This window comes from Albimonas pacifica (assembly GCF_900113695.1).
Classification (GTDB): Bacteria; Pseudomonadota; Alphaproteobacteria; order Rhodobacterales; family Rhodobacteraceae; genus Albimonas; species Albimonas pacifica.
The window spans coordinates 285,757-397,860 of record NZ_FOQH01000001.1; the positions used below are offsets into that span (position 1 = coordinate 285,757).

Sequence of the window (112,104 nt, forward strand, 5' to 3'; positions counted from 1 at the left end):
CCACCGGCCGCTCGATCCTGGCGGCCGAGGCGATGGGCGCCGACTTCGCCTACGTGGGCACCGCCTTCATCACCGCCGCCGAGGCCAACGCGGTCGAGGACTACAAGCGGATGATCATCGAGGCGGAGGCCAAGGACATCCTGCTCTCGGACCTCTTCACCGGCCATCCGGGCAACTACCTGCGCGACTCGATCGTCAGGTCGGGCCTCGACCCCGAGAAGCTCCACCTCGAGACCAAGGAGACGCTCGAGTGGACGCTGAACGAGAAGAAGGCCAAGCGCTGGAAGGACATCTGGGGCGCGGGCCAGGGCGTGGGCGTGATCGACGCGGTGCGCCCGGTGCAGGAGATCGTCGATCGCTGGGCGGCGGACTACGACGCCGCCAAGGCCGGGCTGATCGGCGGCAGCCCGATGCTGCGCGCGGTCGCCTGAGGCGGCGGCCCGCCGTCGGACGGGAAACGGAAAAGGCCGGGGCGCGACCGCCCCGGCCTTTTCCTGTCCGGCGCCGGGCGGGCAGGGGGGCGCCCCCTCAGCCCAGCAGGGCGCGGATCACCTCCGGCTCGGTGAAGCGCCCCTGCAGGATCGCCTGCGCCTGCGCCTGCAGGATCGCGAGGTCCACCTCCGCCGGCAGCGGCCTCTGCGTCGCCGCGGTGCGCTCGAACCACGGCGAATAGGCGAGCATGTCGCGCGCCGTCCACCAGGCCGCCATCATGTGCGAGCCGTGCCAGTCGCTGGGCAGTTCCTGCGCATGACGGGCGCGCAGGGCGTCCAGCGCCGCGCCCGAGGGCAGCGGATCGTGGATCGCCGCGATGCGGAAGCGGGCGGGATCGAGGGCGGCCAGCGCCTGCGCGACCGGCTGGGCGGTGAACCAGGCCTCCACCGCGAGGGGCCCGTCGGGAAGGGCCGCGGCCAGCGTCCCGGCCATCCGGGCGGCCAGCGTCGCCGGATCCCCGCCCAGCGGGGCCGAGCGGCCGGAGCCGGGCAGGTCCGGCACGAAGACCGGGCCGCCCAGGGCCGCGCGCTCCGTCTCCCGCGCCAGCACGGCGCCGGAGCCCGGATGGCCGTGCAGGAGCAGCCTCGCCGCGCCCTCCGCCGGCCCCGCGCGGCGCATCAGCATCCCCTCGGGCGTGAAGCGCAGGCGGGCGGGCTGGGCGGGAAGCGCGGGCGCGGGGGCGGCGCCGGGGACGGCCAGCGCCTCGGCCATGGCCGCGGCCCAGGCGGCGCGGTCGGGGGTCAGGCTGCGGAGCCGCGCCTCGGGGGCGAGGGCGGCGATCCGCTCGAGGTGCGGGTGCAGCAGGTCGTCCTCCCGGCACAGGTAGATCACCGGGGCGCCGGCCTGCGCGGCGCGGGTCACGGCGCCGGCGCCGTCGTAGCGGAAGGCCGCGCCGTAGCCGGTGGCGTAGTTCGGCGCGTCCTCGACGCCCGCGTCCATCAGGTCGGCGATCACCTGGTCGTGCCCCTCCAGCGTGCGGGGATCGAAGCGCAGGCGGTTGGCCTCGCCGCGCGCATACCAGGGGTAGAACTGCAGCTGGTCGCGCACCCGGGCCCAGAGCTGCGCCATGTGCGAGCCGTCCCAGCGGGTGGGGAAGCGCGGCAGATACCAGCGCAGCTGCTCCTCCTGCTCGGCGCGGGTGAAGACGGGATAGCCGTCCAGCGCCACGACCGAGGCGCGGCCCGGGTGGCGCAGGATCAGCTCCAGCGCGATCTCGGCCCCGGTGTGGGTGCCGTAGAGGGCCGGCGCCTCCAGCCCCAGCGCGTCGAGCAGGCGGGCGGTGGCGTCGGCGAGATCCGCGATCTCGGGCCGCGCGAGGGGCAGGGGGTCCGAGAGGCCGTAGCCGGGCGTGTCGGGGCAGATGCAGGTGAAGCGGTCCGCCAGCGCCTGCGCCAGCGGCTGCACCGCCACCGAGCTGCGCGGGGATTCGTGCAGCAGCACCGCCGCGGGCCCCGAGCCCAGCACCCGCAGATGCACGGCGCGGCCGTCGACCTCGACGACATGGCGGCGGACGGGGTGGGGCATGGGGCGGTCTCCGGCTGGACGAGAGGGGGCCGGAGGCGATTGTCCGGACCGCGGCAGCAAAGCCTTGTGTGCGAAAGCGGTCAAGTTTTATCATTCAAACCAAAGTGGGCCATAAGTTCACTATTTGAATTAAGCGGAGCCGCCATGTCCCCCCTCCTGTCGCCCGTGCGCCTGGGCGCGCTGTCGTTGCCCAACCGCATCGTGATGTCGCCGCTGACCCGGTGCCGGGCGGAGCCGGGAACGGGCGCGGTCCCTGCGATGATGGTGGACTACTACGCCCAGCGCGCCTCGGCGGGGCTGATCGTGTCGGAGGGGATCCCGGTCTCGCCGATGGGGGTCGGCTACCGCGGGGTCTCCGGCCTGTGGACCGAGGCGCAGACGGCCGGCTGGCGGCGGGTGACCGCGGCGGTGCACGCGGCCGGCGGGCGGATCGTCGCGCAGCTGTGGCACGTCGGCCGGCTGTCGGACCCGGTGCACCTCGGCGGCCGCGCGCCGGTGGCGCCCAGCGCGCTGCCGGCCGAGGGCACGGTGACCCTGGTGCGCCCGAAGCGCGGCTGGCAGACGCCCCGCGCGCTGGAGACGGCCGAGGTCGCCGGCGTGGTCGCAGAGTTCGCCGAGGCCGCGCGCAACGCGTTGCGGGCGGGCTTCGACGGGGTCGAGGTGCACGGCGCCAACGGCTACCTCATCGACCAGTTCCTGCAGGCGGGCTCCAACCGGCGCGCGGACCGTTACGGCGGCGGCGTCGAGAATCGCGCCCGCCTGCTGCTGGAGATCGTGGACGCGCTGATCCCGATCTGGGGCGCGGACCGCATCGGCGTGCACCTGTCGCCGCGCGACGGGCACTCGATGTCCGATCCCGACCCGGCGGCGCTGTTCGGCCACGTGGCGGAGGCGCTGGGGCGGCGGCGGCTCGCCTTCCTCTTCGCGCGCGAGGCGGTGCGCCCCGACAGCCTCGCGCCGATGATGCGCCGGGTCTTCGGCGGCCCGCTGATCGCCAACGAGAAGCTCACCCCCGAGTCGGCCGCGGCGCTGGTGGCGGCCGGAGAGGCGGAGGCGGCGGCCTTCGGCAAGCTGTTCATCGCCAACCCCGACCTTCCCGCCCGCATCGCCGCCGGCGCGCCGCTGGCGACGCCCGACCCGGCCGGATTCTACGCCCGGGGGCCCGAGGGCTACGTCGACTACCCGACGCTCGCGGGAGCGATATAAGTTCAAATAATGAACACCATGCAATTTCACGACCAATATGTGAAATTCATCTTGACCGGACAAATGCTGCGTCGCAACGTGATCGCAGGACCCGCCGAGGGGAGGTCCGGCGCGCCCGGCGCCCGTCCCCTCGCCCCTCCACGGGCGCGCCCGGCGCGGCCCGCGCAAGGAGCGACCGCATGACCCTGGACGACGCCGCAGAGCTCTCGGGCGGCCTGAGGACCAGCCTCGACTTCTCGGCGGACCCGGGCCACGAGCAGATCCGCGACCAGGTCCGCGCCTTCTTCGAGCGCGACCTGCCCGAGCCCGCGATCCGCGCCGCCGACCGCGCCCGCAGGATCCCGCGCGAGGTCTTCGACAGGATCGCGGCGCTCGGCTGGCCGGGCCTCTCGATTCCCGAGGAGTTCGGCGGCTCGGGCGCCGACGTCACCTACGGCGCGGTGCTGGTCGAGGAGGTCTGCCGCCGCTTTCCGTCGCTGGGCACCAACCTGGTGGGCTTCGCGATGTCGGCCCGCGCGGTGCGCGAGCACGGCACGCCCGCGCAGCAGGCGGCGATCCTGCCCAGGCTCGCCTCGGGCGAAATGGCGCTGGCCTTCGGCATCTCCGAGCCCGACGGCGGCACCGACGCGCTGCGCGGGCGGACCCGGGCGGAGCTCACGCCCCAGGGCTGGAAGGTCAACGGCCGCAAGCTCTACACCTCCTTCGGGGCCGAGGCGGACGCGGTGGTGGTGCTGTGCCGGACCTCGCCCGCGCCCGAGGGCAGGCTCGCCCGCGGGCTGAGCCTGATCCTGGTCCCCACCGACCAGCCCGGCTTCGAGGCGCGGCGGATGGAGCTGATGGCCCACCGCGCCGCCTGCACCTGCGAGACCTATTACGACGACGCCCTCGCCCCGGCGGAGAACCTGCTGGGGCAGGAGGGGCGCGGCTTCTACCACCTGATCGCGACGCTGGACGAGGAGCGCATCCTCGCCGCGGCGATGTACGTGGGCATCATGCAGGGCGTGCTGGACCAGACGGTGCAATACGCCCGCGACCGCCACGCCTTCGGCCGGCCCATCGGGGCGTTCCAGGCCCTCCAGCACCCGATCGCCGACATGGCGACCGAGGTCGAGCATGCCCGCCTGTTCACGATGCGCGCGGCCTGGATGCTGTCCCAGGGGATCGACTGCTCGAAGGAGGCGGCGATGGCCAAGCTCTTCGCCTCCGAGGCCTGCCAGCGCGCCACCGACCGCGGGATGCGGGTGCTCGCCGGCTACGGGCTGGTCGAGGAAAGCCCGATGGAACGCCTGTTCCGCGACGCCCGGCTGGGCCTCTTCTCCCCCGTCTCCAACGAGATGGGCCGCAACTTCATCGGGGAGCGGCTGGGCCTCCCCCGCTCCTACTGACCCCCCGCCCGAAGGAGACCCCCCGTGCTGGACGCGATCGAACCGACGAGCTTCCCCTGGCTCGACTACAAGAAATACTCGTTCACGCTGGGCAAGACGACGCCGGCGGGGACGTTCCTGTCCGGCGCCTCGGCCTCGCGCTTCGACGGCGCTCACGTGGTGGTCGAGGGCGGCATGGCCGACCAGTGCCGCGTCGCCTGGAAGAAGATCGAGACGCTGATGGAGGCCGCGGGCAAGAGCCTCGACGACGTCACCCGCGTCGTCGAATACGTCCCCGTCCACGCGCTGGAGCAGTATGCCGAGGCCGCCGGCGTGCGCGCCGAGGTGCTGGGCGGGCGCGAGATCACCGTCAACACCGTGCCGGTGAAGGCCCTGCTGCGCCCCGACGCGCTGATCGAGATCGAGGCCTCGGCCGGGGTCGAGAGCGCGGGCGTGACCAAGGGCATCGTGCACCTGCCCACGATCCTGCCCTTCGGCGCGGACGGGGAGATCGCTTACAAGGGCGACGTGGTCGGCCAGACCGCGCGGATCTTCGAGATCGCCTCGGACATGCTGACCATGCTGGGCCTCGACCTCAGCCATGTCGTGCAGACCATCGACTTCCTGGTGCCGGAGGTCCGCGGCGACTACCGCGCCAGCGGAAAACCGCGCTTCGACGCGCTGGGCCCGGTCTATCCCGGCGCGGCGGGGATCATGCAGCCGAAGCTCCTGCACCCCGACGCGGTCGTGCAGTACGACATCACCGCCAGCCGCGACGTGCCCGAGCGGATCCACGTGCCGGGCTGGGACCGCTACAACAACCTCAGCTACTCGGCCGGCGTGAAGGCCGGGAAGATGATCTTCGGCTCGGGTTTCGGCTCGATGAACCCGGCGACCGAGGAGGTCTGGCACGACTACGACGTCGTCGAGCAGGCGGACCTGATCTATTCCTCGATCTCCACCATGCTCGCGGTCGGTGGGGCCAGCATGGCCGACATGATCAAGACGGTGGAATACGTCGAGGAGCCGACCCTGAAGGACTACCGCGGCGTCGCCGAGGTGCGCCGCAAGTGGTTCGGCAAGGACTTCCCCGCCGCCACCGGCGTGGTGGTGCACGGCATCCTCAAGCGCGAGATGGTGATCGAGATCGTCCCGATCGCCGTCTGCCCGCAATGAGCGGCCTGCTGACGGACGAGCTCCGCGCCTTCATCGGCGCGGAGCGGTCCTACCCGGCGCAGGAGGAGGTCGGCCGCGCCGCGATCCGCTATTTCGCGATCGCGGTCGAGGACCGCAGCCCCCTCTACCACTCCGACAGCTACGCGCGCGCCCATGGCTACCCCAGCCGCATCGCCCCCCCGACCTTCGTGGTCGAGAGCGGCGCCTACGCCCCCGGCACGCCGAACGAGAACGGCTACCTCGCCCATGAGTGGGACATCCCCATGGAGGGGTTCCGCAACATCCGCGGCGGGCAGGAATACGAATTCATGCGGCCGGTGCTGCCGACCGACCGGATCTCGGTGAAATACGTGCTCGAGAGCATCGAGGAGAAATCCTCCCGCGACGGGCGCGGCCAGCTGATGCTGATCTCGGTCGCCACCTACACCGACGCCGCCGGCGAGGTGGTGGCGACCAACCGCGAGACCTTCTTCCTCCAGCCCCTGGCGCAGACGACCTCAGCGGAGGCCGCCCCATGACCCATTCCGCCGGCGAGGCGCTGCCGCCCATCGACGAGAGCTTCCCCACCTGGCGGATGATGGCCTACGGCGCCGCCACCTGGGACTGGTACCAGGTGCATTTCGACCACCAGGTCGCGGCCTCGATGGGCCTGCCCGGTCCCTTCGTGGACGGCCAGCAGTGGGGCGCGATCTTCGCCCGCCAGCTGCGCGAGCACTTCGGCCCGCAGGCGTTCGTGTCGAAGATGGCGCTGCGCTACCACGCCATGGTCTTCGCCGACGAGCGGGTCACCGGCTCGGCCGAGATCACCACCCTGCGCCACGAGCCCGGCGGCCAGGTCGCCGAGGTCCTGCACCGGCTGGAGAAGGACGGACGCCCCGTCGCCTCCTGCCGCTCCGAAGTCCGTCTCCCCGACTGAACCCTCCCGAGAGGCACCCGCGCGCCATGAACATCGGCTACCACCTGACCCAGGCCGCCGCCCGCTGGCCCTCCAAGACCGCCATCGTCTTCGAGGGGCGGCGCTGGACCTACGCGCAGTTCAACCGGCTCGCCAACAAGGCGGCCAACGCCTTCCAGGCGGCCGGCATCGGGCCGGGCGACAAGGTGGCCTTCCTGACCTGGAACCTGCCCGAGCAGGTGGCGGGGTTCTACGGCCTGCTGAAGCTCGGCGGCGTGGCGGTGCCGGTGAACTACCGGCTGGCGGCGAACGAGCTGAAGTTCATCATCGAGAACTCGGGTGCGAAGATCGTGGTCTTCGACGACGAACTGGCCGAGCGGGTGGCGATCCTCGCCCCCGAGCTCGCCGCCAGGGGCCTGGGCTTCGTCCACATCGGGGACCGCACGCCCGACTTCGCCACCCCCTTCGACGCCTTCGTCGCCCCCGCGGCCGAGCGCGAGCCCCGGCTCGGCGCGTCCTGGGACGACCCGGCCTTCATCATGTACACCTCCGGCACCACGGGCCTGCCCAAGGGGGTGATCCGCTCGCACCGCGCCGACATCATCGGGGCGATGTCGATGGCGCTGGAGGCGGGGTTCCGCCACTCCGACACCTGCATCCACAACAAGCCGCTGTTCCACATCGCGCAGCTGCAGCTGCAGGTGATCCCCTTCGTCATGCTGGGCGGAACCGCGGTGATGACCCGCGGCTTCGACGTGGACGAGACGCTGAGCCTGGTCGGCTCCGAGCGCATCACCTGCCTGCACGGCGTGCCCACGCAGATGGTGATGATGATGCAGCAGGACCTGAGCCGCTACGACCTGAGCTCGCTGCGCTGCGGCTTCTACGGCGGCCAGACCCTGAACGACGCCACCACCCGCGCCTGCATGGAGCTGTTCCCCGAGACCTTCTTCAACCTCTACGGCATGACCGAGGCGCTGACGGTCGTGGGCATCGACTACCGCGTGCACCCCCACCGCCTCGGTTCCGTCGGGCACACGGTGGCGGGGGTGGACATGCGCCTGGTGAAGGCCGACGCCGCCTCGCCCGACGACCGCTCGGCGGAGGGCGAGATCGGGCAGGTGATCGTCAAGACCCCCGCCGTCATGGACGGCTATCTGGGCCTGCCGGAGAAGTCGGCGGCCGTGCTGCGCGAGGGGTGGTACTTCACCGGCGACGCCGGCAGCCTCGACGGCGACGGCTTCCTGACCGTGCACGGGCGCATCGACCACACCATCAAGTCGGGGGGCGAGAACATCCACCCCTCGGAGATCGAGAACATCCTCTTCGACCATCCCGCGATCAAGGACGCGGCGGTGGTGGGGCTGCCCTCGACCAAGTGGGGCGACATGGTCTGCGCGGCGATCGTGCGCAAGGACCCCGGGCTCAGCGCCGAGGCGCTGGACAGCTATTGCCGCGCGAGCCCCGACCTCGCCGACTTCAAGCGGCCGCGGCGGTATTTCTTCCTCGACGAGATCCCCTCCAACTCCACCGGCAAGGTCGAGCGCAACGTGCTCCGGCAGCGGCTGATCGACGGGCTGGAGGCGCCGCTGGACTGACCGACGCGCGCCGCCCCTCGCCCTTCCTCCTCCCCGATCCCGGACTCGAGCCCATGAACGCCTCCGCCCCCGTCTCCGCCATCTCGACGCCCTTCGACACGCCTCCCGCCCCCGGCGCCGCGGTCGAGGTCGCGCCCGGCGTCCTGTGGATGCGCCTCGGCCTGCCGCTGGCGCTGGACCACGTGAACGTCTTCGCGCTGGAGGACGGGGACGGCTGGACGATCTGGGACGCGGGCCTCGGCGACGCGCCCTCGCTGGAGGGGTGGGAGGCGCTGCTCGCAGGCCCCCTCGCCGGGCGTCCGGTGCGCCGGCTGATCGTGACCCACCACCACCCCGACCACGTCGGCGCCGCCGGCTGGCTGCTGCGCCGCACCGGGGCGGAGCTGCTGATGGTGCAGTCCGAATACCTGCTGACCCGCCTGCGCGTCGCGGCGCTCTTCGAGGAGACGGAGAGCGAGGACCAGGACTTCTACCTCTCCCGCGGCCTCTCGCGCGAGGCGATGGAGGGGATCCTGGGCCGCGGCCCGGAATACGTGCGCACCGTGCACCGGATGCCGGCGGCCTATCGCTCGATCGTCGCGGGCGAGGTGCTGGAGATCGGCGGGCGCGCGTGGCAGGTGCGCACCGGCGGCGGCCACTCGGAAGAGATGGCGATGCTGTGGTGCCCGGAGGCGGGCGTGTTCCTCGCCGCCGACCAGGTGATGGTGGGCATCACCCCCAACGTCGGCGTCTGGCCCTACGAGCCCTTCGCGCGCCCGCTCGACCGGTTCCTGTCCTCGCTCCACGCCCTGCGCGCCGAGATCCCCGACGACGCCCTCGTGCTGCCCGGCCACAAGCTGCCGTTCCGCGGCCTGCATGCGCGGGTGGCCGAGCTGAACGCCCACCACGACAAGGTCTTCGGCAAGATCCTCGCGGCCTGCGCCGACGGCCCGCTCTCGGTCGGGGAGCTGATCCCGCGCCTCTTCAAGCGCGAGCTTCCGCCCCACCACGCCGGCCTCGCCTTCGCCGAGAGCCTGGCCCACGCCAACACCCTGATCGGCCGCGGCCGGCTGACCTTCGCGCGCCACGACGACGGCCTGTGGCGCCTGGCCGCCTGAGCGGAGCGCGCCATGACCCTCGACGCCTTGCCCCCGCCGCAGGAGGCGCTCGCCGCCCGCTACGGCGCGGGTCCGGCGCCCGCGCCGGGCCCGTGGAACGAGACCATCGCCCTGATGCTCGCCCACCGGTCGGTGCGCGCCTACGTGCCGGGCCCCTTGCCCGAGGGCCTGCTGGAGACGCTGCTCGCCGCCGGCCAGTCGGCCGCGACCTCCTCGAACATGCAGAGCTGGTCGGTGGTGGCGGTCGCGGACCCGGCGCAGAAGGCGCGGCTGGCGGCGCTCAGCCAGGACCAGGCCTATGTGCGCGACTGCGCGCTGTTCCTGTGCTTCGTCGCCGACACCTCCCGCGCCCGCCGCCTGGCCGCGCGCGAGGGGCTGGAGCTGCCCTCGCTCGCCTGTCTCGAGACCTTCCTGACGGCCGCCACGGACTGCGCCTTCGCCGCCCAGAACATGGCGCTGGCGGCCGAGAGCCTCGGCCTCGGCTGCTGTTACATCGGCGCCCTGCGCAACCGCCCCGAGGCGGTGGCGGCCGAGCTGGGCCTGCCCGAGGGCGCGGCCCCCGTCTTCGGCCTGTGCATCGGCCATGAAGACCCTGCGCGGATCACCGCCGTGAAGCCCCGCCTGCCGCAGTCGGTCGTCCTGCACCACGGCCGCTACGACGCCGACGACGCGGACGCCGTGGCGGCCTACGACGCGACGCTCGCCGCCCATGGCCACGGGACCGGACGATCGTCGAAGGCCTGGGCCGCGCGGGTCCACGACCGCCTGTCGAACCCCGCCTACCTTAACGGCCGCGAGCGCCTGCGCGAGGCGCTGGGCGCGCTCGGCTTCCCCCTGAGGTGACCATGTCCGAACTGCTCTACGAGGTCCGCGAGGCCGTCGCCGTCCTGACCCTCAACCGTCCCGAGCGGATGAACGCCTGGACCCCGGGGCTGGAGACCCTGCTGCGCGAGCGCTTCGCGCAGGCCGAGGCGGACCCCGAGGCCCGCGCGATCCTGCTGACCGGCGCAGGCCGCGCCTTCTGCGCCGGCGCGGACATGGACGCGGTGGCGGCCGAGGACGGGGAAGGCCCCGGCTCCACCGCCGCGCCGCCCGCGGTCGAGGGCGACTTCGCCCAGCGCTATTCCTACCTGATGTCGGGCCGCAAGCCGTTGATCTGCGCGATCAACGGCGGCGCGGCCGGGGTGGGCTTCGTCCTGCCCCTCTTCGCCGACATCCGCCTGGTGGCCGAGGGCGCCAAGCTGACCACCGCCTTCGCGCGGCGCGGCTTCGTGGCCGAGCACGGCTCGGCCTGGCTGCTGCCGCGCCTGATCGGGCCGATGAACGCGGCCGACCTGCTGCTGTCGGGCCGCACGCTGCGCGGGGCCGAGGCGGCGTCCCTGGGCCTCGCCCGCGCGCTTCCCGACGCGGGCTTCGCCGAGGCCGCCTTCGAGGTCGCCCGCGATCTCGCCGCGAACTGCTCCCCCCGCTCGATGGCGGTCATCAAGGCCCAGCTCCGCGGGGCCTTCGTCCAAACCCTGGCCGAGGCCACCCGCATGGCCGACGTGGAGCTGGAGAAATGCCACGGCGTCCCCGACATGGAAGAGGGCGTCGCCCACTTCCTCGAACGCCGCCCCGCCGCCTTCCCGCCCCTGCCCGCGGAGGGCTGAGGGGGCCGGGAGCCGCCTGCCGGTCGGGAGAGGGCGTCGCGAGAGGCCGCGCCGGACGTCGGGAGAGGCCGCGCCGGACGTCGGGAGAGGCCGCGCCGGACGTCGGGAGAGGCCGGACGTCGGGAGAGGGCGGACGCCGCGGCGCCGCTTCCGCTCAGCTCTCCCAGGCCGCGTCTCCGGCCTCGGGGGGCTTGCCGTGCGAGCGCGCCGCGGCGTCCGGGGTCGCGGCGGTCAGGCGGCGCCGGCGCAGCTCGGCCAGCGTGGGCAGCGCGGGCGGGTCGCTCGCCGGGAAGCTCTCACCGAGCGCTTCGTCCAGCAGGGCGTCCAGCAGGTCCCGGTCGGCCTCGTCCCAATCGACGGCCAACGACATTCGACGCTCGGGGGTCATGAGGTTCGTCCTTTGCAAAGCCGTGGCGCGCCGCCGGAGGGCGGGCGCGGTCGGCGGGGGGGGAGAGGTCGCAAGCGACGGGGGCGGGGCGCCCGCCCGGGCGCCCCGGGGCGGCGGGTCAGGCGGCGCGGGCCTGCGGCCCCGGCGCCAGGTCGGGATGCACGGCGCGGAAGCCGATCTGCACGCGGTTCCACAGGTTGATCGCGCCGATGGCGAAGCTGAGCCAGGCGCGCTCGTCGGGGTCGAAGGCGGCCTCGACCTCGGCCCAGATCTCGTCGGGGGCGCCGGTCCGGGCGACCAGCGTCAGCGCCTCGGTCCAGGCGAGCGCCGCGCGCTCCTTCGCGTCGAACCAGGGGGATTCCCGCCAGCCGGCCAGCATGTGCAGGCGGGCGTGGCTCTCGCCGTCCTTCAGCGCCTCGTCCACGTGGAGGTGGATGCAGGCGGCGCAGCCGTTGATCTGGCTGGCGCGCAGCTTGACCAGGTGGAGCAGCTTCGCGTCCAGCGGGCTTTCGCGCAGAGCCTTCTCGAATTCGATCAGGGCCTTCAGGCCGGGCTGCGTGCGCTTGAAGTAGTCGGTCATCCGGGGCTGCATGGCGTCATCTCCTTGTCGCCGGGGGGTCAGGAAAACGGGTCCGCGCGCGGCCTCGGCGCGTCGGAGAGGATCCGGGCGAAGGCGCCGGCGTCGACGTTGCCGCCGGAGAGGACGACGACCACGTCGCCCTCGCTCCGCGGCGCCGCGCCCGACAGCAGGGCCGCGAGCGCCACGGCGCCGCCGGGCTCCAGCGCCAGCTTCAGCGCCTCGAAGGCGAAGCGCATCGTGGCGCGCACCGTCTCGTCGTCGACGCTCAGCCCGTGGGAGAGCAGGCGGCGGTTGACCTCGAAGGTCAGCGCGCCCGGCGTCGGCGCCAGCAGCGCGTCGCAGATCGAGGGCGCTCCCCCGCGCGCCGTCCGCCGCCGGCCGGCGGCGAGCGAGCGGGCGGTGTCGTCGTGGTCCGCCGGCTCCACCGGGTGGACGCGGGCCCCGGGCGCTTCGGCGTGCATCGCGGTGGCGACGCCGGCGATCAGGCCGCCGCCGCCGCAGGGGACCAGGACCTGGCCGATCTCGCCCCCCGCGGCGCTGACCTGCGCCGCGATCTCGAGCCCGACCGTGCCCTGGCCGGCCATCACCAGCGGGTCGTCGTAGGAGGGGACCAGCGTCGCGCCCCGGGTCTGCGCGATCAGGCGGGCGATGGCCTCGCGGCTCTCGCGGCGGCGGTCGTAGAGCACGACCTCGGCCCCCAGGGCGCGGGTGTTGCGCAGCTTGATCGCCGGCGCGTCGGCGGGCATCACGATCGTCGCGGGCATCTCCAGCAGGCGCGCCGCCGCCGCGACGCCCTGGGCGTGATTGCCCGACGACCAGGCGACGACGCCTGCGCCGCGGTCGCGCGGGGCGATGCGCGACAGCCGGTTGAACGCGCCGCGGACCTTGAACGAGCCGGTGCGCTGCAGGCTCTCGGCCTTCAGGAACACCCGCCGTCCGGCCCAGGCGTTCAGCCTGTCGAACTCGAGCAGGGGCGTGCGGATCGCCTGGCCGCGCAGGGCTTCGGCCGCCTCGTGCAGGTCGTCGATGCCGATCGGCGGCGACCCGGCCGCAGCCTCGTGCGGGAGGCCTGCCTCTGCGCCCGCCGCGTCGGCGCGGCCCCTGGCGAAGCCGGGCGGCGTCCGCGCGGGCAGGGCGAAGCCGCCCGCCGCCGCATCGGCGGGCGCGCGTAGGATGCGCCGGCCCGGCGACGGGAACGGGGCGGAAGCTCGGCGCGGCATGGCGGTCTCCTCTTCGGCGGGTCGGGGCCTTGACGTGGGGGGCGCGGCCCGGTTGCTTCGACGGCGGCGATGGGGACAGTCTGCGCGCCGGACGGGCCCGGCGCAGTCACGCCTGGGGATCGTCGGCTAAGACCAAGGGCTGGGACCGATGCGACGTCGTGGGGAAGCCGCGGGCGCGAGGGCCCGCCTCGGACAGGATGCATGCGGATGACCAGGCCCGGGCTCGTCTTCGACATCGACCGCAGCCGGCGGCGCGCGATCGCCGACCAGATCGCCGGCTCGATCCGCGCCGCGATCGGCGACGGCCGCCTTCCCGATGGCGCGCGGCTGCCCTCCTGGGTCGATCTGGCCGCCCAGCTCGGGGTGGCGCGGGGCACGGTGCGGCGCGCCTACGAGATCCTGGCCGACGAGCAGCTGGTGATCGCCTCCGGCGCCTCGGGCACCCTGGTCGCCCCGTCGCGCGCGGCGGAGCGGCCCGCGGCGTCCCGTCCCGCCGTCGAGGCCCTGCCCGATCCGATGCCCGGCATGACGCCCGCCTACGAGGCGCCCTCGCTGCCCTTCCAGAACGGGGTCCCGGCGCAGGAGGCCTATCCGGTCAAGGTCTGGGCCCGGTTGCTGGGACGGGCGGCGCGGGCGCGGTCCTTCGAGAGCACGGTGCAGCCCGATCCCCGCGGCGACCCGGGCCTGCGGGCGCAGATCGCGGCGCATCTGGCGGTGGCGCGCGGCATCGCCTGCGCGCCCGACCAGGTGGTCGTCACGACCGGCTTCCGCGCCGGCCTGACCCTCGCCATCGCGGCGCGGGCCCGACCGGGGGCCGAGGCGCTGGTCGAGGATCCCGGCTTTCCGGTGATCCGCCGGTCGCTGGAATGGCAGGGCCTGCGCCCCGTCGCCTCGCCGGTGGACGCCGAGGGGCTGGACGTGGCGCGCGCCGTCGCCCGGGCGCCCGAGGCGGCGCTGGCGGTGGTCTCGGCCTGCCAGCACGCGCCGCTGGGGTCGGCGCTGTCGCCCGCCCGCCGCCGGGCGCTGCTGGACTGGGCCGACCGCACGGGCGCCTGGATCATCGAGGACGATTTCCTCGCCGAGCTGCAGCTCGACGGCCGGGCCACGCCGGCGCTGGCGGCCGAGGACGCGCGCGGCTCGGTGATCCACCTGGGCACCTTCGCCAAGACCCTGGGGCAGATGATCGGCCTGGGCTTCGTCGTCTCGCCCCTGAGCATCGCGCCGCGGATGGCCGAGGTCGCCGCGCACATCCTGCCCGCCCCCTGTCCGGTGGCGCAGCGGGGGCTGATGCATTTCCTCGAGGAAGGCCACTACCTGCGCCATCTGCGGCGCACCAAGGCGCTTTACGCCGAACGCCGCGGCCGGCTGCTCGCAGCGCTGGCCGGGGCCGGGATCGAGGCCGCGCCCAGCGGGCCGGCGGCGCTCGTGTGGCTGCGCGCGGACGTCGACGACCGCGCGTTCCAGCAGGAGGCCTGGAGCCGGGGCATCGCGCCGGGCCCGGTGTCGAGCTGGTTCGTCGACCCCGCCCTCCGCCGCCCCGGCACGCTGATCTGCGCCACCAACTTCGACGCGCGGGCCGAGGCCGTGGCGCTGCCGCGTCTTCTCGACCTGCTGGCGCGCCACCTGGACTGAGACGCCCCCGCCCGCGTCGCCCGGCGGAGGGGCCGGTCAGGTCGCGTGTCGCCCCAGCGCGGGGTCGCGCACGCCCAGGATCTCCGCCGCGCGGACGAGATCCGCGAGCGAGGGCGCCGCCATCTTCCGCATCGCCGCGCCGCGATGGATCTTGACCGTCGCGACCGACAGCCCCAGCCGCCCGGCGATCTGCTTGTTCATCAGCCCCGCCGCGACCAGCGCCATCACCTCGCGCTCGCGCTCCGAGAGGGTCTCGTGGCGACGGGCGAGCGCGGCGGCCTCCGCCCGCAGCGCCGCGGCTTCGGCGTCCCGGCGGACCGCCGCCTGCACGGCGCTGAGCAGCGCCTCGTCGCGGAACGGCTTCTCGAGGAAGTCCACCGCGCCGGCCCGCATCGCCCGCACCGTCATCGGGATGTCCCCGAAGGCGCTCATCAGGATCACCGGCATCCCCGTCCCCTCGCGCGCCATGCGCTCGTGCAGGTCGAGCCCGCTCTCCGCGCGCAGACGCACGTCCAGCAGCAGGCAGGCGGGGCCCGGCGGCCGGGCGGCGGCGAGCACGGCGGCCGCGGTCTCGAACTGGCGCGCCGCGTAGCCGGCCGAGACCAGCAGCGCCTCGAGCGCCCCGCGCAGACCGGAGTCGTCGTCGAGGATCCACACTTCCGGATCGGGCGCCGGAGCGGGCGCGGGGGCGGCCGCGGGCCGGGTCATTCGGCGGCCCTGCAGACCGCGCCGACCGGATCCGCGGCCGGATCGGCCGCGGATCCGGGGGCGGCGGGAAGCTCCACCACGAACCGCACGCCGGGGCAGGGGGCGACGGGCGCCTCGACCCGGATCGCGCCGCCATGGCTCTCGACGATGTTGCGGCAGATCGACAGGCCCATGCCCATGCCCCCCTCGCGGGTCGAGAAGAACGGATCGAAGACCCGCGCCCGCGCCTCGGGATCGAGCCCGGGGCCGCGGTCCTCCACCGCCAGGCTGAGGCCCCCCGGCGTCCGCGCCAGCGCGATCTCGAGCCGCCGCCGCTCCTCCGGCAGGCCCCGCCCGGCCTCCAGCGCGTTGAGGATCAGGTTCATCAGCACCTGCTGAAGCTGGATCCGGTCGCCCATCGCCGGCGGCAGCCGCCGCGGCGCGCGCAGGTCGACGCGCATCTCGGCCGCGGCGAGATCGCGCCGGGCCAGCGCCAGCGTCTCCTCGGCCAGGGCGGCGAGGTCCACCGGACCGACGTTCGGCGCCGCGCGCCGGGTCATGCCGCGGATGCGCTCCACGATGCGAGCGGCGCGCAGGGCGTTGCTCTCGGCCTGCTCGAGGCTGTGCCGGGCGCGGTCGACGTCCGGCGTCTCCCGCGCCAGCCAGCGGGCGCCGGCGCGGGCGTAGGAGACGGCGGCGGCCAGCGGCTGGTTCACCTCATGGGCGATCGAGGCGGCGAGCTGCCCCAGCATGGTGACCCGCGCGTGATGGGCGAGCGCGTCCTGCGCCCGGCGCAGCTCGGCCTCGGCCCGGCGCAGGGGCGTCACGTCCATCGCCGCGATCAGGGTGCGCCGCCAGCCGTCGTGATCGGGGGGCAGGGCCACGCGGAACAGCACCTCCACCGGCGCGCCCGAGGCGGTGCGGAAGGTGGTTTCCGCATCCGCCCAGGGCGCGCCCGCGCGGATGGCGGCGAAGATGCCCGGCAGCGCCGAGACCGAGGCCTCGGTCCGGAACCGGCCGATGCCCTCGCGCAGCAGGACGGCCGGGCTCTCGACGCCGAACAGGCGCGCCGCGGCCTCGTTCGCGTCGGTCAGATGCGCCTGGGCGGCGGCCTCGCGCACCTTCTCGGGATGGTCGAGGAACCAGTCCCGCACCTCGCGCCCCTCGCGCTCGGCCTGTTCGCACATCGGCAGGGCGGCGGACCAGTCGGCCTGCCAGATCGCGAGGCCCGAGGTCTCGAACAGGGTGCGGTGGCGCCCCTCCGCCGACGCCGAGGCGCCGGCGGCCTGTCCGCGATCCGGGGGGCTGTCGCTGTCTGGAACGGTGCGCATCGGGGGGTCTCGACTGGATCGAATGCATACGAAGCATCGCCCGGACGACGGTCCGACTCATAGGACCGAAAACGAAGGAAACGGTTGTACCAAGCCCCGGCCAGGGGACGCCGGCCAGGGTCAGCCGCGGCGCAGGGCGACCTCCGCCTCGATGGCCGCCAGCAGCGCCTGCGCGTCGAAGGGCTTTCGGAAGATCAGACGGGCCGGGCGGCCGTCGGCGATCAGTCGCTCGGCCGTTTCAGGGCGTCCGGTGATCAGGATCACGGGCAGGTCGGGCCGCCGCGCGCGCGCCAGCGCCTCGAGCTGCAGCCCGTCCATCCCGGCCATGCCGATGTCGGCGACCAGGCAGTCGAGCCGGGCGAAGTCGGGATCGTCGAGCAGCGCGCGCCCGTCGGCCCGCACGCAGGCCTCGCACCCGGCGGACTCGAGGAGCTCGCTCAGGGCCGCGCGGAGGCGGGGGTCGTCGTCGACGACGCCGACGACGGCGGGCGGGGGAGGCGGCATGTGGGGCAGGTTCCTGGCGTCGGTCGAAAGAGGGCGCGGTCGCGGGACGGTCACGGGGGCGCGGCCGGGGCGGGGCGGGCCGGCGCCGTGCAGGGCGGCGCGAGGCTGAAGCCCATGCCCCGCGGCGCGCGGCTGGTTCGCCTCATGCGCGATCGAGGCCGCCAGCTCCGCCAGGCTCGAGGCGCGGGAGGCCTGCGCCAGCCGGTCGAGCGCGCGGCGGAGCTCCTCCTGCGGGCGGACCTCGTCGTCGACGTCCAGCAGCGCCCCGGTCGGCCGGGTCACGACGCCGCCGCCGTCGCGCTGGCCGGCCAGGCGGCTCTCCGCCCGGCGATAGACGCCGTCGGCGCGATGCAGGCGATAGCGCGCCGTCAGGGGCCCGTTCTTCCTCGGCGCGCCCGCGGCGCGGTCGAGCGACGGCGCGGCCGAGACCCGGCGCCAGCGCCAGGCCCCGTCGGCGCGCCGCAGGCGGCGCTCGCTCCCGAAGGTCCCGCCCCGTTCCATCGCCTGCCGCTGCATGGCGCGCACCCGGTCGAGGTCGTCGGGGGGGATCGCCTCGGTCAGCATCGCGCGACAGACCTCGGCGAAGGCGATGCAGGGGGGGCGCTTGACGTCGAAGCTCTCCGCGCGCGGCCGAAACAGCGCGCGACGCTGGGGCCGACGTCGTCGAAGCCGCCGTCCGCCTCGGCGGACCGGGCGTGGACGGTCATGCCCTCGACGATCCTCCGGGCCGCGCGGTCGAGCCTCCGCTCCTGCGCACCGCGCCGGGCGGGACCACGGCGCAGGCCGGACGCCGGCGCCGCGCCCAGGGCCGCGCCGAGCGCCGTGGCGACGAGGGCGGCCAGGATCGGCGGGTCGATCATGCGGCGCGCGCGGCGGTCATGGCGACGCGTCGCCGTCGTCCGGGACCACCGCGGCCCGCTGCGCGGCGGCGATGCGCCCGGCGCGGGCCGGGAGATGCGCGAGGGCCGCCGGCGAGGGCGCGGCGTCGCGCGACGTCCGCCCGGACGGCGCCGGCCGGACCGCCACATGCGCGAGGCGGGCGGCCTCGGCCTCGATCCCGCGTCGCGTCTGGGGCGCGGCGCGGACCGGCAGATCGGGCATCGGACCTCCTCCGCGCCGCCGTCGGCAAGTCCGACGGGGCCGATCCTGCCGCGACCCCGCCCCCCCGGTCGATACTCCAAAGGGAGGATCGACGCGCGCGCCGGCACGCCCGCGCGGACGCCCTGCCGCCCGTGCCGCGCATCCGACCAAGGGCCTAGCGCGCAAGCCCTGCGGCCGATGGCCGGGGCGCCTCCCGGGCCGCATCGTCGGGCCGGGCCGCAGCGCCGCCGCTCCGGCGCCGCGCGGACCCGAGATGCGGAAAGGAGCACGGATATGCAGCGTTCGGAGAAGCCGGGGGCGGGACGGATCGTCGTGGTCGGCGGCACGGGCCTGATCGGCGTCCGCGTGACGGCGCGGCTGCGCGCCATGGGACGCGAGGCGGTCGCCGTCTCGCCGGCCACGGGGGTCGACGCCTATGCCGGCGCCGGCCTGGACGACGCGCTCGCCGGGGCCGAGGCCGTGATCGACCTGGTCAACGCGCCCAGCTGGGAACCGGCGGCTGTCCTCGACTTCTTCCGCACCGCCTCGCGCAATCTCGCCGCGGCGGGGCGGCGGGCGGGGCTGCGCCATCACCTCGCCCTATCGATCGTCGGCGTCGACCGGATGCCGGACAACGCCTACTTCCTGGGCAAGCTCGCGCAGGAGCAGGGGCTGCGCGAGGGCGGCCTGCCCTGGACCGTGGTCCGCTCGACCCAGTTCATGGAGTTCCTGACCGCCATCGCCGACGGCGCCGAGACCGGCGGCGAGGTGCGCGCGCCGGTCGGCCAGCTCCAGCCGATCGCGGCCGAAGACGTGGCCGAGGCGGTCGCGACCGCCGCCCTCTCGCCCCCCGCGATGGGCGTGATCGAGATCGCCGGCCCCGAGCGCGCGCCCCTCGACGCGATGCTGCGCCGCCGGCTCGCCGCCGCCGGCGACCTGCGTCCCGTCCTGAGCGATCCCGACGCCCGCTACTTCGGCGGCCGCGTCGAGGCCTTGTCGCTCGTTCCCCTGGGCGAGGCGCGCCTCGGGCGCCTCGACCTCGACGCCTGGCTGCAGCGCCAGGCCCTTGCCAAGTCCGCCTGAAAGGAGCCGATCCGATGCGCGCCATCGCCCGAACCGCCGCCGCCTGTCTCGCCGCCTGCCTTCTGACGCCCGCCCCCGCGCTTGCGGACGGCGGGACGATCACCCTCGTCTACGACCAGCCGATCCCGAACCTGCCGGGCAAGAGCCTGAAGGGCGTGCTGGTCGAATACGCGCCCGGCGGCTACAGCCCCGCCCATGTCCACGCGCCCTCGGCCCTGATCTACGCCACCGTTCTCGAGGGCGCGGTGAGGATGCAGATCAACGGCGGCGAGAGCAGGGTCTATCGCGCGCTGGAAAGCTTCACCGAGATGCCCGGCGACTTCCATGACGTCAGCTCCAACGCCTCGACGAGCGAGCCCGCCAAGCTGCTCGCGGTCTTCGTGGTGAACAGCGACGAGACCGAGCTGACCACCTTCCGCCCGCACCGCTGACGCGGCGCGCGCCGCCTCCCTCCGTCTCCCGCCCGGGCGCGGGCCGTCGGCGGCCCGCGCCTTCGGCGCGCCCGACGCCCGCGCGCGATGTCCGTCTCCTGCGCGATCCAGAGGGCGGACCCGGCTCATCCCAAGGTCCTGGTCCGCTCGCCCGAGGCCGGATGGAAGGCCCCCGGCCCGGAGCGCACCCTGCGCAGGTCGACGCGTTCCGCCCCCGGACGGGGCGCGCCGACCTCCCGTTCCCTGCAGAGGCGACGTGCCATGCAACACCCTTCCTCCCGGCCGGCCGGCGGCCCGCCCCCCGAAGACCTGGCGCCCGACGGCGTGCTCCGCCGGCGCGTGATGATCGGCGCGGCGGCCGCGGCCGCCGCGTTTTCCCTGCCCCTCGCCGCGGCCGCGCAGGCCCCGGCCTCCTCCCCCTCCATTACCGGAACCGAGCCGATGAGCTTCGTCACCACCCCCGACGGCGTCGAGATCTTCTACAAGGACTGGGGCCCGAAGGACGCCCGGCCCATCGTCTTCCACCACGGCTGGCCGCTGTCCTCGGACGACTGGGACGCGCAGATGCTGTTCTTCCTGGCCAACGGCCACCGCGTCGTCGGCATCGACCGGCGCGGCCACGGGCGGTCCTCGCAGGTCTCCGACGGCCACGACATGGACCACTACGCCGCCGACGCCGCCACGGTGGTGCGCAAGCTGGACCTGAAGGGCGCCGTGCACGTCGGCCACTCGACCGGCGGCGGCGAGGCGCTGCACTACGTCGCCCGCCACGGCCAGCCCGAGGGCCGGGTCGCGGGCCTGGTCCTGATCGGCGCGGTGCCGCCGCTGATGCTCAGGACGGCCGCGAACCCCGGCGGCCTGCCGATGGAGGTCTTCGACGGCATGCGCCGGGCGCTGGCGGCCAACCGCGCCCAGTTCTACCGCGCCCTCCCCGAGGGCCCGTTCTACGGCTACAACCGCGCCGGCGCGGCGCCCTCGGAGGCGGTGATCGCCAACTGGTGGCGGCAGGGCATGATGGGCGGCGCCAAGGCGCATTACGACGGCATCAAGGCCTTCTCGGAGACCGATTTCACCGAGGACCTGAAGACCGTCTCGGTCCCCACGCTGGTGCTGCACGGCGAGGACGACCAGATCGTCCCCATCGCGGATTCGGCGCCGCTGTCGGCGAAGTTGCTCAGGAACGGCGAGCTGAAGACCTACCCCGGCCTGCCCCACGGCCTGTGCACCACCCATGCCGAGGTGGCGAACCGCGACCTGCTCGCCTTCGTGCGCGCCTTGGTCTGAGCCCGGCGCCCGGGCGCGGCGGCGACGCCGGCGCGGCCCAGATGGCGGATCGGGCCGCGGATGCGGATGAAGGCCTCGACCAGATGCCGGCGGCGGCGGGGGGCCGCGGGCGTCGCTCCCGGATCGGCTTGGCAGGGGCGGCGCCGAACCTATGCATCCAGCGGCGCACCGTCTCGTGGGAGACGTCGATCCCGCGCGCGGGCCGCGGGTCCCCCGCATCCCGGCGGCTCAGGGCGAAGCGGAGGTGGAGCCAGACCGCGTGCCGGACGACCGGCGGCAGCCGATGGCGCGCAGGAAACCGGGCGCAGGCCCGGGCCTTTCGCGCCGCGTCTCGGCATTCCACCCGGTCGAGGCGTCGAACCCGGCGGCAGGACGAGGATCTGAACCGGGCCTGCCGCCGAAAACCTGTCCGCGGATCGGAGCCTACCCCGGCGCCTGACGGGGAGGTCGGAATGGATCGTTCCCGCGAAGGCCGTCAGCCGCTGCGCACCTCGCGGAACGGCACGCCCCGATCCGGCTCCGCCTCGCGCGGGAGACCGAGGACGCGCTCCGCGATGATGTTGCGCTGGATCTGGTCGGTGCCGCCGCCGATGGAGGTGAAATAGGCGTTCAGCGCCAGGAAGTTGGCGTCGTCGGCGAGCGGGTGCTCGGGCCCGTCCAGAAGGCTCTCGGCCCCCAGGATGGCGGTGCGCATCCGCGCCTCCTCATGCAGCACGCGCGACATCGCGAGCTTGCCCAGCGACATCACGGGAGAGGAGGTGTCGCCCCGTTCCAGCGCCGCCTTGCCGCGCGCGTTGTTAAGCGCCAGCAGGCGGCGCAGCGCCAGCACGCCCGCCAGGTCCTGGCGCAGCGCCGGGTCGTCCAGCCGCCCCCGGGCGCGGGCCAGCGCCACGAGGTCGTCCGACATCCGCTCCCGCCGCGCGCCGCGGGGCCCTTCGCCCATCACCCCGCGCTCGTAGGCCAGCGCGGTCTGCAGAACCCGCCAGCCGCCGTTCAGCGGGCCGACGATGTTGGCCGCCGGCGCCCGGGCGCCGGCGAGGAACACCTCGTTGAAATGGGCTTCCCCGGTGACCTGGGGAAGCGGGCGGACCTCCACCCCCGGCTGCTTCATGGGCAGCATGAAGAAGGTGATCCCGGCATGCTTGGGCGCGTCCCAGTCGGTGCGCGCGATCAGCATCCCGTAGTCGGCATGCGCCGCGCCGGAGGTCCACACCTTCTGGCCGTCGATCACGTAGTCGTCGCCGTCCCGCTCCGCCCGCGTCCGGATCCCGGCGAGGTCCGAGCCCGCGGCGGGTTCGCTGTAGAGCAGGCAGGTGGTCAGCTCGCGCCGCAGCAGCGGCGGGATCATCGCGCGCTTCATCGCCTCGTCGCCGAGGTCGAAGATCGTGCAGGCGGCGAGGTTGCTCTTGTCCTGGCGCGCGCCGGGGGCGCCGACGCGGGCGAATTCCTCGTCCACCACCAGCGCCTGCTCGACGTCGAGGCCGCGGCCGAACCAGGCCTCGGGCCAGGTCGGCACGCCCCAGCCGGCGTCCAGCACCCGGACGAACCAGGCCTTCACCTCGGGGGGCAGGCGCCACTTGTCCTCGACCGTGGGCAGGTCGTCGCGCCAGTTGGCCGCGAGCCAGGCGCGCACCTCGGCGCGCAGCGCGGCGCGGGCCGGGTCGTCGTCCGCGTCGGGGGCGGCGGCCGATGCCGATGCGGGCGTCGCGGCCGGGTGCTCGAGCGCCGTCAGGAACCGCTCGCGATGGAACGGGGCGGCGCCGAAAAGCTGCGCCGTGGCGCGGGCCCGGCGCAGGTAGAGATGGGCCGGATGCGCCCAGGTGAAGGCGATGCCGCCATGCATCTGGATCGCGTCCGCGGCCACGCGTCCGCAGGCCTCGGCGCAGGCGAACGCGGCCAGCGGCACGGCGGACGCGGCCCGCGCGCCGCCCTCGGCCAGCGCCTCGGCGGCGTCGCGGGCGGCGGAGGTCGCGGTCTCCACGTCCAGCAGGCGGTCGGCGGCCATGTGCTTGATCGCCTGGAAGCTGCCGATGGGCCGGCCGAACTGGATGCGGGTCCGGGCGTAGTCGACGGTCATCTCGAACACCCGCCGGGCGCCGCCGGCCTGCTCTCCCGCCATCGCGACCAGCGCGAGGTCCAGCGCCGCCCGGATCGGCGCCCAGCCCGGGCGGCCGACCTGCACGGCGGGCGCGTCCCGGAAGTCGATCCGGGAAAGGCGCAGGGTCCGGTCGAAGGTCGGCAGGGGCGTGCGCGTCACGCCCGGGGCGTCGGCCGCCACCGCGAAGAGGCCGATCTCCTCCCCCGTCCGCGCCGCGACCAGCAGCAGGTCCGCGGCCTGGCCGTGGGTCACGTAGTCCGCGACGCCGGTCAGCGAGGCGGCGTCGCCCGCGCCCGTGGCGCAGACCGCGACTCCCTCCGGCGTCCAGTCCCCGCGCGTCGAGGTCAGGGCCGCGGTGGCGATCGTCGTGCCCGCGGCGATTCCCGGCAGATGCGCCGCCTGCGCCGCGCGGTCGCCGCTGGCCGCCAGCAGCCCCGCGGCGAGCACGGAGGAGGACAGGAACGGCGAGCAGAGCAGCGCCGCGCCCATCGCCTCGGCCACCGGTTCCAGCTCCACCGGACCGAGGCCGGCGCCGCCGAATTCGGGAGCGACCAGCAGGCCGACCACGCCCATCGCGGCCAGCTCGCGCCACAAGGCGGGATCGAAGCCCTCGGGCGTCTCCATGGCGGCGCGGACGGCGGCTTCCGTGCTGCGGTCGCGCAGCAGCGCGGCGACCGCGTCGCGGATCGCGCGGCGCTCCTCGATCGTGGTGTGAATCACGTCGGCATCCTCCCGGCAGCCGTGTCCGCGGCGATCCGAGCGCCGCCGGCCCGCCTTCGACGGGCGGGTCCGGGAGCTACCGTAAGGGCCCCTTCGATCTTTTCCAAGCAGGGCGCGCGGCGATCCGGCGTTCGGCAGCCTCTTCGCGATGCGCCCGCGCCGCGGCCTTGCGGGATCTCGGCCTGGAGGTCCGCCCCGTGACCGACGCCCGGTCGAACGACCGGGCCGAAGTCTCCCCTCGCCCCACCCGCAAGCGGAAGCGCCGCCGTATCAGGCGATCGCTCGATGACGTGACGGCGCCGGTGCGGCGCATGCCCGGGCCTGTCGCATCGCGCTCCGGGCCGCCATCCGGTCTACGTGTCGACGCCCGCGACCCCTTGCGCCTTGCCCAGCATCGATCGTCCGGCGACGCCGAGGGCGCCGTGGTAGAGCGCGGCGTGAGCGAGGATCGCGACGCCGACCCCGGTCACGCCCGAACGGTCCGCAAGCAGCAGCGCCAGCGGCAGGTACAGGGCCGCCGCGGCGGACTGGATCGCCAGCGCCGAGCCGGCGCGGTTGGCGGCCAGATAGGCGGGTTCCAGGGCGAAGCCGAGCGCCCCGATCAGCGCGCCTGCGGTCAAGAGCTGGAACAGCGGCGCATGGCGCGCCATCTCCGGCCCGTAGACATGCGCGACCAGCGGGTCGAGCACGGCGAACAGCACCGCCGCGAAGATCAGCGCCGCGAGCGCCGTGGTCCAGAGCTGCCGGACCAGGAAGCGCGCCAGCGCCTGCCACTCGCCGCGCGCGGTCAGCCGCGACAGGTCCGGCAGCACCAGCGGGCCGAGAACCCGCGCGGGCTTGGCGATCGAGGCCGCGAACTGGCGCGCGATCTCGAAGGCGCCGGCCGCCTCGGCGCCGAGACGCGCGCCGACCAGCATCGTGGTCAGATGGCTCACCGACAGCTGCACCGTGCTGGCGGCGTTGGTGAGCAGGAGGAACCGCCAGACCCCCGGAAACCGCGTGCCCGCGCGGAGCCACGGGGTCTCGAACCGCGGCCGCAGGCGACGGCGGCGCATCTCGCGCGCGAAGACCGCGAACACCCATGCGCCGCTGAGCACCGAGGCCGTGAACCAGGCGGCGGCGATATGCAGGGCGCCGCCGTCCAGCGCGACGGCCGCCCCGACCCCGACCAGGCGGAAGACCGCGTTCAGCGCGTGCTGCGCGGCCAGCACGTCCACCCGGTCGAACAGCCTGAGCGCGCCGTTGGGCGTGGCCTGCATGATGAAGGGGATGCAGATCAGGAACCAGGGCGCGAACTCGGCCACCGCCTCGGGCCATTCGAACAGGTCCCGCGCCAGCGGAAGGAAGGCCAGCGCGGCGCCGATCGCCGCGAGGCTGGCGACGATGTCGAGCCCCAGCGCGAAGCCCAGCAGGTTCTCGAGCCCGCGGCGGTCCCGCGGGGCCTCCAGCATGGCGCCGTAGCGCAGGATCGCCTGCCAGGACTGGAACTTCAGCACGTCGGAGAACAGGCGCGCATAGGCGTGCAGCAGCAGCGCGACGCCCAGGTCGCCGAGCCCGAAGGCGCGCAGCGCCAGCGCGCTGGTCGCCAGGTTGACGAGCCCGAAGACCGCGCGTCCGCCCAGCAGCAGGCCGGCGTTGCGGATCAGGCGTCCATGAATGGTGTCGCGGCGGATCAGGATCGGCTCTCCTGCGGGGCGGCGCGGGCGGCGGCGGCCCCCATCTACAGGCCGCCGCGCCCGCGAGGCAATCTCAGCGCCAGCGATCCGAGACGGCGCCGGTCTCGAGGAACTCGGCGACGATCGCGGCGCCGCGCTCGGAGGCGGGCATGTCCCCTTCGGGGCGCTCCTCGTCGCGCGCCTGGCGCTGGACCGGTTCCCAGCGCGGAAACTCCGCCATCGCCCGGTCGAGCGCCGCGTCGAGCTGCGCGGGGTCCGAGATCACCGGGCCGAAGCTCCAGGCGCGGAAATCCGCCCCCTGCGGGTCGGCGCCGTGGGCGTTGAGGAACACGCAGGGGCGCGGCTGCTGGATGAACTCGTAGATCTGGCTCGACTGGTCGCCCAGATAGAGGTCGGCCGCCCGGAGATAGGTCATGTCCACCGAGGCCCGCGAGCCGAGGTCGATGCGCAGGCCAGGGCCGCTCCGGAACCGGCGGGGCAGGCTGGCGCCGCGGGTGAAGCGGCGGCGGAACAGCAGCACATGCGGCGCGAAGATCAGGTTCCAGCGGTCGGAGCGGGCGAAATGGTCCAGGACCTGCGGACCGAAGCGCCGCCAGGAGGTCTTCGCCGCGCTCTGGGTGGGGTTGTAGATCACCACCGGCCGGTCGTCGTCGAAGAGCCGGGGCCGCGGGCCCCGGGCCAGCTCGAACTTCGGGTAGCCGGCGATCCCCCAGGCCCCCTCCCGCAGCCGTCCGCGCGCCTGGGCGATGCGGGCGATGCGGCGGCTCTGCACCAGGCGCAGGTCGGCGCGGTCGCTGCGGGGATCCATCAGGCCCAGCGGACGGCCGAAGGGGTCGGGCGTGCCGTGCCCGGTATGGATCAGCCGCAGGCGCGAGAGACGGGGATCGTCCTTCAGCGACAGGCTGGTCAGCTCCGGGGTCAGCAGCGCGTCGAGGCCGGCGAACATCTCCCGCGAGGCCTTCAGCACGGCGGTCTTGCGATAGAAGGCGACGTGACGCAGCGCCGGGTCCAGGAGCCGGGCGTGGAGCGGGACGGGCAGACGCTCGATCCGCGCCCGTTGGCCGGGGTGCAGCCGGCCGATGTCGGCGGCGAAGGCGGCCTCGGCCTCGGTCGAGCACAGCACGCGCACCGTCCACTCCGGGCGCAGCCGCGACAGCGCGAAGGCGTAGGGCGCGACATGCGGAACCTGGTGCGGTTCGTAGTGGTTGAGCAGGACGCCGACATGCATCAGAGAGTTCTCCTGTTGCCGGCGGCCTAGCGGCTTCGGCCGGGGCCCGCAACGGCCGCGCCTTCCAGTGGCCTCGGAAATCTGGCACAGGCTCGCATCCGCAGATGGAATGCGAGGCGAGACCGCATGGACACGGGGCTGAGAATGCAACGCGAGACCACGGGGAACGGCGCCGTCCACGCCGCCACCTTCGCCGAGGCCCTGGCGGGGCTCGATGCGGCCGAGGAAGGACTGTTCTTCTTCGGGCCCCGCGGCGCCCTGCGCGAGGAGCTGCCCTTCGCGCGCCTCGCCGAGGAGGCGGCGGACGCGGCGGGCCGCCTGCTGGGCCTCGGCCTCGCGCCCGGCGACCGGGTGGGCATCCTCGCCGAGACCGAGGCCGACTTCGTCCGGGCCTTCTGCGGCTGCATCCTGGCGCGCCTGCTGCCCTGTCCGATGCCGCTGCCGGTCGCCTTCGGCTCCCGCGCCGTCTACGCCGAGCAGCTGCGCCGCATCGCCGACGTCGCCGACATCCGGGCCGCGCTGGCGCCCGCGGAATTCGCCGACTGGGCGGCGGAGGGTCTGGCCGACCGCCGGCTCGTGCACCTGGGGACGCTCGCGGAAGTCACGGCGACGCCCGAAGCTCTGCCCCCGCCGCCCGCGCCCGGGGATCTCGCCTATCTCCAGTTCTCCTCCGGCACGACCCGGGCGCCGAAGGGGATCGCGGTGACCCATCGCGCGCTGATGGCGAACCTGCGCGGCATGGGGCATGACGCGCTGGACGTGGGGCCGCAGGATCGCGGGGTCAGCTGGCTGCCGCTCTATCACGACATGGGGCTGGTGGGCTCCCTGCTGATGCCCATCGCGATGGGCATGTCGGTGGATCACCTCGCCACGCGCGACTTTATCCGCCGGCCGGGCCTGTGGCTCGAGCTCGCCGCGGCGCGGCGGGCCACGATCTCCTACGCGCCCAGCTTCGGCTACCAGCTCGCGGCGCGGCGGGCGCGGCTGAGCGGGGACGCGGATCTCTCGGCCTGGCGCGTCGCGGGGATCGGCGGCGACATGGTGCGCCCCGAGGCGCTGGACGGCTTCGCCGAGACCTTCGCCCCCGCCGGCTTCCGCCGGGAGGCGTTCCTGCCCAGCTACGGCCTCGCCGAGGCCACGCTCGGCCTCTCCTTCTCCCGCCGGGACGCGGGCTGGCGTCTCGCCCGTCCGGCCGGCGACGGCGCGGCGGCGGTGGTCTCCTGCGGGGCGCCGCTGCCGGGCCACCGGATCGAGATCCGCGACGACGCCGGCCGGCCGCTGCCCGAGGGGACCGCCGGGCGCGTCCACGCCTGGGGGCCGAGCCTGATGGAGGGCTATTTCCGCGACCCCGCGCAGACCGCCGAGGCGCTGGCGGACGGCTGGCTCGACACCGGCGATCTGGGGTTCCTGCGGGACGGGGAGCTTGCGATCACCGGGCGGGCCAAGGATCTGGTGATCCTCAACGGCCGCAACATCTGGCCGCAGGACCTGGAATGGGCGGTCGAGGACGCCGTGGCGGGGCTGCGCAGCGGCGACGTCGCCGCCTTCGGCGAGATGCCGGAGCAGGGCCCCGAGGAGCTGGTGCTCGTCGTGCGCTGCCGTCCGCGCGACCCCGAGGCGCGCGCCGCCCTGCGCGCGCAGGTGGAGGCGGCGCTGGCCGCGGCGACCGGGCTGAAGGCGCGGATCGCGCTCTCCGACGACGGGCTTCCCCGCACCAGTTCCGGCAAGCTGAGCCGCGCCCGCGTGCGCGACGCGTATCGCAGCGGCGGCTACGACGGGTGACCCGCCTGGCGGCCGTCACCGGCGCGGGGGGCTTCGTGGGGAGCCATGTCCTGCCTGCGCTCGCGGCCGCCGGCTGGAGGCTCCGGATCCTTGCGCGCCGGTCGCCCGAGCTTGCCTTCGGGCCGCGGGACCCGGTCGAGACGACGCCCGGCTCGCTCTCCGACCCCGAGGCGCTGCGCGCGCTGGTCGACGGGGCGGACGCGGTGATCCACATCGCCGGCGCGGTGAAGGCCCGCTCGCGGGACGGGTTCCTCGCGGCCAACGCAGACGGCGCCGAGGCGGCTGCGCGGGCCTGGCGCGAGACGGCGCCGGGGGCGCGCTTCGTCCTGCTGTCCTCGATGGCCGCGCGGGAGCCGCAGCTCTCCGACTACGCGGCCTCCAAGCGGGAGGGCGAGGCCCGCGTCGCCGCCGTGGCGCAGGGCGCGCCCTTCGCCGTGCTGCGGCCCTGCGCCGTCTACGGCCCTGGCGACCGGGCGACGCTGCCGCTGTTCCGCAGCGCCCGCCTGCCCGTGCAGGTCGTGCCGGGCGGGGAGGAGGCGCGGATCTGCATGGTCTCGGTCTGGGACCTGGCGGCCGCCGTCGCCGCCGCGGTCGAGGCGCCGGCGGGCATCTACGAGGTCGCCGACGCCCGGACCGGAGGCTACGGCTGGCGAGAGATCGCCGCCGCGCTGGCCGCCGCGGCCGGGGAGCGGCCGGAGGGCGAGGCGGACGGTCCCCCGGCGCCGGCCCGCCCGGCGCCGACGCTGCGCACGCCGCGCCCGGTGCTGCAGGCGGTCGGGCGGCTGGGCGACCTGCGCGCGCGCCTGCTGGGGCCGGGAATGGTGGGATCGGGAAAGATCCGCGAGGCGCTCCACCCCGACTGGAGCTCGGCGCCCGAGCGTCAGCTTCCCGCCGCGCTCTGGTCCGCGCGCATCGACCTGGCGCCGGGTCTCGCGGCCACGGCGCGCTGGTATCGGGCCCAGGGCTGGCTTCGGCCCTGATCGCCGACGTCGGAGGTTGCCGTCGCGCGCGGTATTGTCAAACGTGACGGATCGGTTACGGTTTCCGCTCGACAGCATGACGGGACAGCGAGGCTGACGATTCCTCACATTCAAACCTGGTCCGATGCAGACGCCCGCACGACCACGAACGCGATCATTCTGAGCGCCGGCCAGGGAAAGCGTCTTTCGCCGCTGACGGACGTGCGCCCGAAATGTCTGATCCCGGTCCGGGGCGTGCCGATTCTCGGCTGGCAGCTGCGGGCCCTGGCGGCCTGCGGCGTCACCGACATCACGGTCGTCACCGGCTTCGAGGCGGAGTCGGTGCAGTCCGCGGTGCGCTCCCTCAACGTGGATGCCGACGTCGCGTGCATCGTCAATCCGTTCTACTCCATCGCCGACAACATCGGCTCCTGCTGGACCGCGCGCGATCGCTTCGGGCCGGACACGCTGCTGCTGAACGGCGACACGCTGTTCGGCCCCGAAACGCTGCGCCGGCTGCTGGAGCAGGCCGGGACCGGGATCACCGTCGCCATCGACCGCAAGCCGGTCTACGACGCGGACGACATGAAGGTCAGGGTGAGCGACGGTCGCCTGCGGCGGATCGGCAAGACCCTGGAAGGACCCGTCGACGGCGAGTCCATCGGCATGATCCGGATGCGCGACGACGGCGGCGCGCGCTTCGTCGACGCCCTGTCCCGGACGCTCAGCGATCCGGCCGCCCTGCGTCTTTGGTACCTGTCGGTGATCGACCGGCTGGCCGACGAGGGCGACGGCGTGGGCGTCGCCTCGATCGAGGGCCTGCCCTGGTGCGAGGTCGACTTTCCCCGTGACCTGCCGGTGGCCGAGGAGCGCGTCGCCGCGTTCGTCTGGCCCGGCGAACAGGCGAGGCAGACGGGTGTCCTCTAGCCCCGCTCGTCCCCTGCAAGGAACCGCCGAATGACCGAAGGCCTGGAGCAACGGATCCTCGAGCTTCTCCGCGCGCAGGGCGCCGCGGAGGGCGAGCTGACCGCGCAGAGCAACATCATCGCCGACACCTCGCTCGATTCCGTGAGCGTGATGGACCTGGTTCTGGAACTGGAGGACGAGTTCGACGTCGCCATCCCGCTCGGCCGGATCGCCGAAGTGAAGACGGTGGCGGATCTCGCCGACGCGATCCGAGACCTGCGTTCCGCAGGCGTGCAGTGAGGCGGAAGAGGTAGCATGGGACTCAACAGAAGGGCCGCGGCGATCCGCGCGGCCTACGGCGATCTGCGCGCCCAGGGGCGCGACCCGGCCGCGCTCCGCTTCGACGCCGTCTCCTCGCCCACCCAGGGGCGCCTCGAGGGGCGCGACGTCACCCTGTTCGGCACCAACAACTATCTCGGCCTGACCTTCGATCCGGTCTGCGTCGAGGCGGCGGCCGACGCGGCCCGCGCCTGGGGCGCGGGGACCACGGGGTCGCGCATCGCCAACGGCAGCTACGGCGCGCACCTGATGCTGGAGCAGGAGATCGCGGCCTTCTACGCCAGGCGCGGGGCGGTGGTGTTCTCGACCGGCTACCTGGCCAATCTCGGCGTGATCTCGGCGCTCGCCGAGAAAGGCGATCACCTCCTGATCGACGCCGACAGCCACGCCTCGATCTATGACGGCTGCCGGCTGAGCGACGCGGACACCATCCGCTTCCGCCACAACGATCCCGAAAGCCTCGCCCGGCGGCTCGCCCGCCTTGAGGGGACGCCCGGCGACAAGATCATCGTGGTCGAGGGGATCTACTCGATGCTCGGCGACGCCGGCCGCCTGCGCGAGATCGCGGCGGTGAAGCGGGAGGCGGGACCGGACGTCTACCTCCTGGCCGACGAGGCGCATTCCCTGGGCGTGCTCGGCGCCAACGGGCGCGGCAAGGCCGAGGCCGACGGGGTCGAGGCGGACTGCGACTATGTGGTCGGCACCTTCTCCAAGAGCGTCGGCTCGGTCGGGGGCTTCTGCGTCTCCGACAGGGAGGAGCTGGATGCGCTGCGCTCCTATTCCCGGCCCTACATGTTCACCGCCTCGATGACCCCCGCGACGGTGGCCGGCGCGCGCGCCGGCTTCGCGCAGATGCAGGCGCGTCCGGAGCTGCGCGACCGGCTGTGGGACAACGCCCGCCGCCTCTACGCCGCGCTCGACGCGCTGGGCTTCGCGCTGGGGCCGGAGCCGAGCCCGGTGATCGCGGTTCAGCTTGCGGACGCGGCCCAGGCGGTGGCGCTGTGGAACGCGCTGATCGACGCCGGGCTCTACACCAACGTGGCCCTGCCGCCGGCCACGCCCAACGGGATCTCGCTGCTGCGCGTCTCCGTCTCCGCGGCCCATACCCCGGCCGAGATCGACTGGGCGGTGGAGGTCTTCGCGGCCGCGGGCGTCGCCATCGGGGTCCTGCCGCTCAGCGCAGGCGCTTCTCGCGCAGCAGGCGCAGCATGACGACCGGCGCCGCCAGCCAGGGCAGGCGGCGCTCCCACGGTCTCAGCTCCAGCGGGCGGCCGCCATGCCGCTCGATCTTCGAGACGATGTAGGGCAGGCCGCCGCGGAAGGTGAAGGCGGCCTTCACCAGCCGCGCGAGGTTCAGCGCCTTGCCGATGCGGCGCCGGCGTCCCCAGGCCCGCGCCGCGCGCCGACGCGCCTGCGCGTCGGGCCGGGCCGGAGCGATCAGCGTCTCGTGCAGCAGCCGCCAGCGTTCGGGCGCCGCCGCGACCAGGTCGCGGGACCGGCCCGCCGGCTCCACCCGCAGCTCCGCGCCGTAGGTGGCGGCGAAGAGGTCGCGCCAGACCGTCTCGGCGTCGCGCGCCTCGCTGAGCCGCGCCGCCCACCAGGAGGCCGTCGCCGCAGCCTCCTCCAGCGCCTCCAGCACCGCCGCGCGCGCCGCCGCGTCCCGGGCGTGGAGCAGGCGGACGGGCTGGGCGAACCGCGCCCAGAGCGTGGTGTCGCGCGAGCGCACGCGCATCCGGCGGCGGAAGGCGGCCAGCGTCAGCACCGCGACCTTCGCCGCCGCCTCCCCCTGCCGTTCGTGGTGGACGTTGGGCGGCAGCATGCGGCAGCCCGCGGCGGCCAGTCCGGGGCCGCTCCAGTCCCGCGCCCGGTCGGTCAGCACGTAGAGGTCCATCAGCCCGGAGCCGGCGTCGTCGCGCATCATCGCGCCGTAGAACAGCACCGCGACCACGCCCGGCCGCGCGGCGAAGCGCTCGGCGAAGGCGCGCGCGGCGGGGGGCGCGGGGGCGTCCGCCTCGGCGGCGATCAGCGAGCGCAGGGGATCGGGCAGGGCGCTCATGACAGGAACGTCAGCGTCTCGGCGGCGGAGAGGCGCACGGGGCCGGCGGCCTCGAACCGCTCGCCGTCCATCACGAAGGCGGGGGCGCCCAGCTCGAGCGTCGCGGCGCGCCCGCTGCGATATCCGGCGCGCCGCATCCAGCCCGTCGGCCGCCCGGCGAGGGCGAAGGCCAGGCCCAGGGCCAGGTGCGGGGCGGGCGCCGGCGCCTCGGTCCAGCGGATCGGATCGTCGCCCTCGCCCCAGAACGGATCGAGCCCCGGCAGCAGCGGCCCCTCGAGCGTGGTCGCGACGCCGGCCAGCGCGCGGCCGGGCCCGAGCCCCCGTTCGACGCCGCGGCGCAGCGAGGTGGCCTCCGCCCCGAAGGCGGCGCGGCGCAGGGTCGCGAGGATGGTGCGCGCCACCTGCGGCGCGCCGCGGCCGCGGCCTTCCTCGGCGGCGATGCGCGTCGCGGTCTCGTAGGCGCCCCAGCCGAGGATGAAGCCGCGCAGCGGGGGCGCGCCCTCGCGCTCGGCGCGCAGCAGGCGCAGGCGCCGCTCCCGGCCGCCGCCGGCGCGGAGGCGCGCGATCTCCGCCGGTTTTGCCGCGCCGGCGTGGCGGGCGACCAGGTTGGTGTTGCCGCCCGCGATTACGGCGAGGCGCGGCGGGCGGGGGAAGGCGTCGGGCAGGCGGCTCGCGATCTCGCGCAGGGTGCCGTCGCCGCCGTCGACGATCAGCAGCTCGATCCCCTCGGCGGCCAGCGCGGCCAGCGTCGCGTCCAGCCGGTCGGGCCCGGTCAGCTCCACCTCCCGCACGTCGCCGGCAAGCGGCGTCGCGGGCCGCCCCCGGTTGCGGGCGCTGGCGGGATTGCGCAGCCGCGCCGCGCGCATCAGGCCTGGGCCATCCAGGGGACGAGCGGGCCCCGGCGGGCGGCGAGGAAGGCCTGCCCGATGCGCAGCGCGTGGACGCCGAAGCACAGCGCCGTCCAGGCCGCGACGGCGATCAGCCCCTCGCGCGGGGCGCCCAGCAGCGCCGCGGCCGTGAGGATCACTAGATTGGGGTTCCGGCGCGCGGTGATCTGGCGGAACAGGCTGTCGAAGCGCCGCCAGACATGCATCTCGATCCCGAAGCGGGCGATGAACAGCCCCTCCTCGCCCCGCTGCAGCACGTAGCCCGCGACGATCACCGCCACCGCCGCGCCGCCGTCGCCCAGCGGATCGCCCGCCGCCGCGCAGCCCGCCGCCCAGGCCCACCACCAGAACGGCGGATGCACGAGGTCGATGCCATGGTCGAGCACGTCGCCGAACCGCGACGCGCTCAGCGTGGTGCGCGCGAGCTTGCCGTCCACGGTGTCGAGGAAGGTCATCGCCCAGGCCGCGGCCAGCCCCCAGCCGAAGGCGCCGATCCAGAACAGCCAGAAGGCGACGAGCACCAGCACGCCGCTGGCGACCGTCACCTGGTTGGGCGTGACGCTCGCCCGCGCGCACCAGCGCGTGACGGGCAGGGCGAGCGGGGGCCAGACATGCTTGGTGACCGCGTCGGTGACGCCCTTGTAGGAGGCGTCGAACAGCGCCTGCTCCACCCGCGGATCCTCCGCCCGCAGCACGAAGGGCGCGTTGCGTCGCCGCAGCTTCGGATCGTAGCCGCCGGCCAGCGCCTCGGCCGTGGTCGGCGCGGCGCCGGGCGGCAGGACGCCCTCGGCCAGCGCCCGCGTCGCCGCCTCGGCCCCCTCGGGGGCGAAGCGGACGGCCACGGGGAGCGCCTCGGCGTCGACCAGCCAGGTTCCCTCGGGCGCCGCCAGCAGCGCCCGCAGGACCGAGGCGTCGTAGACCCGGTCCCCGCGCAGCGCCGCCTCGGCGTCCGCCTCCGCGGGCTGCGCGTCCAGCCGCGCCAGCTGGCGCGTCAGCCGCGTCGTCGCGTCGAGGCCGAAGGCCGTCGCGTCCGAGTCTTCCACGATCTGCACCCTGCGCACTCGCGTTCCCTTTCCCGTGCATTGCCGCCGCCGCCGTCATGCCTCTATGGTTCGGCTGCGAATGTCCATGGCCGGCTCGAAGGTCCCCCACCCTGACGCTTTCCCTCCGTCTTGCCCAGATCAGCGACCTGCACCTGCTTCTCGGGACGCCGACGCTGCGCCAGTCCCTCGGCAAGAGGGGGCTGTCGCAGCTCGGGCGGGCCACGGGGGTGCGGCGGCGCCACGACATGCGCGTGGCCGAGGCGCTGATCGACGACCTCGCGGCGCAGGCGCCGGACCTGGTCGCGGTGACCGGCGATCTCGTCCATCTCTCGCTTCCGGCCGAGTTCGAGGCGGCGCGCCCCTGGCTCGCGCGGCTCGGCCCGGCCGGGCGCGTGGCCACGATCCCGGGCAACCACGAGGCGCTGGCGCGCGGCTGGGACGGCCCGATGCGCGCCGCCTGGGGCGAAATGACCGGGGGCGACGACGGCCCCGGCTTTCCCTGGCTGCGCCGCGTCGGCGGGGTCGCGGTGATCGGGCTGTCGAGCGCGGTCGCCACGCCGCCCTTCCTCGCCACGGGGCGGATCGGGAGCGAACAGCTCGCCGCGCTGCGCCGGCGCCTGGACGCGGCGAGGGCCGGGGGCGCGCCCGCGGTGGTGCTGGTCCACCATCCGCCGACCGAGCTTCTGTCCCGCCGCAAGAGCCTGACGGACGCGGCCGCGCTGCGCGCCGTGCTGGCCGAGGGGGGCGCGGCGCTGGTGCTTCACGGCCACGCGCATCGCGCGCTGCTGTCGTGGATCGACGCGCCGCACGGGCGCATCCCCGTCCTCGGCGCGCCCTCGGGCAGCGCCCCGGCCGATGATCCGCGCGGTCCCGGCGCCTGGCGGCTGTTCCGGGTCTCGGGCGAGCGGGGGGCGGTGCGGGTCGCGATGCACGAACGCCGGATCGGCCGCGACGGGACGGTGCAGGACGGGCCTGCGCTGGTCTTCGCGCTGCCGGCGCCGGCCGGGACCCGGGACGCCGCCTGATGCTCGGGGGCGTCGCGGATCGGCATCTCCTGCGGCTGATGCTGCCGCGCATGGCGCAGGCGCTGCTGATCGCCATGGGCGCCCTGCTGATCGAGCGGCTGCTGCGGCTGTTCGACCTGGTCGCGGGCGCCGGCGTGGGCGTCGCGCCGCTGCTGGGGATGCTGGCCAGCCTGCTGCCGCACTACCTGGGCCTGGCGCTGCCGCTGGCCTTCGCCATCGGCACGCTGGGGGTCCTCGCCTCGCTGTGCCAGAACAACGAGGCCGACGTGCTCGAGGCGGCGGGCTGGTCGGTGCGCCGGATCGGGGCGGTGTTCGTGCTGTGCGGCGGGCTGCTGGCGATGCTCAGCCTGATCCTGTTCGGCTATGTGCAGCCCTACAGCCGCTACGCCTACCGCACCCTCGCCCACGCGCTGAGCGAGGGGGGCTGGGTGGGGCCGATCGAGCAGAACGTGTTCCTGCACGTCGGCGACGACCTGATCATCTCGGCCGAGGACGCCGATCCGACCGGCCTCGTGCTCAGCCGCGTCTTCGTCGTCGAGCGGCGCGACGGCCAGGAGACCGCGACCACCGCCGCCCACGCCGTGGTGGATCCGCGGCCGGCGCAGGGGGTGGTGGGCCTGATCCTTTTTGACGGCACCACCATGCTGGCGGGGGGGGCGCGCCTCGATTTCACGCGCCTGCGCCTCGAGCACGAGTTCGACCTGGCGCAGAGCCCGTTCCGCCCGCGGGGCGGCAGCGAACGGGAGCTGACCCTGTCGGAATTGTCCGTGCGCATGACGGGAGAGGACGGATTGCCACCCGAAGCCCGCTACGCCACGGAGTTCCATGCCCGGATCGCCCGGTCGGTCTCGATGATCGCCGTGGCGCTGCTGTCGGTGCCGCTGGGCGTGTCGCGAAAGCGCTCCCCGACCTGGCCGCGCATCGCCATCGCCGTCGCGATCCTGACCGGGTTCCACCATCTGCTGCTGTTCGCGGAAACGCTCGGCACGCTCGGCCGCATGGACCCGGCGCTCGCGGTCTGGAGCGTCACGGGGGGCTTTCTGCTGTTGTCCGGCTGGCTTTACATGTCGACCCAGAGCCAGGGGTCGCGCTCCTCGCTCCGGCTGGTGCTGCGGGCCATCGACCGGGTGCGGCCGGCCCCGCGGCCCGACAACCCGTGACCCTGGGCCTGTACCTTTCGCGCCAGATCCTGCGGCGGATCCTGGGGGCGGGCGCGACGCTGCTGCTGCTCGGGCTGACGCTCGATCTCGCGGCGAACGGCGCCCCGGTGGCGGAGGAGGGGGGGAGCCGCGCGCTCCTCGAATACGCGCTGCTGCGGCTGCCGCTGCTCGCCGTCACCCTGACCCCGCCCGCGATCCTGATCGGCGCCGCGCTGGGCTTCCTGATGCTGGCCGCCCGCAGCGAGCTGACCGCGCTGCGCGCGGCCGGCGCGGGCACGCTGCGCCTGCTGGCGTTGCTGGTCCCGCTCGCGCTCGTGCTGGGCGCGGCCAACGGTCTGCTGGGCGACCGGCTGCGCTCGCAGTCCGAGGCCCGCCTCGCGGAGCGGTTCCCGAGGGCCTCGGAGACGCAGCTGCAGACCGAGGACCTGTGGGTCCGCGGACCTGGCGTCGTCGCCAGCTTCGCCCATATCGCGCCGGATGCCCGCTCGGCCGAGGGCGTCACGCTCCACCTGCTCGACGACGACGGGCGGATCGCGGGCCGGATCGCGGCCGCCTCGGCGCAGCGGGAGGCCGGCGGCTGGCTGCTGACGGAGGCGCGGGTGCGCCCCCTGGGCGGCCGCCTGGAGACGCATCCCACCTATCGCTGGTCGTCCGCGATGGGCCCGGCCGAGATCCTGCGCTTCGCCGGCGGAGAGGCGTCGACCTCGGCGGAGGCGGCGGCGGTGCTGGCGGGGGACCTGCAGGCGGTGCGGGGCGACGCCTATTACCGCACCCGGCTGATGCGCGGCTACGCCGACTGGCTGGTTCCCGCCGTCCTGATCCTGCTCGCCGCCCGCGCCGGCTTCGCCCATGGCAGGATCGGCGACGGCGCGCGCAAGGCGGGCTCGGCGGTGGCGCTCGGCTTCCTCTACATTGCGATCGACGGTTTCGCCGCGGCGATGTCCCAGACCGGCGCCGTCTCGGCCCCCGTCGCCGCCTTCGCCCCGCTGGCGGCCTTCGCCGCCCTCGGTCTATGGAGCGTGGTCACGCATGAAGGATGAGGAGGCCGCGGTGAACGACCCGACCCGGACCGGCACGACGGTGAAGCAGGCGGTCTCGCGCGCCGACGTCGCGGCTTTCATCGATCTGCCGGGCCGCGTCGCCGCGCAGGACCCGCACTGGATCGAGCCCCTGCGCATGGAGCGCAGGCAGCTGCTGTCGCCCCGCGGCAACCCGTTCTTCCGCCATGCCGACGTGCGCCTGTGGCTGGCCCTGCGCGACGGCCGGCCGGTGGGCCGGATCAGCGCCCAGCTCGATCGCCTGGCGGCGCCGGACGCGGGGCGGCGGGTGGGCTCCTTCGGCATGATCTCGGCCGAGGATCCCTCGGTCCTGCCGTCGCTGTTCGAGGCCGCCGAGGACTGGCTGCGCGGCCTGGGGGCCGGGCTGGTCCGCGGGCCGTTCAACCTCTCGGCCAACCAGAGCTGCGGGCTGCTGGTCGACGGCTTCGACACGCCCCCCTACCTGCTGATGGAGCACGATCCCCGCTGGCTGGGCGCGGCGGTGGAGGCCTGCGGCTATGCGCGCGCGCGCGACCTGGTGGCCTACGAGCTCGACCTCGCCGCCCGGCTTCCCGACCGGCCGCGGCGCATCGCCGAGCGCACGGCGCAGGAGGTCGCTGTCCGCTCGGTGAACATGCGGCGCTTCCCGGCGGAGATCGAGGTCATCACCGACATCTTCAACGACGCCTGGGCCGACAACTGGGGCTTCACCCCCCTCACCGAGGCCGAGATCGACGCGATGGCCCGGGAGATGCGGCCGCTGATCGACGCCGACCTGGTCAAGATCGCCGAGATCGACGGGCGGCCGGTCGCCTTCATCGTGCTGCTGCCCAACCTCAACGAGGCGATCCGCGACCTGAACGGGCGGCTGCTGCCCTTCGGCTGGGCGAAGCTGCTGTGGCGGCTGAAGGTCTCGGGCCTTCGCACCGGCCGGGTGCCGCTGATGGGCGTGCGGCGCGAGATCTCGGGGACCGTGCTGGGCAAGGCGATCCCGCTGATGCTGATCTATGCGCTCGAGGCCCGCGCCCTGGCCAGCGGCCTGGAGCGGATCGAGCTGAGCTGGCTGCTGGAGAACAATCTGCCGGTCCGCCGCATGATCGAGCAGCTCGGCGGCCGGCTGACCAAGACCTGGCGCATCTACGAGAAGCCGCTGTGACCTGGTCGGCGCTGGTCCTGGCCGGGTCGCGCGGGGCGACGGACCCGGTGGCCCGGGCGGCCGGGGTCTCCCACAAGGCCTTCGCGCCGCTCGCGGGGCGGCCGATGCTCGCCCACGTGCTCGACGCGCTCGCCGCCGCGCCGGAGGTCGGGCGCGTCGCGGTCTCGATCGAGCCGGAGGCGCCCCCGATCCCGGCCGAAGGGATCGAGCGTCTCGCCGCGGAGGGCTCGCCTGCGCGGAGCGCGCTGGCGGCCTTCGACCGGCTGGGCCCGCCGCTGCTGATCGTGACGGCGGATCATCCGCTGCTGTCGCCGGCGATGATCCGCGACGCGCTCGCGCAGGTGGGGGAGGCGGACGTGGCCGCGGCGCTCTCGCCCCGCGCGGCGGTCGAGGCGGCGGGCAGCCCGGCCGCCCGCACCTGGCTCCGCTTCCGCGACGGGGACTTCAGCGGCTGCAACATCTTCGCCTGCCGCACGCCCGAGGCGCGGCGCGCCATCGAGCTGTGGACCCGGCTCGAGGCCGACCGCAAGCGGCCCTGGCGGATGGTCCGCCGCCTGGGGCTGCGCCCGCTGGCGGCCTATCTCGCCGGCCGCCTCGCCCTCGACGGCGCGGTGGCGGCGCTGGGCGTCGCCGCGGGCTGCCGCGCCGCGGCCGCGCGCCTCGACCAGCCGGAGGCCGCGCACGACGTCGACAAGCCCGAGGACCTGGCCTTCGTGCGCCGGCTCCTGGCGGCGCGTCAGGCGGCCGGCTCGCCGCAGGCGGGAAGCGGCGCGGACGCGCGCGACCAGGTCTCCGTCCGCCCCAGCACCGGCAATCCCAGATAGGCGCGCATCCGCATGTCGCCGTCGGGCAGCGGCGAGAGGTCGATGCTGTAGCTGCGCCCGTGCTTGGGGTAGTAGAGCCGCCCGCCGCGCCAGCCGCCGTTTCCGTCCGGCTGCAGGCCCTCCACGATCCGCAGGCCGCACAGCGGCCGGGACCGGAGCGCGGGATCGGGGTTCTCGTCGTCGAGCCGCGGCTCGTCCCGTCCCGCCTTGGGCGCCATCCAGGCGATGCGGCCGCACTGCGCCTCGCCGCACGGCGCCACTTCCACGGCGAGCTTTCCGTCCTCGCTGAGCCATGTGCCCTCGATCGGCGCCGGCTGCGCCCAGGCCTGGCCGGCGACGAGCGACGCGGCGACGACGAGCGGCATCAATCTCGACTGCATGGTGCGCCTCTTCCTTTTGCGGGGACGTTCGCCCATTGTGCGCCGGCGCCGGGGCCGGACTGCGCGCCGGCGCCCCCGAGCCCTGTCGAACCGGGGCCGCCGCCGCTTAAACTCTGAGGTCGATATGCTGTCCTTCGTCAATCGCATCAAGGCCTTCAGACGCATGCCGCCGCTGCTCGCCGAAATCGGCAACGGCGCCCCCGCCTCCGTGGAGGCGCTGATCGAGGCGGTGTTCGCCGCGACCGGCGAGCTTCGCTTCGTGCAGATCGGCGCCAACGACGGGCGCGCGAACGACGACCTGACCGCGGTGCTGGAGCGCGGCCGCATCCCCGAGGAGAAAGTCTCCGGCCTCTGCCTCGAGCCGCAGCGCGAGGCGTTCGAGGCCCTGCTGCGCACCCATGCGGGGCGGAGCGGCGTGCAGTGCCTGAACCTCGCCCTGGGGCCGGTGGAGGAGGAGCGGACCCTGTGGAACCTGGCGGAGGAGCGCCGGGGCGATCGCCGCCGCGGCGATTTCGGCAGCCGCCTGGGCTCCTTTGACCGCGACCTGGTGCTCGCCCAGTGGCGCAAGCTCGCCACGCCGGCGCTGCGCGACCTGCCGCCCGAAGCGATCCTGGTCTCGGAGCAGGTGGCCTGCGTCACCTTCGAGGGGCTCGCCCGACGGACGGGCCTGACCTCGTTCGACCTCCTGCTGATCGACGCCGAGGGCTTCGACGCCGAGATCCTGCGCCTGATCGACCTGGAGCGCTGGCGCCCGATGGCGATCGTGCTGGAGCACAAGCATCTGAGCGCAGCCGACAAGCGCTGGTGCTTCTCGCTGCTGAAGTCGGCCGGGTACCGGATCGGCGGATCCAGCAAGGACCTCTGGGGGCGTCGTCCCGTCGCCTGATCGTCGCCAGAAGCGGCTTTGTCCCTCCCCGAGCTTCGGCTCGAGGATGAACCGCGCCGGGTCTGCCGGAGGCTCCACCGCCCGAGCAGGATGGAGCCCCATGAGCAGGACGACGAACAAGGTCTCCCCTGAAGCGCGCGATCGCGCGGTTCGCCTGGCGCCGGACAGCGAAGCGGAGCGTAGCTCGCGCTGGGTCGCGATCGTGGCGATCGCCCCGAAGACCGGCTATGCGGACCGACGCCGCCGTCCGCGACCGACGCGCCAAGGGCTGCTCGTCAGAATGTGCGGTGTCGAGAACGGCGCATCCTGCCGCGACCGGGACGGCCCGGGCTCGGGCGCAACCCACGACGGCGCATGAACTCGGGAGGAGACGTTCGCGGCGGTCCCGACCTTCAACGCCATGCGTACACGTTCCTCCGAGACGAGGGAGACGCACCTACCGCGTCAAGGCGTTCTTGTAGATCACGCCGTTCTTCATGATCAGATCGAGGTTCGCCTCGGGATCGGTCAGGATCGAGAGGTCTTCGAGCGGGTTCCCGTCGACCAGCAGGATATCCGCGAGCGCGCCTTCCTCGATCACGCCGATCCTGCCCGGGCTGTAGCGATGGGACAGGCCGAGGATCTCGCCGTTCCGCGACGTCGCCTGGCGCAGGATCTCCAGATTCGAGAACCAGTTCGTGCGCAGCGTGAACTCATCGTTCATCCGGGCGATCAACGCGGGGTCGGTGATGATATCGGTTCCGAAGCCGATCTTCTCGTAGCCGATCGTCTTGGCCGCCTTGAACGCGCTGTCGATGCCGTCATAGGCCTGCCGGTGCTTGTCGGCCTGGTCGTCGGTGTAACCCTTCGGAATTTCGGTATAGGTGATGACCTGCGGACACCACCAGACATCCTTGTCCTTCATCATCCGCACGGTCTCTTCGCTCAGGAGATTGCCGTGCTCGATCGAACGGACGCCGGCATTCATGGCGCGCTGGGCGCCCTTGTCGTTGTAGACGTGGGCCATGACGTAGGTGTTGTAGTCGGACGCAGCGTCGACCGCGGCCCTGATCTCGTCGTCCCGGTATTGGACGACGTCGAGAGGATCGGCATAGGAGCCGGTGCCGCCGCCGACCGCGATCTTGATCTGCGTGGCGCCCATGCGCATCGCCTCGCGCACGGCCTTGAGCACTTCCGGCACGCCGTCGGCCAGCGCCAGGTCGAAATATTCCAGTCCGGTCGTCGGCACGCCGTGCGTCGCGGCCGTCAGCGGCTTCTGGAAGGTGCGGTGGTCCGAATGACCGGAGGTCTGGGTGATCATCGGCCCGGAGGGATAGATCCGCGGGCCGACGACGAAGCCCTGGTCGATGGCCTTCTTCAGCCCGAAGGTGTTGCCGGCCGCGTCGCGGATCGAGGTCCAGCCGCTCATCAGATAGGTCTCGGCCGTCGCGGTGGCGACGGCGGCGATGTAGCGCTCGTCCGAGTTGAGGAGCGTGGAGATGGGAAGCTGCATCATGACGTGCTCGTGGCACCCGATGATGCCGGGCATCAGGACGCGCCCGCCGCCGTCGATGATCGTCGCGCCCTCGGCCTCGATCTCGTCGGTGGAGACCGCCGCGATGTGGGCGCCCTCCACCAGAACGCTGGCGTTCTCGATCAACGCCGCGTCGACCCCGTCGAAGATGCGGACGTTGGCGATCAGGGTGGCCGGCGCGGGCCCGGTGTCCTGCCCGAGGGCGGGAGCGGCGAACATCATCGCGAAAACCGCGGACGTTCTTGCGAAGCGTTTCATGCGAACCTCCTCTGCCCTGACTGTGTTCGGCGTTGCGCGCGCATCGGTCCGGACGCGTTCGCCCGAGGCCGCCCGGCCCCGTTCCCTCACCGGTCCGACGGGTGCAGCGCCCCTGCGAAGACCGTGCCCCAGACGCCGATGTCCTTGATCTTCATCGGATCGACCGCGAAGGGGTCGTCCTCGAGAACCGCGAAATCGGCGAGCTTGCCCGGCTCCAGGCTGCCGACCTGGTCCTCCATCCCGAGGATGTAGGCGGCGTCGAGGGTGATCGCGCGCATCGCGCGCTCCACCCCGATGCGCTCGCCCGGCGCCATCACCGTCGTCCCGTCCTCGGCAAGCCGGTTGACGGCGGTCCACACCGCCTTCAGCGGGTCCATGGGCACGATCACCTGCGGGTAGTCGGAGTGCAGGCCGAAGATCACCCCCTCGCGCTCCAGCGAGCCGAGCCGGGCGAAGGCCTCCGCGCGGTCGGGGCCGTAGGCATGCTCGCTGTGCAGCTGGCTGCGGTAGCTGGTGAAGTAGATGTTGGCGCTGGCGACCGCGCCCAGGGCGTGCATGCGCCGCGCCTGCATGGGCGTGCTGATGCTGTAGTGCTCCACCGTGAAGCGGTGGTCGAAGCGCGGCTTCGCCTCCTGCAGCTCCGCCAGCGCGCCGAGGCAGACGTCGAGCGCGAGGTCCCCGTTGGCGTGGCAATGGATCTGCACCCCCGCCTGCCACCAGGGCCGCATGCGGGAGGCCAACTGGTCCCAGGGGATGTTGTTGACGCTGCCGTTCGTGGCGTCGAGGTAGCCGGGGAACTGCACCATGCTGGACATCAACGGCAGGGAGCCGTCGGTGAAGAACTTGATGCCGTCCACGAACAGCCGGTCGTCGCCCTGCGCGGCGAGCTTGCGCCACGCATCCACCGCGTCGTCGCCGTTCTTCTCGTGCAGCACCATCTCGAGCGGCACGAAGCGCATGCGCACCGCGAAGTCCGGGTCCTTCATCGCTTCGGTGGTGTCGGCCCACTCCCTGTCGAAGCCGATGGCGCCGAAGACCATCTCGGAGGTGGTGGTGATCCCCACGCTCGTCGCGATGTCGCCCATGAACTTCAGGCCGTCGACGCCGCCGAGCGCGGCGATCTTCCCCCCCACGGGCTTGAGCGCGGCCAGCATGGCCAGGTTCTCGTTGAAGACGCCCGTCAGCTTGCCGTCCGCGTCCTTGTAGACGCCGTGGATGTCGGTGTCGTCCTTCAGCCCGGTGGCCGCGAGGGCGGCGGAGTTGAGGTAGGCGAAGTGCGGCGCGAAGGCGATCACCCAGATCGGGCGCGTCGTGCTGATCGCGTCGAGATCGTCGCGGTCGAGCGTGCCGCCCTGCTGCGCGGGATCGAAGCCGTAGGCGATGATCGGCTCGGTCGGGTCCGAGGTCGTCGCGTCGATCTCGCGAAGCTTCGCGAGCACCGCGTCATGCGTCGGGACCGGGTCGTGCATGCCGCCCCTGGGGTTCGGCAGCTGGATGGGTCCGATGTAGCTCAGCCCCATCAAGCTGGCGGACGAGTAGAAATGCGTGTGCGGCTCGACGAAGCCGGGCAGCACGATCTTGTCCTTCAGCGTGTCGTCGACGGCGTAGGCGTAGCGGGCGAGCCAGGGCTTCATCGACTCCAGCGTTCCGGTGGACAGGACCTTGCCGCCGAGCACGGCGACCGCCTCGGCCTCCGGCCGGCCGGGGTCCATCGTGTAGACCTTCCTGGCCGTGTAGACGGTGATCGGCGTCCCCTTGGCCAGCAGCGCCGCGGCCCAGTCCGGATGGTCCGGCGACGGCGCGGGCTGCGCCGCCGCGACGGAGGCCGCCATGGCGGCGGCTGCGAAAATGGCGAGCGTTCTCATCGACAAACCCTCCCTCCGGTCCGCGGGTCTTGTTCTCCCTCGTCGTCGACGACGCGGCGACCTGCCTCGGACGCGCGATCGCGCCGGCGGCGTCGACCGCCATCCAGCGCATCGCGGCGGTCGCTCCTCGACCCTCTCGGAACTGATGGCGCACACGAAAACCCGGTGCATTGACGCCGGTCATCCGCCTCGACCGTGCTGGCGGAGACGCGTCGGCAGGGCGTAGGGATCCCTGGCCCCGCCCGGCCGGCCCCTCAGCCGCCGTCGAAGCCATCCGCCGCGAAGGTCCGTCGGCGACGGGCCGCCGCATCTCGGGCCAGGAACGCCTGTCCGTCGGCGGCCAGGCTCCGATGCGGCGCCTGCGCCGGCGATCTCGCCCGGTCGACCGTCGGTGACCCCCGTCAATGCGGACGGGGCGCGCGTCCTGATCTGATCCCGATGCACGCTTCCGCGTTCGGCGCCGCGCAAGGCCGCGGCGAGGGGTCCTCACGAGGGGGGAGCCGCAAATGCGATGTCGTTCGAGGCGACGGCTGTCGTGCAGGCCACGGCTCCGGCGGACTTCGCTCGCGAGCTTCGCCGCCTTGCTCGCCTGTTTCGATCCGGTGTCGGCGATGGCGCAATCCGCGGGGGCGCCGTCCTCCGACCAGGTGGCGCGCGAGCTTGCGAACCCGAACAACGCGCTCGCGAGCCTGACGTTCAAGAACCAGGTCACCGGATACACGGGCGATCTCCCGGGCGCGGACGACCAGGCGAACTACACGCTCCTCTTCCAGCCGATCTTCCCGTTTCCGCTGGGCGAGAGGGCGAACGGCGGCGCCGCCACCCTCTTCATCCGTCCGGCCTTCCCGATCCTGCTCGACCAGCCCGTCTTCGACGTCGCAAAGGGCGGCTTCGGCGGGGTCGACGCGCTGGGCGACATCGGCTTCGACATCGGCTACGGCGTGACCGAGAAAAGCGGCCTGTTGTGGGCGGTCGGGGCGGTGGGAACGCTGCCGACGGCGACCGACGACCGGGTCGGCGGCGAGCAACTGCGCCTCGGCCCCGAAGCTCTGCTCGCCCGGTTCGAAGACTGGGGCGTCTACGGCGTGTTTCCAAAGCATCAATGGGCCGTGGCCGGCGACAGCTACGACTACAGCGCGTCCCAGGTCCAGTTCTTCCTGAAGTTCCTGCCGGGCGATGGATGGAACGTCGGCACTCAGCCGACCATGACCTACGACTGGAAGGCCGAGGACTGGACCGTCCCGCTCAACCTGACCGTGTCGAAGACGGTCATTCTGGCGGGGACGCCGGTGAAGCTCGAGCTTGCGGCGGATTACTACGTCGCGCAGCCCGGCGCCTTCGGTCCGGAGTGGACGATCAGCTTCAACATCACCCCCGTGGTGCCCAATTTCATCCTCGGGTGGCTGAAATGACGGGAGGCGTCCGCCGAACGCCGGTCGCTCCGGCCAGGGCCACGCCAGCCGGCGGACGGCGCAGGTCCGTCGGGCGGGCGGCCTCGGCGCTGGCGCTCGTCCTTCTGGGCGGCTGCGGCGTTCAGGCCGGGGTGATCCAGGCCCGCCACTGGGACCTGAACGAGATGCTGCGCGAGACGACGAACGAGCAGCTCCTGCTCAACATCGTGCGCCTGCGCTACGACGAGACGCCGTATTTTCTGCAGATCGGCAGCATCACCACCAGCTTCGCGGCCGGCGGCAGCGCCGGCGCGCAGGCGACCCTGCCCGAGCAGGCGCCCTCGACCTTCGGCATCAGCGGCGGCGTCTCCTATGCCGAGACCCCGACGGTGACCTGGGCGCTGCCGGACTCGCGCGAGATGCTCGGGCGCCTGCACGCCCCGATGGGGGCCGATCAGCTGACGGTGCTGACGCAGTCCGGGCTGGACCCCGCGGTCGTCCTGCGGGTCGGCGCCAAGAAGATCAACCGGCTGCGCAATCTCGAGTTCCACGTCGAGGACGGGATCTACGTCCCCGCCAGCTACGACGCTTTCCTCGAGATGCTGGACCTGCTCGACGCGCTGCTGCGCGACGGGGCGGTCGAGCTGTCCTACGGGGTCTACAGCACCTCGGGCGGCGGCAAGATCCCGCTGTCGCGCCTCGACACCCGCGCGATGGCCGAGGCGCTGCCCTCGGGCATGCAGTTCATGACCCGGGACGACCCGAACACGTTCGAGCCGCTGAAGCTGTCGAAGCCCCTGTTCCTGAAGTTCGCCAGCGGCTCGGACGGCGATCCGCGGACGCGCCGCCTGCGCGAGCTGCTCGACCTCGACCCGACGCGCCATTCCTTCGCGATCGTCGACACCGCCAATTCGGGAACCGAGCAGCTGCTGGCCGAGTCCGGGCGCCTGTCGCGGGTGCTGGACGGCGGCGCGCCCCTGCGGGAGATCGTGGTCAACAACCGCTCGGTGATGGAGATCCTGCGCTTCGCCTCGGCCTATGTCGACGTGTCGGCGGGGGACCTCGCCGCCGGCGTGGTGCGCGCGCGCAAGGCCCCCCCGCGCGACTGGCTGACCATCAGGCAGGCGGAGGCGGCGCCCGCCGACGCGTGGCTCGCGGTCGAGCGCGACGGCGCCTGGTATTTCATCCGCGACGACGACCTGAGTTCCCGCGTCAGCTTCACCATTCTGAACGCGCTCTTCGCCTCGATCGTGGGCGAGGTGCCGGGCGCGAAGCCGCTGCTGACGCTGCCGGTGAGGTGAGCGGGCGCGCTGTGGCTCGGGAAAGGATCGCGACCATGGCGATGCAGGGAAAGGGATGGACATGACCCCGGGCCTCGACGTCCAGGAGGCGACCGGGCGGCGCCGGGCCCGGATCGTGGACCGGCGCACCTGGCCGAAGGTCTTCCGCGGCGGGTTCGACCGGTCGGTCTCCGGCAAGCGCCTGGACCATGACGCGATGAACGCCAACAGCCGGCGACGGGGCGCGGTCCGGCCGGGCCGGGACCTGATCATCGCGGTCCGTTCGGTGGATCGCGGCGTCGCTTTCCGCGCCCGATCGCGACCTCGCGGCGGTTCAAGCCGGCGCCGAGGAGAACCCTACGCCGCGGGGGATCTTCCCGCGCCAGCGTCACGAGGATGATCGTCCGACCGGAGGAGGTGACGATGACCACCGACAGGACAAGGACCGAGCGACAGGCCGACGACGGGACGGCGGGCGCGACGGGCGGCGTCGACCGACGAAAATTCATCGCCGCGGGCGCGTCGCTCGGAACCGCGGCGGGGATCGCCGCGCTCGGCCTCGACCCGGAGGCGGCCATGGCGGCGGGAGGAGCAACGATGCCCAGGATCGTCGGCGCGCCCGCGATCGAGCCGCTCGTGCTCGACGGCCCGATGGCGAAGTGGAAGCAGCCCCTGTCGCTCGACTTCGTGCAGGGCGCGAACGCGCGCTACAGCTTCGCCAACTGGCAGTCGGGAAGCGACGACTCGGTCTACTACAACCTGAACCTGCCCGCGTTCTTCAAGAGCAAGGCCGTGATCCCGCCCGGCGGGATCAGCGTGCTGGAGCGGGCGATCCGCCCCGACCTGCTGGACGTCGCCTTCAAGGCGCATGACGGCGGCGTCGCGCCGCCCCTGAAGACCTATCTCGTCGGGCCGAGGCAGGTGCAGGCCATGATGATGGCCCACAAGGGGAAAGTCGTCTTCGAGACCTATCCGGGCATGAACCCGACGAACATCCACGCCACGATGTCCACCGCCAAGACCACCGCAAGCCTGCTGGCCGCGATGCTGTGGGAGGAGGGCAAGCTCGATCTCGACAAGCCCGTGCCGACCTACGTGCCCGAGCTGAAGGGGACCGCGTGGGACGCGGTGACGATGACGCACGCCATGAACATGGCCAGCGGGCTCGACATCGAGGAGACGTTCGAGAACCTGGTCAATCCCGACTCCTGGATCGCGAAGTTCTTCACCGCGGCCTTCGAGGGCAAGGGCGACTGGCGGCAGCTGAACAAGGAGGCGAAGCCGATCCCCGGCGAGCGTCCGGGCCAGCATTTCCGATATTCCTCCGCGATCACGATGGTGCTCGTCCTCGCCGTCGAGAACATCTCCGGCCTGCCCTGGGATGAATATTTCAACCAGCGCGTCTGGTCGAAGATCGGGGCGCGAAATCCCTGCCTGATCTGCCTCACGCCGGACGGCACGCCGCTGGGCGCGGGTCTGCTGAACGTCACGCCGGAGGACTGGCTGCGCTATGCGCTGCTCTACACGCCCAGCTGGCGCGCCGTGGCGGAGCGGCAGGTGATCTCCGACAGGCTCCTGAAGCGCATCCAGACCCTGGGCGACCCGAAAGCCTACGCGGGGACCACCGAGGAGGGCTACGGCACGCGCTGGTTCGGCGTCCGCCCGGATTACAACACCGCGCAATGGGACCATGCGTTCCACGACGGCGCGTTGTTCAAGCACGGCAACATGGGCCAGGGCATCTACGTCGATCCCGCGCGCGACTTCGCCGGCGTCTATTTCGGCCTCGCCCCGAACCAGGAGGATCTCTCCGGCATCGACCATGCGCCGGGCCATCTGCGCGCCGCCGCGAAGATCCTGGCCGGCGGTTGAATTCGGGGACTGCGATCAACCAGTCGCAAAGGGCTGCGACAGGAAATGAGCGACCGCCGCGAATGGCCCCGCGGGGCCGAAAGCCATTCTGAGAACACAGCTCGGCGCCGCCTGAGGGAGGCTGCGACAGCGCCGACAATGGCGAACGTTCCGGCCGCATCGGCGAGCAGGCCGTGGCCCGTGGCGAGGCGCCGGCGCATCGTGTTCGATCCGACGGCCCGCTCCGCTCGAGATCCCGACCTTCGTCGGTTTTGCGGCGAATGTCGGCTCTCCGCCCCAGGCGGCCATCGGCGTCGGTCGCAGCGAACGTCCGCTTTTCGGAAACCTGGCTATGATGGCGGCCTCCTGGCAGGATCAGGAATCCGGCCCTTGGCGCTGAAGTGCAGCCGTTCTGCCTCCGAGGCGGATGTCTCGCCGACACGGCTCGAATTCGCTCGACTTCTCCCGCACAGGAAGCGGTGGTGCGGGCGTCGCGACGCAGGGCCTGACCTGCGCCGACCGCCTCGGCCTCGCCGCCGGGGCCTTGCGCGGTGGGAGGCCGCGCATCGGGCGCGGGCCTCGCCTGGAGACCGCGACGAAGACCAAGATCAAGCTCACCGACCTGCAGCTGGTGCTGCTTTCCGCCGCCGCCGCGCGGCCGGACTTCATGCTCCTGCCGCCGCCCGAGAGCGTGCGGGCGAAGGGGAAGATGCTGGAACGGGCGCTGGCCCGCCTGCGGGACACGGGGTGGGTCGAGGAGGTGGCCGCCCGCCACGACGCCGAGGCCTGGTGCGACACCGAGGACGGCTGGAGTTTTGGATTGCGGATCGCGCCCGCCGGGCTGGAGGCGATCGGCCTGCCCGCGCGGGCAGCGGAGGATGCCGAGGACGCGGAGACGGTGATCGCGGCTGCGCCTGCGACGCCTGGGGAACACGGTGAGCCCGCAGCGGCGGACGGCGAGCCGGAGCCGGAGGAGGCCGACGCGCCTCCGACCGTGATCGACGCCGCGTCGCGGGCCGCGACCGATGCCGCGCCTGAGGACGAGGCCGCCCCGGCGAAGCCGCTCTTCCGGCCCGGCACGAAGCAGGCGCGGCTGGTGGAGATGATCTCGGCGCCGGAGGAGGCGGACATCGACGCGCTCTCCGAGGCGCTCGGCTGGCAGGCCCACACCACCCGCGCGGCGCTGACCGGCCTGCGGAAGAAGGGGCTCGCGGTCGAGAGCGCGAAGGGCGCAGACGGCAGGACGGTCTACTGGCTCGGCCGGGCGGAGGCCGCGGCCGATGCGGCCTGAGCGGGCGACGCGACGAGGCGGCGGCTCGGCCGCCTCGCGTCTGGCCGCGGAACTGGAGCAGCTGGGCAGGCTGGACGCGGCCGCGCTCCGGCGCGCGTGGGAAGAGAGGACGGGCGCAGCGGCGCCCGCCTCGGTCAGCGGCCAGCTGATGCGGCTGGCGTTGGCGCATGCCGCGCAGGCCGAGGCGCGGGGCGGCGAGCCGGCCCGGCTCGCCGACGACTCGCGGAAGATCGAGACGGCGCGGGCGGCCGGCGCCTCGGCCGAGGCTGCGCTGCAGGCGGCGGGACGCGGGGCGCCGCCGACCGACGGCCCCCGCCGGCGCCCGACTGATCAAGGTCTGGCGTGGCGAGACTCACGAGGGGGCGGTGACGGCGGAAGGGGGAGTGGAAGGGAAGGCGCTACGCCTCCCTCTCCGCGGTGGCCCGCGCCATCACCGGCACGCGGCGCAACGGGCCCGCCTTCTTCGGCCTGCGTGAGGAGGGTGGCCGATGAGCCTGAAGCGCTGCGCCATCTACGCCCGGAAATCGTCGGAGGAGGGGCTGGACCAGGACTTCAACTCGCTGGAGGCGCAGCGCGAGGCCTGCGCCGCCTACGTGCTCAGCCAGCGCCACGAGGGCTGGCGGGAGCTGCCGGAGCGCTACGACGACGGCGGGATCTTGGGCGGGACGATGAACCGGCCGGGGCTGCAGCGGCTGCTCGACGATGTCCGGGCGGGGCGGATCGATACCGTCGTGGTCTACAAGGTGGACCGGCTGACCCGGGCCTGTCGGACTTCGCGAAGATCGTGGAGATCTTCGACGCGGCGGGGGTGTCCTTCGTCTCGGTGACGCAGGCGTTCAACACCACCAGCTCGATGGGGCGGCTGACGCTGAACGTGCTGCTGTCCTTCGCGCAGTTCGAGCGGGAGGTCACGGCGGAGCGGATCCGGGACAAGATCGCTGCCTCAAAGCGCAAGGGTATGTGGATGGCCGGGCTGCCGCCGCTGGGCTATGACGTGAAGGACCGGGCGCTGGTGGTGAACGAGGCCGAAGCCGAGACGGTGCGGATGATCTTCCGCCGCTACCTGAATCTCGGCTGCGTCCGGGCGCTGAAGGCGGAGCTGGATGCGACCGGCGTGGTGAGCAAGCGGCGGGCGAACGGCTCTGGCGGCAAGTCGATCTCGCGCGGGGCGCTCTACGAGCTTCTGCGCAACCCGGTGTACATCGGCGAGACGCGGCACAAGGGCGAGCGGCATCCCGGGATGCACGAGGCGATCCTGGATCGCGACGCCTGGGACGCGGTGCAGGATGCACTGGACGACAACGGCGGCGGCAAGCGATCCGGGGCGTGCCGGGCATCGGCTCGGGCGCTCGACGGGATGCTTTTCGATGCGCAGGGGCGCGCGATGAAGCCGACGCATGCCTCGCGCCCGGTGAAGGCAGGGCAGGGCGTCGTGCGCAAGCGGTACTGGTACTACGCCTCCCGGCCGGATGGGGATGCGCCGGCGATGCGGATGCCGGCCGTGGCGCTGGAGGGCTTCGTCTTGCGCACCCTCAAGGCCCATCTCGGCGATGCGGATCGGCTCGCCGCGGATCTGCATCGGGCCGGCGTGCCGCCGACAGGCATTGCCGAAGCGCTGAAGCGTGCGACGACCCTCGCGGGCGAGCCGGACGATCGCATCGCGCCGCTGATCGACCTGGTCGAGCGGATCGATCTGGGCCGAAAGGTGCTGGCGATCACGATCAGGCTGACGACCCTCGTCGATGAGTCCGATCGTGACGCGTGGGGCGAATCGATTCGCATCGAGGCGCCGCTGCAGACCCGCCAGGCCGGGCGGGCGAAGCCCATCGTCATCGGGCTCGACCGACGCGAGCGGAAGCCGGATGCGGAGCTGATCGCGATGGTCGCCGATGCGCGGCGATGGGCGGGCGAACTGCTCGCGGACGCGGTCGCCTCGGTCGGCGAGATCGAGCGGCGGGAGGGCGGTCGGAAGGGATCGGTCAACCGGATCCTGCCGCTGGCCTTCCTGGCGCCGGACATCGCCGAGGCGATCCAGAACGGCGGGCAGCCGGACGATCTGACTGCCGGGGGCGCTGCGGCGGCTGCCGGACCTCCCGCTCGATTGGACGGAGCAGTGGCGCGTCCTGGGCTTCGAGCCTCGCCGGATCCGACCGGGCGCGCGGCGCGGCGCCGGCCTCAAGACCTCACCTGAAACCCGGCCGCAGAGCAAACGCCCCGCCGAGGGGCGTTTTCGCTCCGGTTCCGGTGCTCTCGTGAGGTCTTTGTGGCGCGACGCTCGGCTAACCCTCGGAAATGCCGGAGACTGCCCGGTCGAGGCAGGATCAGCGGTTTCCAGAAGGGCTGAGTGGTGGTGGGCGCAGTCCCGCCCGAACCCTGCACCGGGCCAAGAACCGGGAACTTACGGGGAAACCCATGCGGCTTCGGGCGTTTGAGGTGAAGGCCGAAGCGAAACCCTGTTCGGTCTCAGTCGGTTGCAGGTGAACACCCTGTTCCGCGGAACAGGGAAATGAATCCGGGCGAACAGGGAATTCGCAGGGAGGGAACTGGGAGGAATCCCGTCGGAACAGGGATCCGGGGCGCCAGGTCGGATCAGCGGTCCTCGGGCTCGGCCAGCAGCAGCGTCATCGCGTGGCCGTCCGACTGGCGACGGGGCTGCGCGAAGACCTCGCCGGGGAGCCACCCTGCGATCCAGTCGTCCGCCCGCACCTGGTCCATGCTGCTCGAACGGTCGATGCCGCGCTCCGGCAGCAGGTCGCCGAACGTGGGCTTCGACACGTGAAGTCGGCGGCGCCCGCGAGCAACATTGGCCCCGCCCTCAGGCGGCAGCTTTCTCATGCCAGGTCGCGAAGGCCTCCGCCCGGCGCCTCTTCACCGTTCGTCGGGAGAGCAGGTGACGGTGGATGCTGAAGGGGTTTCAGGCGGCGGCGTGGATTGAAAGGAACCGCTGCGCCGAGCCGGGCGAGCGGACTCCTCGCCTCTGGCGCTCCTTCTTGCGGGTTGGTCGGTGCGGGACTTCTGCCCGATAGTTCGATCGCTCGCCGGTCACATGGCGGTTCGCCAGGCCGAAATCCCGCAACGCCGCGCCGTAGGAGCGCAGCCGGTCGGTGGCGATGGGCTCCGGCGCAAAGCCCCGTCGTTTGAGCGGCTTGCGCGGCAGCTTCAGCGCCGCTCTTCGATCAGGCCGAGATTGGACGAGCGCTTCGAGCGCCTCGCCCTCGTCGTCGACAGCGCGCCGGAGATGGTGGATCCGGCCCCGGATGCGCAGGAAGACCTCGTCCAGGCGCCAGCGGCCGGAGGGCCGAGGGCGTCGCTTTCGGATCCGCTGGGCAAAGGCGGCGCCGAACGTGGGGGCCCAGCGGCGCGCCGTCTCGCAGGAGGCGGCGATGCCGCGCTCGGCCAGCAGGTTCTCGACATCGCGGCAGCTGAGGGCGAGCCGAAGGTGGAGCCAAACCGCGTGCTGGATGGTGAGCGGCGGCAAGCGATGTCGGGCGAAGGAGACGGGGCGCATGCCCGGGCTTGTCGCGCCGCGTCTCGGGTCGCCGACCGGTTTGCGTGTCAAAGCCGATTGGCGGAGGCGCCGGATATCCAAAGGTCTCCAGCTGCTTACATGCTTCCTTAACGTCAACTCGCCGCCGGGAAGACCGCTCCGCCCGGCGAGAGCGGATCGTCAGGTTGGCGAAGTTAATTTGACTTGCATCTGGTCGCAGTGTCAGAATGTCGCAATCCGAGACCTCGCCAGCAGAGCGGTCCGGTGGAGGAAACGCACCAGGGAGAGCTTCAATGGTCCATCCGAGATGGGGCGCCGTCCTGGCGCTCGCCGTGGCCTTTTCAGGGACGGCCTTTTCCGCGAGTGCGCAGACGAAATCGTCGCTGACGGTCGCGCTGGCCGCGGAATCCACCACCATGGACCCGGCCAAGTACTCGGCCGGCGTCGATCAATACTATATCGGAACCATGTTCGAGCAGCTGGTCCGGCCCGGTCCGGATGGCGAGCGGATGAACTGGCTGGCCGAGAGCTGGGAGGTCCTGGAGGTCGACGGCAAGCCCGTCATCGACGTGAAGATCCGGCCCGGCGTGACCTTCCACAACGGCGATCCGCTGACCGCGGCCGACTTCGAGTTCGCCTACGAGCGCCTGCGCGATCCGGCCGTCTCGCGCTGGCCTCACTACCAGGCGAACGTCGCGCAGTTCGAGATCGTCGACGACCTGCACTTCAAGCTGCACTTCACCCAGGGGGACGCGAACTACGTCGCCAACTGGCTGCAGCTGTGGGCGATCCCGAAGGCCTATTTCGAGGAGGTCGGCGAGGACGAATTCGCCCAGCGCCCGATCGGAACCGGCCCGTGGAAGTTCGTCTCCCGCAGCGTGAAGGAGGAGCTCGTCCTCGACCGCTACGAGGCCTACTGGAACGAGGAGCATCACCCCACGGTCGACCGGCTGATCGTGAAGATCATCCCCGAGGACCTCACCCGCGTCGCGGCCTTCCGCACCGGGGACGTCGACTGGATCGACTCGGTGCCCCCGGCGATGATCGAGGAGGTCGAGGCGCTGGACAACGTCGCCACCGCCAGCCGCGTCTCGGGCAACAACCTGTTCTTCGACATGGACATGACGCCCGAGGACTCGCCCTTCCGCAAGCTCGAGGTCCGTCAGGCCGTCGCCTACGGCGCCGACATCGACGCGATCATCGAACAGGTGCTGTTCGGCCAGGGCCAGCGCTACGTCCAGGTCGGCCCGGGCGAGACCGCCTACGACCCCGAGCTGAAGCCCTACCCCTACGACCCGGCCAAGGCGATGCAGCTGCTGGCGGATGCGGGCTATCCGAACGGGTTCGAGACGAACTGCTACAACCTGATCACCCCGCGCGAGCCCAACATCAAGGAGATGGGGGAGGCGTTCTTCGCCTATCTCTCGGCCATCGGCATCCGCTGCAACATGAAGAACCTCGAGTACGGCGCCTGGATCAACGTCAACCGCCGCGCCGAGGACACGCCGCAGATGGAGGGGGGCATCCTCTCGCACATGTGGGGCCACGGCGTGCCGGGCGATCCGGGCACCGCGTGGAGCGGGCACCTGCACTCGTTCGTGCCCGGCGAGGGCTGGGGCTCCTACTCCCACACCGCCGGCCATCCCGAGATGGACGAGATGGTCGAGGCGGTGAACACGATCATGGACCCCGACGAGCGCGAGGCCGCGCTGAAGGAGATCGCCCGCAAGAAGCACGAGCTGGTGCTGGGCGGTCTGACCACCTACCGGCCGCTGGTCACCTTCGCCTGGCGTGCGGACAAGGTGGAATACACGCCCTGGCCGCATCCCGGCTTCTGGCGGAATTTCCAGGAGATCGGCCTCAAGCAGGACTGATCCGCCCGGTTCCTCCGAACCCCGGTCCGGCGGCCCCTCGCAGGCGCCGCCGGCCGAACCTTCGCGACCAGGGAGCCGTCATGCTGGGATACTTCGCCCGCCGTCTGCTGCAGGGCTTCATGTCGATCGTCGGGGCCTCGATCGTGATCTTCACGATCACCCGGCTGACCGGGGACCCCGTGGTGCTGATGCTGCCGCCGGAGGCGCCGCCCGACGTGATCGACGCGCTGCGCATCAAGCTGGGCCTCGACCTGCCGCTGTGGCGGCAATACCTGATCTTCGCCGGCGATGCGCTGCAGGGCGACTTCGGACGCTCCTACCGCTGGGAGATGCCCGCGCTGGACCTGGTGCTGGACCGGCTGCCGGCGACGATCCTGCTGTCGGCGGTGGCGCTGGCCTTCTCGATGGCGGTGGCGATCCCGTTCGGCGTGCTCTCGGCGGTGAACCGCGGGGGCTGGGTCGACCGCTTCGGCAAGGTCTTCGCCATGGCGGGCCAGGCGATGCCCAACTTCTGGGTCGGGCTGCTGCTGATCCTGATCTTCGCCATTCACCTCGACTGGCTGCCGGCCTACGGCGCCGGCACGCCGGCCCATGTCGTCATGCCCGCCATCGCGCTGGGCTGGTATCCGGTGGCGGCGCAGACCCGCATCGTCCGCTCGGCGATGCTGGACGTGCTGGACAGCGACTACATCCGCATGGGCCGCAGCGTCGGCACGCCGGAGTTCTCGCTGGTGTGGAAATACGCGCTGCGCAACGCCGCGATCCCGCTGATCACCATGCTGGGCGTCTATTTCGCCGCGATGCTCGGCGGCTCCTTCGTGGTCGAGGTGGTGTTCGCCTGGCCGGGCCTGGGCCGCACGGTCGTCGAGGCGCTGTTCGCCCGCGACTTCCCCGTGGTGCAGGCGGGCGTGCTGTTCGCCGCCGCCATGTTCGTCGTGGCGAACCTGCTGGTCGACCTGAGCTACGGCATCGTCGACCCGAGGATCCGTCATGGCCGTTGAAGCCGACCTCGCCCCGGCCGACACGGCGGCGCCGCGGCCCCGTCGCCGCTGGCGGCTGCCGTCGGCCGGGGTCCCCTGGTTCTCGGGGCTGATCCTGCTGCTGCTGGTGGTCTGCGCCATCGGCGGCGACGCGCTGACCCCCTGGAACCCCGCGGCGCTGGACCTGCGCGCCAACTTCCAGCCGCCCGTGTGGGCGGAGGGGGGAAGCTGGGCGCATCCGCTGGGCACCGACAACCTGGGCCGCGACATCCTCAGCCGGATCGTCGCCGGGGCGCGCGTGTCGCTGGTGGTCTCGCTGTGGGCGATCGTGCTGTCGGGGGGCATCGGCTCCCTCGCGGGCATGGTCGCCGGCTACTTCGGGGGCTGGGCGGACGTACTGATCATGCGGCTGGTGGACATCCAGATGTCGATCCCGCCGCTGGCGCTGGCGCTGATCCTGGCCGCGGTGCTCGAGCCCGGGCTGGAGACGGTGGTGATCGTGATCGTGGTCACCTACTGGACCTGGTACGCGCGCATCGTGCGGGGCGAGATCCTGTCGCTGAAGGAACGCGACTACGTGGCGCTCGCCAAGGTGGCGGGGGTGGGGTCGGCCACGATCTTCCACCGCCACCTCGCGCCCAACATCCTCAACACCATGCTGGTGCTGGCCACCCTGCAGATCGGGCAGGTGATCATCTTCGAGGCGTCGCTGTCGTTCCTCGGCCTCGGCATCCAGTCGCCGGCGATCTCCTGGGGGCTGATGCTGGCCGACGCCCGGGCGTACCTGACCAACGCGTGGTGGGCGATCACCATGCCGGGCGTCGCGATCATGCTGGTGTGCCTGTCCTCGAACCTCTTCGGCGACTGGCTTCGCGACGTGCTCGATCCCCGGAGGAAGCAGCTGTGACGGATGCGGACGCGCCGGCCCTCGCGGTCGAGGACCTCGTGATGGAACTGCACCTGCGCCGGGGCGTGCTCCGCCCGGTGGACGGGGTCAGCTTCGAGGTCGGGGCCGGCGAGACGCTGGGCATCGTGGGGGAGAGCGGATCGGGCAAGTCGATGACCTGCCTCTCGATCCTGCGCCTGTTGCCGAAGCCCGCGGGACGCATCGCGCGGGGCTCGGTCCGCGTGGGGGGCGTGGACCTCACGCAGCTGAGCGAGCGGGAGCTTGCGCGCGACTGGCGGGGGCGGCGGCTGTCGATGGTCACCCAGGACCCGATGACCTCGCTCAACCCGGTGTTCACCATCGGCGACCAGGTCGGCTCCCCCCTGCGCCACCACCGCATCACCCGGACCCTGCGCGAGACGCGCGCCCGCGCGGCGGCGGCCCTGGGCCGGGTGCGCATCCCCTCGCCCGAGCGGCGGCTGGACGAGTATCCCCACCAGTTCTCCGGCGGCATGCGCCAGCGCGCCGTCTCGGCGATGGCCATCGCCTGCGAGCCGCAGGTGATGATCGCCGACGAGCCGACCTCGAACCTCGACGTCACCATCCAGGTGAAGATGATCGAGCTCTACCGCGAGATCCAGAAGGAGACGGGCGTGGCGATCGTGCTGATCACCCACGACATGGGCGTCGCCGCCTCGATCTGCGACCGGGTCGCGGTGATGTACGCGGGGCGGATCGTCGAGCAGGGGCCGTCGCGCGCGATCTTCCGCCGTCCGGCGCACCCCTACACCCAGGCGCTGCTGGACTCGATCCCCCGGCTGGGGGCGCGCCGCAAGCGGCTCTTTGCGCTGGGCGGCCAGCCGCCGGACCTGCTGGACCTGCCGCGGGGCTGCCGCTTCGCCGCCCGCTGCCCCAAGCGGATGGCCCGTTGCGACGAGGCCTACCCGCCGGAGTTCAAGCTGCCCGACGGCCATGTCTCGGCCTGCTGGCTCAGCGAGTCGGAGGCGGTCCATGCTGCTTGAAGCGCGCCACCTGGTGAAACGTTTCGACGTCGGCGGAGGACTGTTCCGCCGCGCCGGTCAGGTCCACGCGGTCGAGGACGTCAGCTTCGGGATCGAGCCCGGCCGCACCTTCGCCCTCGTGGGCGAGAGCGGCTGCGGCAAGACCACCGTCGCCAAGCTGATGCTGCTGCTGGAGCGTCCCACGGCCGGCGAGGTCGTCTACCGCGGGCGCGCGGTCTCGGGCCTCTCGGGCGGGGCGCTGACCGAGTTCCGCTCCGAGGTGCAGGCGGTCTTCCAGGACCCCTATTCCTCGCTGAACCCGCGCCTTCGGGTGGGCCGCATCGTGTCGGAGCCGCTGCTGGTCCATAACCGGATGAGCGGGGCCGAGGCGCGCAAGCGCGTCGACGAGGCGCTGGAGGTCGTCGGCCTGCCGCGCGCCGCAGCCAAGCTCTACCCGCACGAGTTCTCCGGCGGCCAGCGCCAGCGCATCGCCATCGCCCGCGCCCTGGCGCTGCGGCCCAAGGCGCTGGTGCTGGACGAGCCGACCTCGGCGCTGGACGTCTCGATCCGGGCGCAGATCCTGAACCTGCTGTCCGACATCCAGGAGGAGTTCGGCCTCGCCTACCTGATCATCGCCCACGACCTGGCGCTGGTGGAGCACTTCTCCCACGAGACGGGGGTCATGTACCTCGGCGCCCTGGTGGAATGGGGGCCGACGCAGACGGTCTTCGACCGGCCGCGGCATCCCTACACCCAGGCGCTGCTCGCCTCGGCGCCGCATCCCGACCCCGATCATCCGCCGCCCGGCGACGTGATCCGGGGCGAGATCGGGTCTGCGCTCTCGCCGCCGGCCGGGTGCCGGTTCCACCCCCGCTGCCCGCATGCCTTCGCCCCCTGCGACCGCGCCGAGCCGGCGACGACCGACACGGGGCAGGGGGCCTGGGCGCGCTGCCACCTTCTCGACGCGGGCGCGCCCGCCCCGGTCCGCCGCGGCGAGCCGGCGCGCGCAGGCGCCGCCGGGCGCCCCGCCTGACCGCCGGGCCCGCCCGACGCGCCGTCGCCTTCGGCGGCCGGCGCCCCGGCCGCCAAAGGCGGCGACGCCTCGGCCGCGTCCCGGCCCCCTCTTCCGTCCCGTTTCCAGGAGCCTCTCGATGAGCCTCTCCGCGCTGATGATCGCCAACCGGGGCGAGATCGCCATCCGAATCGCCAACGCGGCCCGCGACCTCGGGCTGAAGACGGCGACGATCCACCCCGCCGACGACGCCGACAGCCTGCACGTCCGCCGGGCCGACGTCGCCGTCGAAGTGGCCGGGGCCGGCGCGGCCGCCTATCTCGACATCGCCGCGGTGATCGCAGCGGCGAAGGCGGCGGGCTGCGACGCGGTCCACCCCGGCTACGGGTTCCTGGCCGAGCGCGCCGACTTCGCCGCCGCCTGCGCCGAGGCGGGGCTGGCCTTCGTCGGGCCCACGCCCGCGCAGCTCGAGCTGTTCGGCGACAAGGCCCGCGCCCGCCAGGCCGCGGTCGCCGCCGGCGCCCCGGTCAACGCCGGCATCGACCGCGCCGTGACAGCGGAGGAGGCGCGCGCCTTCCTCGCCGACCTCGGCCCGGGCGGCGCGATGATGATCAAGGCGATCGGCGGCGGCGGCGGCCGCGGCTCCCGCGCCGTGCTGTCGGACGCGGAGGTGGCGGAGGCCTTCGCCCGCTGCACCTCCGAGGCCCGCCTCGCCTTCGGGCGCGAGGACCTCTACGTCGAGGCCTTCATCCCCCGCGCCCGCCATGTCGAGGTGCAGATCGTCGGCGACCGCCACGGCGCGGTGGCGCACCTGGGCGAGCGGGAATGCTCGATCCAGCGGCGCTACCAGAAGATCATCGAGATCGCGCCGGCGCCCAACCTCGACCCCGGCCTGCGAGAGGAGATCATCGACGCGGCGCTGCGCATCGCCCGGGGGATCGACTACCTCAACCTCGGCACCTTCGAGTTCCTGGTCGACGCCACCGGCCGCCCCGGCGCCCAGCCCTTCGTGTTCATCGAGGCCAACGCCCGCCTGCAGGTCGAGCATACGGTGACCGAGGCGGTGACCGGCGTGGACCTGGTGCAGACCCAGCTGCACGTCGCGGGCGGCGCGAGCCTCGCGGAGCTCGGCCTCGACGATCCGGCCGTCGCCCGCCCCCGCGGCTATGCCGTGCAGGCGCGGGTGAACCTCGAGACCATCGGGGCCGACGGCTCGGTGAAGCCCGGCGGCGGGCTGATCGAGACCTACGAGCCGCCCACCGGTCCCGGCCTGCGCGTCGACGGCTTCGGCTACCGGGGCTATCGGACCAGCGGGCTCTACGACTCGCTGCTGGCCAAGGTGATCGCCCATGCCCCGACCGGCGGCTTCGCGGCCGCCGCGGGCCGGGCGGAGCGGGCGCTGGGCGACTTCCGGCTGGAAGGGGTGCGCGCCAACAAGTCCCTGCTGCGCGCCATCCTGCGCCATCCCGACGTGCTGGCCGGCGAGGTGCACACCCGCTGGGTCGACGAGCAGATCGCGACCCTCGCCGCCGCCGCGGAGGAGGAGGCCGCGGCCCCCGAAGCCGCATCCGGCGACGGCTACGCCGGCGCCCGCATCGACCGCGACGACCCGCTGGCCCTCTTCGCCCACGACGCCGCCTCCAAGGCCGCCTCCAAGGCCGCCGGCAAGGCCGCGCAGGAGACGGCGGCCCCGACCAGGGACGGCGCCGTCGGCCTCGTGGCCCCGATGCAGGGCACGCTGGTCAGCATCGACGTCGAACCCGGAGAAGCCGTCTGGGCCGGCCGTCAGGTGGCGCTGGTCGAGGCCATGAAGATGGAGCACGTCATCGTCGCCGACCGCTCCGGCATCGTGCGCGAGATCACCATGAAGCCCGGCGACGTGGTGCGCGAGGGCTGGCCGGTGGTCTATCTCGAGGAAGCCGAGGTCGAGGCCGGCGCCGACGCCTCGGCGGCCGAAGAGATCGACCTCGACCACATCCGCGCCGACCTGCAGGAAGCCATCGACCGCCACGCCTACACCCTCGACGAGAACCGCCCCGAGGCCGTGGAGAAGCGCCACGCCCGCGGCTTCCGGATGCTGCGCGAGAGCGTCGAGGAGCTGGTCGACGCGGACTCCTTCACCGAGTACTGGCCGCTGATCGTCGCCCACCGTCACCAGCGCCACGACATGGAGACGCTCCGCCGGACCACGCCGGCGGACGGGGTGGTGGCGGGCACAGGCTCGATCAACGGCGACCTGTTCCCCGACGACCGCTCGCGCGCGGTGGTGGTGGGCTACGACTACTCGGTGCTCGCCGGCACCCAGGGCCGGAACAACCACTACAAGCAGGACCGGATGTACGAGCTGGCGCACCGGTTCCGCATCCCGCTGGTGCTGTTCTCCGAGGGCGGCGGCGGCCGGCCCGGCGACGATCCCGACGGGCCGCGGGTGGCGCTGGACGTCACCACCTTCACCACCTTCTCGTCGCTGTCGGGCCTGGTGCCGATGGTGGGGATCAACAACGGCCGCTGCTTCGCGGGCAACACCGCGCTGCTCGCCTGCTGCGACGTGATCATCGCGACCGAGGCCTCGACCATCGCCATGGGCGGCCCGGCGATGATCGAGGGCGGGGGCCTGGGCATCTACACGCCCGAGGAGGTGGGGCCGATGTCCTTCCAGGCGCCCAACGGCGTGGTCGACATCCTGGTGAGGGACGAGGCCGAGGCGGTGCGGGTCGCCAAGAAATACCTCTCCTACTTCCAGGGCGCGCTCGACGACTGGACCGCCCCCGACCAGCGCCGCCTGCGCCACGTGGTGCCCGAGCGGCGCACCCGCCTCTACGAGATGCGCGACGTGATCCACGGACTCGCCGACGAGGGCAGCGTGCTCGAGATCCGCGAGAAGTTCGGCATCGGCATCATCACCGCCTTCATCCGCATCGAGGGGCGGCCGCTGGGCGTGATCGCCAACAACCCCCATCACCTGTCGGGGGCGGTGGACTCGGACGGCTCGGACAAGGGCGCGCGGTTCCTGCAGCTGTGCGACGCCTTCGACATTCCGGTCGTCAGCCTGGTGGACTGCCCCGGCATCATGGTGGGGCCCGACCACGAGCGCACGGCGCTGGTGCGCCACTGCGCGCGGCTGTTCAACGTGGGCGCCAACATGACCGCGCCGCTGTTCACGGTGATCGTGCGCAAGGCCTACGGCCTTGGCGCGCAGGCGATGTGCGGGGCAGGGACGCTGGTCGGCTTCATGACCGTCGCCTGGCCCACCGCCGAATTCGCCGGCATGAACATCGAGGGCTCGGTCAAGCTGGGCTTCCGAAACGAGCTGGCGGGGATGGAGAACCCGGCCGAGCGCAAGGCCGAGTTCGACCGCCGCGTCGCCGAGGCCTACGAGACCGCGCGCGCCGTGAACGCGGTGGCGGGCGGGGGCGTCGACGACGTCATCGACCCAGCCGAGACCCGCGCCTGGATCTCGCGGAGCCTGCGCCGCCTGCCTCCCGTCCCGCCGCGAACCGGCAAGAAGCACCCCTACATCGACACCTGGTGAGACCGCCGCGAGCGTCTCCCTCCGCCCGAGGACCGCGCCATGACCGACCAGCCGACCCGCCGCATCCCCGCGCCGGAGGACTGCGTCTTCCGCCACCTGCTCGACGCCCACGCCGCGGCGACGCCGGACGCCACCTTCGCCGTTTTCGGCATGGACGAGCCCGACTGGACCTGGGCCGACGCCCGCCGCAAGACGCTGGAGACGGCGAACGCCCTGCGCGACCTCGGCGTGCGCCAGGGCGACCACGTTCTGTGCTGGCTCGAGAACGGGCCCGCCCTCGTGCGCCTGTGGCTGGCGATCAATCACCTGGGCGCGGTCTTCGTGCCGATGAACACCGCCTACAAGGGCGGGCTGCTGGAACATGTCCTGCATCTCGCCGACGCCGAGGTGCTGGTCTGCCACGCCGGCCTGGTCCCGCGGCTGGCGGACGTGGACACCGGCCCGCTCCGCACCGTCGTCGCCCTCGACGCCCCGGCCGAGGCGCCCAACGCCGCCGTCAGGGTCCTGCCCGAGAGCACGCTGACCGCCGGCTCGCCGACCGAGGCGCCGCCGCTCGACCGGCCGATCCAGCCCTGGGACGTGCAGGCGATCCTGTTCACCTCCGGCACCACCGGGCCGTCGAAGGCGGTTCTCGCCTCCTACGTGCAGATCAACACGCTGGCCCGGGTCTCGATCCCCACCGCCGACGCCTCGGACCGGGGGCTCGCGCATTCGCCGATGTTCCACATCACCGGCATGTCCAAGATCGCCTGGGCGATGGCGATGGGCGGCTCGCTGGCGGTGCTGGAGCGGTTCCGCACCGAGACCTTCTGGGCCGATGCGCGGCGCACCGGCGCGACCTTCGTGGTGATGATGGGGACGGTGGCGACGTTCCTCTCCAAGCTGCCGCGCGGGGAAGACGAGATCGAGACGCCCCTGCGCCTCGCGCTGCTCGCCCCCTCCAACGCGGAGTCGGAGGCGCTGTGCCGGCGCGCGGGCCTCGCCTACTACTCCGTGTTCAACATGTCCGAGACCGCCTCGCCGATCATCACCGAGATCAATCCCGACGTGCCGGGCGCCTGCGGGCGGACCCGGCCGGGGATCGAGGCCCGGATCGTGGACGAGCATGACGAGGAGCTGCCCCACGGCCAGGTCGGAGAGCTGATCCTGCGCTCGGACGACCCGTGGGTGTTCTGCTCGGGCTATTACAAGAACCCCGAGGCGACAGCCGCCGCCTGGCGCAACGGCTGGTTTCACACCGGCGACGCGCTGCGCCGGGACGCGGCGGGCAACTTCTTCTACGTCGACCGGATCAAGGACGCGATCCGTCGGCGGGGCGAGAACATCTCTTCCTTCGAGGTGGAGATCGAGGTGCAGGCCCATCCCACGGTCGCCGAATGCGCCGCGGTGGCCGTCGCCTCCGAGCATGGCGAGGACGAGGTGCTGGTGGCCGTGGTCCCCGCCCCCGGCGCCGTCGTCGATCCGGCGGAACTGCTCGCCTTCGCGCGCGAGCGGATGCCGCACTACATGGTCCCCCGCTTCATCCGGGTGATGGAGGCCCTGCCGAAGACCCCGACGCTGAAGGTGCAGAAGGCCCAGCTCCGCCTCGAGGGCGCGACCCCGGACGCCTGGGACCGCGAGGCCGCGGGCGTGAGCGTGAAGCGCGAGGCCGTCCGCTAGGACCGCGCGCGCCGCGGCGTCGAGGCTCCGCCGCGAAGCGCCACGACCCGCCCCGGCTCCCGCGCCGCCCATGGACGCGAGCCGAAGGCATCGAGGACGAGCGCCAGGGATTCGCCGCCGATGCCTCCGGCTCGCGTCCAGATGCGGACCCTGCGGCCGTCGGTCGGCGCATCCCGGACGATGTCCGCGGACCCTCGCCGGTTCGAGCGGTTCGTCGGGGCCGCGATACGCGAGAGCTCGGCGGCTGACGTGAACGGCGCCGAACATCCGGACGCGAGGCATGTGCGCGAGCGCGGCCGCCGGATGCTTTCCAAGGCGTCAATCACCCGAGGCGCGCGAAACGGCGAACCTGATGGGGCAGAGATCCAGTCCACGCGTCAAAGCCCGCCCGCCGTATGCAATGCGCCTTGGTCGCGAGGGCGCGCTCGACCGTATCCCCGACCGCCTTCACCCGGGCGCCGAGCGCCATTGCCGGGAGGCCGGGATGGAGATCGGATCGTTCCTCGTCCACGCCGCCCGGCAAGGCGCGCAGGGGGGCGAGGCCGAGCCGCCGCGCCTCGGGGCCGGGCTTGCGGCCTTGCAGGTCGGCGCCGACGTCAGCCCTTCGCGGCCGCGGGCGTCACGCCGTAGGCGCCCGCCGCGTAGGCGGCGCGGACGTCGCGCATTTCGGCCTCGGTCAGCAGCACGATGGGCGCGTTCGCGGAGCAGGCCAGCAGGTACTGGCGGGCGAGGGCCTCGAGCTTTTCCAGGCGGCCGAAGGCGGTCTCCAGGTCCGGGCCGAAGGCGATGGCGCCGTGGTTGGCCATCAGGCAGGCGTGGAAGCGGGTCCCGACGGTCTGCGCCACCGCGTCGGCCAGCGCCTTCGTGCCGAAGGTCGCGTAGGCGCAGCAGGGGACCTCGTCCCCGCCGAAGCCCGCGACCATGTAGTGGAACGCCGGGATCGGCCGCCGCAGCGCCGACAGCGCCACGCAGTGCGGCGGGTGGGCGTGGACGATCGCCCCGACCTCGGGCCGCGTCTGATAGATCCGGGCGTGCAGCGCCCATTCGGAGGAGGGGCGGAACGACCCCTCCCACGCTCCGTCGAAGCCGGTCGGCACGCATTGCGCGGGCGTCATCCGATCCGGCGGGATCGAGCTGGGGGTGATCAGCATCCCTTGCTCCGCCCGCACCGAGATGTTGCCGGCGGTCGCGTTCGACAGTTCCCGCGCGATGGCCTCCCGGCTGAGGTGGACCAGCGCCTCGCGGCTCTCCGCCTCGGTCATGGCTTCATCTCGTCCAGCGCGCGCAGGAAGGCGTCCGGCGCGCCCATCTTGCCCGACTTCAGGTAGAGCGACAGCGGCGCCGCCCCCTCGGCCACGCAGAAGCCGCCGCCCTGCGGGCCGCGCGGCATCGCCCGCAGCCGCGGCACGGCCAGCGCCTGGGCGATGGCGCCCGAGGTCTCGCCGCCGCCCACGAGGATCCGCCGCGCGCCCCGCGCCTGCACCCCGGCGGCGACGCCGGCCAGCAGCCGCTCGGCCTTGCGCGCGGCGCCCAGCACGCCGAGCGCCGCCTGCGCGCGCTTCACCCCCTCGGCGTCGGCGAGGGTGGTGACGGCGAAGGGGCGGTCGCCGAGGCGCGCGGCCGCCCAGTCGAGGGCGGCGGCGATCCGGGCCTCCTCGGGCGAGGGATCCAGCAGGTCGAGGCGCAGGACCGGGTGGCCGGCGCCCTCGAATTCGGCGAGCTGCCCCTCGGCCACCGGCCCGACGGAGCCGACGAAGAGCGCGGCGGGTCCGTCGACGTGGCGGGGAGAGGGCGCCTCCCCCTCCCGCCCTGCGGCCCGCGCCAGGCCGAAGGCGATCACGAAACTGTCGCTGCCGACCATGGCTCTGGCGTCGGCCGAAAGGCGCGTCGACATCGCCACGTCCGCGTCGTCGCTGGCGTCGAGCATCACCAGCCGCGCGCCCTCGGCGACGCGGGCGGCCAGCGCCTCGCGCGCGGCGGCCTCGCCTTTCGCCATCTCGAAATGGCTCAGCAGGGGGACCGGCGCGCGGGTGGAGCGGGACAGGAACCGGGCGAGGTTCGGGTCCGCCATCGGCGTCACCGGGTCGAAGCGCTTGTCGGACTCCGACAGCAGGACGCCCCGGTAGAACATGTGGCCCCAGTGCACGGTCAGCCCGAACTCGGTGTAGCCGGGCTGGATCAGCAGGGGCGCGCCGAAGCGGTCGGCGAGACGGTCGGCGACGGGGCCGATGTTCCCCTCCTCGGTGCAGTCGAAGGTGCCGCAGACCTTGTAGCCGAAGGCGGCGCAGCCGGCGGCCTCGAGCGCGTCGAAGGCGCGGCCCGTCTCCTCCAGCGCCTGCGCGACGGGGGCGAGGCGGGCGCGGGTGGCGACGACGGCGAGGGGGGCGCGGGGCGGATCGGTCGCCGCCGCCTCGGCGCCCAGGATCACCGGGCAGGCGAGGCCCGCCTCCTCGAAATAGCTCGCGACCAGCAGGCCGCCGGTCAGGTCGTCGGAGACGAAGCCCACCGCGGGCGCGGCTGGGGTCATGTCGGGTCCTCCCTGCGGGGGCGGGGCGGGCTCTGGCGGCCCGCCTCCGGATGGGTCAGGCCGGGCCCGGATGGTGACAGGCGACGCGGCCGGCGCCGTCCGGGGCGGGGGCCAAGGCCGGCGCCTCGCGCCGGCACAGCTCGCTCGCCCGCGGGCAGCGGGTGTGGAAGTGGCATCCCTGCGGCGGGTCGAGCGGCGAGGGCAGGTCCCCCTTCAGCACGATCCGCCGCCGCGCCCGCTCGGCCCGCGGATCGGGGCGCGGGATCGCGGACATCAGGGCCTGCGTGTAGGGGTGCTGCGGCCGGGCGAAGAGGTCCGCCACCGGCGCCGTCTCGACGATCCGGCCCAGGTACATCACCGCCACGCGGTGCGAGATGTGGCGGACCACGCCAAGATCGTGGGCGATGAACAGGTAGGCGCAGCCCAGCTCCGCCTGCAGCTCCTGCAGCAGGTTCAGCACCCCCGCCTGGATCGAGACGTCCAGCGCCGAGACCGGCTCGTCCAGCACGATCAGCCGCGGGTTCAGCGACAGCGCGCGGGCGATGCCGATGCGCTGGCGCTGGCCGCCCGAGAGCTGGTGGGGATAGCGCGCGGCCGTGTCCGCGGGGAGGCGGACGAGATCGATCAGCTCGGCGATCCGGGCGCGAAGCCGGTCGGGCGGCAGCTCGGCCAGGCGCAGGCCCTCGGCCAGGATCTGCGCGACGGTCAGGCGGGGATGCAGGCTCGCCATCGGGTCCTGGAAGACGATCTGCATCTCCTTGCGCAGCGCGCGCAGGCGGGCGGGATCGGCGGCGGCGACGTCCTCCCCCGCGAGGCGCACCTCGCCCCGCGTCGGCTCGATCAGGCGCAGGATGCAGCGGCCGAGCGTGGACTTGCCGCAGCCGGACTCGCCCACCAGGCCGAAGGTCTCCCCCGCATGGACGTCGAGATCGACGCCCGAGACGGCGCGCACGGTGGCCACATGGCGCCCGAGCAGCCCGCCCGAGATCGGGAATTCCTTGGCGAGGCCGCGGACCCTGAGCACCGGCTCGGCGGTCGCCGCGGGCGTGACGGGGTGCGGATCCATGGCGGTCATGCCGGCGCCTCCTGCGGGGTCCGCACCGGGAAGTGGCAGGCGCAGCGGCCGGCGCCGAGGCGGCGCAGGGGCGGGTCCTCGGTCATGCAGATCGCTTGCGCGCGGCCGCAGCGCGGATGGAAGCTGCATCCGGGGGGGCGGGAGAAGATCGAGGGGGGCGTGCCCTCGATCTGGCGCAGGGGCCCGTCGGCGTCGAGCGTGGGCACCGCGTCGATCAGGCCGGCGGTGTAGGGATGCGCGGTCTCGTAGAAGATCGGGTCGGTGGGGCCCGTCTCGACCACGCGGCCGCCGTACATCACCGCGATGTCGTCGGCCATGCCGGCCACCACGCCGAGGTCGTGGGTGATCAGGATCAGGCCGATGCCGAGCTCCTTGCGCAGGTCCCCCAGCAGGTCGAGGATCTGGGCCTGCACGGTGACGTCGAGCGCCGTCGTCGGCTCGTCCGCGATCAGCAGGTCGGGCGAATTCGCCAGCGCCATCGCGATCATCGCCCGCTGGCGCATGCCCCCCGAGAACTCGTGCGGATGCTGGCGCACGCGGCGGGCGGGTTGCGGGATGGCCACCAGCTCGAACAGCCGTTCGGCCTCCTTCAGCGCGGCGCGGCGGGTGATCGAACGGTCGTGCAGGCGGATCGCCTCGATGATCTGGTCGCCCAGCGTGATCACCGGATTGAAGGCCGACAGCGGGTCCTGGAAGATGCAGCCCACCGCCTTGCCCCGGATCCGGCGGATCTTCGAGGGCGACATGCCGACCAGCTGCTCGCCCTTGAACCGGGCCGAGCCGGAGATGCGGGCCGTGGGCGGCAGCAGCTGCAGGAAGGCCATCATCGCCACCGACTTGCCCGAGCCGCTCTCCCCCACCACGCCCAGCACCTTGCCGGGCTCGAGCGTGAGGTCGACGCCGCGAAGGGCCTCGGCCTCCTCGCCCCGATCGTTGCGGAAGCTCACGCGCAGGTCGGCGATGTCGAGCAGCGGCGCGCTCATGCGGACCTCCGGTCGAACAGGTCGCGCAGGCCGTCGCCGAGGAAGGAGCTCGCCAGCACCACCGACAGGATCGCCATGCCGGGACCGAAGGCGATCCACCAGTTGTAGAAGCGCGTCGCCCCCTCGGAGATCATCGAGCCCCATTCCGGCGAGGGCGGCGTGGCCCCTAGCCCGATGAAGGACAGCGACGCGGCCAGCAGCACCACCTGGCCGAAATCCATGGTCGCGTTGATCAGCGTCGGCGTCCAGCACAGCGGCAGGACATGGACCACCAGGATCCGGCCCGAAGGGGCGCCGCCGGCGACCGCGGCTTCGACATGCTCGCGCTCGCGCACTTCCAGCACCTGGGCGCGCATCAGGCGGGCGTAGATCGGCCACCAGACGATGATCATGGCGATGGAGGCGTTCAGCAGGCCCGGCCCCAGCATCGCGGCGACGGCCATGGCCAGCAGGATCGGCGGGAAGGAGACGGTGACGTCCACCAGCCGCATGATGATCGAATCCCACCAGCCGCCGAAGAACCCCGCCACCGCGCCCAGCGCCGAGCCGATGGCGACCGCGCAGGCCACGACGACGAAGGCGATGGGGATCGACCAGACCGCGCCGTGCAGGGTCCGCGCGAAGACGTCCCGCCCCAGCGCGTCGGTGCCCAGCCAGAACTCGGCCGAGGGCTCCTGCAGCCGACGGCCGACCATCTTCAGCGGATCGGCCAGCGGCCAGAGCTGGATGGTCAGCACCACAACCACCCAGAACAGCAGGATCGCGGCGCCGACCTTGGCGGTCGGCGGCAGGCGGCGCCAGGCGCGCGCCAGGCCGACCAATGGGCGGCGGCGCGGGGCGGGGAGGACGGCCCCGGGCGCAGCGTCGGGCGCGGCGGTCATCCGCCCACCTTGATGCGCGGGTTGGCCCAGGCGTAGGCGATGTCGGTCAGCAGGTTGGCGAGAAGGAAGGCGATGGAGCCCACGATGGTCACCCCTCCGATGGCGGGATAGTCGAGCGAAGCTGCGCCGCGCACGGCATAGCTGCCGATGCCCGGCCAGGCGAAGATCGCCTCGGTCAGCACGGCGCCGGTGATCAGGTAGGCGAAGGTGAAGCCGAGGATGGTCAGCAGCGGGATCAGCGCGTTGCGCAGCGCGTGGTTGATCAGCACCACCCGCTCCGGCGCCCCCTTGGCCCGCGCGGTGCGCGCGTAGTCCTGGCTGAGCCCCTCGATCAGGGAGGACCGCACCAGGCGGGTGATCACGCCCGAGACCGCCCAGCCCAGCACCAGCGCCGGCAACGCCAGATGCGCCAGCGCCTGCGCGAAGAGGTCGAGATCCCCCGCCAGCAGCGCGTCGACGGTATAGAAGCCGGTGACGTCCGGCGGCGGCTCGACCCGCGGCGGCAGGCGGCCGGTGCCCGGAACCAGGGCCACGCGCACCGACAGCAGGTAGAGCAGGATCAGCCCCGACCAGAAGATCGGCAGCGACGAGCCGATCAAGGCGAAAATCCGCGCCAGCCCGTCGAAGACCGAGCCGCGGAAGCGGGCCGACAGCAAACCTAATCCCACGCCCATGATCGTGCCGATGATCATCGCGGCGAAGACCAGCTCCAGCGTGGCGGGCAGCCGCTCGGCGATGTCGACGGCCACGGGGCGGCGGGTGGCGAAGGACGTGCCCAGATCGCCCTGAAGCAGGTTGGAGATGTAGATCCCGTAGCGGACCGGCAGCGGCTGATCGAGGCCCCACTGGGCCTTCACCGCCGCGACGATCTCGGGATTGTCCATCATCCGCTCGGGCACCAGCGCGGCCAGCGGGTCGCCCTTGGTCATCTGCGACAGCAGGAAGGAGACGCTCGCCACGCCCAGCAGCAGGAACGGAATGGCGATCAGCCGACGGGCGATGTAGGCGAGCATGATCCGGGGTCGTCCTTGTCCTGCGTCCGGCCCCCCCGCGAGGCGGCGGGCCGCGCGAAGCGGCGGGCCGCGCGAGGCCCCGGGTCAGGCCCGGGGCGCGTCGCGGGGCCCGCCGTCAGGCCTTACTTGCGGCTGATCTCGGCCAGCGGCAGGTTGCAGCAGGCGGAGTAGCGCACCCCCTCGATGTCCGAGCGATAGGCCAGCACCAGGTTCGGCGAGACGAGGGGGAGGATGATCGCCTCCTTCATCATCTCCTCGGCGATCTTGGCATAGATCGCGTCGGCTTCCTCGCCCGAGGCGGCCAGCGCCTGCGCGTAGAGCTTCTCCTCGGTCTCGTTGCGCACCAGGGCGCTGTCGCCGACGCCCGCGCGGTTGGCCCAGGGGAAGCCCTCCATCATGCCGAAGTAGGACACGTACTGGCCCGAGCCGTAGTAGTCGGGCGCGTAGTAGATGGCGGTCACGCCCCACTCGCCCGCGCCCAGTTCGTCGCGCCAGACCGACCAGGTCAGGGGCTTCAGCTCCAGCTCGACGCCCGCCTCGGCGAAGTCCTGCTGGACCTTCTGCATCATGATGTTGAAGTCGACGCCGTAGATGTTGTCGTTGGGATAGCCCGCGACCAGCTTCAGATCCTCGGCGCCGGCGGCGGCGAGCATCTCCTTCGCCTTCTCCAGGTCGCGCTCGCGCGGGGTCAGGCCGGCGGTGCCGGGGAAGCCGTTGGGGATCGGGGCCGCCTGCCGGGCGCCCGCGCCGCCCACGGTGAAGTCCAGCACCCCCTCGTAGTCGATGGCCAGCGCCAGCGCGGTGCGGACCTCCGGCGTGAGCACGTCCTTCATGCCCTTCGCGCCGGGGATGAAGCCGACGTAGAGGAAGTTGTAGGAGGGCACGACCTCGGTCGTCACGTCGTCCGAGCGGATCGAGCTCGCGGTGTCCGGGTCGATCTGCATGGCGATGTCGACCTGCCCGGTCTCCAGCGCCTGCGCCTGGCTCACGGCGTCGCTGATCTGGGTGACCACGATCTCGGAGAAGCCGGGCGCCTCGCCGTGGTAGGCGTCGTTGCGCCCCAGGCGCAGCTCCGCCTCGGGCGAATACGCCTTCAGCATGTAGGGGCCGGAACCGGCGGAGTTCGCGAGGAACCAGGGCTCGGCCTTGTCCTCGGTCGCGGCCTCCTCGCCGGCGATCGCGCCGTTGGCCATGGCGACCTCGGCGTTGACGATGCCGCCGTAGGGGGCGGAGACCTTGTTGAGGAACTCCCCGTTCGGCGCCTCGAGCGTGACCTTCACGGTCTTCGCGTCCACCGCCTCGGCCCCCACCAGGCCGTCCATCAGGAACGAGGGCGAGCCCTTCAGGTTCTTCAGCCGCTCGAAGCTCCACACCACGTCCGAGGCCTCGACCGGGCTGCCGTCGGCGAAGGTCGCGTCCTTGAGGTGGAAGGTGAACTCGGTGAAGTCGTCGTTGACCTCCCAGCGCTCGGCGAGGTTGGGGACCAGGGACTTGTTGTCGGGCGCCAGCGTCACCAGCGTCTCGTAGACCGCGGTCAGGTAGAACTGGCAGGTGTCGCAGAAGGCCCGCTGCGGATCGAGCGAGTTCACGTCCATCGAGCGCGCGATCACCAGGGTGTCCGACCCCTGGGCGAGCGCGGGAAGCGAGGTCAGCGGGGCGGCCATCGCCACGCCCGCGAAGGCGAGGGCGCGCAGGCCCCTTTTGGTATCGAAGTGCATCATGGTCGGGTTCCCTGTCGGCGCGTTGGCTGTCGACCGCGTCAGTGTTCGGCCACCAGGGCCGCCATCTTCGCCAGGGCGGCGGGCGGCTCGATGGATGCGCGGTTCTTCTTGACGTGCTCGAGCGCGGCGCCTGTCGCGTCGAGCGTTCGCCGGATGTCGTCCTCGGTCATCGCGGCGTTGATGAACATGTTGTGGTAGGGCGAGAGATAGACGCCCCGCTCCATCGCCGCCTGGCAGAAAGCATAGCCGAAACGGAAGTCGGGGTCGTCGTCGAACAGCACCATGGGCATGGTGGCGGGGCCGGTCGACTTGATCGGCAGGCCGAGGGTCCGCCCCTGCTCCAGCAGCCCCTCGCGGAACATCGTCCCGATGCGCTGGAGATGCTCGAGGTAGTCGGTCTCGCGCACGATGCGCAGGGTCTCGACGGCCGCCGCCATCGGCACGGCCGAATACCAGAACGAGCCGGTGACGAAGATCTTCTGCGCCGCCTCGCGGGCCTTGTCGTTCCCCATCAGGGCCGAGATCGGCTGGCCGTTGCCCAGCACCTTGCCCCAGGCCGAGAGGTCGGGGCGCACGCCCAGCGTCTCCCAGCTGCAGTCGCGGGCGATGCGCAGGCCGGCGCGCACGTCGTCGACGATCAGCAGCGCGTCGTGCTGGTCGGCGACCGCGCGGGCGGCGCGGGCGTATTCGGCGTCGGGCAGCTCCTGGTCCGCGAAGGTGTCATGCCGGAACGGGGCGGCGAAGATCCCGGCCAGGTCGTCGCCCGCCTGCTTCGCCGCGTCCTCCAGCGCCTGGGGGTCGTTGTAGTCGTAGTAGATCAGGTGGGCGCGATCTTCGGGCAGCACGCCGCCGGGGCGGGGCGTGTTCCACGGGACCGCGCCGTGGTAGGCCTTGTGGGCGACCAGCACCTTGCGCTTGCCCTGCCTCGCGCGGGCGATCATCAGCGCCATGGTGGTGGCGTCGCCGCCGTTCTTGCAGAACATCGCCCAGTCGGCGTGGGAGACCATGTCCACCATCGCCTCGGCCAGCTGCACCATCGGCTCGCCCGGCCCGGTCACGGTGTCCGACAGCGCCTGCTGGCGCTGGACGGCCGCCATCACGTCGGGATGGCGATAGCCGAGAAGGTTCGGGCCGTAGGCGCACATGAAGTCGATGTAGACGTTGCCGTCGACGTCGGTGATCCGGGTTCCCTCGGCCTGCGCGAAATACTGGGGATAGCCCTCGGGCATCATCGCCGTGGACATATGTCCATACATGCCGCCGGGGATCACCTGGGCCGCGCGTTCGCGAAGCTCGGCATCCTTGGTGTTGCGTCTCATCGCGGCGGTCTCCGGCCTTCTGGAACTGGGTTTCGCAGAGAAGGCTAACGGAGTGGGATTTCGACCGGCAACGACTATTCATACGCAGCCGATCACCGATTCCGGGCGCACGCGGCCCCGGGCGCAAGCCCCTGCCGACTCGGCCGAACCGCTTGATTGTCCGATCTTCTTTCGGCGCACGACGGCGTGAGCCTCATGTCGGGAGCCTCCGCGCCCGCCCTCGGGCGACCGTCTGAAACCCGAATTTATTCGAGTAACTCGCCGCTGTTCGCGGGAAGCGCCGGCAGATGCTCGGGCAGGTAGCAGCGAAGATAGGCCACCGCGGCGCGCAGGGACTCCTCGAGGAAGGGGTCCGTCACCACCCCGTGGCGCGCCCAGGAGATCGCCCAGATCCCGTCGATCAGGCCGAAGGCGTTGCCCAGCCACTCGTCCAGGCCCTCGAGCCCCCGGCAGTCGAAGCGCGCCCGCATCTGCGCCGCCCGCAGCCCGGCCATCGAGGTGTTCCCGTTGAGGTCCAGCGTGCGCACCTCGACGCTGACCCCGGCCCCCATGAACAGCCGCAGGGCGGCCGGGTGGGCGTTGAGATAGTCGCGCCCGATCGCGTGCCGCGCCCGCACCAGCTGCTGCCAGCTGTCCGGGGGCGGCGCCATGGGCCGCAGGTTCAGCTCGGTCAGGTCCTGGTGATAGCGGCGCGCCAGCTCGATCAGGATCGCGTTGCGGTTGGGAAAGAAGTGATAGACCGAGGGCAACGGCACGCCCGCCCGCTCCGCGATCATCGCCAGCGTGACGTCGGCGTCCGGCCGCTCCACCAGAAGCTGCTCGGTCACGTCCAGGAGGCGGGCGAACCGCTCCCGTCCCCGGCGACGCTGCGGCGGCCGGGCCTGCGAGAGCGCGGCGGGCCGTCCGCTCGGGGATCTCTTGACCATCCTCGGCGCCTGCCAGCCGTGCCGCCGCGTGTCAAGCGGACGTGACCTGCCCCCGAGGATCTCTCAGTCATGACGAGAGGCTGCGGGTGATGATCGGGGAGTCCTCGGTCGCCGGGGGCGCAAGCGCGCAGGGCGAGGAGCCCCCAGCTGGCTCAAGGGCTCTGAGGCGTAGACCGGAAGGCGGCTCTGAAATCGCTGCGCAAACGTCTCAAGCGGCGGGGTTTCGTGCCCGCAGCGACCGTGACCGACGGGCTGCGCTCCCATGGGGCGGCCTTGCGGGATCCTGGCCTCGCGGACCGCCATGCGGCCGGCGGCCGCTCGAACAGCCGGGCCGAAGTCTCGCACCGGCCAACCCGCCGGCGGAAGCGTCGGAGGGGCGGGTTCGGATCGCCCGGTTCCGCCCAGGTTTTCCTCGCGCCCGACGCCGCCGTCTCCACCCGCTTCAACATCCAGCGTCACCTGATTTCCCGCCGCACCATGAAGAGGCTCCGGGCCGAGGCCCTCGCGACCTGGCATGAGAGCGTTGCCGCCCGAGGGCGAGCCCCATGGTCCTCGCGGGCGCCATCCCGCCAACGTGTCGAAGCCGGTGGAAGGGGCGATCGGCAGCATCCGGCGGATCGGCTCTTCAGGCCGGGTCCACGAAGGGATCGAAGCGCGCGCGCGCATAGGCGGGGCGGGACTGGACCGCGGCCCACCACGCCGCCACGCCGGGACGGGCCGAGGGCGCGAGCGCCTCCGGCGCGATCTCCTCCGAGACCCGCTTGACGAAGGGGGCGACGGCGATGTCGGCCAGCGAGTAGGCGCCGCCGATCAGCCAGCCGCCCGCCATCATCCCCTCCATCTGGTCGAGCAGGGCGAGCAGCGCCGCCTTCGATTCCGCCAGCTCCTCCTCCGTATACGGACGCCGCGCGACGCGCTGCCAGACGTCCCGACGCTCGGCGCTCGGGATTCGCTCCAGCGCCGCCTGGAGCTCGGCGTCCGTCATCTTCTCGGCGCGCTTCTGGATCGAATGGCGCCAGTTGAAGCGGATCAGGTGCCCGATCTGCCCGTCGACATGCCGGACCCAGTTCCGCATCAGCGCCAGGTCGTAGGGATCGCGCGGGCGCAGCGGCGGGTCGGGGAAGACCGCGTCGAGATATTCGCAGATCGTGCCGCTCTCGTGCAGCGGGCGGCCGTCGTGCAGCAGGGTCGGCACCACGCCGAGCGGGTTCACCGCCAGGTATTCGGGGCTGTGCTGCTGCTGGCGCGACAGGTCCACCTCGCGCCCCTCCCAGGCGAGGCCCTTCTCCTCGAGGAACAGGCGGACCCGGCGCGAGGCGCTCGACTTCCAGGCGTGATGCAGGATCAGGGTCATCTCAGCGTCCCGTGAAGTTCGGCTGGCGCTTCTCGTGGAAGGCCGCGCGGCCCTCCCGGAAGTCGTCGCTGTCGCGGCAGAGGCGGGACAGGCGCTCGATCTCCGCGGGGTCGCGCGCGTCGGGGTCGCCCACGATCTGCGCGACGGTGCGCTTGGTGGCGTGGATCGAGAGCGGCGCGTTCGAAGCGATCCGGCGCGCCAGGTCCATCGCCTCGTCCCAGAGCCTCTCGGGCGGCAGCACATGCTCCACCAGCCCCCAGGCGAGCGCGGTCTGCGCGTCGACCCGGTCGCCGGCATACAGCAGCCGGCGGGCGCGCGCGGCGCCGGCCGCCTCGACCAGCCGCGCCAGCCCCTCGTGCCCGTAGGCGATGCCGAGCTTCGCCGCCGGCACGCCGAACTGGGCGTCCGTGGCGGCGAGGCGGATGTCGCAGTTGAGCGCGGTCATCAGCCCGCCGCCGATGCAGTAGCCGCGGATCGCGGCGATGGTCGGAAGCGGGGTCTCGGCCAGGCGGCGCTGCCGGTCGAGGAAGCTCGTCCCGTGCTGCTTCGGCCCGTCGAAGCCGCCGATGTCGGCGCCCGAGATGAAGGCCCGCCCGCCGAGCCCGGTAAGGATCAGCACCCGCGCCTCGGCCTCCGCGACCTCCAGCGCCTCGATCATGCCGGCGGTCGCTTCGACGTCGAGCGCGTTCATCTTCTGCGGGATGCTGATCGCCAGCGTGGCGATCCCCGCCTCGACCGCGAGGCCGATGCGGCCGTCGGCGAAGCTCCGCTGCGGGGCCCAGTTCGGGGGATAGGCTTCGGTCATCGGGTCTCTCACGGAACGAGGACGACGGGCGCGGTCAGGGCGCGCCCCTCGAGCAGGCGATGCGCCTCGGCGGCGCGGGCGAGCGGCAGGCGGTCGGCGATGGGGGTGCGGATCAGCCCGCTTTCCAGCGCCTCGAACAGGGCGCGGGCGGCGGCCTCGGCCTCCTGCGGGTCGGCGATCCAACTGCGCAGCGTGGGGCGCGTGACGACGATGGACTTGGAATGCAGCCGCTGCAGGTCGAATTCGCCCACGTTGCCCGAGGCGGTGCCGTAGCTGACCACCATGCCTCGCGGCCGGATGCAGTCGAGCGACTTCAGGAAGGCGGCCTTGCCGATCCCGTCGTAGATCACGTCCGCGCCTCGCCCGTCGGTCAGCTCCATCACCCGCTCGGCGAAGTCCTCGGTCCCGTAGTCGACGACCGCGTCGTAGCCATGCGCGCGGGCGATCTCCGCCTTGGCGGGCGAGCCGACGGTCCCGATCATCCGGGCGCCCAGCGCCGCGCCCCACTGGCCGAGGACGAGGCCCATGCCGCCCGCCGCGGCGTGGACCAGCGCGACCGTGCCCGCCTTCACCGGAAACAGGCGGCGCAGCAGGTATTCCGCGGTCAGCCCGCGCAGCAGATAGCCGCCGACGACCTCGTCGGGGATCGCGTCGGGCAGCGGGATCAGCCGCGAGGCGGGGACCAGCGTGTGCCCGGCATAGCTGCCGCCGCCGATATAGCCGACGCGCGTCCCGACCGGCGGCCCGCCGGCGCCTTCGCCCGGCGCCTCCACCACCCCCGCCGCCATGTGGCCGAGCGTCAGGGGAAGGGGTTTCGCCGTGTGGGGCCCGCCGTGGTCGCCCTCCCGCTCGTAGATGTCGGCGTAGTTCACGCCGATGGCGGTGTTGCGGACCAGGGCCTCCTGCGGGCCGGGATCGGGAAGCTCGACCTGGTCGAGCCGCATCGCCTCGGGTCCGCCGTGGCGGTGGATCCGGATCGCCGTCGTTCGCAAGCGCGCCTCCTCCTGTGTGCATGAAACCCGCTTCTGCGGCGGGAAATGAGCTGTCAGGTCTTTCAACACGATTCTCTTGTATGCACAAACAGAATCAACGTATGCGTTGATGGGCAGAGGAGGCCGGGATGGCGAAAGCGAGCGACAAGGTGCGGGAGCTGCTGGAGCGGGAGATCCGCCACGGCGCGCTGCGTCCCGGCGACAGCATCGACGAGCGGTCGCTGGCGGAGCGGTTCTCCGTCTCGCGGACCCCGGCGCGCGAGGCGATCCTGCAGCTCGCCGCCTCGGGGCTGGTGACGATGCGTCCCCGCCACGGCGCGGTGGTCGCCGGGCTCGAGGTCAAGGACGCCATCGCGATGATGGAGACGCTGGTGGCGCTGGAGGGGGAGGCCGCCGCCCTCGCCGCCCGCCGCATGTCCGCCGCGGAGGTGGAGGAGCTGTCGCGCCGCCACGCCGAAAGCGAGGCGGCGGCGCGGGAGCATGACAGCCGCGCCTACATAGACCTCAACGCCCGCTTCCACGCCGCCATCTACGCCGGCGCGCGCAACGACTATCTGGCCGGGCTGATCCGCAACACGCGCAGCCGCATGAGCTTCTTCCACGCCTCGAGCCTCAACCAGCGGGCGCGGGTGGAGCGGTCCTGGGACGAACATGGCGGGGTGGTCCGCGCCATCGCCTCGGGCGATCCCGCCGCCGCCGAGGCGGCGATGCGCGACCACATCCTGTCCGGCGGGCGCGTCTACGCCGATCTCGTCGCGGCGATGCCCCGGGAGACTTCGGCCGGCTGACCGGCCGCACGGGATCCGGAGCGCCGCCGGATCCCGCCGCAAGCCGACGGCGCAAGGGGCGAAGACCCCGCTCTCAGGGAGGACCCGTCACGTGACCCTCGACAGACGAACGTTTCTGGCGGCTTCGGCCGCCGCCGCCGCGGCGGCCGCCGGCCTTCGCCCCTTCGGGGCGCGCGCGCAGGACAGCCTCGCGGCGCTGCACGAGGCCGCCAAGGCCGAGGGCGAGCTGACCTGGTACATCGTGCCCATGTCCTCGGAATCCGCCGAGCGGGCCGCGGCGAAATTCACCGAGACCTATCCCGGCGTCGAGGTGAACGTGGTCCGCTCCACCGCGCAGGTGGCGTTCCAGCGGCTGAACCAGGACATCGACACCGGCGTGAACAACGCCGACGTCTTCACCACCTCCAACATCGCCCACGCGATCGACCTCAAGCAGCGGGGCCTCGCCGCAGCCTACCGGCCGATCCGGCGCGACGAGGTGTACGAGGAGTTCCGTGGCATCGATCCCGACGACATGTTCCACACCGTGATCGCAGGCACGATGGCGATCCTCTACAATTCCGACCAGGTGCCGGAGGCGGAGGCGCCGAAGAACTGGCCGGACCTGCTGGACCCGAAGTGGAAGGGCAAGGTCGCGATCGGCCATCCCGGCTTCTCGGGCTATGTCGGCCTCTGGGCCGTGAAGATGAAGGATCTCTACGGGCTCGAGTTCTTCGAGAAGATGGCCGAGCAGAACCCCTATATCGGCCGCTCCTCGATCGACGTGGCCACCACCACCGCCTCGGGCGAATCCGCCGTGGGCGCGGGGCCGGCGGCCTCGGCCGGGATCTCGGCCGCGCGGGGCAATCCGCTGGCGACCGTCTATCCGACCGACGGCACGGTGGTGATCACCTCGCCCACGGTGATCCCGAAGGCCGCCCCCCATCCCAACGCGGCGCGCCTGTTCCTCGAATTCCAGCTCGGCCAGGAATTCGCCGAGGTGATCGCCGCCGACTACGGCAACCCGATCCGGCCCGGCGTGCCGCTGGCGGACGGCGTGCCGGCGCTGGACGAGATCACGCTGATCTCCCCGACGGTGGATCAGATGGTGAGCGACGTCACCGTGGTGGCGGAAGAGTTCCGCGACATCTTCGGGATCTGAGCGTGACCGACCTGACGCAGACCGTCGCGGAGGGCACGCCGCGGCGCGCCCTCCGCATCGACTGGACGCTCGCGCTGTTCGCGCTCCTCGCGATCGCGCTGGCGCTTCTGGTCGTGGGGCCGCTGTCGCGGCTCTTCATCGAAAGCTTCAGCGACCCCGAGACCGGGGCGTTCACCTTCGGCAACTTCGTGGAGGTGGCGACGCGCAGCCGCTATCTCGTCGCCTACGGCCAGACGCTCCAGCTCGCCGCCATCACCGTCGTCCTGTCGCTGCTGCTCGCCCTGCCGATGGCCTGGGCGGTGTCGCGCACGGACATGCCGGCGCGGGGGCTGTTCCATTTCGGCGTGATCGGCGCCTTCATCATGCCGCCCTTTCTCGGCGCCATCGGCTGGATCCTGCTGGCCGGGCCGAACGCGGGATGGATCAACCGGATCTGGGCCTCGGCCACCGGCTCGACCGAGCCGCTGCTCGACATCTTCAGCGTCTGGGGGCTCGCCTTCATCATCGCGCTGAACGTGTTCCCGCTGATCTTCATCTTCGCCACCTCGGCGCTGGACCTGATTTCGTCCGAGATGGAGGAGGCGGCGGCGATCCACGGCGCGGGACCGATGCGCACCACCTGGATCGTCACCCTGCCGCTGGCGCTGCCGGCGATCCTGGGCGCGACGATGCTGGTGTTCCTGGAGACCATCGCGCTCTATGGCACGCCGGCGCTGATCGCGATCCCGGCGCGCTACAACGTGGCGACCACCCAGCTCACCACCTTCTTCGAGTATCCCGCGCGCATCGAGCTCGCCATGGCCTTCTCCGTGCCGCTGGTGCTGATCACGCTGGTCCTGCTGATCGCGCAGCGCCTGCTGCTGAAGGGCGGGCACGTCTCGGTCTCCGGCAAGGGCGGCTCGCGCCAGCCGATGCGGATCGGGCGCTGGAAATGGCTGCTGCTGGCGCATGGCGGAGTGGTGACGCTGCTTGCCGTGGTGCTGCCCGCGGCGATCCTGATCTCGACCTCCTTCCAGGTGGCCTGGGCCAAGGCCCCTACGCTCGACAACCTCACGCTGCGCAACTACCGCGAGATCCTGTTCGAGCAGGAGACGGTGATGAGCGCCCTGTGGAACACGATGAGCTATTCGCTCGTCGCGGCCACGGCCTGCACGGCGCTCGGCTTCGCGGTCGCCTATCTGGTGATCCGCCGGCTGCTGCCCGGCGCGCGCGCGCTCGCCTTCGTCGCGGTGGCGCCGGTGGCGGTGCCGGGGATCGTGCTCGCGATCTGCTTCTACGCCGCCTATGCCGGCCCGCCGCTGTCGCTCTACGGCTCCGGCGCGCTGGTGATCGTGGCCTTCGTCACCCGCTTCCTGCCGATCTCCTTCGTCTCCTGCGCCTCGGGCGTGCGCAGCATGAACCCCGAGCTGGAGGAGGCGGTGCTGATCCACGGCGGCTCGCGCCTGCGGGCGCTGGTCGAGGTGGTGGCGCCGGTGCTGAAGAAGTCCCTGCTGGGGGTCTGGATCCTGGTCTTCGTGATCTGCTCGCGGGAGCTGTCCACCGCCATGTTCCTGACCAGCTACGACAACCGCGTGGTGTCGATCCTGACGCTCGATCTGAGCGAGCAGGGCCGCTACGAGAACCTCGCCGCCATGGGGGTGCTGCTGCTGGTCATCACCTCCGCCGTCGTCGCCGTGGGCATCAAGCTGCTCGGGCGCGACTTCATGATCCGGAAGACCTGAGATGACGACGCTTGTGCTGGACGGCCTGTCCAAGAGCTACGGGTCCTTCAAGGCCGTGGACGGGGTGTCCCTGACGCTGCGGGACGGGGAGTTCCTGTCCCTGCTCGGCCCCTCGGGCTGCGGCAAGACCACGACCCTGCGCATGATCGCGGGCTTCATCGCGCCGACCGCGGGACGGATCCTGCTCGACGGGGCCGAGATCTCCTCCCCCCGCGGCTCGCTGCCGCCGGAGCGGCGGGGCATGTCCATGATCTTCCAGAGCTATGCGATCTGGCCGAACATGACCGTGGCGCAGAACGTGGGCTTCGGCCTGCGCATGAAGCGCCTGCCGAAGGAGGAGGTCGCCCGCCGCGTGGCCGAGATCCTGGACGTGGTCAAGCTGGGCCACCTGGCCGGGCGCTATCCCGCGGAGCTGTCGGGCGGCCAGCAGCAGCGCGTGGCGCTGGCCCGCGCGGTCGCGCCCCAGCCCAAGGTGATGCTGCTGGACGAGCCGTTGTCGAACCTCGACGCCAATCTGCGCGAGGACATGCGCGCGGAGATCAAGCGCATGCACCTGGAGTTCGGCATCACCACCGTCTACGTCACCCACGACCAGTCCGAGGCGATGGCGATCTCCGACCGCATCGCCGTGATCAACGCCGGCCGGGTCGAGCAGGTGGACGCGCCCTACGACCTCTACGCCCGCCCGCGCACCCGCTTCGCCGCGGAGTTCATCGGCCGCACCAACCTGATCGAGGGGCGCCGCGGCGCCGGCCGGCTGACCTTCCCCGCCTTCTCGATCCCCGATCCCGAGGGCGGGAGCGAGGCGGTGCTGGCTTCGATCCGGCCGCAGAACCTGCGCCTCGCGGCCCGGGGGGCCGAGGCCGCGCCCCGTCCCGGCGAGGTGCAGCTCGCCGCCCGCATCGGGGAGCGGATCTTCCTCGGCGAACGCTGGGACTACGGCCTGACGCTGGAGGGGGCCCCCGGCCCCACCCTGCGCGCGGCCGCGCCGGCGGAGCAGGTCTTCGACCTCGACGCGCCGGTCTGGGTCTCGATCCGCGAGGAACGCATCGTGCCGGTGGAGGCGCCGCGATGAGCGCCCCCTCCCCGACCTCCGCCCCCGCCGCTCCGGCCGGACCGATGTCGCGCTACCGGGTCCTGGACCTGACCCGCATCCGCTCGGGCCCCACCTGCGTCCGGCAGTTCGCAGACTGGGGCGCGGACGTGATCAAGGTCGAGCCGCCGGATGACGCCAGCGGCTACGCCGACCGCGCCAGCTCGGACTTCCAGAACCTGCACCGCAACAAGCGCAGCCTGACGCTGGACCTGAAGTCGGCGGAAGGGCGCGAGATCCTGATGCGGCTGGTGGACGGCGCCGACGTGCTGGTGGAGAATTTCCGCCCCCGCGTGAAGGCGCGCCTCGGCCTTGACTGGGAGGGGCTGCACGCCCGCAATCCCCGGCTGGTGCTGGGCTCGATTTCCGGCTTCGGGCAGACCGGGCCCTATGCGGACCTGCCGGGCTTCGACCAGGTGGCGCAGGGGATGGGCGGGCTGATGTCGGTGACCGGCCTGCCCGGCCAGGGTCCGGTGCGGGTCGGCGTGCCGATCGCCGACCTCACCGCCGGCATGTTCTGCGCCATGGGCATCCTGATGGCCCTGCTGGACCGGGAGCGGACGGGCGAGGGGCGCTGGGTGCAGACCAGCCTGCTGCAGGCGCAGGTGGCGATGCTGGACTTCCAGGCCGCCCGCTGGCTGATCGACGGCGTGGTGCCGGGCCAGGCGGGCAACGACCATCCCACCGCGACGCCGATGGGGGTCTATCCCACCCGCGACGGCTCGATGAACATCGCCGTCACCGGCGCGCGCATGTGGCGCGACTTCTGCGCGGTGATCGGCCGGCCGGAGCTCGCCGACGATCCCCGCTACGCGACCGGGCCCAAGCGGCTGGAGAACCGCGAGGCGTTGAACGCGCTGGTGCGCGAGATCACCCGAACCCGGACCACCGAGGATCTCCGAAGCGCGCTGGAGGCGGCCGCCATTCCCTGCGGCCCGATCTACGGCATAGACGAGGTGTTCGAGGATCCGCAGGTCCGGCATCTCGGCCTGGTGGGCGAGGTGGAGCATCCCGTCCGGGGGCGCTTGAAGGTGCTGAACCAGCCGCTCAGGATGTCGGGCGCAGAGCCCGTGCTGGACCGGCCGACGCCCGAGGCGGGCCAGCACACCGTCGAAGTGCTCGCGGAGCTCGGCCTCGACGCCGAGGCGATCCGCGGGCTGAAGGAGCGCAAGGTCGTATGAGCAGGATCGAACCCGTCGCCGAGGCGGACGGCTACACCCCCCGGATCGAGGCGCGGGTCGAGGGCGGCGTCGGCTGGATGATCGTCTCCAACCCCCGCCGCCGCAACGCGGTGACCTACGCCATGTGGCGCCAGATCCCGCAGGTGATGGCCGATTTCGCCGCCGACGACTCGGTGCGCGTGGTGGCGGTCCGCGGCGACGGGGACGAGGCCTTCGTGGCCGGCGCCGACATCACCGAGTTCGGCCGCCTGCGCTCCACGCCCGAGCAGGTCGCGGAATACGACCGCGTCGGGCGCGAGGCGGGCGAGGCGATCGCCGGGATCGGGAAGCCGACGGTGGCCCTGCTGCGCGCCTGGTGCGTGGGCGGGGGCTTGGGCCTCGCGCTCGGCTGCGACCTGCGCATCGCGGCCGAGGACACGCGCTTCGCGATCCCTGCCGCGCGGCTGGGTCTCGGCTACCGCTATGCCGGGGTGAAGACGCTGGTGGACGTGGTGGGTCCGGCCAACGCGGCGGAGATCTTCTTCACCGCACGGCGCTACGACGCGGCGGAGGCGCTGCGCCTCGGCCTGATCAACCGGATCCTGCCCGCGACGGGGTTCGACGAGGCGGCCCGCGACTATCTCGCCGGCATCGCCCGCAACGCGCCGCTGACCATGACGGCGGCGAAGCTAGCGATCCGCGGCGCGCTCGAGCGTCCCGCCCCGGAGGACCGGGCCGCGATCGACGCCGCCGTCCAGGCCTGCTTCGACAGCGAGGACTACCAGGAAGGCCGCGACGCCTTCGCCGCCAAGCGCCCGCCCGCCTTCCGCGGACGCTGACCCCCCCTCGCTTCGCCGCCGCATCGGGCAGCGCTGACCGCGCTGCGGGCTTTCACACGTAAAGTCGGCGGCGCCCGCGAGCGACACCGGGCCCGACCTCAGGCGGCGGCGATCGCGCGCCAGGTTGCGAGGGCCTCCGCCCGGAACCTCTTCATGGTTCGGCGGGAAATCAGGTGACGCTGGTTGTTGAAATGGGTGCAGGCGGCGGCGTGGGTCGAGAGGAAGCGCTGGGCCCCGCCCGGCGAGCGGAAGCCTCGCCTCTGGCGCTCCCTCCTGCGCGTCGGCTGATGCGAGACCTCGGCCCGGTTGTTCAACCGGCCGCCGGTCACCTGGCGGTCCGCCAGGCCGAGATCCCGCAAGGCCGCGCCGTAGGAGCGCAGACGGTCCGTAACGACGACCTCCGGCGCGAAACCCTGTCGTTCGAGCGGTTTGCGCAGCAGCTTCAGGGCCGCCTTCCGATTGCGCCGAGGCTGCACGATCACCTCGAGCGCCTCGCCCTCGTCGTCGACGGCGCGCCAGAGATGGTGGATCCGGCCCTGGATGCGCAGGAAGACCTCGTCCAGGCGCCAGCGGCCGGTGGGCCGCAGGCGCCGCTCCCGGATCCGCTGGGCATAGGCGGCGCCGACCTTGAGCGTCCAGCGGCGCACCGTCTCGCAGGAGACGTCGATGCCGCGCTCGGCCAGCAGGTCCTCGACATCGCGGCAGCCGAGGGCGAACCGAAGGTAGAGCCAGACCGCGTGCGGGATGATGACCGGCGGGAAACGATGGCGGGCGTAGAAGATGCGGCGCATGCCCGGGGTTATCGCGCCGCGGCTCGGGCCGCCATCCGGTTCACGTGTCAAAGCCCAAACGCCCCTTCCGGGGGCGTTTCCGCTCCGGTTTCGGTGCTCGCGTGAGGTCTCGGCAGTGCGACCCTCGGCTAACCCTCGGAAATGTCGGAGACTTCCAGGGCGACACAGGATCAGCAGTTTTGAGAAGGGCTGCGTGGTGGAGGGGGCTGGATTCGAACCAGCGTAGGGTTTCCCCGACGGATTTACAGTCCGTTGCATTTGACCGCTCTGCCACCCCTCCACAGGGCGCGACGCGGGGTGTAAGGGGCTCCGTGCGGGAGGTCAAGCGGTCCCCGCGCCCTTTTTCCGCGCGAAGGAGCAACGTCATGGCCGAGGACGGCGATCGCAGCAAACCCAGCGCCAGGACCAGCGACCGCGCCGAGCGGGGGGAGCGCGGCGGAGCGCGCCCCGCGAAAGGAGCGTGGAGCGGCGGCAAGGGCGGGCCGAAAGGCCCCGCGCGCGGCAATCCGGGCGCGCCCAGGCCCGCGCCGTGGCGGCAGGGGCCGGGCGGGGACGGGGCGCTGTGGCTCTTCGGCCTGCACGCGGTGCGCGACGCGCTCGCCAACCCGAAGCGCAAGAAGACCCGCCTGATCCTGACGCCCAACGCCGCGGTGCGCCTCGGCGAGGACGTGATCGAGGCCGCCGGCCTCGCGCCCGAATCCGCCGATCCGCGCCGCTTCCACGCCCCGCTCGACCCCCAGTCCGTCCACCAGGGCGCGGCGCTGGAGGTGCTGCCGCTGGACTGGGGCTCGCTGGAGGAGGTCTGCGCGCCGCGGGGGGAGCGCGACGTCGTGGTGCTGCTCGACCGCGTCACCGATCCCCACAACGTCGGCGCGGTGCTGCGCTCGGCCGAGGTCTTCGGCGCCCGCGCCGTGGTCGCCCCCGCCCGTCATGCCGCGCCCGAGACCGGGGCGCTCGCCAAGACCGCCTCGGGCGCGCTGGAGCGCCAACCCTACCTGCGGGTCAAGAACCTTTCCTCGGCGATGGAGACGTTGCGCGGGATGGGCTATGCGCTGCTGGGCCTCGACGGGGAGGGGGAGACGACGATCGACGCGGCGCTCGCCGCCCGTCCCGGCCCCGTGGCGCTGGCGCTGGGGGCCGAGGGGCCCGGCCTGCGCCCCAAGACGCGGGAGACCTGCGACGCGCTGGTGCGGATCGACTCGGCGGCGGATTTCGGCTCCCTCAACGTCTCGAACGCGGCCGCGGTCTCGCTCTACGCCGCGACCCGGCCCCGGTGAGGCGGTTCCGGCGGGCCGGGCCCGCGGACCGGCCCCCGGCGCCCCGTTCCGGGGCGTGGCCGCGCGGCGACGGGGAGGCTGAAACATACCGCAAACTTTCGCGAGGGGGTTTCCAAGGTCCCGTCGCGGCTCCATATACTTCCCATGAGGCGATGACGGCGGGTCCGCCCCCGTCATCCACTCACTGTCCCTCGTTCCGACTTCAGCGCCCGCCTTGTGCGGGCGCTTTTTTCGTCGCCCCGCCCCGCGCCGCTTTCCCCAGCGAAGGCCGCGGCTTAAGGTGAGCCCATGACCGAGACCGAAGCCCCTTTCGACCCCGCCTCCAACCCCTCGCCGGACGGGCTGCGCCGCATCCTGCGCAGCGTCAGGACGGTGGCGATGGTCGGCGTCTCGACCAACCCGGTGCGGCCCTCGAACTACGTGGGGCGCTACCTGGCGCTGAAAGGCTACCGGGTGATTCCCGTCAATCCCGTGGCCGCGGGGCAGCGGCTGTGGGGGCAGGAGGTGCGCGCCTCGCTGGCCGACATCCCCGCCGAGCTCGGTCCGATCGACATGGTCGACGTGTTCCGCCGCTCCGACCAGGCGGGCGAGGTGGTGGACGAGGCGCTGGCGACGCTGCTCGACCGCGGCCTCAAGGTGATCTGGCTGCAGATCGGGGTGGTGAACGAGCCTGCCGCCGCCCGCGCCCGCGCGAAGGGCGTCGAGGTGGTGCAGAACCTGTGCCCCAAGATGGAATACCAGCGCCTGTTCGGCGAGCTGCGCATGGGCGGCATCAACACCGGCGTGATCTCCTCCCGACTCGGCTGACCGCGGCCCTGGCCGCGACGGGCGGCGCCGTCCCCGGCCGGCCGCCGATAGGCGCCCGAGTCGCAGGCCGCCCCTCCGGCCCCCGCAGCGGGCCGCCGCCCCGACCCTGGCCCGCCTTCGCGCCGCCCGCCCCATGCGCCCGTCCCGACGCCCGCCGGGAGCGCCTGTTCTCCGGAGCCGTCCGTCGCTGATGCCGATCAGAGCGACTCGGCCGATGGGGTCAGGGATCGCGAAGCGACCCCGCGCCAGCGGGGCTTGTCCTTGACCCCATCGGCCGAGTCGCTCAGGCATCAAAAGCGACGGACGGCTCCGGAGAACAGGCGCGGCTTGTTCTCTGGTGAGTTCAGAAGCGGCCTTCCGCGGGCGAAGCCCGCGCGCGCCGGAGGCGCGCATCGCCAAGCCCGCCCGCAGGGCGCCCCCGCCCCTCGGCGCCCGCCGCTTCACCGCGTCTCCATGATCCGCGACACCAGCTCCGCCACGTTGCGCGCCCCCAGCTTGCGCATCACCGAGGCGCGGTGCACCTCCACCGTGCGGTGGGAGATGTCGAGCAGGCGCGCGATCTGCTTGGCGGTGCGCCCGGCGACCACGTGCAGGGCGATCTCGCGCTCGCGGGCGGTCAGGCCGGGCTGGTCGGGGGTCTCGGGGCCCTCCAGCTTCTCGAAGGTCCACACCATCAGCTCGAACGGCGCATCGGGCGTCAGGGTGCGGCCGCGGGCGCGGGCCCAGAACATCGTCCCGCCGCGGGCCTGCATCACCCGCTCGTCCTCGTGCACCGGCCGGTCGCGCATCAGCCGCAGCCAGCGCTCGCCGACCGCGCGGAATTCGAAGGCGGAGGGGTAGAGCATCCGCACCGACTGCCCCTGCATCAGGTGGCGCGGCCAGCCGAACAGCGCCGCCGCCGCCGGATTGGCCTGCAGGATCCGGCGGTTGGCCAGCACCAGCAGGGCCACCGGCGCCTCGACGAAGGCCAGCGCCGACAGCGAGGCGTCGTCCGTCGCGCTCAGGTCCGGGGGCGGCGGCCGCTTCGGGGGCGCCTCGGCCGGCGGGGCGGGGGACAGGCCCGCCTCCGCGAAGAGGTCCGGCTGCTCCGAGGCCGGAGGCCGCTTTCGTCCCGCCATCGTGTCCGCCTCCTCGCCCGTCTACGCAGGCACCTACGTAGTCCTGCGTATGGAAGCAACCCGCCGGAGCTGTGCATATGCACGAAACCGCGAAAGCGACGGGAAGGGAGCGACCCATGAGCCAGGACATCTACATCACCGGCGCCGGCCACACCAAGTTCGGCCGCCTGCAGGACAGCCTCGAGGCGCTGATCGTCGAGAGCGCCCGCGAGGCGATGGAGGAGGCGCAGACCGCCCCCTCGCAGATCGACGCCGTGTTCCTCGGCCACTTCAACTCGGGGCTGGTGAAGGACGGCTTCGCCTCCTCGCTGATCCACCAGGCGCATCCCGACTTCCGCTTCACGCCGGCCGCGCGCTGCGAGAACGCCTGCGCCTCGGGCGCCGCCGCGATCCACGCGGGGATCAACGCGATCCTTGCCGGCAAGGCGAAGACCGTCCTCGTGGTGGGGGCCGAGAAGATGACCCACCGCTCCACCCCCGACGTGACCGAGGCGCTGGCCGGCGCCGGCTACCAGAACGACGAAGCCGAGGCGGCGCTGAGCTTCCCGCAGGTCTTCGGCCTCGCCGCGCGCGCCTACGCCGAGCGCCACGGCGACCCGCTGGCCGACATGGCCCGCATCGCCTCCAAGAACCATTCCAACGCGATGGACAACCCGCTCGCCCAGATGCAGCGCCCGATGAGCTTCGAGGCCTGCAACGAGGTCGGCGAGAAGAACCCGCTGATCGCCCCGCCGCTGCGGCTGACCGACTGCTCGCTGGTCACCGACGGGGCCGCCGCCATCGTGCTGCAGGCCGCCGACGTCGCGGGGGACGCCGGGAAGCGGGTGAAGATCGCCGCGGCCGAGCATGTCTCGGACTACCTGCCGATGTCGCGCCGCGACTTCGTGGCCTTCGAGGGGCCGGCCCGCGCCATCGCGCAGGCCTATGCCGCGGCGGGCCTGAGCGTCGCCGACATCGACTTCGCCGAGGTCCACGACTGCTTCACCATCGCCGAGCTGCTGGTCTACGAGGCCATGGGCCTCGCCCCCGCCGGCCGCGGCGGGCAGGCGATCGCCGAGGGCACGGTGCTCAAGGGCGGCCGGACGCCGGTGAACCTCTCGGGCGGGCTGAAGGCCAAGGGACACCCGGTCGGCGCCACCGGCGTCTCGATGCACGCGCTGGGCTTCCGGCAGCTGACCAACCAGGCCGGCGGCATGCAGGCCGAGGGCGCCGAGCATGGGCTGCTGTTCAACATGGGCGGCGCCGCGGTCGCCAACTACGCCACGATCCTGCAGGCCGACCGGGCCTGAGGCCGGCCGTTCGAACCGCGGAGGCCCCGGAGCGTTTCCGGGGCCTTCCGCGTCCTGCGGCGGGAGCGGGGCGCCCCGGGCTCGACCCGGGGCCTCGGCCGCAGGCCGGGCGCCGGCGCGTCCCGGGTCGAGCCCGGGACGCGCCGGGGCGGTCGCGGCGCTCAGATGATCTCGGTCTCGACCAGCGGGCGGTTCTCCAGCAGGCGCGCCCAGCTCAGCGGCGCCAGGTCCAGGCTGCGGTAGCCGCCGTGCAGCAGCCATTCCGCCACGCCGCGGCCGACGCCGGCGGCGTGCTGCAGGCCGTGGCCGGAGAAGCCGGTGGCGAAGACCAGGTTGGCCACGTCCGGGTGCGGGCCCACCACGCCGTTGCGGTCGAAGGCGTTCCATTCGTAGTGGCCGGCCCAGAAGCGCTGCAGGCGGATCGCCTCGAAGACCTCCGAGCGCTCGGCCAGCGCCGGCCAGACGATCTCCTCGAATTCCTCGTGGCGCGGGTCGAAGTCGTCGAGGGCGACCTCGGGGTCCTCGACCGGGGGGGCGCCGGCCAGGAAGAAGCGGCCCTCGGGACGGCAGAACACGCCCGAGGGGTCGATCATCATCGGCGGGCGGGTGGCCGGGTCGGGGGGCGTGGCGCAGTCGAAGACGAAGATCGTGCGCTTGCGAGGGCCCACGGGCAGGGCGAGGCCCGCCCAGGCGGCGGCGTCCCCGCTGCGGGGGCCTGCGGCGACGACCGCGGACCCGCAGGCGATGCGGGCGCCGGAGGCGAGCGTCACCGCCGCCACCCGGCCGCCCTGCATCTCGAAGCCGCTCGCCTCGTCCGTCACGAAGCGCGCGCCGGCGGCGCGGGCCCTGCGGGAGACGGCGGTCAGGAAGCCCATGTTGTCGAACCAGCCCTCGCCGCGGGGCCCGAAGGCGCCGAGCGTCAGGTCGTGCGTGCGCAGGTGCGGCCAGCGGGCGGCGATCTCGTCCGGGGTCAGGAGGAGGGTCTCCGCCCCCGCGGCCGTCTGCACGGCGTGATTGGCGCGGATCGCGGCCTCCTGCGAGGGGGAGGCGGCGAGCATCAGGTAGCCGTCCTCGCGGAAATTCAGGTCGGGCCCCGGCTCGTCGTCGATGGCGAAGAGCGTGGGGGCGGCGCGCAGGACCTCGGCGCCGTAGCGCGAGAGCGCGATGGAGACCGGCGTCGAGAACTGCCGGCGCAGGCCCGCGGCGGAGAGGGCGGTGGAGGCGCGGGCGTAGCTCGGGTCGCGCTCGATCACCGTCACCGAGCCGGGGAAGCCGAGGAAGGCCTTCAGCCAGCAGGAGATAGCGGCGCCGACGACGCCGCCCCCGACGATGACGACGTCGGACGAGGCGGGCGGGGCGGACGGCTGGGACATGCGGCGATCTCCTGACCTTTCCGCGCTACGCCGGGGGAGGCGCGGCTGTCCAGCGAGGCGCGACGGGCGCGGCCCTCCGCCGCGCCGGCAAGGGGGGAGGAGGCGCCCTGCGGGCGGGCCTGGCATGCGCGCGCTTCGCGCGCGGCGGGCTGGCGCCCGCAGGCCGCTTCCGAACTCACCAGAGAACAAGCCCGCGCCTGCTCTCCGGCGCCGTCCATCGCTGACGATGCCTGAGCGACTCGGGCGGAGGGGTCAAGGACAAGCCCCCTTCGGGGGTCGCTTCGCGATCCTTGACCCCTCCGCCCGAGTCGCTCTTTTCGGCATCAGCGATGGACGGCTCCGGAGAACAGGCGCTCCCGGAAGGGCTCGTGGCGGGCGGGGGCCTGGGGCAAGCTGGGCGCGTCAGACGGCGGTGACGCCGCCGTCGATGGCGATGGCCTGGCCGGTCATGAAGCCGTTGGCGGGGTCGGCGGCCCAGAGGATCGCCTGGCAGATCTCTTCCGGCGCGCCCAGTCGGCGCATGGGGACGCCGCGGGAGACGAAGGCCTCGGCCTCCTCCTGGGTGGAGCCCTTGTCCATCATCGCCTTGACGGCGCCGCCCATGACGATGGGGGTCTTCGCGAAGGCGGGGCAGATGGCGTTGATGCGGATGCCGCGGCGGGCGTTCTCGGCGGCCGCCGATTTGGTCAGGCCGATCACGCCGTGCTTCGCGGCGGAGTAGACCGAGATCATCGGGGCGCCGGCGATGCCGGCCAGCGAGGCGATGTTCACGATCGCGCCGCCGCGGCCGCCCTGCCGGACGTCCATCGCCGGGATCTGGGCGGACATCGCCTTCCAGACGGCCCAGAGGTCGACCTCGAAGACCAGGCGGGCGCGGGCGTCTTCCACCTCTTCGAGGCGGGCGCGGGGGTGGGAGAGGCCGGCGTTGTTGACGGCGACGTCGAGGCCGCCGAAGCGGTCCTTCGCCAGCGCCACGAGGCGGTCGTGGATGCCGTCCTCGGTGACGTCGCCGGCCAGCGTCGCCACCTCGCCCTCGATCCCCGACGCCACCTCGTCGAGCGGCGTCGAGGGGTGGTCGGAGAGGACCAGGCGGGCCCCCTCCTTCGCGAACATGGCGGCCGAGACCGATCCGAAGCCGCCCGTGGCCCCGGTGATCAGGACCGTGAGCCCTTCGAACCGGCCGGCCATCAGAGCGACCCGGCCTTCTCGAGCCCCTCGATGGCGACGCGCGCCACGATGGGGACGTTCTTGCCGGACTTCTTCGCCGTCTCGGGGTCCGAGGCGTTGCCGTCCAGGCCCCGCTTGTAGACGCCCTGGATGATCGCCGCGTAGCGGAACAGCGAGAAGGCCACGTAGAATTCCCAGTTCGGGATCCCCGTCAGGCCGCGGCGCCTGCAGTAGGCCTCGACGTATTCCTCCTCGACCGGCAGGCCGGTGGCGCGGCTGCGCTCGAGGTTGCCGATGCCGCGCACGCGCTCGGAGTAGGGCAGGCGCCAGTAGGCGCACTGGTAGCCGAGGTCCGCGTAGGGGTGGCCCAGCGTCGACAGCTCCCAGTCCAGCACCGCCAGCAGCTTCGGCTCGGTCGGGTGGAACATGGCGTTGTCGAGCCGGTAGTCGCCGTGCACCAGGCACACGGTGCCGTCATCGGCGGGCATGTTCTCTTCCAGCCACTTGATCAGGGCTTCCATGTCCGGGTGATGCTCGGTCTCCGAGGCGCGGTAGTTCTTGGACCAGCGGCCGAACTGACGCTCGTAGTAGCTGCCGGGGCGGCCGAAATCCTCGAGCCCCACGGCCTTCACGTCGACGTCGTGCAGGGCGGCCATCGCCTCGTTCAGGGCGTCGTAGGTCAGGAAGCGCTGCTCGGGCGAGAGATCCGGCAGGCGCGGGTCCCACAGCACGCGGCCCTCGAGATACTCCATCACGTAGAACATACGGCCGATGGGGCTTTCGTCCCCGTCGGGGGCCAGGTGGTACATCTTCGGGACCGGCACCGCGGTGGGGCCGAGCGCCTTCATCACCTTGTACTCGCGGTCCACCTGGTGGGCGGATTTCAGCAGCTCCCCCGGGGGCTTGGCGCGCATCACGTAGCGGCCGGAGTTCGCCGTCAGCAGGTAGGTCGGGTTGGACTGGCCGCCGGAGAACTTCTTGGCCTCCTGCAGGCCCTTGAAGCCCTCGACATGCTTTTCGAGGTAGGCGCCGAGCGCCGCCTCGTCGAGCTGGGCGGCGGCGTTGGCTTCGCGGCTCATGCCTCCCCCCCGAGCTTCGCGTATCCGCGCGAGGTGGCGACCAGCGCGGGCTTGCCGCCCGAGGCGACCTCCTGGCCCTCGATCTCCACCACCACGTCGTAGGCGGTGACGAGCGCGCCGTCCTTCTCCTGCGCGTCGGCCAGCGTGTAGCGGCCGCGGACCTTGGAGCCGACGGGCACCTGGTTGATGAAGCGGACTTTATCGAGCCCGTAGTTGAACCCCATCACCGCGCCCTTCACCTTCGGCGAGAGCTGGTAGGCGAAGCCCGCCAGCAGCGACAGGGTGAAGAACCCGTGCGCGATCGTGCCGGGCAGGCCGTGCTCCTTCGCGCGGGGCGGGTTGACGTGGATGAAGTTGCGGTCGTCGGTGGCCACCGCGAAGGCGTCGACGGCCTCCTGCGTGATGTGGAACCAGGCGGTCACGCCGATCTCCTCGCCGATCTTCGCCTTGAAGTCGGCCACCGACCACGTCGGCACGTCGCGGGCGAGCGGATCGTAGTCCTCGACCCCGTTTTCGGTCAGCATGTCAGTCTCTCCCCTTTTCCCACAGGTCTCCGCCCGTCATCACGCCGATGCCGCCATCCAGCGGCAGGATGCAGCCCGTCACGTAGGCGCCCGCGCGCGAACACAGGTAGAGCGCGGCGCCGGCCATGTCCTGCGCCCGGCCCACGCGGCCCAGCGGGATGTCCTGGCCCACCGCTTCCTGCTTCTCTTCCGTCCCGGTCGCGAAGGCGGTCATGCGGGAGGGGAAGGGGCCCGGCGCGAAGGCGTTGAAGGTGATCCGGCGCGAGGCGCATTCCTTGGCCAGGATCTTGGTCATCTGATGCACCGCGGCCTTGGAGGCGGAGTAGGAATAGCTCCCGTCCCCGATCGGCCAGTGGCCCATCACCGAGCCCAGAGAGATCACCCGGGCGGGGTCGGCATCCGTCGCGGCCTTCTCCAGCAGCGGCAGCAGCTGGCGGGTCAGCTCGTAGGCGCCCGCGACGTTGACGCGGAAGACCTTGTCCCAGGCGGCGTAGGGGAAGGTGTCGAAGTCCTTCGCGGCCCAGGCGACGCCGGCGTTGTTGAAGAGGATGTGCAGCGCGTCGGTGCGCTTGGCCACTTCCTGGGCCAGCGTCTCGCAGCCGCCCTCCGAGCCCACGTCGCCCGAGAAGCCCTCGACCGAGCCGACGCCGCCGGCCTCCTTGATCAGGGCGTTGATCTCCGCCGCCGCCGCTTCGCAGTCGGCGCCCTTGCGCGAGGCGATCAGCACGCGGGCGCCGCCCTGGGCCAGCGCCTCGGCGATCATCCGCCCGATGCCGGTGGCGCCGCCGGTGACCAGCGCGGTCTTGCCGCGCACGCCGAACAGGTCGTCGAGATAGCTCAACGCGTCCTCCCCATGCATTCTTGTGGCCGGGTCTCGCGCCCGGCTCCGGCCGTCCCCCGAGGGGCGCCGGAGCGGATCTCGATCGCCGGCGTTGACGACATACTCGGCAGTATGTAGGCTCCCGATGATGAGCGCAACCCCGCAGCACCGGCCCGGCGCGGCCCCCTCCGATCCGTCTTCCGAGGTGGTCGGGACGGTCGTCGGCGTCGCGCCCGCGGACGCGGCGCAGGACGCCCCCCTCGACCCGGCCGCGGCGGCCGAGGCGGCCCGCGCGCAGGCCCTCGAAGAGGTGCTCGCCGCCGCCGCGGTGGCCTTCATGGAGCGGGGCTTCGCCGCCACCTCGATCGACGACGTGGCCCGCGGGATGGGGGCCACCAAGGGGCGCGTCTACCACTACTACCGCTCGAAGCTGGACCTGTTCACCGACGTCGTGCGCCGCAGCCTGGAGATGATCCACGAGGCGGTGGCGCAGGCCGAAGGGGCCGGCGGAAACCCGCGCGCGCGGATGGACCGGATGATGCGGGTGCACGTGCGCTCGATCCTCAAGGACCAGCCCTGGCATCGCTGCGCCCTGCAGGGCGTGGAGATGTTCCTGCGCGAAAGCGCGGCGCCCGAGCAGCGCGCCGCCATGGCCGACCTGATCCACCTGCGCGGCGCCCACGAACGCCTGTTCCTGCGGGTGCTGGAGCAGGGGCAGGAAACCGGCGCCTTCCGCCGCTGCGACGCGGCGGTGACGGTGCGCACGCTGCTGCCGGCGCTGAACGGCGCCGTCTACTGGTATCGCCCCCGCGAGGGCGAGACCGAGGCGCATCTCGACCGGATCATCGACGAAATCGTCGCCTTCGCCCTGGGAGGGCTGGAAGCCCGCTGAAAGGGCAGGGGCGACGGAAACGGGAGGAGACCCCATGAACGCCAGACCCGAGTTCATCAAGCCCGAGCTCGAGACCATGTCGCTGGGCATGACCGAGCGGCTGAAGCCGCTTCACGAGGCCGTCGCCACGATGGTCCGCGACGAGATCATCCCCGCCTCGGCCGCCTTCGAGGAGGCCCACGCCAAGGCCCCGGACCCCTGGACCTACACCCCCGAGATGCTGGAGATCATCGACGGGCTGAAGGCCAAGGCGCGCGAGCGCGGCCTGTGGAACTTCTGGCTGACGGATTCGGAGCGCGGCTACGGCCTCTCGACCGTCGAATACGCCTACCTCGCCGAGGAGATGGGCAAGGCGCCGCTGGGGGCCGAGACCTTCAACTGCTCCGCCCCCGACACCGGCAACATGGAGGTGCTGGAGCGCTACGGCTCCCAGGCCCACAAGGACAAGTGGCTGGGCAAGCTGCTCGAGGGCAAGATCCGCTCGGCCTATGTGATGACCGAGCCGCAGACGGCCTCCTCCGACGCCACCAACATCCGCCTGAGCTGCGTGCGCGACGGCGACGAGTATGTGCTGAACGGCGAGAAGTGGTGGATCTCGGGCGCCGGCGACCCGCGCTGCGAGCTCTACATCGTCATGGTGCACACGCCCTCGGACGACCGTCCGAAGCACCAGCAGCATTCCCAGATCCTGGTGGATCCGAAGACGCCCGGCATCACCAAACTGCGCGCCATGCAGGTGTTCGGCAATCCCGACGCGCCGCACGGCCACCTGCACCTGCGCTTCGAGAACGTGCGCGTGCCGGCGGAGAACCTGCTGCTGGGCGAGGGCCGGGGGTTCGAGATCTCCCAGGGCCGCCTCGGGCCGGGGCGCATCCACCACTGCATGCGCGCCATCGGCCAGGCCGAGCGGGCGCTGGAGCTGATGATCAAGCGCTCGCTCGAGCGCGAGGCCTTCGGCCAGCCGCTCTACAAGCTGGGCGCCAACTACGACATCATCGCCGAGTGCCGGATCAAGATCGAGCAGTGCCGCCTGCTGTGCCTGAAGGCGGCCTGGATGATGGACCAGGGCGACCCGCGCCAGGCGGGGCCGTGGATCTCGATGATCAAGACCGCCGCGCCGCGGATGGCGCTGGAGGTGATCGACGAGGCCATGCAGATGCACGGCGCGGGCGGCCTCAGCCAGGACTTCCCGCTGGCCCACATGTGGACCCACGTCCGCACCCTGCGCCAGGCCGACGGGCCCGACGCGGTGCACCGCCGCCAGGTGGCCCGGCGCGAGCTGCGCCAGTACACGCAGGAGAAGGTGTGATCGGGGGCTGACGCTCCCGGGTCATGCGGCGGCGCGCTCCGGATCGGGGCGCGCCGTTTTCCGTTGAGGAGGCGGTCTACGGGCGCCCTGCGGGCGGGCTTGGCTGGGTCCCGCCCCGGGGGGAGGGGGGCCTTTCAGACGCGCAGGCCGCTTCCGAACTCACCCAAGAACAAGCCCCGCGCCTGTCCTCCGGATCCGTCCATCGCTGAAGATGCCTGAGCGACTCGCCCGCAGGGGTCAAGGACAAGCCGCGCAAGCGCGGTCGCTTCGCGATCCCTGACCCCTGCGGGCGAGTCGCTCTGATCGGCATCAGCGATGGACGGCTCCGGAGAACAGGCGCTCTGCGAGGGCCGCCGGCGTCGCGCCGGGCGCGTCTCGTCGAGGGGGGCGCGGGGCGGTGCGCGGCGCGGGGTCCGGTTGCGCGCGGGGGCGGGCGCTGGCAGAACCGGGGCGCGCCGGAGGCGAGGCGCGGGAGGCCGGAGCGAGCATGAGCGCGCAGAGCAGCAGGACCCCCTCGCGGGCGCGGAAGACCGCCCCGCGCAAGGCGCCCGCGGTCGGGCCGAAGCCGGCTGCGAAAGGCGCCGGCAAGGGCGGCGGAGGCCGCGGCGGCGGCGCCTCGGGCGCGGCGGCGGCCGAGCGGGTGCTGTGGTCGCAGCGGGCCTGGGCGATGCTGGCGGGGCTCGCGGTCCTGCGGCTGGCGCTGAACGCGCTGGGGCTGATCCCGGTGCATTTCGACGAGGCGCAGTACTGGGCCTACGGGCGCGAGATGGCGGCCGGGCACTATTCCAAGCCGCCGCTGGTGGGGTGGCTGATCCTCGCCTCCACGAGCGTGCTGGGCGACACCGCCTTCGGGCTGCGGTTCTTCGCGCCGCTGGCGCATCTGGCGGTCGGGGCGGGGGTGTTCCTGACCGCCCGGCGGCTGTTCGATGCGCGCTGCGGGTTCTGGGCGGCGCTGCTCTATTCCGCGGCGCCCGGCGTCTCGATCTCGGCCGGGCTGATGACCACCGATCCGGTGATGATGGCGGGCTGGGTGCTGGCGCTCTACGCGCTGGTCCGCGCGATGGAGGTTCAGCCGGGGCCGAAGTCCGCCGAGCCCTGGGGCTGGTGGGCGCTGGTCGGCGCCGGCGTCGGCCTGGGAATGCTGGCGAAATACACCGCCGTCGCCCTGCCGCTGGGGCTGCTGGGCTACGTGCTGTTCTCGCGCGAGACGCCGCTCGGTCCCTCGCGCCGCAGGGGCGCGGGGCTGGCGGCCGGCGTGGCGGCGCTGGTGCTCTCGCCCAACATCGTGTGGAACGCGATGCACGGCTTCGTCACCGTCGCGCATCTGGGCGAGAACGCCGAGGTCGGGCGCGGCGGGCTGGCGCACCCGGGCGAGCTGGCCGAGTTCCTGGGCGCCCAGTTCGGCGTCATCGGGCCGGTGGCGTTCCTGGCCGTGCTGGCGGCGCTGGTCACGCTGCCCTTCGATCCCGCCCGTCGCGGCGACTGGCGCGAGCGGCTGCTGGCCTGGTCGGCCGCGCCCCTGCTGGCGGCGATGTGCGTGCAGGCCTTCCTCAGCCAGGCCAACGCCAACTGGGCGGCGCCGGCCTATGTGGGGGGCTCGATCCTCGCCGCGCGCTGGCTGCTGGCGCGGCCCTGGGGGGAGCTCGCGGGCAAGGTCCAGGCGGGGGTCGGGATCGTGGCGGTGGTGGCGGTGTTGCTGCTGGGCGGGGTCTACGACCTCTGGGCGCGCGACCTGCCGCGCTTCGCCGACCCGTACAAGAAGATGCGCAACGGCGGGCCCTTCTGCGAGGCGGCGCTGAGCGCGATGGAGGGCGAGGGCGCGCAGGTCCTGCTCTCCAACGACCGCCGGCGCCTGTCGGAGTGCCTGTTCGAGGGCGGCATGGGCTTTCGGGACGTGGCCGTCTGGGACCCCGACGGCGTGCCCTCGAACCATTTCGAGTTCCGCTCCCGCCTGCAGCCCGGCGACGACCGCCTGATGCTGCTCGCGGTCGAGAGCGAGGCGCAGGGGCAGGAGATCGCCGACCGCTTCGCCTGGGCGGTTCCGGTGGGCTCGGGCCGCTTCGCCACCCATGCCGACCGCAGCGTGACCTACGTGCTGTGGGCGGTGGAGGGGTTCGAGGGCTACTGACCCCGCGCCGGCCGCGCCCGGGCGCCCGGGCCGGCGGGCGACGGCGCCGCCTCGCCTGCCGTCGCGGCCGCGGCGCCGGGGCGGGGCGTTCAGAATCCCCCTTTCGCGCCTGCGAGAGCGCTCATATGGTCATCCCTCGACAGGGCCTGCACGCCGCGCAGGCGCCGACGACAGGGAGCCCGCTCAATGACCTGCAAGACCGCTCTTTCCCTCCTCGCCGCCGCTGCGGCAGGCCTCGCCGCCGGAGCCGCCCAGGCGCAGGAGGAGCCCGTCCTCAACGTCTACAACTGGTCCGACTACATCGCCGAGGACACGATCGAGAAATTCGAGGCGGAGACCGGCATCAAGGTCACCTACGACGTCTACGACTCCAACGAGGTGCTCGAGACCAAGCTGATGGCCGGCTCCACCGGCTACGACGTGGTGGTCCCCACCGGCGACTTCCTCGCCCGCCAGATCCAGGCCGGCATCTACCAGCCGCTGGACAAGTCCAAGCTGCCGAACCTCGAGAACATGGACGCCGACCTGATGGCGCGCCTGGCCAACTGGGACCCCGAGAACGCCCACGCGGTCGTCTACATGTGGGGCACCACCGGCATCGGCTACAACACCGCCAAGATCGAGGAACGGCTGGGCGCCGACGCGCCGACCAACTCCTGGGCGCTGGTCTTCGACGAGGCGAACGCGGCCAAGCTCGCCGACTGCGGCATCACCATGCTCGACGCGCCCACCGAGATCATTCCGGCGGCGATGAACTACCTGGGCCTCGACCCCCAGTCGACCGAGACGGCGGACATCGAGAAGGCCGAGGCGCTGCTGAAGACCATCGCGCCGCATGTGCGCTACTTCCACTCCTCGCAGTACATCAACGACCTGGCGAACGGGGACGTGTGCCTCTCGGTCGGCTGGTCGGGCGACGTGTTCATCGCCCGCGACCGCGCGGCCGAGGCCGAGAACGGCGTCGAGATCGCCTACGTGATCCCCGACGAGGGCGCGCTGCTGTGGATGGACACGCTGGCGATCCCCGCCGACGCGCCGCATCCCGAGAACGCGCACAAGTTCATCAACTTCATTATGGACGGCCAGATCACCGCCGACATCACCAACTACGTCTGGTACGCGAACGCCAACACCGCGTCCCTGCCGATGGTCGACGAGGAGATCACCTCGGATCCGGGCATCTTCCCCACCGAGGCGGCGAAGAAGAAGCTCTACACGGCCGTGGTCTACGACGCGCGCGTCTCGCGCACCGTCAACCGGGCCTGGACCTCGATCAAGACCGGCCAATAAGGCGTCCGAGCATGACCGCGCCCGCGAGCCCCCCGACGCGCGCCCCGAAATCGGACCGCGCCTTCATCCGCATCGCGGACGTGGTGAAGACCTTCGACGGCTTCCGGGCCGTCGACAACATCAGCCTCGACGTCGCCGAGGGGGAGATCTTCTGCCTCCTCGGCGGCTCGGGCTCCGGCAAGTCGACCCTGCTGCGGATGCTGGCGGGGTTCGAGACCCCGGACAGCGGCCGCATCGAGATCGACGGCCAGGACATGACCTCGGTCCCCCCCTGGGACCGGCCGGTCAACATGATGTTCCAGAGCTACGCGCTGTTCCCGCACATGTCGGTGGCCAGGAACGTCGCCTACGGGCTGAAGCAGGACCGGCTGCCGAAATCCGAGATCGAGGCGCAGGTGAAGCGGATGCTGGAGCTGGTGAAGCTCGACACGCTCGCCCACCGCAAGCCCCACCAGCTCTCGGGCGGCCAGCGCCAGCGCGTGGCGCTGGCGCGCGCGCTCGCCAAGAAGCCCAAGGCGCTGCTGCTCGACGAGCCGCTCTCGGCGCTCGACAAGAAGCTGCGCGAGGAGACGCAGTTCGAGCTGATGGACATCCAGGACACGCTCGGCACCACCTTCATCGTGGTCACCCACGACCAGGAGGAGGCGATGACGCTGGGCACGAGGATCGGGGTGATGGACCAGGGCCGGCTGGTGCAGGTGGACGCGCCGCGGGACCTCTACGAATACCCCAAGAACCGGTTCATCGCCGACTTCGTCGGTTCGGTGAACATCTTCGAGGGGCAGGTGACCGAGGACGAGTCCGACCACCTGCGCGTCGGCTCCCAGGCGCTGGGGGGCGAGATCTACATCGACCACGGCATGAGCTGCCAGCTCGGCCAGACGGTCTGGGTCGCCGTGCGCCCCGAGAAGATGCGCCTGCGCCGCGAGGCGCCCGAGGGCCCGGTCGGCGGCGCCGCGCAGGGCGTGGTCGAGGACATCGCCTACATGGGCGGGCTGAGCCACTACCGTGTGGTCCTGCCCTCCGGCCAGCGGGTGCGCGCGACGCTCGCGAACCGAGACCGCCACGACGCCGATGCGCCGACCTGGGAGGAAACGGTCTGGATCTCCTGGCCCCCCGCGGCCGGCGTGGCGCTGCTGTCGTGACCGCGGCGCCGGCGCGCCTCCGGGGCCCGAGCGGCCTGCAGGCGCCCTGCGGGCGGGCCTGGCTGCGTCGCGGCGGCGGCGGGTCGGGCGCCCGGATCGCCTCCGGCGCGGCCGTGCCGCCGGCCGCAAACGCAGCTTTCGACCGCTTTCGCGCCGCCGGCCCGGCGCGCGGCGCAGCCGAGCCCGCCCGCAGGGCGCCTCCGGGCCCGGGCGCCCGTCCTTTCCTGCCTGCCGCGGCCTGGCCGCGCCCTCTCCGGAGGTCCTGCCGATGACCTGGATCGTCCGCCGCGGCCGCGCGCTGGTCGTCGCCGTGCCCACCCTGTGGCTGGCCCTGTTCTTCCTGATCCCCTTCCTGGTGGTGCTGCGGGTCAGCTTCTCCGAGCCCGCCATCGCGCGCCCGCCCTACACCTCGCTGTTCGACTGGGATCAGGGCCTGCTGACGATCACGCTCAACCTCGGCAATTACGCCTACCTGCTCGAGGACGACCTCTACGTCTCGGCCTACCTGAACTCGATCTGGATGGCCTCGGCCTCGACCGTGATCTGCCTGCTGATCGCCTACCCGATGGCGCTGTGGATCGCCCGCTCGCCGATGAAGAACCTGCTGCTGATGCTGGTGATCCTGCCGTTCTGGACCAGCTTCCTGCTGCGCATGTACGCGCTGATCGGGCTGATGAGCCCCACCGGCTTCATCAACTCTGCGCTGGGCCTGGTCGGCCTCGGCCCGATCACCATGCTGCAGACCGATTTCGCGGTCTACATGGGCATGGTCACCGGCTACCTGCCGCTGATGATCCTGCCCTTGTACTCCACGCTCGAAAAGCTGGACGGCGCCCTGCTCGAGGCCTCCCACGACCTCGGCGCCAGGCCCTGGCGGGCGTTCCTGGACGTGACCCTGCCGCTGTCGATGCCGGGCGTGATCGCGGGCTCGCTGCTGGTCTTCATCCCCTCGGTCGGCGAATACGTGATCCCCGCGCTGCTCGGCGGCCCCGACCAGCTGATGATCGGCAAGACCCTGTGGACCGAGTTCTTCAACAACCGCGACTGGCCGCTGGCCTCGGCGGTCGCCATCGCCATGCTGGCCTTCCTGGTGGTGCCGATCATGTTCGCGCGCAACGCATTGGGTGTGAAGGAATGATGGGGCGTGAAGGAGTGAGCCGATGAGCGACGCCCGCATGTCCGGCCGCGGCCTCTCGCGCTTCGCCCTGCCGATGGCGGCGGCCTTCGGCTTCGCGGTGCTCTACGTGCCGCTGGCGATCATGGTGATCTACTCGTTCAACGCCTCCAAGCTCGCCTCGGTCTGGGGGGGCTGGTCGGTGCAGTGGTACGGGGAACTCCTGCGCAACGACCAGATCCTGCAGGCCGCCTGGGTCAGCCTGAAGGTGGCGGCGATGTCGGCGACGCTGGGCACGATCTTCGGCTGCCTGATCGGCTACGCCATGTCCCGCTTCGGCCGCTTCCGCCCGCGCCTGCTGCTGTCGGGCATGGCGACCGCGCCGATCGTGATGCCCGACGTGGTCACCGGCCTGTCGCTGCTGCTGCTCTTCATCTCGATGGAGGCGCTGCTGGGCTGGCCGGCCGAGCGCGGCGTCGACACCATCGTCATCGCCCATGCCACCTTCTGCATGGCCTTCGTCGCGGTGATCGTACAGGCGCGGCTGACCGACGTGGACACCTCGGTCGAGGAGGCGGCGATGGACCTCGGCGCCCGCCAGCCCCGCGTGTTCTTCGACGTCACCCTGCCGATGATGGCCCCGGCGCTGGTGGCGGGGTGGCTGCTGAGCTTCACCCTCTCCCTCGACGACCTGGTGATCGCGAGCTTCGTCTCCGGCCCCGGCGCCTCGACCCTGCCGATGGTGGTGTTCTCCAAGGTGCGCCTCGGGGTGACGCCCGAGATCAACGCGCTCGCCACCCTGCTGATCGTCCTGGTCTCGATCTTCGTGGCGCTGGCGGCCTGGCGGATGCGGAAGGCGGGGAAGGCCTGAGAGCGCGCCCGCGCGACCCGCGCGTTCCGCCCTGCGGCGCCGAGACGTCGCAAACCCCCCTCGCGCCCGCCGTCGCGGGGGCGTAGGGTGCGCTCGCTTCCCTGCCGCCCGGCAGGGTCGCTTGAGTCGACCAGAACCGTGGGAGAGACGCCCGTGACCCGTCGCGCCGCCATCGTCGCGCCCCTGCGCACCCCCATCGGCCGCTTCGGCGGCGCCTTCAAGGACCTGCCGGTCGAGGACCTGGGCGGCGCCGCCGCCAGGGCCGTGATCGCCCAGTCCGGCATCGACCCCGCGCGCATCGACGACGTGGTCTTCGCCCAGTCCTACGCCAACTCCGAGACGCCCTGCACCGGCCGCTGGATCGCGCTCGCCGCCGGCCTGCCGGTCGAGGTCCCGGGAATGCAGCTCGACCGTCGCTGCGGCGGCGGCCTGCAGGCCATCGCCACCGCCGCGATGATGGTCCAGACCGGCGCCTGCGACGCGGTCATGGCCGGCGGCGTCGAGAGCATGAGCCGGATCGAGTACTATTCGAACGACATGCGCTGGGGCAAACGCGCCGGCACCGCCCAGTTCTACGACCGCCTCGACCGCGGGCGCGAGCGCTCCCAGCCCGAGGACCGCTTCGGCAAGATCTCCGGCATGATCGAGACGGCCGAGAACCTCGCCCGCGACTACCAGATCGCGCGCGAGGACTCCGACGCCTTCGCCGCCGCCTCCCACGCCAAGGCCCACGCCGCCTGGGAGGAGGGGCGCTTCGAGGGCGAGGTGATCAAGGTCGACGTGCCCCAGCGCAAGGGCGACCCTGTGAGCGTGGCCCGCGACGAGGGCATCCGCCCCGAGGCGACGGCCGAGAGCCTCGCCAAACTGCGCGCCATCACCAAGGGCGGCACGGTGACGGCGGGCAACGCCTCCCAGCAGAACGACGCGGCGGCGGCCTGCCTGGTGGTGGCCGAGGACAAGCTGGAGGAGCTGGGCCTGGAGCCGATCGCCTTCCTCACCGGCTGGGCGGCGGCGGGCTGCGAGCCCTCGCACATGGGCATCGGCCCGGCGCCGGCGACGAAGCGGGTGATGGAGCGCAACGGCCTGAGCCTCGACCAGATGGACCTGATCGAGGTGAACGAGGCCTTCGCCTGCCAGGTGCTGTCGGTGCTCAAGGAGTGGGGGATGGACGCCTCCGACCCGCGGCTGAACGTCAACGGCTCGGGCATCTCGCTGGGCCACCCGATCGGCGCCACGGGCGTGCGGATCATGACCACGCTGCTGCACGAGATGAAGCGGCGGGGCGCGAAGTACGGCCTCGAGACCATGTGCGTCGGCGGCGGCCAGGGGGTCGCGGCGATCTTCGAGGCGGCCTGACACGTCACGCTCGCGCTGTTGTGGACAGGAATGGGACGGTCTCCGGGCCGTCCCTTTTTCGTGGGCCGGCTCCCGGGTCCATAGGCGCCGTGCGGGCGGGCTTGGCTGCGTCGCGCTTTGCGGCGGAGGCGGCGCAATGGCCTTTCGCCGCGCAACGGGGCGGGCGTCGCAAGGCGCCGGGCCCTCCGGGCGCCTCGACCGCCCCGCGCGCCGCGCAGCCAAGCCCGCCCGCAGGGCGCCTGTAGACCGCTCGCCACGCGCGGCGCCTTGCGCAACGGGCGCCGGGCGCCGGCCGCAGGGCGGCCGGGCGTCGGCGGCGCGCCGGTCAGGCGGGGTCGCCAGGCGCCTCCGCGGCCTCGGCGCCCGGGGCGGCCCAGTTCTCGCCGGCCGCGACCAGGCAGGCGAGGCCGTTGGGCATCGACATGATGATCGTCCAGGACCCGGTCTCGGACGAGGCGTAGATCTCCACCACCGCCTGGCCGCGCTGCAGGCCGTAGCCGCGGCGGGTCTCGCCGTACTTGGCCTTCAGGCGCGAGACCACCTCGGCCCGCGCGCCGCAGGTCGCGCCCTGGACGGGGACCGGCGCCTGGGCCAGGGCCGGGCCGCCCGACAGACCCGGCGCCGCCCAGCCGAGCGCCGCCGTCAGCGCCAGGACGAGGCGCGACGCGCCGCGCCGGCCGCGGGCGCCGCGCTCGCGCGCGGCCCGTCGGCCCACGACGGGTCTCCCCTCGGCGGAGCCGCCCTTTTCAGAACTGGCCCCGACAGGTCTGTCCGCGGCCAGACCCGTCGCGGGGCGGCCGACGGCGGCGCCGACGGGCGGCCGGCCCGCGGGCCGCGGGGCGGGGGAGGAGGCGGGGCGGGTGTCGGCGTCGCGGTCCATGGCATCACCTTTGCGCTGGGCGCCGGGCGCCGCCGGGGCCCGGACCCCCGAGCCGCCGACCGATCCGGCCGGGCGCCGGTGCTCGGGTCGACGGATCGGCCGCCGGGGGCGCCTCCCCCCGCGCCGGCGCGGCCTGTCGCGTCGGAACGGCGGGGAGGCCGCCCGATCCGGCGACGGCCTTGCCCGCACCCTGCGCGCAAAGGACGAAAACAAGGTTAACCGCCGGCTGCGGCGCCGCGAAAATTGCGCAGGCGTCGCCCGTCGGGCCATCTTCTTGCGCAGCCGCCGCGCGGCTTGTATCCCGCGCAGGCGATCCGAACCGACCTCCCGCATCCAGGAGCCTCCATGTCCGACCTCGCCCGCCCGCGCCGCTCCGTCCTCTACATGCCCGGCGCCAAGGCCCGCGCGCTGGAGAAGGCCCGCGGCCTGCCGGCCGACAGCCTGATCCTCGACCTCGAGGACGCCGTGGGCCCCACCGAGAAGGAAGCGGCCCGCGAGCTGGTGGTGCAGACCCTGAAGGAGGGCGGCTTCGGCCTGCGCGAGGTGACGGTGCGGGTGAACGGCCTCGACACCGAGTGGGGCGAGGCCGACATCCGGGCCATCGCCGCCATGGGCCCCGACGCCATCGTGGTCCCCAAGGTCAACGCGCCCGCCGACCTGCACGCGGTCGAGCGGCTGATGGACGACGCCGGCGCCCCCGCCGCGACGAAGATCTGGGCGATGATGGAGACGCCGATCGGCATCCTCAACGCCCGCGAGATCGCCGCGGCCACCCCGCGCCTCGCCTGCTTCGTGATGGGCACCAACGACCTGGTCAAGGAGCTGGGCGCCCTGCACACCGAGGGGCGGGCCGAGGTCATGACCTCGCTCGGCTGGTGCCTGCTGGCGGCGCGGGCCCACGGGCTGGCGATCCTCGACGGGGTCTACAACGCCTACCAGGACGAGGCGGGCAACCGCGCCGCCTGCCGCCTGGGGCGCGAGATGGGCTTCGACGGCAAGACCCTCATCCACCCCGCCCAGCTCGACATCGCCAACGCGGAGTTCGGGCCCTCCGAGGCGGACGTGGAGCTGGCGAAGCGCCAGGTGGCGGCCTTCGAGGAGACCCGCGCGAAGGGCGAGGCGGTGGCCGTGGTCGACGGCAAGATCGTCGAGAACCTCCATGTGGAGACCGCCAAGAAGCTGATCGCCCAGGCCGAGGCCATCGCGAAGATGCAGGCCGGCTGAGGCTGTCGCCCGGGGCGGGCCTCGCGAGGCGGGGCTCGCTCGGCCTGCGCGCTGCGCGCGGGGAAGGGGCTCGGGAGCTCGCCAGAGTACCGGCGCTCCGCGGCCTCTGGCGGGCGTCGCGCCGGGGCGCCCGGGGCGGGCGTCAGAACCCGGCGGCGAAGACCGCGATCCACAGGGGCTGGTCGTCGGAGACGAGGCCGAGGCGGCCGTAGCGCGCCTCGGCGGCGCCGACCAGGGTCGTCGTGGGCTCGAGGTTGTTGGCGCGGTGGCCCTCGGAGCCCTGCCAGGCCGCCACGGCGGCCGCCGCGTCGGGCTGGCCCATGGCGATGTTCTCGGCGGCGAGGCGCGGGCTCAGGCCCTGGCGCATCACCCGCTCCATCGGCAGGGAGGAGTCGGAGCCCGCGTGATCGAAGGCGCCGTTGCCCAGCAGATCCGCGGCATGGGCCATCGCCGCCGCCCGCAGCGCCGGGTGGGGCACGAGCGGGGGCAGACCGGCCTCGGCCCGCGCGGCGTTGATCCCGGCCTCGAGCGCGGGGCAGGGGAGGGGGGCGGCGCTCATCGCGCCGCCGCCCGGGGCCGAGGGGGCGAAAGGCGCCCCCGGGGGCCTTTCCCTGCCGGGCGCGCCGGGGCATTCTGCGCGCAAATCGATACCGACAGGGAACCGGGGGACCATTCCATGAAACGCTCCATCGTCGCCGCGGCCTGCGCCGCGCTGCTCGCGGCCGCGCCGGCCGTCGCCGAAGTGAAGATCGGCATGATCACCACGCTCTCGGGCGGCGGCTCGCATCTGGGCATCGACGCCCGCGACGCCTTCATGCTCGCGGTCGAGGAGGCGGGCAACCCCGACGTCGTCGTGATCGAGAAGGACGACGCCCAGAAGCCGGACGTGGCCAAGAGCCTCGCCGACGAGCTGATCCAGAAGGACGGGGTCGACATCCTGACCGGGATCATCTGGTCGAACCTCGCCATGGCGGTGGTGCCGGGCGCGGTGCGCCAGGGGGTGTTCTACGTCTCGGTCAACGCCGGCCCCTCGGCGCTGGCGGGCAAGGGCTGCCACGAGAACTATTTCAACGCCGCCTACCAGAACGACAACCTGCACGAGGCGATGGGCGCCTACATGAAGGAGCAGGGCTTCGAGAAGCCCTTCATCCTCGCCCCCAACTACCCTGCCGGCAAGGACAGCCTGACCGGGTTCAAGCGCCTCTACGAAGGCGAGCCGGCCGCCGAGATCTACACCCAGCTCGGCCAGACCGACTACGCGGCCGAGATCGCCCAGATCCGCGCCTCGGGGGCCGATTCGGTGTTCTTCTTCCTGCCGGGCGGCATGGGCATCGCCTTCATGAAGCAGTATGCGGGCGCGGGCGTCGACATTCCCGTCTTCGGCCCCGCCTTCTCCTTCGACGAGATCATCCTGGGCGCCGTGGGCGACGCGGCGATCGGGGTGAAGAACACCGCAGAGTGGAGCCATGACCTCGACGTGGCGAAGTCGAAGGCGTTCGTCGAGGCGTTCAAGGCCAAGCACGGCCGCACGCCCACCATCTACGCCGCCCAGGCCTACGACGCGGCCAACCTGATCCTGTCGGCGATCGAGAAGGCCGATCCGAAGGACAAGGACGCGTTCCGGGCGGCGCTGAAGGCGGCGGAGTTCGACTCGGTCCGCGGCGCGTTCAGGTTCGGCAACAACAACCACCCCATCCAGGACATCTACGTCCGCGAGGTGGTGGCCGGCGAGGGCAAGCCCACCAACAAGCTGATCGGCGTGGCCGTGAAGCAGCGCCAGGACGTCTACGCCGCCGAGTGCGAGCTGCAGTGAGCGACGGGACCGCCGGACGCGCCCCCGAGGCGCCTTCCGGCGGCCGCCGCGCGGGCGCCGCTTCGCGGCGCTCGGCCGCCCTTCGGGATGCCGATGGATCCGCGGGCGCCGCTTCGCGGCGTCCGCTCGCCCTTCGGGCGATCCCGGGCGCAGGCGCCGCTTCGCGGCGCGTCACCGCCCGCAGGGCGGCCTCGCTTCCCGCCCGCGCCGTCGGGCGCGTCACCGCCCGCAGGGCGGCCCGCCCCGACGCCCCGGCGCCGGCCCCATCCGAAGGACGACGCGCCGCGAAGCGGCGCCTGCGCCGGCCTCGCGACGTCCTTGCCCCGACCCTGGAGACCCGGTGACCCTCGCCCTCCTGATCGAGCAGCTGCTGAACGGGGTTCAGCTCGGCGTGATGCTGTTCCTCGCCGCCGCCGGGCTGACGCTGGTGTTCGGAGTGATGGGGCTGATCAACCTCGCCCACGGCTCGCTCTACATGACCGGCGCCTTCGTCTGCGCCTGGGTGGCGGGGAGCACCGGCAGCTTCTGGCTGGGCCTCGTCGCCGGCGCCGCCGCGGCCGCCGCGGCCGGCGCGCTGGTCGAGGCGCTGGTGCTGCGCAGGCTCTACGACCGCGACCACCTCGACCAGGTGCTGGCGACCTTCGCGCTGATCCTGGTGTTCTCCGAGGGCGCGCGCTGGATCTTCGGCCCGCAGCCCCTGTGGCTCGACGTGCCGGCCGCGCTGCAGGGCGCCGTCTCGCTGCCCGGAGGCGCCGCCTACCCGACCTATCGCCTCGCCATCATCGGGGCCGGCGTCGCCGCGGCCGTGCTGCTGTGGCTGCTGATCGCGCGCACCCGGATGGGGATGCGCATCCGCGCCGGGGAATCGGACCGCGAGATGATCGGGGCGCTGGGGGTGAACATCTCCGTCCTCTACACCGCCGTCTTCGCGCTGGGCGCAGGCCTGGCGGGATTCGCCGGCGCCATGGTGGGCGCCCTGCAGTCGGTGCAGGTGGGCATGGGCGAGCCGGTGCTGATCCTCGCCTTCGTGGTCATCGTCATCGGCGGCATCGGCTCGATCAAGGGCGCGCTCGTCGGCGCGCTGCTGGTCGGCGTGGTCGACACGCTGGGCCGGGTGTTCCTGCCGATGGGCTTCGCGGCGTTCCTGCCGCCGTCGGAGGCCTCGGGCGTCGGCGCGGCCGTGGCCTCCCTCCTGATCTACCTGCTGATGGCCGGCGTGCTGGTCTGGCGGCCCAAGGGACTGTTCCCCGCCGATGGCTGAGACCGCGACGCCCCCCCAGACCCGGCCCGAGACCCGCTCCGAGACCCGCCACGGCCCCGCCGCCTGGCGCGAGCCGCTGGTCAGCCTCGCCCTGCTCGCCCTGCTGGCCGGCTGCGCGATCTGGGCCGATGCGGCCGGGGAGCCCTATTACGTCAACCTCGCCTCGCGCATCGCGATCCTGGCGATGGCGGGCGCGGGGCTGAACCTGGCGCTGGGCTTCGGGGGCATGGTCAGTTTCGGCCACGCCGCCTTCTTCGGGCTGGGCGGCTACGCCGCGGGCATCGCCGCCCACCACGCGATGAACTACGAGCCGGTCTTCGCCTGGCCCTTCGTGATCGAGGCCTCCGACCAGATGCCCGCGATCTGGCTCGCGGGCATGGTCATGGCGGGGCTGGCGGGGCTGGTCTTCGGGGCGCTCTCCTTGCGGACCTCCGGCGTCTACTTCATCATGATCACGCTCGCCTTCGCGCAGATGATCTATTACTTCGCCGTCTCCTGGCCCGCCTACGGGGGCGAGGACGGGCTGTCGATCTACGTGCGCAACAGCTTTCCGGGGCTCGACAGCTACGACCCGCTGAGCTTCTTCGCGCTGGCCTTCGCGGGGCTGCTCGCGACCATGGGGATCACCCGGGTGCTGATGTCCTCGCGCTTCGGGGCGGCGCTGAGCATGGCGCGGCTGAACGAGACGCGCCTCGCCACCGCCGGCATCCGCCCGTTCCCGATCCGGCTGACGGCCTTCGGGGTCTCGGCGGTGCTGACCGGCTGGGCGGGGGCGCTCTATGCCGACCTCAACGGCTTCGTCTCCCCCGCCATGATGTCCTGGCACATGTCGGGGGAGCTGATCGTGTTCTGCATCCTGGGGGGCGTCGGGCGGCTCGCGGGGCCCGTGGCCGGCGCCGCGGCCTGGGTGCTGCTGGAGACCTTCCTCGGCGGAGCGACCGAGCGCTGGCCCTTCTTCCTCGGCCTCGCCCTCCT

General features: G+C 72.8%; 101 protein-coding genes, 1 tRNA gene and 2 pseudogenes (2 of these 104 cut by a window edge). 62 read left to right on the forward strand and 42 right to left on the reverse strand.

Annotated elements, in window-relative coordinates:
• Positions 1–431, forward strand: partial view of an NAD(P)H-dependent flavin oxidoreductase gene (locus tag BM064_RS01080; protein WP_092856981.1) — the final stretch only. Its footprint begins 556 nt before the window's first position; 431 of the gene's 987 nt are visible here — the last part of the coding sequence; the start codon falls outside the window, past its left edge; the stop codon is at positions 429–431.
• A gap of 97 nt (positions 432–528) precedes the next feature.
• Here BM064_RS01080 and BM064_RS26720 read toward each other — a convergent pair whose 3' ends face one another.
• The gene (locus tag BM064_RS26720) at positions 529–2,016 is read right to left on the reverse strand and encodes an alpha/beta hydrolase (protein ID WP_143103230.1); all 1,488 of its coding nucleotides are present in this window, start codon (positions 2,014–2,016) and stop codon (positions 529–531) included.
• 144 nt (positions 2,017–2,160) lie between these two features.
• On the opposite strand from BM064_RS26720, the gene BM064_RS01090 reads away from it, so the two are divergent.
• From BM064_RS01090 to BM064_RS01130, 9 genes are all read left to right on the forward strand, one after another.
• On the forward strand, positions 2,161–3,222 hold the full coding sequence (locus tag BM064_RS01090; protein ID WP_092856983.1) for an alkene reductase: 1,062 nt from the start codon (positions 2,161–2,163) through the stop codon (positions 3,220–3,222).
• A gap of 179 nt (positions 3,223–3,401) precedes the next feature.
• Positions 3,402–4,607: an acyl-CoA dehydrogenase family protein gene (locus tag BM064_RS01095; protein ID WP_092856985.1), complete on the forward strand. Its 1,206-nt coding sequence runs from the start codon at positions 3,402–3,404 to the stop codon at positions 4,605–4,607.
• Positions 4,608–4,631: 24 nt separating this feature from the next.
• The gene (locus BM064_RS01100; RefSeq protein ID WP_092856987.1) at positions 4,632–5,762 is read left to right on the forward strand and encodes a RidA family protein; all 1,131 of its coding nucleotides are present in this window, start codon (positions 4,632–4,634) and stop codon (positions 5,760–5,762) included.
• Positions 5,759–6,280: an FAS1-like dehydratase domain-containing protein gene (locus BM064_RS01105; protein ID WP_092856989.1), complete on the forward strand. Its 522-nt coding sequence runs from the start codon at positions 5,759–5,761 to the stop codon at positions 6,278–6,280. The genes BM064_RS01100 and BM064_RS01105 overlap by 4 nt, the downstream gene beginning before the upstream one ends.
• The gene (locus BM064_RS01110) at positions 6,277–6,678 is read left to right on the forward strand and encodes a MaoC/PaaZ C-terminal domain-containing protein (RefSeq protein WP_092856991.1); all 402 of its coding nucleotides are present in this window, start codon (positions 6,277–6,279) and stop codon (positions 6,676–6,678) included. Before BM064_RS01105 ends, BM064_RS01110 begins: the two co-directional genes overlap by 4 nt.
• A gap of 26 nt (positions 6,679–6,704) precedes the next feature.
• A complete protein-coding gene (locus BM064_RS01115) occupies positions 6,705–8,255 on the forward strand; it encodes a class I adenylate-forming enzyme family protein (protein ID WP_092856993.1) in 1,551 nt (516 codons plus the stop codon).
• Positions 8,256–8,308: 53 nt separating this feature from the next.
• Positions 8,309–9,352, forward strand: coding sequence for an MBL fold metallo-hydrolase (locus tag BM064_RS01120; RefSeq protein WP_092856995.1), 1,044 nt, complete (start codon positions 8,309–8,311; stop codon positions 9,350–9,352).
• Between the two features lie 12 nt (positions 9,353–9,364).
• Positions 9,365–10,195, forward strand: a complete 831-nt coding sequence (locus BM064_RS01125; protein ID WP_092856997.1) for an NADPH-dependent oxidoreductase — start codon at positions 9,365–9,367, stop codon at positions 10,193–10,195.
• A gap of 2 nt (positions 10,196–10,197) precedes the next feature.
• On the forward strand, positions 10,198–11,001 hold the full coding sequence (locus tag BM064_RS01130; RefSeq protein ID WP_092856999.1) for an enoyl-CoA hydratase-related protein: 804 nt from the start codon (positions 10,198–10,200) through the stop codon (positions 10,999–11,001).
• Positions 11,002–11,155: 154 nt separating this feature from the next.
• Here BM064_RS01130 and BM064_RS01135 read toward each other — a convergent pair whose 3' ends face one another.
• The 3 genes from BM064_RS01135 to BM064_RS01145 all read right to left on the reverse strand — a co-directional run bounded on the left by BM064_RS01135 (position 11,156) and on the right by BM064_RS01145 (position 13,189).
• On the reverse strand, positions 11,156–11,371 hold the full coding sequence (locus BM064_RS01135) for a hypothetical protein (protein ID WP_092857001.1): 216 nt from the start codon (positions 11,369–11,371) through the stop codon (positions 11,156–11,158).
• Positions 11,372–11,507: 136 nt separating this feature from the next.
• Complete coding sequence (locus tag BM064_RS01140; RefSeq protein WP_092857003.1) at positions 11,508–11,981, reverse strand: carboxymuconolactone decarboxylase family protein; 474 nt, start codon at positions 11,979–11,981, stop codon at positions 11,508–11,510.
• A 26-nt stretch (positions 11,982–12,007) separates the two neighbouring features.
• Positions 12,008–13,189 carry a threonine ammonia-lyase gene (locus BM064_RS01145; protein WP_092857005.1) on the reverse strand — a complete coding sequence of 394 codons (1,182 nt, stop codon included), beginning with the start codon at positions 13,187–13,189 and terminating at the stop codon, positions 12,008–12,010.
• Positions 13,190–13,396: 207 nt separating this feature from the next.
• Between BM064_RS01145 and BM064_RS01150 the strand changes: the two genes are divergently transcribed.
• The gene (locus BM064_RS01150; protein ID WP_092857007.1) at positions 13,397–14,821 is read left to right on the forward strand and encodes an aminotransferase-like domain-containing protein; all 1,425 of its coding nucleotides are present in this window, start codon (positions 13,397–13,399) and stop codon (positions 14,819–14,821) included.
• A gap of 36 nt (positions 14,822–14,857) precedes the next feature.
• Here the strand turns inward: BM064_RS01150 and BM064_RS01155 are convergent, their stop codons facing one another.
• From BM064_RS01155 to BM064_RS01175, 5 genes are all read right to left on the reverse strand, one after another.
• Complete coding sequence (locus BM064_RS01155; RefSeq protein ID WP_092857009.1) at positions 14,858–15,529, reverse strand: response regulator transcription factor; 672 nt, start codon at positions 15,527–15,529, stop codon at positions 14,858–14,860.
• Complete coding sequence (locus BM064_RS01160; RefSeq protein WP_092857011.1) at positions 15,526–16,839, reverse strand: sensor histidine kinase; 1,314 nt, start codon at positions 16,837–16,839, stop codon at positions 15,526–15,528. The genes BM064_RS01155 and BM064_RS01160 overlap by 4 nt, the downstream gene beginning before the upstream one ends.
• A gap of 120 nt (positions 16,840–16,959) precedes the next feature.
• Entirely contained in the window at positions 16,960–17,907 is a 948-nt protein-coding gene (locus tag BM064_RS01165) for a response regulator (protein WP_092857013.1), read from the reverse strand.
• Positions 17,901–18,203 (reverse strand): hypothetical protein, encoded by a 303-nt coding sequence (locus BM064_RS01170; RefSeq protein WP_092857015.1) that lies wholly within the window; start codon positions 18,201–18,203, stop codon positions 17,901–17,903. The genes BM064_RS01165 and BM064_RS01170 overlap by 7 nt, the downstream gene beginning before the upstream one ends.
• Before the next feature lie 16 nt (positions 18,204–18,219).
• Complete coding sequence (locus BM064_RS01175; protein WP_092857017.1) at positions 18,220–18,444, reverse strand: hypothetical protein; 225 nt, start codon at positions 18,442–18,444, stop codon at positions 18,220–18,222.
• 273 nt (positions 18,445–18,717) lie between these two features.
• Between BM064_RS01175 and BM064_RS01180 the strand changes: the two genes are divergently transcribed.
• The 3 genes from BM064_RS01180 (at position 18,718) to BM064_RS01190 (ending at position 21,221) form a co-directional block, all read left to right on the forward strand.
• Positions 18,718–19,506, forward strand: coding sequence for an SDR family oxidoreductase (locus tag BM064_RS01180; protein WP_092857019.1), 789 nt, complete (start codon positions 18,718–18,720; stop codon positions 19,504–19,506).
• A gap of 14 nt (positions 19,507–19,520) precedes the next feature.
• Entirely contained in the window at positions 19,521–19,937 is a 417-nt protein-coding gene (locus tag BM064_RS01185; RefSeq protein WP_092857021.1) for a cupin domain-containing protein, read from the forward strand.
• A gap of 261 nt (positions 19,938–20,198) precedes the next feature.
• Positions 20,199–21,221 carry an alpha/beta fold hydrolase gene (locus tag BM064_RS01190; RefSeq protein ID WP_092857023.1) on the forward strand — a complete coding sequence of 341 codons (1,023 nt, stop codon included), beginning with the start codon at positions 20,199–20,201 and terminating at the stop codon, positions 21,219–21,221.
• A gap of 475 nt (positions 21,222–21,696) precedes the next feature.
• On the opposite strand, the gene BM064_RS27740 is transcribed toward BM064_RS01190, so the two are convergent.
• The 3 genes from BM064_RS27740 to BM064_RS01210 all read right to left on the reverse strand — a co-directional run bounded on the left by BM064_RS27740 (position 21,697) and on the right by BM064_RS01210 (position 26,943).
• Positions 21,697–24,039, reverse strand: a complete 2,343-nt coding sequence (locus tag BM064_RS27740; protein ID WP_218160908.1) for an acyl-CoA dehydrogenase family protein — start codon at positions 24,037–24,039, stop codon at positions 21,697–21,699.
• Between the two features lie 353 nt (positions 24,040–24,392).
• Positions 24,393–25,535, reverse strand: a complete 1,143-nt coding sequence (locus tag BM064_RS01205) for a lipopolysaccharide biosynthesis protein (RefSeq protein ID WP_092857025.1) — start codon at positions 25,533–25,535, stop codon at positions 24,393–24,395.
• A 253-nt stretch (positions 25,536–25,788) separates the two neighbouring features.
• Positions 25,789–26,943: a hypothetical protein gene (locus BM064_RS01210; protein WP_092857027.1), complete on the reverse strand. Its 1,155-nt coding sequence runs from the start codon at positions 26,941–26,943 to the stop codon at positions 25,789–25,791.
• A 144-nt stretch (positions 26,944–27,087) separates the two neighbouring features.
• Between BM064_RS01210 and BM064_RS01215 the strand changes: the two genes are divergently transcribed.
• From BM064_RS01215 to spt, 5 genes are all read left to right on the forward strand, one after another.
• Positions 27,088–28,725 (forward strand): fatty acyl-AMP ligase, encoded by a 1,638-nt coding sequence (locus BM064_RS01215; RefSeq protein WP_177236105.1) that lies wholly within the window; start codon positions 27,088–27,090, stop codon positions 28,723–28,725.
• Positions 28,722–29,705, forward strand: a complete 984-nt coding sequence (locus BM064_RS01220) for an NAD-dependent epimerase/dehydratase family protein (protein WP_092857031.1) — start codon at positions 28,722–28,724, stop codon at positions 29,703–29,705. Before BM064_RS01215 ends, BM064_RS01220 begins: the two co-directional genes overlap by 4 nt.
• A gap of 159 nt (positions 29,706–29,864) precedes the next feature.
• Entirely contained in the window at positions 29,865–30,611 is a 747-nt protein-coding gene (locus BM064_RS01225; RefSeq protein ID WP_281244848.1) for a phosphocholine cytidylyltransferase family protein, read from the forward strand.
• 30 nt (positions 30,612–30,641) lie between these two features.
• Positions 30,642–30,890: an acyl carrier protein gene (locus tag BM064_RS01230; protein ID WP_092857035.1), complete on the forward strand. Its 249-nt coding sequence runs from the start codon at positions 30,642–30,644 to the stop codon at positions 30,888–30,890.
• A 15-nt stretch (positions 30,891–30,905) separates the two neighbouring features.
• Positions 30,906–32,141: a serine palmitoyltransferase gene (gene spt, locus BM064_RS01235; RefSeq protein WP_092857037.1), complete on the forward strand. Its 1,236-nt coding sequence runs from the start codon at positions 30,906–30,908 to the stop codon at positions 32,139–32,141.
• Here spt and BM064_RS01240 read toward each other — a convergent pair.
• The 3 genes from BM064_RS01240 to BM064_RS01250 are packed head-to-tail and all read right to left on the reverse strand — an operon-like array spanning position 32,104 to position 34,933.
• Positions 32,104–32,985: a hypothetical protein gene (locus tag BM064_RS01240; RefSeq protein ID WP_092857039.1), complete on the reverse strand. Its 882-nt coding sequence runs from the start codon at positions 32,983–32,985 to the stop codon at positions 32,104–32,106. The two genes, spt and BM064_RS01240, sit on opposite strands and share 38 nt — an antisense overlap.
• Positions 32,982–33,851 (reverse strand): diacylglycerol kinase family protein, encoded by an 870-nt coding sequence (locus tag BM064_RS01245; RefSeq protein ID WP_092857041.1) that lies wholly within the window; start codon positions 33,849–33,851, stop codon positions 32,982–32,984. Before BM064_RS01245 ends, BM064_RS01240 begins: the two co-directional genes overlap by 4 nt.
• Positions 33,851–34,933: a CDP-alcohol phosphatidyltransferase family protein gene (locus BM064_RS01250; protein WP_218160909.1), complete on the reverse strand. Its 1,083-nt coding sequence runs from the start codon at positions 34,931–34,933 to the stop codon at positions 33,851–33,853. The genes BM064_RS01245 and BM064_RS01250 overlap by 1 nt, the downstream gene beginning before the upstream one ends.
• A gap of 38 nt (positions 34,934–34,971) precedes the next feature.
• Between BM064_RS01250 and BM064_RS01255 the strand changes: the two genes are divergently transcribed.
• From BM064_RS01255 to BM064_RS01275, 5 genes are read left to right on the forward strand one after another with little or no spacing between them, the layout of a single operon-like run.
• The gene (locus BM064_RS01255) at positions 34,972–35,940 is read left to right on the forward strand and encodes a metallophosphoesterase family protein (protein ID WP_092857043.1); all 969 of its coding nucleotides are present in this window, start codon (positions 34,972–34,974) and stop codon (positions 35,938–35,940) included.
• Entirely contained in the window at positions 35,940–37,100 is a 1,161-nt protein-coding gene (locus tag BM064_RS01260) for an LptF/LptG family permease (protein ID WP_092857045.1), read from the forward strand. The genes BM064_RS01255 and BM064_RS01260 overlap by 1 nt, the downstream gene beginning before the upstream one ends.
• Entirely contained in the window at positions 37,097–38,140 is a 1,044-nt protein-coding gene (locus BM064_RS01265) for an LptF/LptG family permease (RefSeq protein ID WP_177236106.1), read from the forward strand. The genes BM064_RS01260 and BM064_RS01265 overlap by 4 nt, the downstream gene beginning before the upstream one ends.
• Complete coding sequence (locus BM064_RS01270) at positions 38,130–39,293, forward strand: N-acetyltransferase (protein ID WP_218160910.1); 1,164 nt, start codon at positions 38,130–38,132, stop codon at positions 39,291–39,293. Before BM064_RS01265 ends, BM064_RS01270 begins: the two co-directional genes overlap by 11 nt.
• Positions 39,290–40,117, forward strand: a complete 828-nt coding sequence (locus BM064_RS01275; RefSeq protein WP_218160911.1) for an NTP transferase domain-containing protein — start codon at positions 39,290–39,292, stop codon at positions 40,115–40,117. Before BM064_RS01270 ends, BM064_RS01275 begins: the two co-directional genes overlap by 4 nt.
• Here BM064_RS01275 and BM064_RS27310 read toward each other — a convergent pair.
• Positions 40,030–40,497 (reverse strand): DUF2147 domain-containing protein, encoded by a 468-nt coding sequence (locus tag BM064_RS27310; RefSeq protein WP_177236107.1) that lies wholly within the window; start codon positions 40,495–40,497, stop codon positions 40,030–40,032. The genes BM064_RS01275 and BM064_RS27310 overlap by 88 nt on opposite strands.
• Before the next feature lie 124 nt (positions 40,498–40,621).
• Between BM064_RS27310 and BM064_RS01285 the strand changes: the two genes are divergently transcribed.
• Complete coding sequence (locus tag BM064_RS01285; protein WP_177236108.1) at positions 40,622–41,383, forward strand: FkbM family methyltransferase; 762 nt, start codon at positions 40,622–40,624, stop codon at positions 41,381–41,383.
• 100 nt (positions 41,384–41,483) lie between these two features.
• Positions 41,484–41,741 carry a hypothetical protein gene (locus tag BM064_RS28470; RefSeq protein ID WP_143103231.1) on the forward strand — a complete coding sequence of 86 codons (258 nt, stop codon included), beginning with the start codon at positions 41,484–41,486 and terminating at the stop codon, positions 41,739–41,741.
• A gap of 78 nt (positions 41,742–41,819) precedes the next feature.
• Here BM064_RS28470 and BM064_RS01290 read toward each other — a convergent pair whose 3' ends face one another.
• Positions 41,820–43,154 carry a metal-dependent hydrolase family protein gene (locus tag BM064_RS01290; protein ID WP_218160912.1) on the reverse strand — a complete coding sequence of 445 codons (1,335 nt, stop codon included), beginning with the start codon at positions 43,152–43,154 and terminating at the stop codon, positions 41,820–41,822.
• Between the two features lie 86 nt (positions 43,155–43,240).
• Positions 43,241–45,019, reverse strand: coding sequence for an amidohydrolase (locus BM064_RS01295; RefSeq protein ID WP_218160913.1), 1,779 nt, complete (start codon positions 45,017–45,019; stop codon positions 43,241–43,243).
• Between the two features lie 581 nt (positions 45,020–45,600).
• Between BM064_RS01295 and BM064_RS01300 the strand changes: the two genes are divergently transcribed.
• The 8 genes and pseudogenes from BM064_RS01300 to BM064_RS01325 all read left to right on the forward strand — a co-directional run bounded on the left by BM064_RS01300 (position 45,601) and on the right by BM064_RS01325 (position 53,023).
• On the forward strand, positions 45,601–46,431 hold the full coding sequence (locus BM064_RS01300) for a hypothetical protein (protein WP_092857051.1): 831 nt from the start codon (positions 45,601–45,603) through the stop codon (positions 46,429–46,431).
• Between the two features lie 131 nt (positions 46,432–46,562).
• Complete coding sequence (locus BM064_RS01305; protein ID WP_092857053.1) at positions 46,563–47,711, forward strand: hypothetical protein; 1,149 nt, start codon at positions 46,563–46,565, stop codon at positions 47,709–47,711.
• Between the two features lie 55 nt (positions 47,712–47,766).
• Positions 47,767–48,090 (forward strand): hypothetical protein, encoded by a 324-nt coding sequence (locus BM064_RS26730; RefSeq protein WP_143103233.1) that lies wholly within the window; start codon positions 47,767–47,769, stop codon positions 48,088–48,090.
• A 23-nt stretch (positions 48,091–48,113) separates the two neighbouring features.
• Complete coding sequence (locus tag BM064_RS01310) at positions 48,114–49,562, forward strand: serine hydrolase domain-containing protein (protein WP_143103234.1); 1,449 nt, start codon at positions 48,114–48,116, stop codon at positions 49,560–49,562.
• Between the two features lie 406 nt (positions 49,563–49,968).
• A complete protein-coding gene (locus BM064_RS01315; protein ID WP_092857057.1) occupies positions 49,969–50,832 on the forward strand; it encodes a DUF3489 domain-containing protein in 864 nt (287 codons plus the stop codon).
• A 417-nt stretch (positions 50,833–51,249) separates the two neighbouring features.
• Complete coding sequence (locus tag BM064_RS28475; protein WP_245779027.1) at positions 51,250–51,324, forward strand: DUF2924 domain-containing protein; 75 nt, start codon at positions 51,250–51,252, stop codon at positions 51,322–51,324.
• A pseudogene (locus BM064_RS27910) lies at positions 51,321–51,736 on the forward strand (recombinase family protein); the annotation flags it as partial. The gene BM064_RS28475 and the pseudogene BM064_RS27910, both read left to right, overlap by 4 nt.
• Positions 51,737–51,877: 141 nt before the next feature.
• A complete protein-coding gene (locus BM064_RS01325) occupies positions 51,878–53,023 on the forward strand; it encodes a recombinase family protein (protein WP_245779028.1) in 1,146 nt (381 codons plus the stop codon).
• A gap of 398 nt (positions 53,024–53,421) precedes the next feature.
• Here BM064_RS01325 and BM064_RS01330 read toward each other — a convergent pair whose 3' ends face one another.
• A complete protein-coding gene (locus BM064_RS01330) occupies positions 53,422–53,607 on the reverse strand; it encodes a hypothetical protein (protein ID WP_092857059.1) in 186 nt (61 codons plus the stop codon).
• A 40-nt stretch (positions 53,608–53,647) separates the two neighbouring features.
• A pseudogene (locus tag BM064_RS01335) lies at positions 53,648–54,340 on the reverse strand (IS6 family transposase).
• 272 nt (positions 54,341–54,612) lie between these two features.
• Between BM064_RS01335 and BM064_RS01340 the strand changes: the two are divergent.
• The 7 genes from BM064_RS01340 to BM064_RS01370 all read left to right on the forward strand — a co-directional run bounded on the left by BM064_RS01340 (position 54,613) and on the right by BM064_RS01370 (position 65,263).
• Complete coding sequence (locus BM064_RS01340; protein WP_092857061.1) at positions 54,613–56,193, forward strand: ABC transporter substrate-binding protein; 1,581 nt, start codon at positions 54,613–54,615, stop codon at positions 56,191–56,193.
• Positions 56,194–56,273: 80 nt separating this feature from the next.
• Positions 56,274–57,194 (forward strand): ABC transporter permease, encoded by a 921-nt coding sequence (locus BM064_RS01345; RefSeq protein ID WP_092857063.1) that lies wholly within the window; start codon positions 56,274–56,276, stop codon positions 57,192–57,194.
• A complete protein-coding gene (locus BM064_RS01350) occupies positions 57,184–58,080 on the forward strand; it encodes an ABC transporter permease (RefSeq protein ID WP_092857065.1) in 897 nt (298 codons plus the stop codon). Before BM064_RS01345 ends, BM064_RS01350 begins: the two co-directional genes overlap by 11 nt.
• A complete protein-coding gene (locus tag BM064_RS01355; protein WP_245779014.1) occupies positions 58,077–59,081 on the forward strand; it encodes an ABC transporter ATP-binding protein in 1,005 nt (334 codons plus the stop codon). The genes BM064_RS01350 and BM064_RS01355 overlap by 4 nt, the downstream gene beginning before the upstream one ends.
• Positions 59,071–60,093 carry an ABC transporter ATP-binding protein gene (locus BM064_RS01360; RefSeq protein WP_092857067.1) on the forward strand — a complete coding sequence of 341 codons (1,023 nt, stop codon included), beginning with the start codon at positions 59,071–59,073 and terminating at the stop codon, positions 60,091–60,093. The genes BM064_RS01355 and BM064_RS01360 overlap by 11 nt, the downstream gene beginning before the upstream one ends.
• Before the next feature lie 118 nt (positions 60,094–60,211).
• Positions 60,212–63,604, forward strand: coding sequence for an acetyl-CoA carboxylase family protein (locus BM064_RS01365; RefSeq protein ID WP_092857069.1), 3,393 nt, complete (start codon positions 60,212–60,214; stop codon positions 63,602–63,604).
• Between the two features lie 39 nt (positions 63,605–63,643).
• Positions 63,644–65,263, forward strand: coding sequence for an AMP-binding protein (locus tag BM064_RS01370; RefSeq protein WP_092857071.1), 1,620 nt, complete (start codon positions 63,644–63,646; stop codon positions 65,261–65,263).
• A gap of 596 nt (positions 65,264–65,859) precedes the next feature.
• On the opposite strand, the gene BM064_RS01375 is transcribed toward BM064_RS01370, so the two are convergent.
• The 12 genes from BM064_RS01375 to BM064_RS01430 all read right to left on the reverse strand — a co-directional run bounded on the left by BM064_RS01375 (position 65,860) and on the right by BM064_RS01430 (position 78,859).
• Positions 65,860–66,525, reverse strand: coding sequence for a class II aldolase/adducin family protein (locus BM064_RS01375; protein WP_092857073.1), 666 nt, complete (start codon positions 66,523–66,525; stop codon positions 65,860–65,862).
• Positions 66,522–67,790 carry a four-carbon acid sugar kinase family protein gene (locus BM064_RS01380; RefSeq protein ID WP_092857075.1) on the reverse strand — a complete coding sequence of 423 codons (1,269 nt, stop codon included), beginning with the start codon at positions 67,788–67,790 and terminating at the stop codon, positions 66,522–66,524. Before BM064_RS01380 ends, BM064_RS01375 begins: the two co-directional genes overlap by 4 nt.
• Before the next feature lie 55 nt (positions 67,791–67,845).
• The gene (locus tag BM064_RS01385; RefSeq protein WP_281244843.1) at positions 67,846–68,865 is read right to left on the reverse strand and encodes an ABC transporter ATP-binding protein; all 1,020 of its coding nucleotides are present in this window, start codon (positions 68,863–68,865) and stop codon (positions 67,846–67,848) included.
• Positions 68,862–69,848 carry an ABC transporter ATP-binding protein gene (locus BM064_RS01390; RefSeq protein ID WP_092857077.1) on the reverse strand — a complete coding sequence of 329 codons (987 nt, stop codon included), beginning with the start codon at positions 69,846–69,848 and terminating at the stop codon, positions 68,862–68,864. Before BM064_RS01390 ends, BM064_RS01385 begins: the two co-directional genes overlap by 4 nt.
• Complete coding sequence (locus BM064_RS01395; protein ID WP_092857079.1) at positions 69,845–70,729, reverse strand: ABC transporter permease; 885 nt, start codon at positions 70,727–70,729, stop codon at positions 69,845–69,847. The genes BM064_RS01390 and BM064_RS01395 overlap by 4 nt, the downstream gene beginning before the upstream one ends.
• Positions 70,726–71,742: an ABC transporter permease gene (locus tag BM064_RS01400; protein ID WP_092857081.1), complete on the reverse strand. Its 1,017-nt coding sequence runs from the start codon at positions 71,740–71,742 to the stop codon at positions 70,726–70,728. The genes BM064_RS01395 and BM064_RS01400 overlap by 4 nt, the downstream gene beginning before the upstream one ends.
• Before the next feature lie 122 nt (positions 71,743–71,864).
• Positions 71,865–73,463, reverse strand: a complete 1,599-nt coding sequence (locus tag BM064_RS01405) for an ABC transporter substrate-binding protein (protein ID WP_218160914.1) — start codon at positions 73,461–73,463, stop codon at positions 71,865–71,867.
• A 38-nt stretch (positions 73,464–73,501) separates the two neighbouring features.
• Complete coding sequence (locus BM064_RS01410) at positions 73,502–74,782, reverse strand: aminotransferase class III-fold pyridoxal phosphate-dependent enzyme (RefSeq protein WP_092857083.1); 1,281 nt, start codon at positions 74,780–74,782, stop codon at positions 73,502–73,504.
• Positions 74,783–75,027: 245 nt separating this feature from the next.
• A complete protein-coding gene (locus tag BM064_RS01415; protein WP_092857085.1) occupies positions 75,028–75,708 on the reverse strand; it encodes a TetR/AcrR family transcriptional regulator in 681 nt (226 codons plus the stop codon).
• Between the two features lie 625 nt (positions 75,709–76,333).
• Positions 76,334–77,062: a glutathione S-transferase family protein gene (locus BM064_RS01420; protein WP_218160915.1), complete on the reverse strand. Its 729-nt coding sequence runs from the start codon at positions 77,060–77,062 to the stop codon at positions 76,334–76,336.
• A gap of 1 nt (position 77,063) precedes the next feature.
• The gene (locus tag BM064_RS01425; RefSeq protein ID WP_092857087.1) at positions 77,064–77,867 is read right to left on the reverse strand and encodes an enoyl-CoA hydratase-related protein; all 804 of its coding nucleotides are present in this window, start codon (positions 77,865–77,867) and stop codon (positions 77,064–77,066) included.
• An 8-nt stretch (positions 77,868–77,875) separates the two neighbouring features.
• The gene (locus tag BM064_RS01430; protein WP_245779015.1) at positions 77,876–78,859 is read right to left on the reverse strand and encodes a quinone oxidoreductase family protein; all 984 of its coding nucleotides are present in this window, start codon (positions 78,857–78,859) and stop codon (positions 77,876–77,878) included.
• 128 nt (positions 78,860–78,987) lie between these two features.
• Between BM064_RS01430 and BM064_RS01435 the strand changes: the two genes are divergently transcribed.
• From BM064_RS01435 to BM064_RS01460, 6 genes are all read left to right on the forward strand, one after another.
• A complete protein-coding gene (locus BM064_RS01435) occupies positions 78,988–79,647 on the forward strand; it encodes a GntR family transcriptional regulator (RefSeq protein ID WP_092857089.1) in 660 nt (219 codons plus the stop codon).
• Between the two features lie 91 nt (positions 79,648–79,738).
• Positions 79,739–80,788 carry an ABC transporter substrate-binding protein gene (locus BM064_RS01440; protein ID WP_092857091.1) on the forward strand — a complete coding sequence of 350 codons (1,050 nt, stop codon included), beginning with the start codon at positions 79,739–79,741 and terminating at the stop codon, positions 80,786–80,788.
• A gap of 2 nt (positions 80,789–80,790) precedes the next feature.
• A complete protein-coding gene (locus BM064_RS01445) occupies positions 80,791–82,509 on the forward strand; it encodes an ABC transporter permease (RefSeq protein WP_218160916.1) in 1,719 nt (572 codons plus the stop codon).
• Position 82,510: 1 nt separating this feature from the next.
• Positions 82,511–83,584, forward strand: a complete 1,074-nt coding sequence (locus BM064_RS01450; RefSeq protein ID WP_092857093.1) for an ABC transporter ATP-binding protein — start codon at positions 82,511–82,513, stop codon at positions 83,582–83,584.
• Complete coding sequence (locus BM064_RS01455) at positions 83,581–84,783, forward strand: CaiB/BaiF CoA transferase family protein (RefSeq protein ID WP_092857095.1); 1,203 nt, start codon at positions 83,581–83,583, stop codon at positions 84,781–84,783. The genes BM064_RS01450 and BM064_RS01455 overlap by 4 nt, the downstream gene beginning before the upstream one ends.
• Positions 84,780–85,601 (forward strand): enoyl-CoA hydratase, encoded by an 822-nt coding sequence (locus tag BM064_RS01460; protein ID WP_092857097.1) that lies wholly within the window; start codon positions 84,780–84,782, stop codon positions 85,599–85,601. The genes BM064_RS01455 and BM064_RS01460 overlap by 4 nt, the downstream gene beginning before the upstream one ends.
• 98 nt (positions 85,602–85,699) lie before the next feature.
• Here the strand turns inward: BM064_RS01460 and BM064_RS01465 are convergent, their stop codons facing one another.
• Together BM064_RS01465 and BM064_RS01470 are read right to left on the reverse strand one after the other, a co-directional pair.
• Complete coding sequence (locus tag BM064_RS01465) at positions 85,700–86,392, reverse strand: IS6 family transposase (protein WP_092857099.1); 693 nt, start codon at positions 86,390–86,392, stop codon at positions 85,700–85,702.
• Positions 86,393–86,586: 194 nt separating this feature from the next.
• A tRNA-Tyr gene (locus tag BM064_RS01470) sits at positions 86,587–86,672 on the reverse strand.
• 85 nt (positions 86,673–86,757) lie between these two features.
• Here BM064_RS01470 and BM064_RS01475 point away from each other — a divergent pair.
• On the forward strand, positions 86,758–87,669 hold the full coding sequence (locus BM064_RS01475; protein ID WP_092857101.1) for a TrmH family RNA methyltransferase: 912 nt from the start codon (positions 86,758–86,760) through the stop codon (positions 87,667–87,669).
• Positions 87,670–87,957: 288 nt separating this feature from the next.
• Complete coding sequence (locus BM064_RS01480) at positions 87,958–88,476, forward strand: CoA-binding protein (protein ID WP_092857103.1); 519 nt, start codon at positions 87,958–87,960, stop codon at positions 88,474–88,476.
• A 440-nt stretch (positions 88,477–88,916) separates the two neighbouring features.
• Here the strand turns inward: BM064_RS01480 and BM064_RS01485 are convergent, their stop codons facing one another.
• Positions 88,917–89,594, reverse strand: a complete 678-nt coding sequence (locus tag BM064_RS01485) for a LuxR family transcriptional regulator (protein ID WP_092857105.1) — start codon at positions 89,592–89,594, stop codon at positions 88,917–88,919.
• Positions 89,595–89,710: 116 nt separating this feature from the next.
• Here BM064_RS01485 and BM064_RS01490 point away from each other — a divergent pair, with 116 nt between their 5' ends.
• Complete coding sequence (locus tag BM064_RS01490; protein WP_092857107.1) at positions 89,711–90,883, forward strand: thiolase domain-containing protein; 1,173 nt, start codon at positions 89,711–89,713, stop codon at positions 90,881–90,883.
• A 161-nt stretch (positions 90,884–91,044) separates the two neighbouring features.
• Here the strand turns inward: BM064_RS01490 and BM064_RS01495 are convergent, their stop codons facing one another.
• The 5 genes from BM064_RS01495 to BM064_RS01515 form a co-directional block, all read right to left on the reverse strand.
• Positions 91,045–92,256, reverse strand: a complete 1,212-nt coding sequence (locus BM064_RS01495; RefSeq protein WP_092857109.1) for an NAD(P)/FAD-dependent oxidoreductase — start codon at positions 92,254–92,256, stop codon at positions 91,045–91,047.
• Positions 92,257–92,658: 402 nt separating this feature from the next.
• A complete protein-coding gene (locus BM064_RS01500) occupies positions 92,659–93,444 on the reverse strand; it encodes an SDR family NAD(P)-dependent oxidoreductase (protein WP_092857111.1) in 786 nt (261 codons plus the stop codon).
• Positions 93,444–94,502 carry a phosphotransferase gene (locus BM064_RS01505; RefSeq protein ID WP_092857113.1) on the reverse strand — a complete coding sequence of 353 codons (1,059 nt, stop codon included), beginning with the start codon at positions 94,500–94,502 and terminating at the stop codon, positions 93,444–93,446. Before BM064_RS01505 ends, BM064_RS01500 begins: the two co-directional genes overlap by 1 nt.
• A complete protein-coding gene (locus BM064_RS01510; protein ID WP_092857115.1) occupies positions 94,499–95,026 on the reverse strand; it encodes a MaoC family dehydratase in 528 nt (175 codons plus the stop codon). Before BM064_RS01510 ends, BM064_RS01505 begins: the two co-directional genes overlap by 4 nt.
• 1 nt (position 95,027) lies before the next feature.
• Entirely contained in the window at positions 95,028–95,867 is an 840-nt protein-coding gene (locus BM064_RS01515) for an SDR family oxidoreductase (RefSeq protein WP_092857117.1), read from the reverse strand.
• Positions 95,868–95,994: 127 nt separating this feature from the next.
• Between BM064_RS01515 and BM064_RS01520 the strand changes: the two genes are divergently transcribed.
• The 8 genes from BM064_RS01520 to BM064_RS01555 all read left to right on the forward strand — a co-directional run bounded on the left by BM064_RS01520 (position 95,995) and on the right by BM064_RS01555 (position 105,951).
• On the forward strand, positions 95,995–96,738 hold the full coding sequence (locus BM064_RS01520) for a TetR/AcrR family transcriptional regulator (protein WP_177236109.1): 744 nt from the start codon (positions 95,995–95,997) through the stop codon (positions 96,736–96,738).
• A 34-nt stretch (positions 96,739–96,772) separates the two neighbouring features.
• On the forward strand, positions 96,773–98,047 hold the full coding sequence (locus tag BM064_RS01525) for an acyl-CoA dehydrogenase family protein (RefSeq protein WP_425426137.1): 1,275 nt from the start codon (positions 96,773–96,775) through the stop codon (positions 98,045–98,047).
• A 487-nt stretch (positions 98,048–98,534) separates the two neighbouring features.
• Positions 98,535–100,175 (forward strand): ArnT family glycosyltransferase, encoded by a 1,641-nt coding sequence (locus tag BM064_RS01530; protein ID WP_092857121.1) that lies wholly within the window; start codon positions 98,535–98,537, stop codon positions 100,173–100,175.
• Between the two features lie 186 nt (positions 100,176–100,361).
• Positions 100,362–101,465, forward strand: a complete 1,104-nt coding sequence (locus BM064_RS01535; protein ID WP_092857123.1) for a polyamine ABC transporter substrate-binding protein — start codon at positions 100,362–100,364, stop codon at positions 101,463–101,465.
• An 11-nt stretch (positions 101,466–101,476) separates the two neighbouring features.
• Positions 101,477–102,610 (forward strand): ABC transporter ATP-binding protein, encoded by a 1,134-nt coding sequence (locus BM064_RS01540; RefSeq protein WP_092857125.1) that lies wholly within the window; start codon positions 101,477–101,479, stop codon positions 102,608–102,610.
• 268 nt (positions 102,611–102,878) lie between these two features.
• A complete protein-coding gene (locus BM064_RS01545) occupies positions 102,879–103,748 on the forward strand; it encodes an ABC transporter permease subunit (RefSeq protein ID WP_092857127.1) in 870 nt (289 codons plus the stop codon).
• A 22-nt stretch (positions 103,749–103,770) separates the two neighbouring features.
• A complete protein-coding gene (locus BM064_RS01550; RefSeq protein ID WP_342741351.1) occupies positions 103,771–104,595 on the forward strand; it encodes an ABC transporter permease subunit in 825 nt (274 codons plus the stop codon).
• A 153-nt stretch (positions 104,596–104,748) separates the two neighbouring features.
• Positions 104,749–105,951, forward strand: coding sequence for an acetyl-CoA C-acetyltransferase (locus BM064_RS01555; protein ID WP_092857129.1), 1,203 nt, complete (start codon positions 104,749–104,751; stop codon positions 105,949–105,951).
• Positions 105,952–106,276: 325 nt separating this feature from the next.
• Here BM064_RS01555 and BM064_RS01560 read toward each other — a convergent pair whose 3' ends face one another.
• On the reverse strand, positions 106,277–106,666 hold the full coding sequence (locus tag BM064_RS01560; protein WP_092857131.1) for a hypothetical protein: 390 nt from the start codon (positions 106,664–106,666) through the stop codon (positions 106,277–106,279).
• A gap of 510 nt (positions 106,667–107,176) precedes the next feature.
• On the opposite strand from BM064_RS01560, the gene BM064_RS01565 reads away from it, so the two are divergent.
• Positions 107,177–108,055 (forward strand): HpcH/HpaI aldolase/citrate lyase family protein, encoded by an 879-nt coding sequence (locus BM064_RS01565; RefSeq protein ID WP_092857133.1) that lies wholly within the window; start codon positions 107,177–107,179, stop codon positions 108,053–108,055.
• Between the two features lie 142 nt (positions 108,056–108,197).
• Here BM064_RS01565 and BM064_RS27315 read toward each other — a convergent pair whose 3' ends face one another.
• Entirely contained in the window at positions 108,198–108,614 is a 417-nt protein-coding gene (locus BM064_RS27315) for a CAP domain-containing protein (RefSeq protein ID WP_177236110.1), read from the reverse strand.
• Positions 108,615–108,731: 117 nt separating this feature from the next.
• On the opposite strand from BM064_RS27315, the gene BM064_RS01575 reads away from it, so the two are divergent.
• From BM064_RS01575 to BM064_RS01585, 3 genes are all read left to right on the forward strand, one after another.
• A complete protein-coding gene (locus BM064_RS01575; RefSeq protein ID WP_092857135.1) occupies positions 108,732–109,868 on the forward strand; it encodes an ABC transporter substrate-binding protein in 1,137 nt (378 codons plus the stop codon).
• A gap of 340 nt (positions 109,869–110,208) precedes the next feature.
• On the forward strand, positions 110,209–111,129 hold the full coding sequence (locus BM064_RS01580; RefSeq protein WP_092857137.1) for a branched-chain amino acid ABC transporter permease: 921 nt from the start codon (positions 110,209–110,211) through the stop codon (positions 111,127–111,129).
• Positions 111,122–112,104: the 5' portion of a branched-chain amino acid ABC transporter permease gene (locus BM064_RS01585; RefSeq protein WP_092857139.1), read on the forward strand. It continues 67 nt past the right edge of the window; 983 of the gene's 1,050 nt are visible here — the first part of the coding sequence; its start codon is at positions 111,122–111,124; the stop codon falls past the right edge of the window. Before BM064_RS01580 ends, BM064_RS01585 begins: the two co-directional genes overlap by 8 nt.

Coding starts and splice junctions, on each gene's coding strand:
- BM064_RS01240 (WP_092857039.1), bottom strand. CDS start 32,985: ATGAGCGCCCTGCCCGATCCCCTGCGCTCGCTGATCGCCGCCGAGGCG.
- BM064_RS01130 (WP_092856999.1), top strand. CDS start 10,198: ATGTCCGAACTGCTCTACGAGGTCCGCGAGGCCGTCGCCGTCCTGACC.
- BM064_RS01455 (WP_092857095.1), top strand. CDS start 83,581: ATGAGCGCCCCCTCCCCGACCTCCGCCCCCGCCGCTCCGGCCGGACCG.
- BM064_RS28470 (WP_143103231.1), top strand. CDS start 41,484: ATGAGCAGGACGACGAACAAGGTCTCCCCTGAAGCGCGCGATCGCGCG.
- BM064_RS01115 (WP_092856993.1), top strand. CDS start 6,705: ATGAACATCGGCTACCACCTGACCCAGGCCGCCGCCCGCTGGCCCTCC.
- BM064_RS01425 (WP_092857087.1), bottom strand. CDS start 77,867: ATGACCGAAGCCTATCCCCCGAACTGGGCCCCGCAGCGGAGCTTCGCC.
- BM064_RS01535 (WP_092857123.1), top strand. CDS start 100,362: ATGACCTGCAAGACCGCTCTTTCCCTCCTCGCCGCCGCTGCGGCAGGC.
- BM064_RS01160 (WP_092857011.1), bottom strand. CDS start 16,839: ATGCGCACCGTTCCAGACAGCGACAGCCCCCCGGATCGCGGACAGGCC.
- BM064_RS01105 (WP_092856989.1), top strand. CDS start 5,759: ATGAGCGGCCTGCTGACGGACGAGCTCCGCGCCTTCATCGGCGCGGAG.
- BM064_RS01150 (WP_092857007.1), top strand. CDS start 13,397: ATGACCAGGCCCGGGCTCGTCTTCGACATCGACCGCAGCCGGCGGCGC.
- BM064_RS01310 (WP_143103234.1), top strand. CDS start 48,114: ATGACCACCGACAGGACAAGGACCGAGCGACAGGCCGACGACGGGACG.
- BM064_RS01255 (WP_092857043.1), top strand. CDS start 34,972: ATGCCTCTATGGTTCGGCTGCGAATGTCCATGGCCGGCTCGAAGGTCC.
- BM064_RS01315 (WP_092857057.1), top strand. CDS start 49,969: ATGTCTCGCCGACACGGCTCGAATTCGCTCGACTTCTCCCGCACAGGA.
- BM064_RS01435 (WP_092857089.1), top strand. CDS start 78,988: ATGGCGAAAGCGAGCGACAAGGTGCGGGAGCTGCTGGAGCGGGAGATC.
- BM064_RS27310 (WP_177236107.1), bottom strand. CDS start 40,497: ATGCAGTCGAGATTGATGCCGCTCGTCGTCGCCGCGTCGCTCGTCGCC.
- BM064_RS01180 (WP_092857019.1), top strand. CDS start 18,718: ATGCAGCGTTCGGAGAAGCCGGGGGCGGGACGGATCGTCGTGGTCGGC.
- BM064_RS01395 (WP_092857079.1), bottom strand. CDS start 70,729: ATGACCGCCGCGCCCGACGCTGCGCCCGGGGCCGTCCTCCCCGCCCCG.
- BM064_RS01135 (WP_092857001.1), bottom strand. CDS start 11,371: ATGTCGTTGGCCGTCGATTGGGACGAGGCCGACCGGGACCTGCTGGAC.
- BM064_RS01260 (WP_092857045.1), top strand. CDS start 35,940: ATGCTCGGGGGCGTCGCGGATCGGCATCTCCTGCGGCTGATGCTGCCG.
- BM064_RS01365 (WP_092857069.1), top strand. CDS start 60,212: ATGAGCCTCTCCGCGCTGATGATCGCCAACCGGGGCGAGATCGCCATC.
- BM064_RS01145 (WP_092857005.1), bottom strand. CDS start 13,189: ATGCCGCGCCGAGCTTCCGCCCCGTTCCCGTCGCCGGGCCGGCGCATC.
- BM064_RS01210 (WP_092857027.1), bottom strand. CDS start 26,943: ATGCATGTCGGCGTCCTGCTCAACCACTACGAACCGCACCAGGTTCCG.
- BM064_RS01485 (WP_092857105.1), bottom strand. CDS start 89,594: ATGGCGGGACGAAAGCGGCCTCCGGCCTCGGAGCAGCCGGACCTCTTC.
- BM064_RS01390 (WP_092857077.1), bottom strand. CDS start 69,848: ATGAGCGCGCCGCTGCTCGACATCGCCGACCTGCGCGTGAGCTTCCGC.
- BM064_RS01410 (WP_092857083.1), bottom strand. CDS start 74,782: ATGAGACGCAACACCAAGGATGCCGAGCTTCGCGAACGCGCGGCCCAG.
- BM064_RS01095 (WP_092856985.1), top strand. CDS start 3,402: ATGACCCTGGACGACGCCGCAGAGCTCTCGGGCGGCCTGAGGACCAGC.
- spt (WP_092857037.1), top strand. CDS start 30,906: ATGGGACTCAACAGAAGGGCCGCGGCGATCCGCGCGGCCTACGGCGAT.
- BM064_RS01175 (WP_092857017.1), bottom strand. CDS start 18,444: ATGCCCGATCTGCCGGTCCGCGCCGCGCCCCAGACGCGACGCGGGATC.
- BM064_RS01295 (WP_218160913.1), bottom strand. CDS start 45,019: ATGAGAACGCTCGCCATTTTCGCAGCCGCCGCCATGGCGGCCTCCGTC.
- BM064_RS01170 (WP_092857015.1), bottom strand. CDS start 18,203: ATGATCGACCCGCCGATCCTGGCCGCCCTCGTCGCCACGGCGCTCGGC.
- BM064_RS01245 (WP_092857041.1), bottom strand. CDS start 33,851: ATGCGCGCGGCGCGGCTGCGCAATCCCGCCAGCGCCCGCAACCGGGGG.
- BM064_RS01190 (WP_092857023.1), top strand. CDS start 20,199: ATGCAACACCCTTCCTCCCGGCCGGCCGGCGGCCCGCCCCCCGAAGAC.
- BM064_RS01285 (WP_177236108.1), top strand. CDS start 40,622: ATGCTGTCCTTCGTCAATCGCATCAAGGCCTTCAGACGCATGCCGCCG.
- BM064_RS01500 (WP_092857111.1), bottom strand. CDS start 93,444: ATGGCCGGCCGGTTCGAAGGGCTCACGGTCCTGATCACCGGGGCCACG.
- BM064_RS01110 (WP_092856991.1), top strand. CDS start 6,277: ATGACCCATTCCGCCGGCGAGGCGCTGCCGCCCATCGACGAGAGCTTC.
- BM064_RS01530 (WP_092857121.1), top strand. CDS start 98,535: ATGAGCGCGCAGAGCAGCAGGACCCCCTCGCGGGCGCGGAAGACCGCC.
- BM064_RS01345 (WP_092857063.1), top strand. CDS start 56,274: ATGCTGGGATACTTCGCCCGCCGTCTGCTGCAGGGCTTCATGTCGATC.
- BM064_RS01575 (WP_092857135.1), top strand. CDS start 108,732: ATGAAACGCTCCATCGTCGCCGCGGCCTGCGCCGCGCTGCTCGCGGCC.
- BM064_RS26720 (WP_143103230.1), bottom strand. CDS start 2,016: ATGCCCCACCCCGTCCGCCGCCATGTCGTCGAGGTCGACGGCCGCGCC.
- BM064_RS01385 (WP_281244843.1), bottom strand. CDS start 68,865: ATGACCGCCATGGATCCGCACCCCGTCACGCCCGCGGCGACCGCCGAG.
- BM064_RS01120 (WP_092856995.1), top strand. CDS start 8,309: ATGAACGCCTCCGCCCCCGTCTCCGCCATCTCGACGCCCTTCGACACG.
- BM064_RS01520 (WP_177236109.1), top strand. CDS start 95,995: ATGAGCGCAACCCCGCAGCACCGGCCCGGCGCGGCCCCCTCCGATCCG.
- BM064_RS01510 (WP_092857115.1), bottom strand. CDS start 95,026: ATGCTGACCGAAAACGGGGTCGAGGACTACGATCCGCTCGCCCGCGAC.
- BM064_RS27315 (WP_177236110.1), bottom strand. CDS start 108,614: ATGAGCGCCGCCCCCCTCCCCTGCCCCGCGCTCGAGGCCGGGATCAAC.
- BM064_RS01230 (WP_092857035.1), top strand. CDS start 30,642: ATGACCGAAGGCCTGGAGCAACGGATCCTCGAGCTTCTCCGCGCGCAG.
- BM064_RS01290 (WP_218160912.1), bottom strand. CDS start 43,154: ATGAAACGCTTCGCAAGAACGTCCGCGGTTTTCGCGATGATGTTCGCC.
- BM064_RS01125 (WP_092856997.1), top strand. CDS start 9,365: ATGACCCTCGACGCCTTGCCCCCGCCGCAGGAGGCGCTCGCCGCCCGC.
- BM064_RS01340 (WP_092857061.1), top strand. CDS start 54,613: ATGGTCCATCCGAGATGGGGCGCCGTCCTGGCGCTCGCCGTGGCCTTT.
- BM064_RS01380 (WP_092857075.1), bottom strand. CDS start 67,790: ATGACCCCAGCCGCGCCCGCGGTGGGCTTCGTCTCCGACGACCTGACC.
- BM064_RS01405 (WP_218160914.1), bottom strand. CDS start 73,463: ATGATGCACTTCGATACCAAAAGGGGCCTGCGCGCCCTCGCCTTCGCG.
- BM064_RS01090 (WP_092856983.1), top strand. CDS start 2,161: ATGTCCCCCCTCCTGTCGCCCGTGCGCCTGGGCGCGCTGTCGTTGCCC.
- BM064_RS01545 (WP_092857127.1), top strand. CDS start 102,879: ATGACCTGGATCGTCCGCCGCGGCCGCGCGCTGGTCGTCGCCGTGCCC.
- BM064_RS01350 (WP_092857065.1), top strand. CDS start 57,184: ATGGCCGTTGAAGCCGACCTCGCCCCGGCCGACACGGCGGCGCCGCGG.
- BM064_RS01565 (WP_092857133.1), top strand. CDS start 107,177: ATGTCCGACCTCGCCCGCCCGCGCCGCTCCGTCCTCTACATGCCCGGC.
- BM064_RS01490 (WP_092857107.1), top strand. CDS start 89,711: ATGAGCCAGGACATCTACATCACCGGCGCCGGCCACACCAAGTTCGGC.
- BM064_RS01415 (WP_092857085.1), bottom strand. CDS start 75,708: ATGGTCAAGAGATCCCCGAGCGGACGGCCCGCCGCGCTCTCGCAGGCC.
- BM064_RS01525 (WP_425426137.1), top strand. CDS start 96,773: ATGAACGCCAGACCCGAGTTCATCAAGCCCGAGCTCGAGACCATGTCG.
- BM064_RS01495 (WP_092857109.1), bottom strand. CDS start 92,256: ATGTCCCAGCCGTCCGCCCCGCCCGCCTCGTCCGACGTCGTCATCGTC.
- BM064_RS01465 (WP_092857099.1), bottom strand. CDS start 86,392: ATGCGCCGCATCTTCTACGCCCGCCATCGTTTCCCGCCGGTCATCATC.
- BM064_RS01360 (WP_092857067.1), top strand. CDS start 59,071: ATGCTGCTTGAAGCGCGCCACCTGGTGAAACGTTTCGACGTCGGCGGA.
- BM064_RS26730 (WP_143103233.1), top strand. CDS start 47,767: ATGGACATGACCCCGGGCCTCGACGTCCAGGAGGCGACCGGGCGGCGC.
- BM064_RS01550 (WP_342741351.1), top strand. CDS start 103,771: ATGAGCGACGCCCGCATGTCCGGCCGCGGCCTCTCGCGCTTCGCCCTG.
- BM064_RS01475 (WP_092857101.1), top strand. CDS start 86,758: ATGGCCGAGGACGGCGATCGCAGCAAACCCAGCGCCAGGACCAGCGAC.
- BM064_RS01460 (WP_092857097.1), top strand. CDS start 84,780: ATGAGCAGGATCGAACCCGTCGCCGAGGCGGACGGCTACACCCCCCGG.
- BM064_RS01480 (WP_092857103.1), top strand. CDS start 87,958: ATGACCGAGACCGAAGCCCCTTTCGACCCCGCCTCCAACCCCTCGCCG.
- BM064_RS01400 (WP_092857081.1), bottom strand. CDS start 71,742: ATGCTCGCCTACATCGCCCGTCGGCTGATCGCCATTCCGTTCCTGCTG.
- BM064_RS01140 (WP_092857003.1), bottom strand. CDS start 11,981: ATGCAGCCCCGGATGACCGACTACTTCAAGCGCACGCAGCCCGGCCTG.
- BM064_RS01215 (WP_177236105.1), top strand. CDS start 27,088: ATGCAACGCGAGACCACGGGGAACGGCGCCGTCCACGCCGCCACCTTC.
- BM064_RS01165 (WP_092857013.1), bottom strand. CDS start 17,907: ATGCTGACCGAGGCGATCCCCCCCGACGACCTCGACCGGGTGCGCGCC.
- BM064_RS01370 (WP_092857071.1), top strand. CDS start 63,644: ATGACCGACCAGCCGACCCGCCGCATCCCCGCGCCGGAGGACTGCGTC.
- BM064_RS01270 (WP_218160910.1), top strand. CDS start 38,130: ATGAAGGATGAGGAGGCCGCGGTGAACGACCCGACCCGGACCGGCACG.
- BM064_RS01540 (WP_092857125.1), top strand. CDS start 101,477: ATGACCGCGCCCGCGAGCCCCCCGACGCGCGCCCCGAAATCGGACCGC.
- BM064_RS01450 (WP_092857093.1), top strand. CDS start 82,511: ATGACGACGCTTGTGCTGGACGGCCTGTCCAAGAGCTACGGGTCCTTC.
- BM064_RS01420 (WP_218160915.1), bottom strand. CDS start 77,062: ATGACCCTGATCCTGCATCACGCCTGGAAGTCGAGCGCCTCGCGCCGG.
- BM064_RS01375 (WP_092857073.1), bottom strand. CDS start 66,525: ATGACCGAGGCGGAGAGCCGCGAGGCGCTGGTCCACCTCAGCCGGGAG.
- BM064_RS01505 (WP_092857113.1), bottom strand. CDS start 94,502: ATGAGCCGCGAAGCCAACGCCGCCGCCCAGCTCGACGAGGCGGCGCTC.
- BM064_RS01185 (WP_092857021.1), top strand. CDS start 19,521: ATGCGCGCCATCGCCCGAACCGCCGCCGCCTGTCTCGCCGCCTGCCTT.
- BM064_RS01155 (WP_092857009.1), bottom strand. CDS start 15,529: ATGACCCGGCCCGCGGCCGCCCCCGCGCCCGCTCCGGCGCCCGATCCG.
- BM064_RS01325 (WP_245779028.1), top strand. CDS start 51,878: ATGATCTTCCGCCGCTACCTGAATCTCGGCTGCGTCCGGGCGCTGAAG.